Origin of the sequence: Streptomyces marokkonensis (genome assembly GCF_008312835.1) — a bacterium.
GTDB lineage: Bacteria > Actinomycetota > Actinomycetes > Streptomycetales > Streptomycetaceae > Streptomyces > Streptomyces marokkonensis_A.
The window spans coordinates 57,672-173,014 of the sequence record NZ_VSKS01000009.1 but is presented as its reverse complement, the minus strand read 5'-3'; the positions used below and the strand labels follow the sequence as shown (position 1 = coordinate 173,014).

105 protein-coding genes, 5 tRNA genes, 1 pseudogene and 1 riboswitch (2 of these 112 cut by a window edge) are annotated in these 115,343 nt (G+C 71.6%); of the genes and pseudogenes, 80 read left to right on the top strand and 31 right to left on the bottom strand.

The features are described 5' to 3' along the window. The 5 genes from F1615_RS17825 to F1615_RS17805 all read right to left on the bottom strand — a co-directional run. Positions 1-2,014 carry the 5' portion of a sensor histidine kinase gene (locus tag F1615_RS17825; RefSeq protein ID WP_167533786.1) on the bottom strand. Its footprint begins 1,289 nt before the window's first position, so only the first 2,014 of its 3,303 coding nucleotides appear in the window; its start codon is at positions 2,012-2,014; its stop codon lies beyond the left edge, outside the window. 376 nt (positions 2,015-2,390) lie between these two features. Next, a complete protein-coding gene (locus F1615_RS17820) occupies positions 2,391-2,981 on the bottom strand; it encodes a GTP-binding protein (RefSeq protein WP_149549970.1) in 591 nt (196 codons plus the stop codon). Beyond that, on the bottom strand, positions 2,962-3,357 hold the full coding sequence (locus F1615_RS17815) for a DUF742 domain-containing protein (RefSeq protein WP_004924977.1): 396 nt from the start codon (positions 3,355-3,357) through the stop codon (positions 2,962-2,964). The genes F1615_RS17820 and F1615_RS17815 overlap by 20 nt, the downstream gene beginning before the upstream one ends. Before the next feature lie 111 nt (positions 3,358-3,468). Continuing rightward, a complete protein-coding gene (locus F1615_RS17810) occupies positions 3,469-3,882 on the bottom strand; it encodes a roadblock/LC7 domain-containing protein (protein WP_037933198.1) in 414 nt (137 codons plus the stop codon). Between the two features lie 9 nt (positions 3,883-3,891). Next, positions 3,892-7,662: a sensor histidine kinase gene (locus tag F1615_RS17805; RefSeq protein ID WP_149549969.1), complete on the bottom strand. Its 3,771-nt coding sequence runs from the start codon at positions 7,660-7,662 to the stop codon at positions 3,892-3,894. A gap of 607 nt (positions 7,663-8,269) precedes the next feature. Here F1615_RS17805 and F1615_RS17800 point away from each other — a divergent pair. The 9 genes from F1615_RS17800 (at position 8,270) to F1615_RS17760 (ending at position 12,307) form a co-directional block, all read left to right on the top strand. Next, positions 8,270-8,458 (top strand): hypothetical protein, encoded by a 189-nt coding sequence (locus F1615_RS17800; protein WP_149549968.1) that lies wholly within the window; start codon positions 8,270-8,272, stop codon positions 8,456-8,458. Between the two features lie 170 nt (positions 8,459-8,628). Next, positions 8,629-9,414, top strand: a complete 786-nt coding sequence (locus F1615_RS17795) for a fumarylacetoacetate hydrolase family protein (RefSeq protein ID WP_149549967.1) — start codon at positions 8,629-8,631, stop codon at positions 9,412-9,414. After that, the gene (gene gltX, locus F1615_RS17790) at positions 9,407-10,891 is read left to right on the top strand and encodes a glutamate--tRNA ligase (protein WP_149549966.1); all 1,485 of its coding nucleotides are present in this window, start codon (positions 9,407-9,409) and stop codon (positions 10,889-10,891) included. Before F1615_RS17795 ends, gltX begins: the two co-directional genes overlap by 8 nt. Before the next feature lie 81 nt (positions 10,892-10,972). Continuing rightward, positions 10,973-11,704 (top strand): HAD family hydrolase, encoded by a 732-nt coding sequence (locus F1615_RS17785; RefSeq protein WP_149549965.1) that lies wholly within the window; start codon positions 10,973-10,975, stop codon positions 11,702-11,704. Positions 11,705-11,795: 91 nt separating this feature from the next. Beyond that, positions 11,796-11,867 (top strand) — tRNA-Gln (locus tag F1615_RS17780). A gap of 39 nt (positions 11,868-11,906) precedes the next feature. Further along, a tRNA-Glu gene (locus tag F1615_RS17775) sits at positions 11,907-11,979 on the top strand. A gap of 62 nt (positions 11,980-12,041) precedes the next feature. Continuing rightward, positions 12,042-12,114: transfer RNA gene (locus tag F1615_RS17770), tRNA-Glu, on the top strand. Between the two features lie 21 nt (positions 12,115-12,135). Continuing rightward, a tRNA-Gln gene (locus tag F1615_RS17765) sits at positions 12,136-12,207 on the top strand. Positions 12,208-12,234: 27 nt separating this feature from the next. Then, a tRNA-Glu gene (locus tag F1615_RS17760) sits at positions 12,235-12,307 on the top strand. Positions 12,308-12,356: 49 nt separating this feature from the next. Here the strand turns inward: F1615_RS17760 and F1615_RS17755 are convergent. Further along, positions 12,357-13,001, bottom strand: coding sequence for a MerR family transcriptional regulator (locus F1615_RS17755; protein ID WP_149549964.1), 645 nt, complete (start codon positions 12,999-13,001; stop codon positions 12,357-12,359). Positions 13,002-13,089: 88 nt separating this feature from the next. Between F1615_RS17755 and F1615_RS17750 the strand changes: the two genes are divergently transcribed. Next, the gene (locus F1615_RS17750; RefSeq protein WP_149549963.1) at positions 13,090-13,623 is read left to right on the top strand and encodes a DUF4188 domain-containing protein; all 534 of its coding nucleotides are present in this window, start codon (positions 13,090-13,092) and stop codon (positions 13,621-13,623) included. 61 nt (positions 13,624-13,684) lie between these two features. Here F1615_RS17750 and ndgR read toward each other — a convergent pair whose 3' ends face one another. Next, on the bottom strand, positions 13,685-14,398 hold the full coding sequence (gene ndgR / locus F1615_RS17745; protein ID WP_149549962.1) for an IclR family transcriptional regulator NdgR: 714 nt from the start codon (positions 14,396-14,398) through the stop codon (positions 13,685-13,687). Between the two features lie 196 nt (positions 14,399-14,594). Between ndgR and leuC the strand changes: the two genes are divergently transcribed. From leuC to F1615_RS17725, 4 genes are all read left to right on the top strand, one after another. Next, complete coding sequence (leuC, locus tag F1615_RS17740) at positions 14,595-16,025, top strand: 3-isopropylmalate dehydratase large subunit (protein WP_149549961.1); 1,431 nt, start codon at positions 14,595-14,597, stop codon at positions 16,023-16,025. A gap of 6 nt (positions 16,026-16,031) precedes the next feature. Beyond that, on the top strand, positions 16,032-16,625 hold the full coding sequence (leuD, locus tag F1615_RS17735) for a 3-isopropylmalate dehydratase small subunit (RefSeq protein ID WP_149549960.1): 594 nt from the start codon (positions 16,032-16,034) through the stop codon (positions 16,623-16,625). A 277-nt stretch (positions 16,626-16,902) separates the two neighbouring features. Further along, on the top strand, positions 16,903-17,133 hold the full coding sequence (locus F1615_RS17730; protein WP_149549959.1) for a hypothetical protein: 231 nt from the start codon (positions 16,903-16,905) through the stop codon (positions 17,131-17,133). A gap of 134 nt (positions 17,134-17,267) precedes the next feature. Continuing rightward, positions 17,268-17,909 carry an HU family DNA-binding protein gene (locus F1615_RS17725; RefSeq protein ID WP_149549958.1) on the top strand — a complete coding sequence of 214 codons (642 nt, stop codon included), beginning with the start codon at positions 17,268-17,270 and terminating at the stop codon, positions 17,907-17,909. Between the two features lie 104 nt (positions 17,910-18,013). Here the strand turns inward: F1615_RS17725 and F1615_RS17720 are convergent, their stop codons facing one another. Together F1615_RS17720 and cofC are read right to left on the bottom strand one after the other, a co-directional pair. After that, a complete protein-coding gene (locus F1615_RS17720; RefSeq protein WP_037933223.1) occupies positions 18,014-18,217 on the bottom strand; it encodes a hypothetical protein in 204 nt (67 codons plus the stop codon). Positions 18,218-18,226: 9 nt separating this feature from the next. Continuing rightward, the gene (cofC, locus tag F1615_RS17715) at positions 18,227-18,865 is read right to left on the bottom strand and encodes a 2-phospho-L-lactate guanylyltransferase (protein WP_149549957.1); all 639 of its coding nucleotides are present in this window, start codon (positions 18,863-18,865) and stop codon (positions 18,227-18,229) included. Between the two features lie 173 nt (positions 18,866-19,038). On the opposite strand from cofC, the gene F1615_RS17710 reads away from it, so the two are divergent. The 3 genes from F1615_RS17710 (at position 19,039) to F1615_RS17700 (ending at position 22,083) form a co-directional block, all read left to right on the top strand. Then, on the top strand, positions 19,039-19,836 hold the full coding sequence (locus F1615_RS17710) for a lysophospholipid acyltransferase family protein (protein ID WP_149549956.1): 798 nt from the start codon (positions 19,039-19,041) through the stop codon (positions 19,834-19,836). Beyond that, complete coding sequence (locus tag F1615_RS17705) at positions 19,833-20,843, top strand: NAD(P)H-dependent glycerol-3-phosphate dehydrogenase (protein WP_149549955.1); 1,011 nt, start codon at positions 19,833-19,835, stop codon at positions 20,841-20,843. The genes F1615_RS17710 and F1615_RS17705 overlap by 4 nt, the downstream gene beginning before the upstream one ends. An 82-nt stretch (positions 20,844-20,925) precedes the next feature. Beyond that, positions 20,926-22,083: a D-alanine--D-alanine ligase family protein gene (locus F1615_RS17700; RefSeq protein ID WP_149549954.1), complete on the top strand. Its 1,158-nt coding sequence runs from the start codon at positions 20,926-20,928 to the stop codon at positions 22,081-22,083. Positions 22,084-22,461: 378 nt separating this feature from the next. On the opposite strand, the gene F1615_RS17690 is transcribed toward F1615_RS17700, so the two are convergent. Then, on the bottom strand, positions 22,462-22,695 hold the full coding sequence (locus F1615_RS17690; RefSeq protein ID WP_037933238.1) for an Lrp/AsnC family transcriptional regulator: 234 nt from the start codon (positions 22,693-22,695) through the stop codon (positions 22,462-22,464). 206 nt (positions 22,696-22,901) lie between these two features. Between F1615_RS17690 and F1615_RS17685 the strand changes: the two genes are divergently transcribed. Continuing rightward, on the top strand, positions 22,902-23,867 hold the full coding sequence (locus tag F1615_RS17685) for a thiamine-phosphate kinase (RefSeq protein WP_037933245.1): 966 nt from the start codon (positions 22,902-22,904) through the stop codon (positions 23,865-23,867). Beyond that, positions 23,864-24,661 carry a bifunctional hydroxymethylpyrimidine kinase/phosphomethylpyrimidine kinase gene (gene thiD / locus F1615_RS17680; protein WP_149549953.1) on the top strand — a complete coding sequence of 266 codons (798 nt, stop codon included), beginning with the start codon at positions 23,864-23,866 and terminating at the stop codon, positions 24,659-24,661. Before F1615_RS17685 ends, thiD begins: the two co-directional genes overlap by 4 nt. A gap of 150 nt (positions 24,662-24,811) precedes the next feature. Here thiD and rpmB read toward each other — a convergent pair whose 3' ends face one another. After that, entirely contained in the window at positions 24,812-24,997 is a 186-nt protein-coding gene (rpmB, locus tag F1615_RS17675; protein WP_003993230.1) for a 50S ribosomal protein L28, read from the bottom strand. Positions 24,998-25,265: 268 nt separating this feature from the next. Between rpmB and F1615_RS17670 the strand changes: the two genes are divergently transcribed. The 9 genes from F1615_RS17670 (at position 25,266) to mutM (ending at position 34,308) form a co-directional block, all read left to right on the top strand. Beyond that, complete coding sequence (locus tag F1615_RS17670) at positions 25,266-26,945, top strand: DAK2 domain-containing protein (RefSeq protein WP_149549952.1); 1,680 nt, start codon at positions 25,266-25,268, stop codon at positions 26,943-26,945. A gap of 73 nt (positions 26,946-27,018) precedes the next feature. Further along, a complete protein-coding gene (gene recG / locus F1615_RS17665; protein WP_149549951.1) occupies positions 27,019-29,226 on the top strand; it encodes an ATP-dependent DNA helicase RecG in 2,208 nt (735 codons plus the stop codon). A gap of 49 nt (positions 29,227-29,275) precedes the next feature. After that, positions 29,276-29,863 (top strand): 16S rRNA (guanine(966)-N(2))-methyltransferase RsmD, encoded by a 588-nt coding sequence (rsmD, locus tag F1615_RS17660; protein ID WP_149549950.1) that lies wholly within the window; start codon positions 29,276-29,278, stop codon positions 29,861-29,863. Positions 29,864-29,889: 26 nt separating this feature from the next. Beyond that, positions 29,890-30,369: a pantetheine-phosphate adenylyltransferase gene (gene coaD / locus F1615_RS17655; RefSeq protein ID WP_208818343.1), complete on the top strand. Its 480-nt coding sequence runs from the start codon at positions 29,890-29,892 to the stop codon at positions 30,367-30,369. A gap of 109 nt (positions 30,370-30,478) precedes the next feature. Next, positions 30,479-31,564, top strand: a complete 1,086-nt coding sequence (locus F1615_RS17650; protein ID WP_149549948.1) for an ATP synthase F0 subunit B — start codon at positions 30,479-30,481, stop codon at positions 31,562-31,564. Between the two features lie 145 nt (positions 31,565-31,709). Further along, positions 31,710-32,354 carry a YceD family protein gene (locus F1615_RS17645; RefSeq protein ID WP_149549947.1) on the top strand — a complete coding sequence of 215 codons (645 nt, stop codon included), beginning with the start codon at positions 31,710-31,712 and terminating at the stop codon, positions 32,352-32,354. A 2-nt stretch (positions 32,355-32,356) separates the two neighbouring features. Then, a complete protein-coding gene (gene rpmF, locus F1615_RS17640) occupies positions 32,357-32,530 on the top strand; it encodes a 50S ribosomal protein L32 (RefSeq protein ID WP_003951102.1) in 174 nt (57 codons plus the stop codon). A gap of 19 nt (positions 32,531-32,549) precedes the next feature. Next, positions 32,550-33,368, top strand: coding sequence for a ribonuclease III (rnc, locus tag F1615_RS17635; protein WP_149549946.1), 819 nt, complete (start codon positions 32,550-32,552; stop codon positions 33,366-33,368). A gap of 79 nt (positions 33,369-33,447) precedes the next feature. Then, entirely contained in the window at positions 33,448-34,308 is an 861-nt protein-coding gene (gene mutM / locus F1615_RS17630; RefSeq protein ID WP_149549945.1) for a bifunctional DNA-formamidopyrimidine glycosylase/DNA-(apurinic or apyrimidinic site) lyase, read from the top strand. Here the strand turns inward: mutM and F1615_RS17625 are convergent. The 3 genes from F1615_RS17625 to F1615_RS17615 all read right to left on the bottom strand — a co-directional run bounded on the left by F1615_RS17625 (position 34,281) and on the right by F1615_RS17615 (position 36,663). Continuing rightward, entirely contained in the window at positions 34,281-34,682 is a 402-nt protein-coding gene (locus F1615_RS17625; protein WP_149549944.1) for a winged helix-turn-helix transcriptional regulator, read from the bottom strand. The genes mutM and F1615_RS17625 overlap by 28 nt on opposite strands. A gap of 100 nt (positions 34,683-34,782) precedes the next feature. Further along, the gene (locus tag F1615_RS17620) at positions 34,783-35,088 is read right to left on the bottom strand and encodes a hypothetical protein (protein ID WP_208818342.1); all 306 of its coding nucleotides are present in this window, start codon (positions 35,086-35,088) and stop codon (positions 34,783-34,785) included. A 156-nt stretch (positions 35,089-35,244) separates the two neighbouring features. Further along, a complete protein-coding gene (locus tag F1615_RS17615; RefSeq protein ID WP_149550056.1) occupies positions 35,245-36,663 on the bottom strand; it encodes a CAP domain-containing protein in 1,419 nt (472 codons plus the stop codon). A gap of 176 nt (positions 36,664-36,839) precedes the next feature. On the opposite strand from F1615_RS17615, the gene F1615_RS17610 reads away from it, so the two are divergent. From F1615_RS17610 to ftsY, 5 genes are all read left to right on the top strand, one after another. After that, on the top strand, positions 36,840-37,121 hold the full coding sequence (locus F1615_RS17610; protein ID WP_149549943.1) for an acylphosphatase: 282 nt from the start codon (positions 36,840-36,842) through the stop codon (positions 37,119-37,121). A 377-nt stretch (positions 37,122-37,498) separates the two neighbouring features. Then, positions 37,499-37,702 (top strand): hypothetical protein, encoded by a 204-nt coding sequence (locus tag F1615_RS17605; RefSeq protein ID WP_030824772.1) that lies wholly within the window; start codon positions 37,499-37,501, stop codon positions 37,700-37,702. Between the two features lie 258 nt (positions 37,703-37,960). Next, positions 37,961-41,611: an AAA family ATPase gene (locus tag F1615_RS17595; protein ID WP_149549942.1), complete on the top strand. Its 3,651-nt coding sequence runs from the start codon at positions 37,961-37,963 to the stop codon at positions 41,609-41,611. Between the two features lie 193 nt (positions 41,612-41,804). Beyond that, entirely contained in the window at positions 41,805-43,223 is a 1,419-nt protein-coding gene (locus F1615_RS17590; RefSeq protein ID WP_149549941.1) for a sugar porter family MFS transporter, read from the top strand. A 227-nt stretch (positions 43,224-43,450) separates the two neighbouring features. After that, on the top strand, positions 43,451-44,653 hold the full coding sequence (ftsY, locus tag F1615_RS17585; RefSeq protein WP_149549940.1) for a signal recognition particle-docking protein FtsY: 1,203 nt from the start codon (positions 43,451-43,453) through the stop codon (positions 44,651-44,653). A gap of 84 nt (positions 44,654-44,737) precedes the next feature. Here ftsY and F1615_RS17580 read toward each other — a convergent pair whose 3' ends face one another. Continuing rightward, a complete protein-coding gene (locus F1615_RS17580; RefSeq protein ID WP_149549939.1) occupies positions 44,738-45,403 on the bottom strand; it encodes a bifunctional DNA primase/polymerase in 666 nt (221 codons plus the stop codon). 446 nt (positions 45,404-45,849) lie between these two features. Between F1615_RS17580 and F1615_RS17575 the strand changes: the two genes are divergently transcribed. From F1615_RS17575 to ffh, 5 genes are all read left to right on the top strand, one after another. Beyond that, entirely contained in the window at positions 45,850-47,346 is a 1,497-nt protein-coding gene (locus tag F1615_RS17575) for a hypothetical protein (protein WP_149549938.1), read from the top strand. Between the two features lie 344 nt (positions 47,347-47,690). Beyond that, positions 47,691-49,031, top strand: a complete 1,341-nt coding sequence (locus tag F1615_RS17570) for an ammonium transporter (RefSeq protein ID WP_149549937.1) — start codon at positions 47,691-47,693, stop codon at positions 49,029-49,031. Beyond that, the gene (locus F1615_RS17565; RefSeq protein ID WP_037933299.1) at positions 49,028-49,366 is read left to right on the top strand and encodes a P-II family nitrogen regulator; all 339 of its coding nucleotides are present in this window, start codon (positions 49,028-49,030) and stop codon (positions 49,364-49,366) included. Before F1615_RS17570 ends, F1615_RS17565 begins: the two co-directional genes overlap by 4 nt. Positions 49,367-49,410: 44 nt before the next feature. Further along, complete coding sequence (locus F1615_RS17560) at positions 49,411-51,837, top strand: [protein-PII] uridylyltransferase (protein ID WP_425385650.1); 2,427 nt, start codon at positions 49,411-49,413, stop codon at positions 51,835-51,837. Positions 51,838-52,056: 219 nt separating this feature from the next. Further along, positions 52,057-53,607, top strand: a complete 1,551-nt coding sequence (gene ffh, locus F1615_RS17555; RefSeq protein WP_149549935.1) for a signal recognition particle protein — start codon at positions 52,057-52,059, stop codon at positions 53,605-53,607. Positions 53,608-53,669: 62 nt separating this feature from the next. Here the strand turns inward: ffh and F1615_RS17550 are convergent, their stop codons facing one another. Beyond that, positions 53,670-54,524: a methyltransferase domain-containing protein gene (locus tag F1615_RS17550; RefSeq protein WP_149549934.1), complete on the bottom strand. Its 855-nt coding sequence runs from the start codon at positions 54,522-54,524 to the stop codon at positions 53,670-53,672. A gap of 581 nt (positions 54,525-55,105) precedes the next feature. Between F1615_RS17550 and F1615_RS17540 the strand changes: the two genes are divergently transcribed. From F1615_RS17540 to F1615_RS17460, 17 genes and pseudogenes are all read left to right on the top strand, one after another. After that, on the top strand, positions 55,106-55,702 hold the full coding sequence (locus F1615_RS17540; protein WP_037933313.1) for a hypothetical protein: 597 nt from the start codon (positions 55,106-55,108) through the stop codon (positions 55,700-55,702). Between the two features lie 338 nt (positions 55,703-56,040). Continuing rightward, entirely contained in the window at positions 56,041-56,460 is a 420-nt protein-coding gene (rpsP, locus tag F1615_RS17535) for a 30S ribosomal protein S16 (protein WP_037933314.1), read from the top strand. Positions 56,461-56,462: 2 nt separating this feature from the next. Then, the gene (locus F1615_RS17530) at positions 56,463-56,702 is read left to right on the top strand and encodes an RNA-binding protein (protein WP_005479813.1); all 240 of its coding nucleotides are present in this window, start codon (positions 56,463-56,465) and stop codon (positions 56,700-56,702) included. A gap of 110 nt (positions 56,703-56,812) precedes the next feature. Next, positions 56,813-57,382, top strand: coding sequence for a ribosome maturation factor RimM (gene rimM / locus F1615_RS17525; RefSeq protein WP_149549932.1), 570 nt, complete (start codon positions 56,813-56,815; stop codon positions 57,380-57,382). Further along, positions 57,382-58,215, top strand: coding sequence for a tRNA (guanosine(37)-N1)-methyltransferase TrmD (trmD, locus tag F1615_RS17520; RefSeq protein ID WP_149550055.1), 834 nt, complete (start codon positions 57,382-57,384; stop codon positions 58,213-58,215). The genes rimM and trmD overlap by 1 nt, the downstream gene beginning before the upstream one ends. A gap of 132 nt (positions 58,216-58,347) precedes the next feature. Further along, entirely contained in the window at positions 58,348-58,698 is a 351-nt protein-coding gene (gene rplS / locus F1615_RS17515) for a 50S ribosomal protein L19 (RefSeq protein ID WP_149549931.1), read from the top strand. Positions 58,699-58,743: 45 nt separating this feature from the next. After that, positions 58,744-59,484, top strand: a complete 741-nt coding sequence (lepB, locus tag F1615_RS17510; protein WP_149549930.1) for a signal peptidase I — start codon at positions 58,744-58,746, stop codon at positions 59,482-59,484. Further along, positions 59,477-60,565: pseudogene (lepB, locus tag F1615_RS36980) on the top strand (signal peptidase I); the annotation flags it as partial. The gene lepB (F1615_RS17510) and the pseudogene lepB (F1615_RS36980), both read left to right, overlap by 8 nt. After that, the gene (lepB, locus tag F1615_RS17500) at positions 60,456-61,442 is read left to right on the top strand and encodes a signal peptidase I (protein WP_244328775.1); all 987 of its coding nucleotides are present in this window, start codon (positions 60,456-60,458) and stop codon (positions 61,440-61,442) included. The pseudogene lepB (F1615_RS36980) and the gene lepB (F1615_RS17500), both read left to right, overlap by 110 nt. A 33-nt stretch (positions 61,443-61,475) precedes the next feature. Continuing rightward, positions 61,476-62,246 carry a signal peptidase I gene (lepB, locus tag F1615_RS17495; protein ID WP_149549927.1) on the top strand — a complete coding sequence of 257 codons (771 nt, stop codon included), beginning with the start codon at positions 61,476-61,478 and terminating at the stop codon, positions 62,244-62,246. Beyond that, complete coding sequence (locus F1615_RS17490) at positions 62,236-62,763, top strand: NUDIX hydrolase (protein ID WP_149549926.1); 528 nt, start codon at positions 62,236-62,238, stop codon at positions 62,761-62,763. Before lepB (F1615_RS17495) ends, F1615_RS17490 begins: the two co-directional genes overlap by 11 nt. A gap of 53 nt (positions 62,764-62,816) precedes the next feature. Further along, positions 62,817-63,125, top strand: coding sequence for a DUF2469 domain-containing protein (locus F1615_RS17485; protein WP_003965949.1), 309 nt, complete (start codon positions 62,817-62,819; stop codon positions 63,123-63,125). Positions 63,126-63,236: 111 nt separating this feature from the next. Beyond that, complete coding sequence (locus F1615_RS17480; protein WP_149549925.1) at positions 63,237-63,608, top strand: YraN family protein; 372 nt, start codon at positions 63,237-63,239, stop codon at positions 63,606-63,608. Position 63,609: 1 nt separating this feature from the next. Then, positions 63,610-65,235, top strand: a complete 1,626-nt coding sequence (locus F1615_RS17475; protein WP_149549924.1) for a YifB family Mg chelatase-like AAA ATPase — start codon at positions 63,610-63,612, stop codon at positions 65,233-65,235. Next, positions 65,232-66,392 carry a DNA-processing protein DprA gene (gene dprA, locus F1615_RS17470; RefSeq protein WP_149549923.1) on the top strand — a complete coding sequence of 387 codons (1,161 nt, stop codon included), beginning with the start codon at positions 65,232-65,234 and terminating at the stop codon, positions 66,390-66,392. The genes F1615_RS17475 and dprA overlap by 4 nt, the downstream gene beginning before the upstream one ends. A 272-nt stretch (positions 66,393-66,664) precedes the next feature. Next, a complete protein-coding gene (whiG, locus tag F1615_RS17465; RefSeq protein ID WP_149549922.1) occupies positions 66,665-67,507 on the top strand; it encodes an RNA polymerase sigma factor WhiG in 843 nt (280 codons plus the stop codon). Positions 67,508-67,597: 90 nt separating this feature from the next. After that, on the top strand, positions 67,598-68,155 hold the full coding sequence (locus tag F1615_RS17460) for a TetR/AcrR family transcriptional regulator (protein WP_149550054.1): 558 nt from the start codon (positions 67,598-67,600) through the stop codon (positions 68,153-68,155). Positions 68,156-68,186: 31 nt separating this feature from the next. Here F1615_RS17460 and F1615_RS17455 read toward each other — a convergent pair whose 3' ends face one another. Then, a complete protein-coding gene (locus tag F1615_RS17455; protein ID WP_149549921.1) occupies positions 68,187-68,780 on the bottom strand; it encodes a murein hydrolase activator EnvC family protein in 594 nt (197 codons plus the stop codon). A gap of 282 nt (positions 68,781-69,062) precedes the next feature. On the opposite strand from F1615_RS17455, the gene rpsB reads away from it, so the two are divergent. The 5 genes from rpsB (at position 69,063) to F1615_RS17430 (ending at position 73,727) form a co-directional block, all read left to right on the top strand. Then, the gene (gene rpsB / locus F1615_RS17450) at positions 69,063-69,983 is read left to right on the top strand and encodes a 30S ribosomal protein S2 (RefSeq protein ID WP_149549920.1); all 921 of its coding nucleotides are present in this window, start codon (positions 69,063-69,065) and stop codon (positions 69,981-69,983) included. A 157-nt stretch (positions 69,984-70,140) separates the two neighbouring features. Beyond that, entirely contained in the window at positions 70,141-70,977 is an 837-nt protein-coding gene (gene tsf, locus F1615_RS17445; protein ID WP_149549919.1) for a translation elongation factor Ts, read from the top strand. 189 nt (positions 70,978-71,166) lie between these two features. Then, on the top strand, positions 71,167-71,925 hold the full coding sequence (gene pyrH / locus F1615_RS17440) for a UMP kinase (protein WP_030824848.1): 759 nt from the start codon (positions 71,167-71,169) through the stop codon (positions 71,923-71,925). 120 nt (positions 71,926-72,045) lie between these two features. Continuing rightward, on the top strand, positions 72,046-72,603 hold the full coding sequence (frr, locus tag F1615_RS17435) for a ribosome recycling factor (protein ID WP_014675285.1): 558 nt from the start codon (positions 72,046-72,048) through the stop codon (positions 72,601-72,603). After that, positions 72,603-73,727 (top strand): phosphatidate cytidylyltransferase, encoded by a 1,125-nt coding sequence (locus F1615_RS17430; RefSeq protein ID WP_149549918.1) that lies wholly within the window; start codon positions 72,603-72,605, stop codon positions 73,725-73,727. The genes frr and F1615_RS17430 overlap by 1 nt, the downstream gene beginning before the upstream one ends. Positions 73,728-73,746: 19 nt before the next feature. On the opposite strand, the gene F1615_RS17425 is transcribed toward F1615_RS17430, so the two are convergent. Then, a complete protein-coding gene (locus F1615_RS17425) occupies positions 73,747-75,126 on the bottom strand; it encodes a PP2C family protein-serine/threonine phosphatase (RefSeq protein ID WP_244328774.1) in 1,380 nt (459 codons plus the stop codon). A 195-nt stretch (positions 75,127-75,321) separates the two neighbouring features. On the opposite strand from F1615_RS17425, the gene rlmN reads away from it, so the two are divergent. The 5 genes from rlmN (at position 75,322) to F1615_RS17400 (ending at position 81,221) form a co-directional block, all read left to right on the top strand. Continuing rightward, complete coding sequence (gene rlmN / locus F1615_RS17420) at positions 75,322-76,428, top strand: 23S rRNA (adenine(2503)-C(2))-methyltransferase RlmN (protein ID WP_149549917.1); 1,107 nt, start codon at positions 75,322-75,324, stop codon at positions 76,426-76,428. Positions 76,429-76,452: 24 nt separating this feature from the next. Beyond that, positions 76,453-76,558, top strand: a riboswitch (TPP riboswitch). An 80-nt stretch (positions 76,559-76,638) separates the two neighbouring features. Beyond that, entirely contained in the window at positions 76,639-77,730 is a 1,092-nt protein-coding gene (locus F1615_RS17415) for a thiamine ABC transporter substrate-binding protein (protein ID WP_149549916.1), read from the top strand. A gap of 47 nt (positions 77,731-77,777) precedes the next feature. Continuing rightward, a complete protein-coding gene (locus tag F1615_RS17410; RefSeq protein WP_149549915.1) occupies positions 77,778-79,379 on the top strand; it encodes an ABC transporter permease in 1,602 nt (533 codons plus the stop codon). Continuing rightward, on the top strand, positions 79,380-80,399 hold the full coding sequence (locus F1615_RS17405) for an ABC transporter ATP-binding protein (RefSeq protein ID WP_149549914.1): 1,020 nt from the start codon (positions 79,380-79,382) through the stop codon (positions 80,397-80,399). It abuts the gene before it with no gap. A 24-nt stretch (positions 80,400-80,423) separates the two neighbouring features. Further along, entirely contained in the window at positions 80,424-81,221 is a 798-nt protein-coding gene (locus tag F1615_RS17400; protein WP_149549913.1) for a maleylpyruvate isomerase N-terminal domain-containing protein, read from the top strand. A 64-nt stretch (positions 81,222-81,285) separates the two neighbouring features. Here the strand turns inward: F1615_RS17400 and F1615_RS17395 are convergent, their stop codons facing one another. From F1615_RS17395 to F1615_RS17365, 7 genes are all read right to left on the bottom strand, one after another. Next, entirely contained in the window at positions 81,286-81,975 is a 690-nt protein-coding gene (locus tag F1615_RS17395; RefSeq protein WP_149550052.1) for an LAETG motif-containing sortase-dependent surface protein, read from the bottom strand. Positions 81,976-82,129: 154 nt separating this feature from the next. Next, the gene (locus F1615_RS17390; RefSeq protein WP_149549912.1) at positions 82,130-83,251 is read right to left on the bottom strand and encodes an LOG family protein; all 1,122 of its coding nucleotides are present in this window, start codon (positions 83,249-83,251) and stop codon (positions 82,130-82,132) included. A gap of 26 nt (positions 83,252-83,277) precedes the next feature. Further along, a complete protein-coding gene (locus tag F1615_RS17385) occupies positions 83,278-83,685 on the bottom strand; it encodes a VOC family protein (RefSeq protein WP_149549911.1) in 408 nt (135 codons plus the stop codon). 131 nt (positions 83,686-83,816) lie between these two features. Further along, positions 83,817-85,148 (bottom strand): hypothetical protein, encoded by a 1,332-nt coding sequence (locus F1615_RS17380; RefSeq protein ID WP_149549910.1) that lies wholly within the window; start codon positions 85,146-85,148, stop codon positions 83,817-83,819. Beyond that, positions 85,130-85,879, bottom strand: a complete 750-nt coding sequence (locus F1615_RS17375; RefSeq protein ID WP_149549909.1) for an ABC transporter ATP-binding protein — start codon at positions 85,877-85,879, stop codon at positions 85,130-85,132. The genes F1615_RS17380 and F1615_RS17375 overlap by 19 nt, the downstream gene beginning before the upstream one ends. 217 nt (positions 85,880-86,096) lie before the next feature. After that, entirely contained in the window at positions 86,097-87,470 is a 1,374-nt protein-coding gene (locus F1615_RS17370; protein WP_149549908.1) for an aspartate aminotransferase family protein, read from the bottom strand. Positions 87,471-87,472: 2 nt separating this feature from the next. After that, positions 87,473-87,991 carry an Lrp/AsnC family transcriptional regulator gene (locus F1615_RS17365; RefSeq protein ID WP_149549907.1) on the bottom strand — a complete coding sequence of 173 codons (519 nt, stop codon included), beginning with the start codon at positions 87,989-87,991 and terminating at the stop codon, positions 87,473-87,475. Between the two features lie 204 nt (positions 87,992-88,195). Between F1615_RS17365 and F1615_RS17360 the strand changes: the two genes are divergently transcribed. The 3 genes from F1615_RS17360 (at position 88,196) to F1615_RS17350 (ending at position 90,928) form a co-directional block, all read left to right on the top strand. After that, entirely contained in the window at positions 88,196-89,635 is a 1,440-nt protein-coding gene (locus F1615_RS17360) for a gamma-aminobutyraldehyde dehydrogenase (RefSeq protein ID WP_149549906.1), read from the top strand. Positions 89,636-89,740: 105 nt separating this feature from the next. Further along, on the top strand, positions 89,741-90,271 hold the full coding sequence (locus F1615_RS17355) for a hypothetical protein (RefSeq protein WP_149549905.1): 531 nt from the start codon (positions 89,741-89,743) through the stop codon (positions 90,269-90,271). Between the two features lie 168 nt (positions 90,272-90,439). Beyond that, positions 90,440-90,928 carry a hypothetical protein gene (locus F1615_RS17350; RefSeq protein ID WP_149549904.1) on the top strand — a complete coding sequence of 163 codons (489 nt, stop codon included), beginning with the start codon at positions 90,440-90,442 and terminating at the stop codon, positions 90,926-90,928. Here the strand turns inward: F1615_RS17350 and F1615_RS17345 are convergent. Together F1615_RS17345 and F1615_RS17340 are read right to left on the bottom strand one after the other, a co-directional pair. Beyond that, positions 90,889-91,608, bottom strand: coding sequence for a glycerophosphodiester phosphodiesterase (locus F1615_RS17345; protein WP_149549903.1), 720 nt, complete (start codon positions 91,606-91,608; stop codon positions 90,889-90,891). The two genes, F1615_RS17350 and F1615_RS17345, sit on opposite strands and share 40 nt — an antisense overlap. 20 nt (positions 91,609-91,628) lie before the next feature. Beyond that, entirely contained in the window at positions 91,629-92,696 is a 1,068-nt protein-coding gene (locus tag F1615_RS17340) for an adenosine deaminase (RefSeq protein ID WP_149549902.1), read from the bottom strand. 118 nt (positions 92,697-92,814) lie between these two features. On the opposite strand from F1615_RS17340, the gene F1615_RS35950 reads away from it, so the two are divergent. Continuing rightward, positions 92,815-93,786, top strand: a complete 972-nt coding sequence (locus F1615_RS35950; protein ID WP_208818341.1) for a DUF4190 domain-containing protein — start codon at positions 92,815-92,817, stop codon at positions 93,784-93,786. Here the strand turns inward: F1615_RS35950 and F1615_RS17330 are convergent. Further along, the gene (locus tag F1615_RS17330; protein ID WP_149549901.1) at positions 93,779-94,363 is read right to left on the bottom strand and encodes an NADAR family protein; all 585 of its coding nucleotides are present in this window, start codon (positions 94,361-94,363) and stop codon (positions 93,779-93,781) included. The two genes, F1615_RS35950 and F1615_RS17330, sit on opposite strands and share 8 nt — an antisense overlap. 198 nt (positions 94,364-94,561) lie before the next feature. Here F1615_RS17330 and F1615_RS17325 point away from each other — a divergent pair, with 198 nt between their 5' ends. From F1615_RS17325 to F1615_RS17295, 7 genes are all read left to right on the top strand, one after another. Next, positions 94,562-96,097, top strand: a complete 1,536-nt coding sequence (locus F1615_RS17325; RefSeq protein ID WP_149549900.1) for a gamma-aminobutyraldehyde dehydrogenase — start codon at positions 94,562-94,564, stop codon at positions 96,095-96,097. A 49-nt stretch (positions 96,098-96,146) separates the two neighbouring features. After that, entirely contained in the window at positions 96,147-97,394 is a 1,248-nt protein-coding gene (locus F1615_RS17320; protein ID WP_149549899.1) for a polyamine ABC transporter substrate-binding protein, read from the top strand. Positions 97,395-97,398: 4 nt separating this feature from the next. Beyond that, on the top strand, positions 97,399-98,589 hold the full coding sequence (locus F1615_RS17315; protein ID WP_149549898.1) for an ABC transporter ATP-binding protein: 1,191 nt from the start codon (positions 97,399-97,401) through the stop codon (positions 98,587-98,589). Next, positions 98,589-99,512: an ABC transporter permease gene (locus F1615_RS17310; protein WP_149549897.1), complete on the top strand. Its 924-nt coding sequence runs from the start codon at positions 98,589-98,591 to the stop codon at positions 99,510-99,512. The genes F1615_RS17315 and F1615_RS17310 overlap by 1 nt, the downstream gene beginning before the upstream one ends. Next, positions 99,513-100,313, top strand: coding sequence for an ABC transporter permease (locus F1615_RS17305; protein ID WP_149549896.1), 801 nt, complete (start codon positions 99,513-99,515; stop codon positions 100,311-100,313). A gap of 36 nt (positions 100,314-100,349) precedes the next feature. After that, entirely contained in the window at positions 100,350-101,768 is a 1,419-nt protein-coding gene (locus F1615_RS17300; RefSeq protein WP_149549895.1) for an NAD(P)/FAD-dependent oxidoreductase, read from the top strand. Positions 101,769-101,854: 86 nt separating this feature from the next. Beyond that, positions 101,855-103,669 (top strand): chitinase, encoded by a 1,815-nt coding sequence (locus F1615_RS17295; RefSeq protein ID WP_167533783.1) that lies wholly within the window; start codon positions 101,855-101,857, stop codon positions 103,667-103,669. On the opposite strand, the gene F1615_RS17290 is transcribed toward F1615_RS17295, so the two are convergent. Further along, positions 103,608-104,246 (bottom strand): phosphatase PAP2 family protein, encoded by a 639-nt coding sequence (locus tag F1615_RS17290; protein WP_167533782.1) that lies wholly within the window; start codon positions 104,244-104,246, stop codon positions 103,608-103,610. The genes F1615_RS17295 and F1615_RS17290 overlap by 62 nt on opposite strands. Before the next feature lie 44 nt (positions 104,247-104,290). On the opposite strand from F1615_RS17290, the gene F1615_RS17285 reads away from it, so the two are divergent. Further along, positions 104,291-105,103, top strand: coding sequence for a tetratricopeptide repeat protein (locus F1615_RS17285; protein ID WP_149549892.1), 813 nt, complete (start codon positions 104,291-104,293; stop codon positions 105,101-105,103). Positions 105,104-105,504: 401 nt separating this feature from the next. Here F1615_RS17285 and gabT read toward each other — a convergent pair whose 3' ends face one another. Further along, positions 105,505-106,839: a 4-aminobutyrate--2-oxoglutarate transaminase gene (gene gabT, locus F1615_RS17280; protein ID WP_149549891.1), complete on the bottom strand. Its 1,335-nt coding sequence runs from the start codon at positions 106,837-106,839 to the stop codon at positions 105,505-105,507. A gap of 266 nt (positions 106,840-107,105) precedes the next feature. Here gabT and F1615_RS17275 point away from each other — a divergent pair, with 266 nt between their 5' ends. The 3 genes from F1615_RS17275 to F1615_RS17265 all read left to right on the top strand — a co-directional run bounded on the left by F1615_RS17275 (position 107,106) and on the right by F1615_RS17265 (position 112,857). Beyond that, on the top strand, positions 107,106-109,523 hold the full coding sequence (locus tag F1615_RS17275; RefSeq protein WP_149549890.1) for an ATP/GTP-binding protein: 2,418 nt from the start codon (positions 107,106-107,108) through the stop codon (positions 109,521-109,523). A 121-nt stretch (positions 109,524-109,644) separates the two neighbouring features. Beyond that, complete coding sequence (locus tag F1615_RS17270; protein ID WP_149549889.1) at positions 109,645-111,207, top strand: PucR family transcriptional regulator; 1,563 nt, start codon at positions 109,645-109,647, stop codon at positions 111,205-111,207. A 204-nt stretch (positions 111,208-111,411) separates the two neighbouring features. Beyond that, on the top strand, positions 111,412-112,857 hold the full coding sequence (locus F1615_RS17265; protein ID WP_149549888.1) for an aldehyde dehydrogenase family protein: 1,446 nt from the start codon (positions 111,412-111,414) through the stop codon (positions 112,855-112,857). 72 nt (positions 112,858-112,929) lie between these two features. Here F1615_RS17265 and F1615_RS17260 read toward each other — a convergent pair whose 3' ends face one another. Then, a protein-coding gene (locus F1615_RS17260; protein ID WP_149549887.1) for a glycoside hydrolase family 3 C-terminal domain-containing protein crosses the window boundary here: on the bottom strand, positions 112,930-115,343 show its 3' portion. 427 nt of this gene lie beyond the right edge of the window; only the last 2,414 of its 2,841 coding nucleotides appear in the window; its start codon lies off the right edge, out of view; the stop codon is at positions 112,930-112,932.

Below are 115,343 nucleotides of genomic sequence, written 5' to 3'. Positions count from 1 at the left end.
GCCGGTCGGACAGCCGGCCGACCACGAACAGACCCATGCGCTGCGAGATCGCGGCGTCCACGGTCGGCGGGTTGGCCAGCTTGTGGTTGATGTCCGCGAAGTCCTCGGCGGTGAGGCCGATGCCCTTGTCGTGGATCTCGATCATCACGCGGCCGTCGGGGAGACGGGTCGCGGTGACGCGGACCTTGGTCTGCGGGGAGGAGAACGTCGTGGCGTTCTCCAGCAGCTCGGCGAGCAGGTGCACGAGGTCGGTCACCGCGCGGCCGTGGATCTCGGCCTCGGGGACGCCGGACAGCTCGATGCGCTCGTACTGCTCCACCTCGGAGGAAGCGGCGCGCAGCACGTCGACCAGCGGCACCGGCTGGTCCCAGCGGCGGCCGGGCTCCTCGCCCGCGAGGACCAGGAGGTTCTCGCCGTTGCGGCGCATACGGGTGGCCAGGTGGTCCAGGCGGAAGAGGTTCTCGAGCTGGTCCGGGTCGGCCTCGTTGTTCTCCAGGTCGGTGATCAGGGTCAGCTGGCCCTCGATCAGCGACTGGTTGCGGCGCGAGAGGTTGGTGAAGATCGCGTTGATGTTGCCCCGCAGCAGGGCCTGCTCGGCGGCGAGCCGGACGGCCTCGCGGTGGACCTGGTCGAAGGCGCGGGCGACCTCGCCGATCTCGTCCGTGGAGGAGATCGGGATCGGCGCGACCTTGGTGTCGACCCGGCCGGGGTCGGTACGGGAGAGCTGGTCGACCAGCATCGGCAGGCGCTGTTCGGCGATGCCGAAGGCGGCGTTGCGCAGCTGGCGCATGGAGCGGCTCATCTGGCGGGCCACCATGCCGGCCAGGATGAACGCGGCGAGCAGGGCGACCACCACGGCGGCACCGGTGATGAAGGCGTCGCGCTGGGCGTCGTCGGCGATCTGGGAGGCCTCGTCCACCGCGGAGTCGGCCAGATCCGACTCGATCTCGCGGTAGCCGTCGAACTTGAGGGTGTTCACGGCCCACCAGTTGGCGGGGGTGATGCCCTTCGAGGCGAGTTCGGCACGCGCGGAGGCGTCCGTGGAGGGGAGGCGGCCGAGTTCGGAGATCATCGTCTCCGGCTTGGCGGGCGGCGGGACGTAGTCCGGGTCCTGCTCCTTGGCCGCCTTGGCCATGGCCGCGCCCTCGGCCTGGATCTCCTGCGCGGTCTGCTCCAGCTTGGCCGCGTCGGCCTCGGTGCCACCGCCCTTGTACTCCTCGATGGCGATGCCCTCGAGGTAGGCGTACGAGGACAGGGCCACCCGCTGGCTGGCGAGCTGGCTGTCGGTCGGGCCCGGCTTCACCAGCAGGTGCATGCCGATGGAACGCTCGAGGGACAGCGCCGCCTTGGTCAGGGAGATCGCGTAGACCGTACGTCCGTAGCTGGTGATGTTGCCGGTGCCGAGACCGAGTTCGTTGGCGAACTCCATCAGGGGGTGGGCGACGGCGACGTAGCCCTCCTCCGTCTGCACGCCCTTGAGCTTGGAGGTGTACGCGGCGGCGCGCAGCGTGGTCAGCTGGGGCTCGGCCTCGCGGAACAGCTTCAGCCGGCGCTCCAGGCCGGGCTTGGCCGGCATGCTCTGCGTGGCCTCGTCGAAGGCGTCGGCCGCTTTGTCCGTCGCGGCACGCGCCTTGGTGACGTCCGGGTCGGACTGGCCCTTGCCCTGCAGCAGCGGGACCGCGGTGACGTCGCGTTCGTTGTAGAGGGCGTTGGCGTAGGTGAGGGAGGCACGCACCAGACGCGCGGTGTTCTCCGCGTCCTCGGCCTCGTTCCAGGTGTCGATCGAGCTCTTCACCTGGAAGCCGCCCATGACGAGGCCGACCAGCACGGGTATGAGCAGGATCGCGTTCAGCCTGGTCGCCACCCGCCAGTTGCGCGGGGACATGCGACTTCCGCTCGGGGCGGGCGCGGCCGTGGACTGGGGGCCGGGCACAGGGGCGGGCGCCGCTGTGCGCGGCGGCGGCGTGAAGTTGCCCCGGGCCGACGGCTCGGGACTGTTCTTGCTTCGCCTCACTCGACCAACAACCTCTCGGCGGTCGGCACCTTCGTCGTGCCGCGGTGTCTCAGAGCCCGGCATGCCATCGACTACTGAGTACGTCTTTGACCAATGGGCAGTTCAGGCATTCCAGCATGCCGACCAGCGCTCTTCCAAACATGGGAAGGCGGGGAATCCGAGTGATGTAAGTCCTAGATAAAACGGTCATAAGGAGCGAGCTCCGGCAAAAGGCAAGCCGTTCGTGCGCACAGCGATACCGCGTGACCGCGTCCCGTGTCGGCCTCACCCGATTCCTCTGCCGAAACGTTATGAACACCGGGGCCGGCGGTGTCAAAGGACACAGCCGGCACCGGTACGTCTACGACAACCGCGGTGTGCCGCTTCTGTTCTGGCCCTACCTGAGACGCGCCATGAGAGCGTGTTCGACCAGCGTGATCAGCGCACTCTTCGCATCCGCGCGGTGCCGGGCGTCTGTCGTGATGATCGGGGCGTCGGGCCCGATCTGCAGCGCCTCGCGCACCTCCTCGGGAGTGTACGGCTGCTGGCCGTCGAAGCCGTTCAGCGCGATCACGAACGGCAGCCCGCTGTTCTCGAAGTAGTCCACCGCGGGGAAGCAGTCCGCCAGCCGGCGCGTGTCCACCAGGACCACCGCGCCGATGGCGCCGCGCACCAGGTCGTCCCACATGAACCAGAAGCGGTCCTGACCGGGCGTACCGAACAGGTACAGGATCAGGTCCTGGTCCAGGGTGATACGGCCGAAGTCCATGGCCACCGTGGTGGTGGTCTTGTCCCCGGTGTGGGTGAGGTCGTCGATGCCTGCCGAGGCAGACGTCATGACGGCCTCCGTGCGCAGCGGGTTGATCTCCGAGACGGCGCCGACGAACGTGGTCTTGCCCACGCCGAAGCCGCCCGCCACCACGATCTTCGCGGACGTGGTGGCACGGCTTTCGGAGACCGCCCCACCGCTAGAGCTTGCGAAGTCCACTGAGCACCCTTTCGAGCAGTGTCACGTCCGGGGCGCCGGTCGTCTCGTCGCCGCCCGGCTGGTGCACGGCGACGAGTCCCGCCTCCGCCAGGTCGGCCACCAGGATCCGGGCAACACCCAGCGGCATGTTGAGCAGCGCCGAGACCTCGGCGACCGACTTCACCTCACGGCACAGGTGGCAGATGCGCTGGTGCTCGGGAAGGAGCCCCATGAGCGCTGCCGGGTCGGCCGTCGTACTGATCAGTGCCTCGATGGCCAGCTGATAACGCGGCCTGGTCCGGCCGCCGGTCATCGCATAGGGACGGACCAGCGGCTGGTCGCCCTCGTCCTCGTACGGCTCCGCGTACGGATCATGAGAGGCGGTGGGCGGGGTCATGGATCCTCCGGGCGGGACAGCAAGTCGGTCAGTCAAGCCGTCTGACGAGGCCGGTGGGGGGAATGTGGCGGCCGGACGGTGATTTGGTGAGACGGGTGGTGCCGGGGCCGATCAGTGGAGCAGACTTCCCTGTAGTTCGGCGCGCAGGTCCGGGGTGAGGACCGCCCCCGCGCGGTCCACCAGCAGCGCCATTTCGTAGCCGACGAGGCCGATGTCGCAATCGGGGTGCGCGAGAACGGCCAGGGACGAGCCGTCCGAGACGGACATGAGGAAGAGGAATCCCCGCTCCATCTCGACGACCGTCTGGGCGACGTTGCCGCCTTCGAAGATCCGGGAGGCGCCGGCCGTCAGGGAGGTCAGTCCCGAGGCGACGGCCGCGAGCTGGTCCGCGCGGTCGCGCGGGAAGCCCTCCGACAGCGCCAGAAGGAGGCCGTCGGCGGACACGACGACGGTGTGGGACACCCCGGGGGTGTTGTCCACGAAGTTGGTGATCAACCAGTTGAGGTTCTGTGCCGCCTGGCTCATCGGGCTCAACTAACGCTCCTGCTGGTGAGTGGGCCGCGGGAAGCTGCCGGTCTGGGTGGACCCGGCCTGACGACCCTGTGCGATACCCCGACGGAGATTGGTCAGCCGGCCGCGCACGTCATCGGGGGCGCGCGAGACCTGAGGACCGCTCTGGTGCGACTGCTGCTGAGCCGTACCCGGGACGAGGTTCGCCCTGGGCACCCGCCGCGGCAGGCCGGAGGTGGTGACGCCGCCCGCGGCCGGCTGGCGGACGCGTTCGGCCTGCCGGACCAGCTCGTCGTTGGGCGAGCTGCGCCAGGCGGTGGAGGCGGACCGCTGCGGCCCGGTGGGGCTCTGCGGCTGCGGGGACTGCTGTTGCGGCTGCTGGGGTGCCGGAGCCGAGCCGTTGCCCTGCTCCTGCGCGCCGCCACCCCGGAACCAGTTGGTCTCCAGAGTGTCGTACAGCGGGGTACGGCCGTCGCCGGGTCCGCTCGCCGGCGGCAGCGCCCACGCGTCGGACGCCTCGCGTCCGCCGTCGGGCCGCTGCGCGGGCTCCTGGCGGGCCGGGCGCTGCTGCGGGGCCGGCGGACGCGGGGCGCCGGCGGCGTGCGTGCCGTTCGTCTGCGGACGCTCGAACTGGCCGGTGACGGCCGGGTCCGCGGCCGGACGCTCCGGGATCGAGTACTGACCGGTGGAGCCGTTGTCCTGGCCCGGCGCCGGGTACTGGCCGGTGGAGCCGTTGTCGTAGCCCTGCGGGGCGGGGAACTGGCCCGTCGTGGACGGGTTCTGCCCGCCCGGCCGGCCCTGCGGGGCGCCGAAGATGTCGCCGCGGACGAACTGGCCGGTGTTCTGGCCGCCGTTCGTGTCGGGCTGGGCGTACTGGCCGGAGTTCTGGGCACCGTTCGTGCCGGGCTGGGCGTACTGGCCGGTGTTCTGCGGGTCGGAACCGTAGGAGCCGGTGTTCTGGCGCTCGTCGAACCGGGGGATCTCCGCCGTGGCGCCGGGACCCTGCCGGTCGTCGAACCGCGGCATGGCCGACGTGCGGGAGACGTCCGGCTCCTCGTGCCCGCGCGGGGTGTCCAGCGAGGCGCGCGGCACCGGCGGCTGGGCGTTCTCGTCGCTCCAGCTGGGCACGCGCGGCTGCTGCTGGTCACCGCCGGGCAGCTCGGGCCGCGCGCCACCGCGCGGCGGGAGCTGCGGACGACGGCCGCGCTCGGCGTTGCCGTTGCCCCGCTGCGGGGGCACCTGGCCTCGCGTGCCGCCGAAGCCGTCCGGGTCCTGCTTGCCGGACGAACCGGCGGCCTGCGTCCCCTGCGGGGCGCCGGGCGCCTGGGCGCCGAAGCCGGCGGGTGCGGGACGGCCCTGCGGGGGACCGGCGGGAGCACCCTGGTCGAACAGCGAGGGCGTGGGGTTGCCGGAGGGAGCCTGCGGTCCCCGGCCACCGGGCCGGCCACCGCCGTCCCGCCCGGGCAGCGCGGCCCGCGGACCCTGGGCCGCGCCGAGCCGGCCACCGGGAGCACCGGCACCGAGGGCACCGCCCCCGGACTGGCCGGCACCGGCGGCGCGCCGTGCGGCGGCGGCACCGGCGGCAGCCTGCGCCGCGGCGGGGCCACCGCCGCCCGCGCCGGGCTGACCGGGCTTGCCCTGGGGCTTCTTGCCGCCCTGGGCGACGTCGACGGGCAGCATGACCAGTGCGGTCGTACCACCGGAGTCGGACGGGCGGAGCTGGATGCGGATGCCGTGGCGCTGGGACAGCCGGCCGACCACGAACAGACCCATGCGGCGGGAGACGGAGACGTCCACGGTGGGCGGCGAGGCGAGCCGCTCGTTGATCGCCGCCAGGTCCTCGGGCGACAGGCCGATACCGGTGTCGTGGATCTCGATCAGGACGCGGCCGTCGGGCAGCGCGTGACCGGTGACCTTGACCTTGGTCTGCGGGGAGGAGAACGAGGTCGCGTTCTCCAGCAGCTCGGCGAGCAGGTGCACGAGGTCGTTGACGACCCGGCCGGCCACTTCGGTACTCGGCACGGAGGCCAGCTCGATGCGCTCGTACTGCTCCACCTCGGACGCGGCGGCGCGGAGCACGTCGACCAGCGGGACCGGACGGGTCCACCGGCGGCCGGGCTCCTCGCCCGCGAGGACGAGGAGGTTCTCACCGTTACGGCGCATACGCGTGGCGAGGTGGTCCAGCTTGAACAGCGAGGACAGCTGGTCCGGGTCGGCCTCGCGGGACTCCAGCTCGGAGATCAGCGACAGCTGGCGCTGGATCAGACCCTGGGAGCGGCGCGAGAGGTTGGTGAACATCGCGTTGACGTTGCCCCGCAGCAGGGCCTGCTCGGCGGCGAGGCGGACCGCCTCGCGGTGCACGTCGTCGAAGGCCGCGGCCACCCGGCCGATCTCGTCCCGGGAGTGCACACCGACGGACTCCACGGACGTGTCGACGTCCTGCGGGTCCGCCTCGGACAGCTGCTTGACCAGGTCGGGCAGGCGCTCCTGGGCGACCCTGGTCGCGGTCTCCTCCAGCCGCCGCAGCGAGCGGATCATGGAGCGGGCCACGACGAAGGCGCCGACCAGCGACACACCGAGCACGATCAGGATCAGGGCACCGGAGATGATCGCGTCGCGCTCGGTGGCGCTGCGCAGCTCACGGGCCTTCTGTTCCATCTCCTCGAGCAGCGAGTGCTCGATGTTCTTCATCTGCTGGATCTTGGTGGAGCTGTCGTCCAGCCAGTCGCGGTAGGACCGCGCGCCGACCGAGGAGAGGCCGAACTCCGAGGCCAGCGCACGTCCGGCGTACTCGTCGGTGGCCTTGATCGTGGTGTTGCCCTCTTCGATCGGCAGCAGCAGCTCGGCGGCGGAGGCCTCGCCGTAGATGCTCTTGAAGCTGCGGATCTCGGACTTCTGGCTCGCCAGTGCCGACTCCGCGTACAGCCGGTCGTTCTCGGAGAGCTCGCCCTTGGTCGTGTTGCTCGCGGGCAGTGCGGCGGCGAGGACCGCGCGCTGGATCGAGGCGTATTCCTTGGCGGAGGAGAAGGACGACAGGGCGCGCGTGCGCTGGATCATGTCGGGGTTGCTGGTCGCCTCCGCCATGTCCTGCGAGAGGTCGATCAGGTTCTCGATCAGACGGTGGTAGCCCTCGACGGTCTGGGTCGAGTTCTTCTCCGTCTGGAAGGCCGTGTTGCGGATCTTCGCCAGCTCGCCCAGGTCACCGGCGAGCTGCACCAGGTTGTCGCGGACGCCCTTGAGGTTGCCGTCCTTGCTCGCGGCGTCGATCTCCTCGGAGCTGTCGAGGAAGTTCGCCATCGCGCGGTCGGTCTTCTCGCGGTAGCCCTTGACCGAGAAGTCCGTGCCCTTGCCGCCGTGCGCCAGCGGGCCGGCCGACTGGTCGCGCTCCTCCTGGAGCGCGGCCGCCAGTTCGGTGGCCTGCTTGGTCATGTCCGTCAGCAGCTTCATGTTGTCGAGCTGCTGGATGTCGTCCATCGACTGCTGGATACGCAGCGCGCCGAGCGAGGTGGCCGCGACGACCGGCAGGGCGAGCAGCGACACCAGACGGGTCGAGATGCGCCAGTTCCGCAGGGCTACTCGCGGTCCGGGGCCGGTCGGGCCCCTGGGAGCGGCCGGTGCCGGGGCCGGCGGCGCCGTCGGCGCGGCGGCACCGGGGCGTTCGCCGTTGTTCCCGGGCGTGGCCGGGCCCTGGTTCTGGGCGTGCTGGGGCGAGGAGCTGACGGCCTTGGGGCCAGTCCCGCCCTGCGGCTCCGGCTCCGCCGAAGCGCTGCCATCCCTCTTGAAACGTCCCTGCACTAGCGTCGCAACCTCTGAACCAGGCGCCCCTCCGCGTGAACGGCGAGGCACGGTGTCGGCGTCATAGGGGCGCCCTGAATACGCCCCCGTGGTGGTCGTGAGTGACCGGCGCTGGCTCCCCCTTCTCGGCCGCCACTCGGCGCGTCTGTGCGCCCCCTGTGCGCCGGCTCGATCCCTGCGGCGGTCCGTGGAATTCCAGCACAGTGCAGGATCTCCAACAAGGCCCGTGGCCTTACGCGTGAGATACGTGACACGGCGTGAGTGGCGAGTCACCGGGGGTAGAAAGTGATCTCGTCGATAAACGGGCGCATGGGGGCAAATCTCCCGGACGGGGCAGGTGTCCCAGTCGCCATGATCAGGAGCGGAATGGTGGCTTCAGGTGGTGAATGTCCGATTCCGCCGAGCGGGGGCCGGGTCCGGATTGGCCGTTTTGCCCCCTGACTCGTGAGCAAACTCACACCGAGATCATGGCCTTCGGGCCCGGTCGGCGGGGAATCGCATGTTTAGCCTGACGCTTTACAGGGATGGCAAAACCGACAAGCCGCGCCCGCTGCGGGTCCTAGACCCCCCTGCGGGCGCCCGTGAACAGGACAGGGTCAAGTAAACAGTGAAGACGACGACGATGTTCCACAAGATCGCCAACCCGCGGCGCACGACGCTGGCACACCTCGACGGCGCCGACGATCTGCAGACGCCGGTCCAGCAGGAGCATTCCGTCGAACTCCCGGCCCAGACTGCCAATCCCAAGCGCACCGTCCTCATGGAGATCCCGGTCGCGGCGGGCGCCGCGAACTGACACCGGTCCATACGCGCGCCGGCCGCGAAACGCTCAAGGCCCACCGCGCGACGACGAGGGGCGCCCCCGGGACGACGGGGGCGCCCCTCGTTATTGCGTGAGGCCGGGACACCTGCGCGTTAGCCTGGAGCGTCAGACTCCAGCCGATCGGTCAAGGGGACAAGCATCCCGTGCGCATCGCCAGATTCTCCATCGACGGGAACGTCGCCTTCGGGGCGGTCGAGGGTGAGAAGCAGGACGAACTCGTCCTGGACATCATCAAGGGCATCCCGTTCGCGGACTTCGAGCTCTCCGGCACCAAGGTCCCGCTGAGCAAGGTCAGGCTGCTGCCCCCGGTGCTCCCCAACAAGGTGGTCGCCTTCGGCCGCAACTACGCCGACCACGCGAAGGAAATGGGCAACGAGGTGCCCGACGCCCCCTTCGCCTTCTTCAAGCCCGCCACTTCGGTGATCGGCCCCGGCGACGAGATCCAGTACCCCTCCTTCTCCCAGGAGGTGCACCACGAGGCCGAGCTGGCCGTGGTCATCGGCCGGCTGTGCCGCGAGGTCCCGCGCGAGCGCGTCAAGGACGTGATCTTCGGCTACACCTGCGCCAACGACGTCACCGCGCGCGACGTCCAGAAGCGCGAGAAGCAGTGGGCCCGGGCCAAGGGCTTCGACACCTCCTGCCCGCTGGGCCCCTGGGTGGAGACGGACCTGGACATCGCCGCCGCGAACGACCTGACCGTCCAGCTCACCGTCAACGGTGCCCAGCGCCAGCTCGGCCGCACCAGCGAGATGATCCACCCCATCGAGGATCTGATCGTCAACATCTCCGAGGCCATGACCCTGCTCCCGGGCGACGTCATCCTCACGGGCACCCCGGCTGGGGTCGGCCCCCTCAACGTCGGCGACGAGGTCGCCGTCACCATCGAAGGCATCGGCACTCTCACCAACAAGGTTGTCAAGCGTGGCTAGCGCACCCGGCTCCCCCGTACGCGTCCGTTTCTGCCCGTCGCCCACCGGTAACCCCCATGTGGGCCTGGTCCGCACCGCCCTGTTCAACTGGGCGTTCGCCAAGCACCACCAGGGCACCCTGGTCTTCCGCATCGAGGACACCGACGCGGCCCGCGACTCCGAGGAGTCCTACGCCCAGCTGCTCGACTCGATGCGCTGGCTCGGCTTCGACTGGGACGAGGGCCCCGAGGTCGGCGGCCCCCACGCCCCGTACCGCCAGTCGCAGCGCATGGACATCTACCAGGACGTCGCGCGCAAGCTGCTGGACGCCGGCCACGCCTACCGCTGCTACTGCTCCCAGGAGGAGCTCGACAGCCGCCGCGAGGCCGCCCGCGCCGCCGGGAAGCCCTCGGGGTACGACGGCCACTGCCGCGAGCTGACCGACGCCCAGGTCGAGGAGTACCGGGCCCAGGGCCGCGAGCCGATCGTCCGCTTCCGGATGCCCGACGAGACGATCACCTTCACCGACCTGGTCCGCGGCGAGCTGACCTTCACCCCGGAGAACGTCCCGGACTACGGCATCGTGCGCGCCAACGGCGCCCCGCTGTACACGCTGGTCAACCCGGTCGACGACGCCCTGATGGAGATCACCCACGTCCTGCGCGGCGAGGACCTGCTCTCCTCCACCCCGCGCCAGATCGCCCTGTACAAGGCGCTGATCGAGCTGGGTGTCGCCAAGGAGGTCCCCGCCTTCGGCCACCTGCCCTACGTCATGGGCGAGGGCAACAAGAAGCTCTCCAAGCGCGACCCGCAGTCCTCGCTCAACCTCTACCGCGAGCGCGGCTTCCTGCCCGAGGGCCTGCTCAACTACCTCTCCCTGCTCGGCTGGTCGCTCTCCGCCGACCAGGACGTCTTCACCATCGACGAGATGGTCGCGGCCTTCGACGTCGCCGACGTGCAGCCGAACCCGGCGCGCTTCGACCTGAAGAAGTGCGAGGCGATCAACGGGGACCACATCCGCATGCTCGACGTGAAGGACTTCACGGAGCGCTGCGCGCCCTGGCTCAGGGCCCCCTTCGCGCCCTGGGCGCCGGAGGCCTTCGACGAGGCCAGGTGGCAGGCCGTCGCCCCGCACGCGCAGACCCGCCTCAAGGTCCTCTCCGAGATCACGGACAACGTCGACTTCCTGTTCCTGCCGGAGCCGGTCTTCGACGAGGCGTCCTGGAGCAAGGCGATGAAGGAGGGCTCGGACGCCCTGCTGCGCACCGCGCGGGAGAAGCTGGAGGCCGCCGACTGGACCTCCCCCGAGTCGCTGAAGGAGGCCGTCCTGGCCGCCGGCGAGGCCCACGGCCTCAAGCTCGGCAAGGCCCAGGCCCCGGTCCGTGTCGCCGTCACCGGCCGCACGGTCGGCCTGCCGCTCTTCGAGTCCCTGGAGGTCCTGGGCAGGGAGAAGACGCTGGCCCGCATCGACGCGGCCCTGTCGAGGCTCACCGCGTAGGTCACCGGGCGGAGTGCGGAGGGGCGGCGCCCGGGACTATCCGGGCGCCGCCCCTCCGCCGTTTTGGGTACCGTCGGTCCCATGGCGATCCGAGCCGTTGTCTGGGACGTGGACGACACGCTGTTCGACTACACCTCCGCCGACCGTGAGGGCATGCGGGCGCATCTGGTGGCCGAGGGGCTGCTCGCCGGGTACTCCTCCGTGGAGGAGGCGCTGACGCGCTGGCGGGAGGTCACCGATCTCCAGTGGGCCCGGTTCGCCGCCGGGGAGGTGGACTTCGAGACGCAGCGGCGCGACCGCACCCGGGTCTTCCTGGGGCGGGGGATGACCGACGCCGAGGCGGACGAGTGGTTCCAGCGGTACGTCGCGCACTACGAGTCGGCCTGGAGCCTCTTCCCGGACGTGCTGCCCGTCCTCGACGCCCTCGCGGCCAGTCACCGCCACGCGGTGCTCTCCAACTCCAGCCTTACCGTCCAGGACCGCAAACTGCGCGTCCTCGGTGTGCACCACCGCTTCGAGGTCATCCTGTGCGCCGCCGAACTGGGTGTCTCCAAGCCCGAGGCCGGCGCGTTCCTCGCCGCCTGCGACGCGCTGGCCCTGCCCCCGGACCAGGTGGCGTACGTCGGGGACCACCCGGAGATCGACGGCCGGGGTGCCGCCGACGCCGGGTTGGTGTCGGTGTGGATCGACCGCGGCGGCGCCTACGCGACCGTCGAGCCGCCCGTGGGGCCGCGCCGTATCGCCTCGCTCGCCGAACTCCCCTCGCTGCTGCGCGGCGATACTCGTTTTGGAGCCCCGTCCACCTTCGGGTAATGTTCTTCCTGCGCCGCGGGGAGCGGGCCGGAAGGCCGGAGCCCCGAAGCGCAGAACTAGAACAAGAACCCCTCAGGGGCTTGCGTTCCAGTGGCCTATGGTGTAATTGGCAGCACGACTGATTCTGGTTCAGTTAGTCTTGGTTCGAGTCCAGGTAGGCCAGCTCGCAGAGCTCATCTGCACCCGCGGATCACATCCGCAAGCCCCCGTTGTGTAGCGGCCTAGCACGCCGCCCTCTCAAGGCGGTAGCGCCGGTTCGAATCCGGTCGGGGGTACAGATCCTTCCCGCGAAGGCAGCAAGGGTAGCTCCCACTGCCATCGATGCAGGATCGCTAGGGCCCCCGTTGTGTAGCGGCCTAGCACGCCGCCCTCTCAAGGCGGTAGCGCCGGTTCGAATCCGGTCGGGGGTACTGACTGGTCTAAACCATCATTGGTCTATGGTGTAATTGGCAGCACGACTGATTCTGGTTCAGTTAGTCTTGGTTCGAGTCCAGGTAGACCAGCAGGATCGGCGGAAACGCATGATCCGAGCCCCCGTTGTGTAGCGGCCTAGCACGCCGCCCTCTCAAGGCGGTAGCGCCGGTTCGAATCCGGTCGGGGGTACATCGACGAAAGCCCTCCACTTCGGTGGAGGGCTTTCGTGCTGTCGCGCTCACTCGATCCCGTACCGTCGCGCCGACTCCTCCTCCTGCGCCAGCCGGTGGAGCGCCCGCAGGACGGGCTCGAAGAGCACCGCGGACGCCACCGCCAGCTCCACCTGCTCCGTCGGTGAGGCGTGCGTCTCCATGAAGTCGAGCTGTCTGCGCGCGACCTGGTGCATCAGCTCCCCGTACGGAGCCATCAGTTCGGCGTCCCACAGATGGCCGAGCCGGCGCAGCGTGGCCACCGCCACCACCAGCGAGCGGTGCACGGGGGAGAGCGGAGCGAGCTCACGGGCGGTCTCCCAGCCCAGCGACTCCAGCAGCCGGTCCACCTCCGCGCGGGCGGCCACGACCGCGGGATCGTCCTCGTCCGGCTCGGGAGCGTGCGGCAGCGCCCACAGTGCCGCGCCCAGACGTACGGTGCGGCCCAGCGAGTCGTCGTCGACATGCCCCAGCACCTCGCGCGCCGTCGCCACCGGGACGCCTCCCACCTGGATCAGGGCACGCACCAGACGCAGCCGGCGCAGATGCTCCTCGTCGTACTCGGCCGTGGTCGCGTTGACCCGGTGGCCCGGGGGCAACAGCCCTTCCCGCAGGTAGTACTTGATCGTCGCGGTGGACACACCGCTGCGTTCGCTCAGTTCCGCCAGCCGCACCTCTTGCGCCCTTCCTGGGATAGCGAGACTATCCAAGCGGTACTCCGGGAGCACCGCTCGCCCACCCTACGGATCGGGGGAAAGTGTGATGTCGCGCAGGTTCGCCGTCGCCGAGCGCACGACCGCGGCGGCCGAGGGGGACGTCGTCGTCCTGCTGATCGGCATGCGGATCAACCGCTTCTGGGCGGTGCACCACTGGCTTCCGGTCCTGCTGTCCATGCCGCGCATGCTGCGGGAACTGGGCAGGCGGCCGGAGCGCGGACTCCTCGGCCACGTGCTGCTCACCGCCTCGCCGCGGACGTACTACGTCGTCCAGTACTGGGAGTCCAAGGAGAAGCTCTACGCCTACGCGCACGCTCCCGACACGTTCCACCACACGGCGTGGGCGTTCATCAACCGCAAGGAGCGGTCGGGGAAGGTGCGCGGTCACGTGGGGCTGTGGCACGAGACGTACGTGGTGCCGCAGGGGTCCTACGAGTCGATCTACGCCGACATGCCGGCGTTCGGGCTCGCGGCGGCGCACGGGCGGACGCCGCTGGAACGGCGCGGCCGGCGCGCGAAGGACAGGTTCGCGTACCGGCCGGAAAAGGCGGCGCCGCCGGCGAGGGCCGACGGCGCGTGAGCCGGGGGGAGAGGGCCCGCCGCGGCGTTGGGGCGGGCCCGTCCCCGACGGGGGAGGACGGTCAGGAGCGGCGCAGCGCCTCGGAGAGGCGGGCGGCGGCGTCGATGACGGCCTGGGCGTGCATGCGGCCCGGGTGGCGGGTCAGCCGCTCGATGGGGCCGGAGACCGAAACGGCGGCCACCACGCGGTTCGACGGGCCGCGCACCGGCGCCGAGACGGACGCCACGCCCGGCTCGCGCTCGCCGATCGACTGGGCCCAGCCCCGGCGCCGTACGCCCGACAGGGCCGTCGCCGTGAACCGGGCGCCCTGCAGGCCGCGGTGCAGCCGCTCGGGCTCCTCCCAGGCCATCAGGATCTGCGCCGAGGAGCCGGCCTTCATCGTGAGCGTGGAGCCCACCGGCACCGTGTCCCTGAGTCCCGAGAGCCGCTCCGCCGCGGCGACGCAGATGCGCATGTCGCCCTGGCGGCGGTAGAGCTGGGCGCTCTCGCCGGTCACGTCGCGCAGGTGGGTGAGGACCGGTCCCGCCGTCGCGAGCAGCCGGTCCTCGCCCGCCGCCGCGGCCAGTTCGGCCATGCGCGGGCCGAGAATGAAACGGCCCTGCATGTCGCGCGCCACCAGGCGGTGGTGTTCCAGCGCCACGGCCAGGCGGTGGGCCGTGGGTCGTGCCAGTCCGGTGGCCCCGACCAACCCCGCGAGGGTGGCCGGACCGGACTCCAGAGCGCTCAGGACGAGGGCCGCCTTGTCCAGAACGCCGACGCCGCTACTGTTGTCCATGCAACGATACTTGCGTCTCACTCTGTGAAACGCAAGTTCAATTTTCCGTGGAACACGCCACTCTGGATGCACGGAAGCAACGCGGCCCGTGGACCACCGGGCCTGGCGGCGGACGCCCGGGATCAGGGGTGCGGGCGCCGTCTCCCCCAGAGATCTAGTTGGGCCGGCGCACCACTTGCCGGCCGGAGGGAAAGCGATGGGTAGGACACTCGCGGAGAAGGTCTGGGACGACCACGTCGTCCGGCGCGCCGAGGGCGAGCCCGACCTCCTCTTCATCGATCTGCACCTGCTGCACGAGGTGACCAGCCCGCAGGCCTTCGACGGCCTCCGCAAGAACGGCCGCCCGGTGCGCCGTCTCGACCTCACCATCGCCACCGAGGACCACAACACCCCCACCCTCGACATCGACAAGCCGATCGCCGACCCGGTCTCCCGGGTCCAGCTGGAGACGCTGCGCAAGAACTGCGCCGAGTTCGGCGTCCGGCTGCACCCGCTGGGCGACGTCGAGCAGGGCGTCGTCCACGTCGTCGGCCCGCAGCTCGGTCTCACCCAGCCCGGCATGACCGTCGTCTGCGGCGACTCGCACACCTCCACGCACGGCGCCTTCGGCGGACTGGCGTTCGGCATCGGCACCTCCCAGGTCGAGCACGTGCTGGCCACCCAGACGCTGCCGATGGCCCGCCCGAAGACCATGGCGATCACGGTCAACGGCGAACTGCCCGAGGGCGTCACGGCCAAGGACCTGATCCTGGCGATCATCGCGAAGATCGGCACGGGCGGCGGCCAGGGCTATGTCCTGGAGTACCGCGGCGAGGCCGTCGAGAAGCTCTCGATGGAGGCCCGGATGACCATCTGCAACATGTCGATCGAGGCCGGCGCCCGCGCGGGCATGATCGCCCCGGACGAGACGACGTTCGCCTACCTCGAGGGCCGTCCGCACGCCCCGAAGGGCGAGGACTGGGACGCGGCCGTCGCCTACTGGAAGACGCTGAAGTCCGACGAGGACGCGGAGTTCGACGCCGAGGTCGTCATCGAGGCGGCCGAGCTGTCGCCGTTCGTCACCTGGGGCACCAACCCGGGCCAGGGCGCTCCGCTTTCCGCGTCCGTCCCCGACCCGGCTTCGTACGAGGACGCCTCGGAGCGGCTCGCCGCCGAAAAGGCCCTGGAGTACATGGGGTTGGAGGCCGGCCAGGAGCTGCGCTCGATCAACGTGGACACCGTCTTCGTAGGTTCGTGCACCAACGGCCGCATCGAGGACCTGCGCGCCGCCGCTGACGTCATCAAGGGCCGCAAAATCGCCGACGGCGTGCGGATGCTGGTCGTCCCCGGCTCGGCGCGGGTGGGTCTCCAGGCCGTCTCGGAGGGCCTGGACGTGGTCTTCAAGGAGGCCGGCGCCGAGTGGCGGCACGCGGGCTGCTCCATGTGCCTGGGCATGAACCCCGACCAGCTCGCCCCCGGTGAGCGCTCCGCCTCCACCTCCAACCGCAACTTCGAGGGCCGGCAGGGCAAGGGCGGCCGTACCCACCTGGTGTCCCCGCAGGTCGCCGCCGCCACCGCGGTCCTCGGCCACCTGGCCTCCCCGGCCGACCTCGCCGCAGCCGACGCCCGTACGCCCGCTGGAGTCTGATCAGTCATGGAAGCATTCACCACCCACACCGGCCGGGCCGTCCCGCTGCGCCGCAGCAACGTCGACACCGACCAGATCATCCCCGCCCACTGGCTCAAGAAGGTGACGCGGGACGGGTTCGAGGACGGGCTGTTCGAGGCCTGGCGCAAGGACCCGGACTTCGTGCTCAACCGCCCGGAGCGCGAGGGCGCCACGGTGCTGGTCGCCGGCCCCGACTTCGGTACCGGCTCCTCCCGGGAGCACGCCGTCTGGGCGCTGCAGAACTACGGCTTCAAGACCGTGATCTCCTCCCGCTTCGCCGACATCTTCCGCGGCAACTCGCTGAAGAACGGGCTGCTGACGGTCGTCCTCGACCAGAAGATCGTGGACGCGCTGTGGGAGCTCACGGAGGCGGACCCCACCGTTGAGATCACCGTGGACCTCGAGGCCCGCGAGGTGCGCGCCGAGGGCATCACCGCCTCCTTCGAGCTCGACGAGAACTCCCGCTGGCGGCTGCTGAACGGGCTGGACGACATCTCCATCACGCTGCAGAACGAGGCGGACATCGCCGCGTACGAGGCGAAGCGCCCCTCGTTCAAGCCGAGGACGCTCACGGCCTGACCCGCGCCCCGGCCGAAGTCCTCGCGAGAGGTCGACTTTCGGCCACCGCATCACCTCTCCCGTACCCCCGATCGGCCCGATCGGGGGTACGGCCGTGTCTGCACCCGTTCGGCCCCGCGTGCCGTCTTGAGGGGTCTCAACTTGCCACGTTATGAAGGTGGTTGCCGGGGTACACGTGTCACGTGCGCGTGATCTCCGCGTGTGCGCGGACGGCCGTCCGGTGCGGTAGTTGCCCCCTGAGCAGGCGACAACTCGCCCCAGATGGCACAATCTGTGCATGGGACGCGACGGCCAACTCGAGCTCTATACGGCGGTCGCGGTCCAGCTCAAAGAAGCGCACGCAAAGGTGCGCGCACTGCAAGTCCCGGAGGGCGTACGGATGGCGCTGACCCGGAAGCTGCTGGTCATTACGGCCGCGGCCAAGCACGATCTCGCCGGTGCGGCAAGGCGTCTGGAGCGGTTCATCACGGACCTCGACGCGGGTCGATTCCCCGAAGAGGAACGCTGAACAGTCGAGACAGTCGAGTTCGTTGCGGCACAAGGGTGATTAGCCCGTTTCGTGTTTGATTTGCGGTATATATCTGCCTAACGTGCGAAAAGCTTGAACACTTTCGTTCTGGCGATGTCTCCGAAGGGGAAGACGTGAACAAGGCGCAGCTCGTAGAAGCGATTGCCGACAAGGTGGGCGGCCGCCAGCAGGCCGCCGACGCTGTCGACCACGTACTGGACGCCATCGTCCGCGCGGTCGTCGCGGGTGAGCGGGTCTCGGTCACCGGCTTCGGTTCGTTCGAGAAGGTCGACCGCCCGGCGCGCTACGCCCGCAACCCCCAGACGGGCGAGCGGGTTCGGGTCAAGAAGACCTCCGTTCCGCGCTTCCGTGCAGGTCAGGGCTTCAAGGACCTGGTGAGCGGCTCCAAGAAGCTGCCGCGCGGGGGCGAGGTCTCGGTCAAGAAGGCACCCAAGGGCAGCCTGACCGGAGGAGCTTCGGCGACGGTGAAGAAGGCCGCGGCCAAGAAGACCACGGCGAAGAAGGCCGCCACCGCGAAGAAGGCGGCCGCCAAGAAGACGACCGCGAAGAAGGCCGCCACCAAGACGGCGGCGAAGAAGACCACCACGGCCAAGAAGGCGCCCGCCAAGACGGCGGCGACGGCGAAGACCACCGCCGCGAAGAAGACGACCGCCAAGAAGTCCCCCGCGAAGAAGGCGACGGCCACGAAGGCCCCCGCCAAGAAGTCGACCGCGCGCAAGACCACCGCGAAGAAGACCACCGCCCGCAAGAAGTAACGGGCATCTCCCGCCCCCTCGGGGAAGCGGTTCTCACGCGCCGGGCCGGACTCCTCCGGGAGTCCGGCCCGCGGTGTGTCCGACAGGACCGGCCGCCGGGGCGGTCAGAACGTCTGGAGCGTCACCAGCGTGATCCGCCGGGCCTCGCCCTCGCCCTCGGTCTCCACGCGCACCCGCTGCCCGGGACGCAGGAGCCGAAGGCCGCCCGCGTCGAACGCCGGGGCGTCGAAGGGCACCGGGGTGCCGTCGTCCAGGAGAACCTGACCGCTGCGGCTGTCGGGGTCGTAGGTGTACGCGGTGGCCTGCATGTCCGCAGCCTACTGCTCCGATATCAGCAACCGCGCGGCGACCGCGGCCGTGCGGGGGCCCACCCCCAGGGCCAGCGCCGCCCGCAGGTCGTTCCCGGTGTCCACGTCCTGCCGCACGGAATGCACCGCGTCCAGGCAGAGTTCCACCGCGCCGGACGCCCGGTGCCGGGCCCTGGACCCGGGTCCGAAGAAGGGGCGCAATTCCCGGCCCCGGCTCGCGGCCAGCAATGTCGTGCCGACTCCGGCCGCATCGGCGAGGAATGCGCGCGGAAATGCGGCCGCCGTATCCAGAACGCGGGCCAGTTCCGCCGGGCGGAGGGCCGGCAGATCCGCGTTGAGGGCCGCCACGGAGGCCGCGTGCCGTGCGGAGCCCACCGTGGCCGCGGCATGTGCGAGAGCCGCGTTCAGGCCGCCGCGCGGCCGGTCGGGGACGATTCCGGCGCCCAGCGAGGTCAGCTCACGGGCGGCCAGGGCGTCGTTCGTGACGACCACCACATCCCGCACCGCCGGGCATTCCAGCGCCGCTGCCACCGTGTCCTGCGCGAACGCGAGCGCGAGGCCCGGGCGAAGGCCGTCGCCGGCCGTGTCCGAGAGCCTGCTCTTGGCCTCGGCCAGCGGCTTCAGGGGTACCACCAAGGTCCACTGCACGAGTGTTGCGTCCCTCTCTTGTCGCGGCCATTGTCCCCCGGAGCACAGGGACGCGAGGGGGCCGGGGCGTACGGTGTTCTCGACAGACCGGCGGCCCGGGGCGACACTTGTGCGCCCGCCCGGCCTCCGGGGCCGGGCCCCCGGCCTGTCGTTCGGAAGAGGAAGGTGTACTTGTGCCGCGCCGCAGAATCGGCTTCTGGTACCGCTTCGCCGCGGTGATCTGCAAACCGCCGCTGGTGGTTCTGCTCAAGCGGGACTGGCGCGGAATGGAGAACATTCCGGCCGAGGGTGGATTTATCACCGTGGTGAATCACAATTCACACATCGATCCCTTCGCCTACGCGCACTTTCAGTACAACACCGGACGCGTTCCGCGATTCCTGGCGAAGAGCGGCCTTTTCAACAAGGGATTCATCGGTGCCGCGATGCGTGGCACCGGACAGATCCCCGTCTACCGCGAGAGCACCGACGCGCTCAGCGCCTTCCGGGCCGCGATCGACGCCGTGGAGCGCGGCGAATGCGTCGCCTTCTACCCCGAGGGCACCCTCACCCGGGACCCGGACGGCTGGCCCATGACCGGCAAGACCGGCGCCGCACGCGTCGCGCTGCAGACCAAGTGCCCCGTGATCCCGGTCGCCCAGTGGGGCGCCAACGAACTGCTGCCGCCGTACGCGAAGAAGCCCAGCCTCCTGCCGCGCAAGACCAGCCGGGTGCTGGCCGGGCCGCCGGTGGACCTCGACCGCTTCTACGACCGGGAGATGACCCCGGAACTGCTCAAGGAGGCGACCGAGGCCATCATGGCGGCCGTCACCGCCCAGCTCGAGCGGATCCGCGGCGAGAAGGCGCCCGAGACGCCCTACGACCCGCGCCGGGAGCGGATCGAACAGCGTCGCAAGACGCATACGCAGAGGCGGCATGAGAGGACGCGGGGCAGCAGGCCGACCGCGCGGGAAGAGGGGCTGGGCACGTGAGCAAGCCGGTCAAGGCGGCCGTCTTCGGTACCGGATCGTGGGGGACGGCCTTCGGCATGGTCCTCGCCGACGCCGGCTGCGACGTCGTGCTGTGGGGACGGCGCCCCGAACTCGCCGAAGCGGTCAACTCCACCCGCACCAACCCCGACTATCTGCCCGGCGTCGAACTCCCGCAGAACCTCCGGGCCACCACGGACGCCGCCGAGGCGGCGCGCGACGCCGACTTCACCGTCCTCGCGATCCCCTCGCAGACGCTGCGCGGCAACCTCGCCGAGTGGACCGGGCTGCTCGCCCCCCGCACGGTCCTGGTGTCGCTGATGAAGGGCGTCGAACTCGGCTCCGCGATGCGGATGAGCGAGGTGATCGACGACGTCGCCGAGGTCGGCCCCGACCGCATCGCCGTGGTCACCGGACCCAACCTGGCCCGGGAGATCGCCGCCCGCATGCCCGCCGCCGCGGTGGTCGCCTGCACCGACGAGGCCGTCGCCCAGCGGCTCCAGACCGCTTGCCACACCCCGTACTTCCGCCCGTACACCAACACCGACGTCATCGGCTGCGAGCTGGGCGGCGCCGTGAAGAACGTGATCGGGCTGGCCGTCGGCATCGCGGACGGCATGGGGCTCGGCGACAACACCAAGGGCTCCCTCATCACCCGCGGCCTGGCCGAGACCACCCGGCTCGGCGTCGCGCTCGGTGCCGACCCGCTGACCTTCTCCGGACTCGCGGGCCTGGGCGACCTGGTGGCCACCTGCTCCTCGCCGCTGTCCCGCAACCACACCTTCGGCACCAACCTCGGCAAGGGACTGACGCTGCAGGAGACCATCGCGGTCACCAAGCAGACCGCCGAGGGCGTCAAGTCCTGCGAGTCGGTGCTGGATCTGGCCCGCAGGCACGGCGTCGACATGCCGCTCACCGAGACGGTCGTCGGCATCGTGCACGAGGGCAAGCCTCCCGTGGTCGCCGTCAAGGAGCTGATGTCGCGCAGCGCGAAGCCCGAGCGACGCTGAGCGACAGCCCCCTCCGTTCGGCTCACGCACGGCGTTGCGGGCGCTGACTCCCGGCTCGGCCAACAGGTACTCTCATCGCGATATGAGCACCGAGAACCTCCCCCAGAGCCCCGAGCAGCCGTCCCGCAAGCCGCGTGTGGCCGTTGTGTTCGGCGGGCGCAGCTCCGAACACGGGATCTCCGTGGTCACCGCCGGCGCCGTCCTCAAGGCCATCGACCGGAGCAAGTACGACGTCCTGCCGATCGGCATCACCCCCGGCGGCCGCTGGGCGCTCACCGCCGACGAGCCGGAGCGCATGGCGATCAGCGACCGCCGTACGCCCAGCGTCGACCAGCTCGCCGAGTCGACCGAGGGCGGTGTGGTGCTCCCCGTCGACCCCGCCAGCCGCGAAGTCGTCTACAGCGAGCCGGGTTCGGTGCCCAAGGCCCTGGGCGAGGTCGACGTGGTCTTCCCGGTGCTGCACGGCCCCTACGGAGAGGACGGCACCCTCCAGGGTCTGCTGGAGCTCTCCGGCGTCCCGTACGTCGGCTCGGGCGTGCTCGCCTCGGCCGTCGGCCAGGACAAGGAGTACATGAAGCGGGTGTTCACCTCCTTCGGGCTCAAGGTCGGCCCGTACCTGGTGATCCGGCCGCGCGAGTGGGAGCGGGACGAGTCCGCCGCCCGTAAGAAGGTCGTCGAATTCGCCGGCGAGCACGGCTGGCCGCTGTTCGTGAAGCCCGCGCGCGCCGGCTCGTCGATCGGCATCACCAAGGTCGACGACCTCTCCGGCCTGGACGAGGCGATCGCCGAGGCCCAGCGCCACGACCCGAAGATCCTCGTGGAGGCGGCGCTGCGCGGCCGCGAGATCGAGTGCGGGGTACTGGAGTTCGAGGACGGCCCGCGCGCGTCGCTGCCGGCCGAGATCCCGCCGCCGGACACGCACGCGTACTACGACTTCGAGGCCAAGTACATCGACTCCACGCCCGGCATCGTGCCCGCGCCGCTGACCGACGAGGAGACGGCCGAGGTGCGCCGGCTCGCGGTCGAGGCGTTCGACGCCGCCTCCTGCGAGGGACTCGTGCGCGCGGACTTCTTCCTCACCGAGGACGGCGAGTTCGTGATCAACGAGATCAACACGATGCCCGGCTTCACCCCCATCTCGATGTACCCGCAGATGTGGCAGGCCACCGGGGTGGGCTACCCGGAACTGGTGGACCGGCTGGTGCAGGCGGCGCTGCGCCGGTCGACCGGCCTGCGCTGAGCCGCGTCACCGTTCACGACCGGGAGAAGGCGAACCCCTCGGGGTTCGCCTTCTGCCGTGAGCGGTGGTCCCCGTGGCGGCCGGCCGTCTCCCGGGGGTCGTCGGGCACGCGCCGCAGTATGATCGCCACGCCGCCCCGGCCCGCGGCCGGTTCGGACGCGGGTCCGGGATCGTCGCGACTCTCACCGTCCACCGTCGCCGGCCGGGCCTCGTCCGGGTTCCGGCACAGCTCGGTGACCTTCGCGTCCGGGCCGGAACCGCCGCGGACGCGCTGTCGTCTGCTGAGGAGCAGCCCGCGGCGGTGATCAGCACCGCGAGCGCGGGGCAACGGTGTGCCGGTGACGGAAGGAATTCACCGGCACAGGGGGAGACGGGGGGCTACAGATGGACGACCGGGCAGGTCAGGGTACGGGTGATGCCGTCCACCTGCTGGACTTTGGCAACCACCATGCGGCCCAGGTCGTCTACGGTGTCGGCCTGCGCGCGCACGATCACGTCGTACGGTCCGGTCACGTCCTCGGCCTGGATGACTCCAGGGATCTTGCCGATCAGCTCGGCGACGGTCGACGCTTTGCCGACCTCCGTCTGGATCAGGATGTACGCCTGTACCACGGAACCTCCAGGGCGGCCACGAGGATCATGTGGGGAAAAGGAACGCCACGGTATCGCGTTGCCGCTCGTCGCGGGGAGACCTGCGGGAACCGGGCCTTGCGCGCCGGGGTACAGGCACGAGAGAAGTTGACGGTCACATCGACCGTAGCGAGGACTCGGACGACTCGCGACCGGGCACGGACAGGTAAAGAAGGGGCGAAAGGGTAATGAAGGGCACTGTTGGTGAGCTCGGTGAGTTCGGGCTCATCAGGGAGCTCACCTCCCGTCTCACCACCACCCCGGCGGTCCGGGTCGGCCCCGGCGACGACGCCGCGGTGGTCTCCGCGCCCGACCGCAGGGTCGTGGCCAGCACCGACATCCTGCTGGAGGGCCGGCACTTCCGGCGCGACTGGTCCACGGCCTACGACGTCGGCCGCAAGGCCGCCGCGCAGAACCTGGCCGACATCGCCGCCATGGGCGCGGTGCCGACCGCGCTGCTGCTCGGCCTCGTCGTCCCGGCCGAACTGCCGGTGACCTGGCCCAGCGAGCTGATGGACGGCCTGCGCGACGAGTGCCAGGTGGCCGGCGCCGCGGTCGTCGGCGGTGATGTCGTGCGCGGCGACACGATCATGGTGTCGATCACCGCGCTCGGTGACCTGCGCAACCAGGAGCCCGTCACCCGGGGCGGAGCGCAGCCCGGTGACCTCGTCGCGGTGACCGGCTGGCTGGGCTGGTCCGCGGCCGGGCACGCGGTGCTCTCGCGCGGGTTCCGCTCGCCGCGCGCCTTCGTCGAGGCCCACCGGCGGCCCGAACCGCCGTACCACGCGGGACCGGCGGCCGCCGGTCTCGGCGCCACCGCGATGTGCGATGTCAGCGACGGCCTGATCGCCGACCTCGGGCACATCGCCGAGGCCAGCAAGGTGCGCATCGACATCCGCTCCGGCGCGATCGACATCCCCTCGCAGATGAACGACATCGGCCAGGCCGTCGGCGTCGACCCGATGCAGTGGGTGCTGACCGGGGGAGAGGACCACGCGATCGTGGCGACCTTCCCGCCGGACGTGAAGCTGCCGGCCCGCTGGAAGGTGATCGGCGAGGTGCTCAACCCGTCGGCCCTGCCCCAGGTGACGGTCGACGGAGCGCCCTGGACGAGCCAGGGCGGCTGGGACCACTTCGCGGACATCGAGTCGTGAGCGCGCCACCGAGGGTCCTCACCGTCGCCGGCTCCGACTCCGGCGGCGGTGCGGGCATCCAGGCGGATCTGAAGACGATGCTCGCGCTCGGCGTGCACGGCATGAGCGTGCTCACCGCGGTGACCGCGCAGAACTCCCTGGGCGTACAGGGCGCCTGGGAGCTGCCGGTGGAGGCGGTGCGGGCCCAGTACCGCAGCGTCGCCGACGACATCGGGGTGCAGGCGGTCAAGACCGGCATGCTGTCCTCCGCCGAACTCGTCGAGGCGGTGGCCGACTTGATCGCCGGTACGGACGCGCCGGCGGTCGTCGACCCGGTGGGGGTCTCCAAGCACGGGGACCCGCTGCTCGCGGCCTCCGCGCTGGACTCCGTACGGAGCAGGCTGCTGCCCGTGGCGACCGTGGCCACCCCGAACCTGGACGAGGTGGCGCACCTCACGGGCGTACGGGTCGGCTCGGAGGCCGATCTGCGCCGGGCGGCGGAGGCGGTGCTGGAGTTCGGTCCGCGCTGGGTGGTGATCAAGGGCGGCCATCTCTCCGGTGACGCGGTGGATCTGCTCACCGACGGGTCCGAGGAGCACTGGCTGCGGGCGCCGAGACACGACAACCGGCACACGCACGGCACCGGCTGTACGCTCGCGTCGGCGATCGCGTCACACCTGGCGAAGGGGCACTCCGTACCGGAGGCGGTGACGGCGGCCAAGGACTACGTCACCGGAGCGATCGCGGCCGGCTTCGCCCTGGGCGCGGGCATCGGCCCGGTGGACCACGCCTGGGACCTGCGCGTGCCGCGCTGACCGAGGGGGGCCGCACCGCCGTTCCCGCGAGCGGTCCACTCCAGCGCCGGACACCCTGACAGCGCACCGCGGCACAGCAAAAAGCCGGTCCACCGAAGTGGACCGGCCGTTGCGGCGAAACCGGTCATGGCCGCGCGCTCAGCGGAAGCGTCAGCGCGAGACCTTGCCGGCCTTGATGCACGAGGTGCAGGCGTTCACGCGCTTCGGCGTCCCGCCGACCACGGTACGCACACGCTGGATGTTCGGGTTCCAGCGGCGGGACGTACGGCGGTGCGAGTGCGAGATGTTGTTGCCGAAGCCCGGCCCCTTGCCGCAGACGTCGCAGTTGGCAGCCACGGGTCACTCCAAAGACTTCAGATGCACTTACGGTTGATCCCGGCATGCCGGGATCAGGATCCAGGGCTCCAGGAGTCCTGTTGGAATCTGAGTGGCGTTGCCAGGGGAGAGGCCCGATCGGATCGGGCAACCGGAGCAGCATACAACGGCTGCACCCGTAGAACGAAACTACCATGGCAGCTCAGGGGCCCGTCTGCGGCCCTCTTCCGGTGGGGAGGGCCCCACCGTCTACGCTGCGTGCCACGTCCAGCAGCTCAGGGAGGCGCAGGTGGCGCAGGTGCCGCAGACATTCTTCGATGCTCTCGCGGTGCGTGCCTGGTGCGGTCTCGCGCTCGACGCCCTGGGACGGGCCCGGGAGGAGATCGACGCGATCAACGTCTATCCCGTGGCGGACGGCGACACCGGAACGAACCTCTATCTGACTGTGGAATCGGCGGCCGCGGCGGTGGAGGCGGTGTTCGCGGGCCACGAGGCCGGCGGCAACCGGGAACCGGGGCCGACCCTGGCCGACGCGGTACGGGCGATGGCGCACGGAGCGCTGATCGGCGCCCGCGGGAACTCCGGGACGATCCTGGCGCAGATGCTGCGCGGGATGGCCCAGGTGCTGACCGGCGACGAGGCCCCGGGCCACGCCGACGGCCGGGGACTGGGGCTCGCCCTCAGGCGCGCGGCCGACTCCGCGCGCCAGGCGGTGGCGCACCCCGTCGAGGGCACGGTCCTCACCGTCGCCTCGGCCGCCGCCCACGCCGCCGAAGCGGCGGAGGGCGACTGCGGCGCGGTGGCCCGGGCGGCCCACGAGGGCGCCCGGGCGGCGCTCGCCGAGACACCGGACCAGCTCCCGGTACTCCGGCGCGCGGGAGTGGTGGACGCCGGCGGCAGGGGGCTGGTGTCGGTGCTCGCGGCACTGGTGGCGACGTTCACCGGGGAAACGCCGCACGACCGGCACGCGCGCGTGGAGGCCCGCGACGGCACGTCCCGGGACCCGGCCGAGTGCGCTGACGGCACTCCCGCCCCGGGGCAGGGGGGACCCGCCTTCGAGGTGATCTACCTGCTGGAGGCCGGGGACGCGGCCGTCGCGCGGCTGCGGGAACGGCTCGACGGGCTGGGCGACTCGCTCGTCGTGGTCGGCGGGGACGGGCTGTGGAACGTCCATGTGCACGTCGACGACGCCGGCGCCGCCGTGGAGGCCGGCGTCGAGGCCGGGCGGCCCTACCGGATCCGCATCACCCACTTCGGCGCCGGGGACGTCCACACGACGGGAGCCGAGTGGACCCGGGGCGAACGCGCTCAGCGGGCCGTCGTGGCCGTGGTGCCCGGCGAGGGCCTGGCGGGGCTGTACACGGAGGCGGGCGCCACCACCGTGCTCGCCCGTCCCGGGGAGCCGCCCGCCAGCGGTGAGCTCGTCGAGGCCGTACGGCGCGCGCACGCGCGCGAGGTGGTGCTGCTGCCCAACGACGCGGACCTGCGCCACACCGCGGCGGCGGCGGCCGAGCAGGTACGGGCCGAGGGCGTCAGGGTGGCCCTCATCCCGACCCGCTCCGCGGTCCAGGGCATCGCGGCGCTGGCCGTGCACGAGCCGGGACGCCGCTTCGACGAGGACGTGGTGGCGATGACGTCCGCGGCGGGCGCGACCCGCTACGCCGAGGTCACCGTCGCCGAGCGCCAGTCCTGGACGATGGCGGGCATCTGCCAGGCGGGGGACGTCCTCGGCCTGGTCGACGGCGACGTCGCCGTGATCGGGCAGGACGTCACGGCCACCGCCGAGGCCGTACTCGACCGCATGCTCGCGGCCGGCGGCGAACTGGTCACCCTGGTCCTCGGCGACGGTGCCCCCGCATCCGTCGCCGCCCGCCTGGAGACCCGCGTCCGCGAGGGCTACCTCGCCGTCGACACGGTGGTCTACGACGGCGGCGGACAGGGCGCCCTCCTCCTCATCGGGGTCGAGTGAGCCGGCGGTTCCGCGGGACTCGGCCGGAACCGGTGGCCCCGCCCTCCACGCGTTGTCAGTGCGGTGGTGTGCAATGGATCTCGTGCCCGCACTGGAAGAACCACTGAAGAAGGTGCTCGGCCCCGCCACCGCGAAGGTGATGGCCGAGCATCTCGGCCTGCAGACCGTCGGCGACCTCCTCCACCACTACCCGCGCCGGTACGAGGAGCGCGGCCGGCTCACCCACCTCGCCGACCTCCCCATGGACGAACACGTCACGGTGGTCGCCCAGGTCGCCGACGCCCGCCTGCACACCTTCGCCTCCGCCAAGGCCCCGCGCGGCAAGGGCCAGCGCCTGGAGGTGACCATCACGGACGGCAGCGGCCGGCTGCAACTGGTCTTCTTCGGCGCCGGCGTCCACAAGCCCCACAAGGAACTCCTGCCGGGCACCCGCGCGATGTTCGCCGGCAAGGTCTCCGTCTTCAACCGCCGACTGCAACTCGCCCACCCCGCCTACGAACTGCTGCGCGGCGACGCCGGGGAGACGGTCGAGACCTGGGCCGGCGCCCTCATCCCGATCTACCCCGCCACCGCCAAGATGGAGTCCTGGAAGATCGGCAAGGCACTCCAGACGGTCCTGCCCAGCGCCCAGGAGGCACTGGACCCGCTCCCGGACCCCCTGCGCGCGGGCCGCGGACTGGTCCCGCTCCCCGAGGCCCTGCTGAAGATCCACCGTCCCCACACCAGGGCGGACATCGAGGACGCCCGCGCGCGCCTCAAATGGGACGAGGCCTTCGTCCTCCAGACCGCCCTCGCCCGCCGCCGTCACGCCGACGCGCTGCTGCCCGCCGTCGCCCGGCGCCCGAAGCCCGACGGCCTCCTCACCGCCTTCGACGCCCGCCTCCCCTTCACCCTCACCGAGGGCCAGCGGAAGGTCTCCGAGGAGATCTTCACCGACCTCGCCACCGAACACCCGATGCACCGCCTGCTCCAGGGCGAGGTCGGCAGCGGCAAGACCATGGTCGCCCTGCGCGCCATGCTCGCCGTCGTCGACGCGGGCGGGCAGGCGGCGATGCTCGCGCCCACCGAGGTGCTCGCCCAGCAGCACCACCGGTCGGTCACCGAGATGATGGGCGAGCTGGCCGAGGGAGGGATGCTCGGGGGAGCGGAGGACGCCACCAAGGTGGTGCTGCTCACCGGCTCCATGGGGGCGGCGGCGCGCCGCCACGCCCTGCTCGACCTGGCCACCGGCGAGGCCGGCATCGTCATCGGCACGCACGCGCTGATCGAGGACAAGGTGCAGTTCCACGACCTGGGCCTGGTCGTGGTCGACGAACAGCACCGCTTCGGCGTGGAGCAGCGCGACGCCCTGCGCGGCAAGGGCAAACAACCGCCGCACCTGCTCGTCATGACCGCCACGCCCATTCCGCGGACGGTCGCCATGACCGTCTTCGGCGACCTGGAGACCTCCGTCCTCGACCAGCTCCCGGCCGGGCGCTCGCCGATCGCCAGCCACGTCGTGCCGGCCGCCGACAAGCCGCACTTCCTCGCCCGCGCCTGGGAGCGGGTGCGCGAGGAGGTGGCGAACGGCCACCAGGCGTACGTGGTCTGTCCCCGCATCGGTGACGAGGAGGACGCTCCGAAGGGGACGGCGAAGACGAAGTCCCCCGAGGACGAAGCCGAGAAGCGGCCCCCGCTCGCCGTTCTGGACATCGCCGACCACCTCGCGAAAGGGCCGCTGCGGGGACTCCGGGTCGAGGTCCTGCACGGACGCATGCAGCCGGACGACAAGGACGCCGTCATGCGCCGCTTCGCCGCCGGCGAGGCCGACGTCCTGGTCGCCACGACCGTCATCGAGGTCGGCGTCAACGTCCCCAACGCCACCGCTATGGTGATCATGGACGCCGACCGCTTCGGTGTCTCCCAGCTCCACCAGCTGCGCGGCCGGGTCGGCCGCGGCTCCGCCCCCGGACTGTGTCTGCTGGTCACCGAGATGCCCGAGGCGAGCCCGGCCCGGCAGCGGCTGAACGCCGTCGCCTCCACCCTCGACGGCTTCGAGCTCTCCCGGATCGACCTGGAGCAGCGCCGCGAGGGGGACGTGCTGGGCCAGGCCCAGTCCGGCACCCGCTCCAGCCTGCGCATGCTCGCCGTCATCGACGACGAGGAGATCATCGCCGAGGCCCGCGAGGAGGCCACGAGGATCGTCGCCGCCGACCCGGAGCTGACGGACCTGCCCGCCCTGCGCACGGCCCTGGACGCGCTGCTGGACGAGGAGCGGGAGCAGTACCTGGAGAAGGGCTGACAGACTGGAAGCGGCCACCGACCAGCACCCACCGACAAGGACCGAGGACATGACCCGCGTGATCGCCGGCACGGCCGGCGGACGCCGCCTGGCCGTCCCGCCGGGCCAGGGCACCCGCCCGACCTCCGACCGGGCGCGCGAAGGCCTCTTCTCCACCTGGCAGTCGCTGCTCGGCGGCCCGCTGGACGGCGAACGCGTCCTCGACCTGTACGCCGGTTCCGGTGCCGTCGGGCTGGAGGCGCTGTCCCGGGGCGCCGGGCACGTCCTGCTCGTCGAGGCCGCCGCACGCGCCGTCCGCACGGTCCGGGAGAACGTGAAGGCGCTCGGACTCCCCGGTGCCGAGGTCAGATCCGGCAAAGCGGAACAGATCGTCCGGGCGGCGCCCCCGCGGGAGCCGTACGACATCGCGTTCCTCGACCCGCCCTACGCGGTCGCGGACGACGATCTTCGCGAGATTCTGCTCACACTCCGCTCGGAGGGCTGGCTCACGGACGAAGCCCTCGTCACCGTGGAGCGCAGCACCAGAGGCGGGGAATTCGCCTGGCCGTCCGGCTTCGAGGCGATCCGGGACCGTCGCTACGGCGAGGGAACGTTTTGGTACGGTCGCGCCGCCTCTACGTGCGAAGACGCACGATGACCGGACCGGAGAGCGAGGGATCACCAGTGCGCCGCGCCGTATGCCCCGGGTCGTTCGACCCGATCACCAACGGACACCTCGACATCATTGCCCGGGCCTCCCGGCTGTACGACGAGGTCTACGTCGCGGTGATGATCAACCAGTCCAAGAAGGGACTGTTCGAGATCGAGGAGCGGATCGACCTGATCCGCCGGGTCACCGCCGAGTACGGCAACGTCCGCGTCGAGGCCTTCCACGGCCTTCTCGTCGACTTCTGCAAGCAGCGCGACATCCCCGCCATCGTCAAGGGCCTGCGCGCGGTCAGCGACTTCGACTACGAACTGCAGATGGCCCAGATGAACAACGGCCTCTCCGGCGTGGAGACCCTCTTCGTCCCCACCAACCCCACCTACAGCTTCCTGTCCTCCTCGCTCGTCAAGGAGGTCGCGGCGTGGGGCGGCGACGTCTCCCACCTGGTGCCGCCGGAGGTCCTGACGGCCCTCACCGGACGCCTGCGCAAGGACTGACCCGGCGCACGGCCGTCGCCGTGCGGGCGGCCGGTGTCCACCGGGCGCCCCAGGGCCGTACAGTCGTCCCGTCCGTCTCCAACACAGCTGTAGAGAGTGGCGAGCACAGGTGGACGTGCAGAAGAAGCTCGACGAGATCGTCGCCGCGGTCTCCGGTGCCCGGTCGATGCCCATGTCGGCCTCGTGCGTGGTCAACCGCGCCGAACTGCTCTCGATGCTGGACGAGGTGCGCGCGGCACTGCCCGACTCCCTCGCCCAGGCCCAGGAGTTGATCGGCGGCCGGGAACAGATGGTCGAGCAGGCCCGCCAGGAGGCCGAGCGGATCATCGAGAGCGCGCACGCCCAGCGCGGCTCCCTGATCTCCGACACCGAGATCGCCCGCCGCTCGCAGTCCGAGGCCGACCGGATCCTCGCCGAGGCCCGCAAGGAGGCCGAGGAGATCCGCGCGGAAGCCGACGACTACGTCGACTCCAAGCTCGCCAACTTCGAGGTCGTCCTCACCAAGACGCTCGGCTCGGTCGGCCGCGGCCGTGAGAAGCTGCTCGGCACCGGTCCCGGCCTCGACGAGCAGGGCTACGAGGACGAGGACGCCCCCGAGCGCAGCCACGACCCGGAGACGCTGCGCCGCACCGCCGACGAGTACGTCGACGTCAAGCTCGGCGCCTTCGAGGCGGTCCTCGCCAAGACCCTGGAGGCGGTCGGCCGGGGCCGGCAGAAGCTGCACGGCCGGATCGCCTCCGACGACCTCGGCGCCCTCGCCGACGACCTCACGACCGTCCAGCACACCAGCGACGCGGACTACCTCGCCGACCTCGCGACGGTCGCCGACCAGGCACCGTCCAGGCAGCCCGAACCGCAGCCGCAGCAGCCGTACACCCAGCCGGAGCCCGCCTACGGCTACGCGCAGCAGCAGGACCCCTACGGCGGTTACCAGCAGCAGTACGGCGGCGGGCAGGACCAGTACTCCCCCGGCTCCGGCTACGCTCCGGCGGGTGCCGCCCCCATCCAGCAGGCCGACCCGTACGCCGGGTACCAGGGCTACGACGCCCAGCAGCAGGCGTACGATCCGAACCAGGCCCAGCAGCCCCGGCAACAGGCCCAGCAGGGCTATGCCCTGGACGAGACCAGCCTCTTCGACACCAGCATGATCACGCCCGAGCAGCTGCGTGCCTATGAGCGCGAGCGGGGTCTGTAGGGGCGGATTGGGCCGAGAGCGAAAGGTCCAGTATCCTGGCTCTTCGGTCGCGTGTGCGCTTGCGCCGTCGCCGTATACGCCCGCGATCCGAGCTGCCCGGGAATCCCGCACGGCAGCGGTATGAGCTCGAAGACCGAAAGCAGGAATGACCCTGAACGCCCGCCTCGACCACCGCAACCCCCTCGTGTTCGACACGCACGAGCTGGGGCGGCGGCCCGGTGCGCTGCAGCGTCTGTCCCGTACGGTCGACGCCCCCAAGGACTTCGGTGTCCAAGGGATCATCGGAGTGCCGGAAGGCGCCCCGGTGGAGCTCGAACTCCGGCTCGAGTCGGTCATGGATGGTGTGCTCGTCACAGGCACCGGCCGTGCCAGGGCCCGTGGGGAGTGCGTAAGGTGTCTGGAGCCGCTGGAGCTGGAGCTCGAAGCGGACTTCCAGGAGCTGTTCTCGTACCATGACGCCGACGACCGGGGCCGCGTGATCGCGGAACCGGGCGACGACGCCGAGGACGACGAGGACAGGCTCTTCCTCGAGGACGGCTTGCTCGACCTCGAGCCGGTGCTGCGCGACGCGGTGGTGCTCGCACTGCCGATGCAGCCGGTGTGCCAGGAAGACTGCCCGGGTCTGTGCTCCGAGTGCGGAGCACGGCTCGCTGACGACCCGGACCACCACCATGATGCCGTCGACATCCGTTGGGCGGCTTTGCAGGGACTCGCCGACACCATGACGGACGGCGAGAAGGACGAGATGAGCGGCGCCGAACCTGGCGTCGACGAGAAGCAGGAGAAGTAGCCGTGGCTGTTCCGAAGCGGAAGATGTCGCGCAGCAACACGCGCCACCGCCGGTCGCAGTGGAAGGCTGCGGTCCCCACCCTGGTTGCGTGCGAGCGCTGCCACGAGCCCAAGCAGCAGCACATCGCGTGCCCGTCTTGCGGCACCTACAACAAGCGCCAGGTCCTCGAGGTCTGAGCGGCTGGTGAGAGGCACTGTGTCCACGCCGAAGAAAAACTCTGCGGACAACCAGGCCTCGTCCCACACGCTTCTGGAAGGGCGGCTCGGCTACCAGGTCGAGTCCGCCCTTCTGGTGCGTGCGCTGACCCACCGTTCCTACGCGTACGAGAACGGCGGTCTGCCGACGAACGAGCGGCTGGAGTTCCTCGGGGACTCCGTGCTCGGCCTCGTCGTCACGGACACGCTGTACCGCACCCACCCCGACCTGCCCGAAGGCCAACTGGCCAAGCTGCGGGCCGCGGTGGTCAACTCGCGTGCGCTGGCGGAAGTGGGCCGCGGGCTCGAACTGGGCTCCTTCATCCGGCTCGGCCGCGGTGAAGAGGGCACGGGAGGCCGGGACAAGGCATCCATTCTCGCCGACACCCTCGAAGCGGTGATCGGCGCCGTCTATCTCGACCAGGGACTGGACTCGGCGGCGGAGCTGGTGCACCGCCTGTTCGACCCCTTGATCGAGAAATCCTCGAACCTCGGTGCCGGCCTGGACTGGAAGACCAGTCTCCAGGAGCTCACCGCGACCGAAGGCCTCGGCGTGCCCGAGTACCTGGTCACGGAGACCGGCCCGGACCACGAGAAGACCTTCACTGCTGCCGCCCGCGTCGGAGGCGTCTCGTACGGCACCGGCACCGGCCGCAGCAAGAAGGAGGCGGAGCAGCAGGCCGCCGAGTCCGCGTGGCGGTCCATCCGGGCCGCGGCGGACGAGCGGGCCAAGGCGGCGGCCGAGGCCGAGGAGGTCGTCCACGCCGCCGAAGCCGCAGCCTCCGGAAAGAGCGCCGACGCCCCGTCGGCCTCCGCCTGACGAACAGCGCGACCCGAGCGCCCGCCCCGACTCCGGGGCGGGCGCTCGGCGCTCTCACACCGGTTCCTGGAGGGAGACCATGCCCGAGCTGCCCGAGGTCGAGGTCGTACGGCGCGGACTCGAGCGGTGGGTCGCCCACCGGACCGTCGCCGACGCCGAAGTGCTGCATCCGCGCGCGGTACGCCGTCACCTCGCCGGCGCCGACGACTTCGCGCACCGGCTGGGGGGCCACCGCGTCGGTGTGCCCAGCCGCCGCGGCAAGTACCTCTGGCTGCCGCTGGAGGACACCGACCAGTCCGTGCTGGCCCACCTCGGCATGAGCGGCCAGCTGCTGGTCCAGCCGCACACGGCGCCGGACGAGAAGCACCTGCGGATCCGCGTCCGCTTCACCGACTCCCTGGACACCGAACTCCGGTTCGTCGACCAGCGCACCTTCGGCGGTCTGTCGCTGCACGACAACACCCCCGACGGCGTGCCGGACGTCATCGCGCACATCGCCCGGGACCCGCTTGACCCGCTCTTCGACGACGAGGCCTTCCACCGCGCCCTGCGCCGCAAGCGGACCACGATCAAGCGGGCCCTGCTCGACCAGTCACTGATCAGCGGTGTCGGCAACATCTATGCCGACGAGGCGCTGTGGCGCGCCCGCATCCACTACGAACGCCCGACGGCGGGCTTCACCCGCCCGCGCACCCTGCTCCTGCTGGGACACGTCCGGGACGTCATGAACTCCGCGCTCGCCGTGGGCGGCACCAGCTTCGACAGCCTCTACGTCAACGTCAACGGGGAGTCCGGCTACTTCGACCGGTCCCTGGACGCCTACGGCCGCGAGGGCCTGCCCTGCCGCCGCTGCGGCACGCCGATGCGCCGGCGGGCGTGGATGAACCGGTCCAGCTACTTCTGCCCGCGGTGTCAGCGGGCGCCGCGCGTCTCGTCGTAGCGCTCCCGTGCCCGGAGCACGGCGTCCATGCTGCCCTCCACGTAGTGGATGAGGGACAGCAGACGCTCCGCCACCTCGCGGCCCAGCGGGGTCAGTTCGTAGTCCACGCGGGGCGGGTTGGTGGGCTGGGCCTCACGGAGCACCAGGCCGTCACGCTCCAGCGCGTGCAGCGTCTGGGACAGCATCTTCTCGCTCACGCCGTCGACCCGTCGGCGCAGCTCGTTGAACCGGAGCGAGCCCTCGTACAGCGCGCCCAGCGTCAGCGCGCCCCAGCGGCCGGTCACATGCTCCAGCGTGCCGCGCGAGGGGCATGCCTTGGCGAACACGTTGAAGGGCAGTTCCTGCCCCTCCGGCCGCATCCCGGTGGTCGTCATCCGTCCACCCTATGTCAGAGCGGCGCCAACCGACAGATTGCGCTAACTGTGGGTCAGTGGACCCCGCGGGGAGCCGTGACCAAGGCCGGTGACGTCCGACTCAGCCGCGATCGATCCACTCGCTGAGTGCGACCCTCACCTGATGGTTGTGATCGGTGTGCCAGACGACCTCTCCACTGATCCGGTCTCCCTGTGCTGGAAGGCTCGCGCCGGGCGGCATGGAGCCGATGTCCGCCAGTCCGACCGCCTGGGGCACCTCGTCGATGCGAAGGAAGACGCCGAAAGGCCGGCGCTCGACGACCTGACCTGTGATGCGGGTGCCTACGGGCAGTGCGGCCACGGTCGCCGACCACGCTCGGCGGATCCGCTCGGGTGTCGGTTCATCGGGCCGGGCGTCGTCGGTCACGGGCCGATCGTGTCAGGGTGACGGCGCGTGGTGGAAGAGGGCGACGAGACCCGGACCCGGGCCGCCGCGGGCCGCGTCTTCCAGGACGAGGAACCCGCGAAAGACGGCCCGGGGGCGGCCCGGGGGGCAGGGCCAGGTCTTTGACCTGCGGCCGTCTCAGTAGCCGAAGTTCTGGGTCCACCACGGGCCGCCCGGGCCCATGTGGACGCCCACGCCCAGCGTCTTGAAGTCGCAGTTCAGGATGTTCGCCTTGTGGCCGGGGCTGTCCATCCAGGCCTGCATCACTGCCTCGGCGTCGGCCTGGCCCCGGGCTATGTTCTCGCCGCCGAGTCCGCTGACGCCGGCCGCCTTGGCCCTGTCCCACGGGGTGTCCCCGTCGGGGTCCGTGTGGTCGAAGAAGCCCCGCTTCGCCATGTCGTCGCTGAAGGCCGTGGCCAGATCGGTCAGCGCGCTGCTCGCGGCGACCGGGCTGCAGCCCACCTTGGCCCGCTCCGCGTTGACCAGCCGGAGCACCTCGGCCCCGGCGGCGGACTCCGCCGAGTTGGGCCCCGGGACGTTCGTCTTCTTCTCCGGCTCCGGCGTCGCCTTACGGGGCGGCGTCTTCTCCGCAGCCTTCTCCGGGGGCGCCGCGGGCTTCTTCTCCTGCGGCTTCTTCTTCTCGGGGGTCTGCGTCGGCGCGGCCGAGGCGGAGGGCGAACCGGACGGCTCGGCCGAGGCGGAGCGCTCTCCGCCGCGGCTCGCCGGGGTGCCCGCGTCACGGCCGGGGGGCTCCACGCTGCCGGACGTGCCGCCCTGCTCGGTGGGCAGGCTGGTCACCGTGCCACCGGCCTGCACCTCCTCACCGGCGGTGCTGTCGCCGCCGAGCTTGTAGTTCTCCAGGCCGGGCACCGCGCCCGTGGCCACCGCGACCGTGCCGATGGCCACGGCGGCGGAGACGCCGAGCAGGCCGGTGCGGACCGGCGTCGCGGCCTTCTTCTTCCGCCGCCGGTGGCCGCCGGCGGACCGGTCGGCCTCGTCGGAGAAGAAGCCGTCCGAGGACGAGAAGCCCTCGGGTGCGGAGAACCCGTCCGGGGTGGAGAACCCGTCCGGGGTGGAGAACCCGTCCGGGGTGGAGAACCCGTCCGGGGTGGAGAACCCGTCCGGGGTGGAGAACCCGTCGGGGGTGGTGAAGACCCCGGGTGCGGTGAACCCGTCGGGGCTGGTGAAGCCCTCGGGCGAAGAGAAGCCGTCACGGGTGGTGAAGCCGTCGTTCGGGAAGGCGTCGCCCACGGACGTGTGACCGGGCCGGTCCTGGCCCGTCGAAAAGCTGGTGTCGGGGAAGCCGCCCCGGGTGAAGTCGTGTGCGGCGGAGTACGCGCCGCCGTCGTCCGTCGCGTAGAGGTACGCCTCGCTCCTCGCGTACGTCTCGGCGTAGGCCTCCGGGTTCAGATACGGCGCCGTGCCCATCGTGGGCGGGCCGCCTGCCCGGTCGCCCAGGGGGTCAGGGCCTCCGTCGTAGGGGCTGCCGTGGTGAGTGACCCCGGTGGCGCGGCTCGTGGCGGCGCGGCCGGCGGCGGAGCGTCGGTGGCGTCCCATGTCCTGGCCTTCCTCGTCCTTGCGGTCGACTCGTCCTCGCGACCAGTCCGAAACTCGATGATCACAAAACTCACACGTACGAGTGAGTTTCATATGAGATTCATGGGTGGGGACGGTACCGCATGGCGCCAGGGGGCGGAGTGCCCAGCGTGACTTTGTCCGGTTAGGTTGCAGCCATGAGCGAGGATGTGCGACTGGTCGCCTGGGTGCGGGGACGTGTCCAAGGTGTGGGTTTCCGCTGGTTCACCCGGGCCAAGGCCCTGGAGATCGGCGGCCTGAGTGGTTTTGCTCTCAATCTGGACGACGGCAGGGTCCAGGTGGTGGCCGAGGGCTCCCGCGAGCGCTGCGAAGGGCTGCTCGACTGGCTCCAGGGCGGCGACACGCCCGGAAGCGTGGACGGAGTCACCGAGATCTGGGACACACCGCGCGGTGGCTACGAGGGCTTCGCCGTCCGCTGAGCCGGCCCGCCGGACGGGGGGCGGGGAGGCCCGTCCGGTTCGCGTCGGAGCCCGTCGTCGATGAAAACGTCCTGGTGATTGCGGAGAAGGCTTGCCATGCGCGGCTCCGGCCGCCAAGATGATCGCCACGTCCCGAGGGCCCGTGAGAGTCGCGACGCCGCCGTTTCCCGGCCGTGTGCACCCGGTTGTCCGCCAATACGGGGCGTGATCGTGTTGACCCTCAAACTTTTTGGTGAGACGCTGAAAGCCCCGCGCACCTTAGCTGTTTGGCATGGCTGAACGGCAGCACAATTCCAGGCCTGCCAAGCACCGCGGGTGCGAATCCCTCACGACCCACACCGCATCGGTCGGTCACTCATTGTGGAGGACCATCCATCATGGCAAAGGCGCTTCTCGGTTACGTCGGCGGCTCCGACCCGCGACTCCTCGCCGAGATGCGACGGCTCCAGCAGCGCGTCCAGGACCTGGAATCCGAGCTCGTGCGGATCCAGGCGGAGAAGGACGCGCTGGCCGCTGCCGCTTCTCACGACAGGATCATGGAGAGCGTTGACGCACACCAGGCGGAGCCTGCGCTCACCTGATCACTGCACGCTCAAGAATCAGTAGAGCAGTGGGCGGGCCTGCCCGTCACCACCGCCAAGCAGTCAGAACTGCAAGGGACGCCACGGCGTCCCTTCTTTCTTTCTCCTCCGTGTCCTCGCCCCCGCGCCCCCGGTGCACGGCGCTTCTTGCCCCGCGCATCCTTTCACCGTCTTCAACGTCTGGTGTGCCCCTCGCGTTCACCCGCGAAACCGCGCGTTCATGGAGTGAGACATGGCCGGCGGGTAAAGTCCGGCGGCGTGCACCTCAAGGCCCTGACCCTCCGCGGCTTCAAGTCGTTCGCCTCCGCGACCACGCTCCGGTTCGAACCGGGGATCACGTGCGTCGTCGGCCCGAACGGCTCGGGCAAGTCCAATGTCGTGGACGCGCTCAGCTGGGTCATGGGGGAACAGGGTGCCAAGTCGCTGCGCGGCGGCAAGATGGAGGACGTCATCTTCGCCGGCACCACCGGGCGGCCGCCGCTGGGCCGCGCCGAGGTGTCGCTCACCATCGACAACTCCGACGGTGCCCTCCCCATCGAGTACGCCGAGGTCACCATCACGCGGATCATGTTCCGCAACGGCGGCAGCGAGTACCAGATCAACGGCGACACCTGCCGTCTCCTCGACATCCAGGAGCTGCTCTCCGACTCCGGCATCGGCCGTGAGATGCACGTCATCGTCGGCCAGGGCCAGCTCGACTCCGTACTGCACGCCGACCCCATGGGCCGCCGCGCCTTCATCGAGGAGGCCGCCGGCGTCCTCAAGCACCGCAAGCGCAAGGAGAAGGCGCTGCGGAAGCTGGACGCGATGCAGGCCAACCTCGCGCGCGTGCAGGACCTCACCGACGAGCTACGGCGCCAGCTCAAGCCGCTCGGCCGCCAGGCCGCGGTCGCCCGCAGGGCCGCCGTCATCCAGGCCGACCTGCGCGACGCGCGGCTGCGGCTGCTCGCCGACGACCTCGTACGGCTGCGCGAGGCACTGCAGGCCGAGATCGCCGACGAGGCCGCCCTCAAGGAGCGCAAGGAGGCGGCCGAGACCGAGCTGAAGAAGGCCCTCCAGCGTGAGGCCCTCCTGGAGGACGAGGTACGCCGGCTCAGCCCGCGGCTGCACAACGCCCAGCAGACCTGGTACGAGCTCTCCCAGCTCGCCGAGCGGGTGCGCGGCACCATCTCGCTGGCCGACGCCCGCGTGAAGAGCGCCACCTCCGCACCCCCCGAGGAGCGGCGCGGCCGTGACCCCGAGGACATGGAGCGCGAGGCCGCCCGCATCCGTGAGCAGGAGGCCGAGCTCGAGGCCGCGCTGGAGGCGGCCGAGCGCGCCCTGGAGGACACGGTCGCCCACCGCGCGGAGCTGGAACGCGAACTCGCCCAGGAGGAACGGCGGCTGAAGGACGCCGCGCGGGCCATCGCCGACCGGCGTGAAGGGCTTGCCCGCCTCAAGGGACAGGTGGGTGCCGCCCGTTCGCGTGCCGCCGCGGCCCAGGCCGAGATCGAGCGGCTGGCCGTCGCCCGTGACGAGGCCCGGGAGCGGGCCACCGCCGCGCAGGAGGAGTACGAGGCCCTCCGGGCAGAGGTCGACGGCCTCGACGCGGGGGACGCCGAACTCGCCGACCGGCACGAGGAGGCCAAGCGGCGGCTCACGGAGGCGGAAGCCGCCCTCACCGCCGCGCGCGAGGAGGTCACCGCGGCGGAACGCAGGCGCGCCGCCACCCAGGCCCGCCACGAGGCACTGGCGCTCGGCCTGCGCCGCAAGGACGGCACCGGCGCCCTGCTGGGCGCGAAGGACCGCCTCACGGGACTGCTGGGCCCGGCCGCGGAGCTGCTGACGGTGACGGCGGGCTACGAGGTGCCCCTCGCGGCGGCGTTCGGTGCGGCGGCGGACGCCCTCGCGGTGACCTCACCGTCCGCCGCGGCCGACGCGATCCGCCTGCTCCGCAAGCAGGACGCGGGCCGAGCGGCCCTGCTCCTGGCGGGAACCCCGGAGCAGCCGCCCGCCCCCGACCCGGACCTCCTCGGCGGGCCCGCCGGCGGCGCCGATCCGCGCCCGCCCCGCACGGCCGGCCACGGCGGCCCGGCGGACGCCGGACCGCCCGCCTCCCTCCTCCCCGCCGGGCGTCCCGCCGCCGGCCTGGTCAGGGGGCCGGCCGACCTCATGCCCGCCGTACGCCGCCTCCTGCGCGGCGTCGTCGTCGTGGACACCCTGGAGGACGCCGAGGACCTCGTCCGCGCCCGCCCCGACCTCACCGCCGTCACCGCCGAGGGCGACCTCCTGGGCGCCCACTTCGCGCACGGCGGCTCAGCGGGCGCCCCCAGCCTGCTGGAAGTGCAGGCATCCGTGGACGAGGCCGCCGCCGAGCTGGAGGAGCTGGCCGTGCGGTGCGAGGAGCTGGCCGGGGCACAGGAGGCGGCGGCCGGACGGCGCCGGGAGTGCGCGGCCCTCGTCGAGGAATTGGGGGAGCGGCGCCGGGCCGCCGACCGGGAGAAGTCCTCCGTCGCCCAGCAGCTCGGCCGGCTCGCCGGACAGGCGCGCGGTGCGGCCGGGGAGGCGGAACGGGCCGGAGCCGCCGCCGCCCGGGCGCAGGAAGCACTCGACAAGGCGCTCACGGACGTCGAGGAACTCGCCGAACGGCTCGCGGTCGCCGAGGAGATGCCGTTCGAGGAGGAGCCCGACACCGCCGTGCGCGACCGGCTCGCCGCCGACGGCGCCAACGCCCGCCAGACCGAGATGGAGGCCCGCCTCCAGGCCCGTACCCACGAGGAGCGGGTCAAGGCGCTGGCCGGACGGGCCGATTCCCTGGACCGCGCCGCCCGCGCGGAGCGCGAGGCACGCGCACGCGCCGAACAGCGCAGGGCCCGGCTGCGCCACGAGGCGGCCGTCGCCGGCGCCGTCGCCTCCGGCGCCCGGCAACTGCTCGCCCACGTCGAGGTCTCCCTGGCCCGCGCGGACGAGGAGCGCGCCGCCGCCGAGGCCGCCAAGGCCCGTCGCGAGCAGGAACTCGCCCGCGCCCGCACCGAGGGGCGCGATCTCAAGGCGGAACTCGACAAGTTGACGGATTCAGTTCACCGGGGCGAGGTACTCGGCGCCGAGAAGCGGCTGCGGATGGAGCAGCTGGAGACGAGGGCGCTGGAGGAACTGGGTGTCGAACCGGCCGGGCTGGTGTCGGAGTACGGCCCGCACCAGCCGGTGCCGCCCTCGCCCCCCGCCGAGGGCGAACAGCTGCCGGAGGACCCGGACCATCCGCGCAACAGGCCCCGCCCCTTCGTACGGGCCGAGCAGGAGAAACGCCTGAAGGCCGCCGAGCGCGCGTACCAGCAGCTCGGCAAGGTGAACCCGCTCGCCCTGGAGGAGTTCGCGGCGCTCGAGGAACGCCACCAGTTCCTCAGCGAGCAGCTGGAGGACCTGAAGAAGACCCGCGCGGACCTGCTCCAGGTCGTCAAGGAGGTCGACGAACGGGTCGAACAGGTCTTCACCGAGGCCTACCGGGACACGGCCCGGGAGTTCGAGGGCGTCTTCTCCCGGCTGTTCCCGGGCGGTGAGGGGCGCCTGGTGCTGACCGACCCGGACAACATGCTCACCACGGGCGTGGATGTCGAGGCGCGTCCGCCCGGCAAGAAGGTCAAGCGGCTGTCGCTGCTCTCGGGCGGCGAGCGCTCCCTGACCGCCGTGGCGATGCTCGTGTCGATCTTCAAGGCGCGGCCCAGTCCGTTCTACGTCATGGACGAGGTCGAGGCCGCCCTCGACGACACCAACCTCCAGCGGCTGATCCGCATCATGCAGGAGCTGCAGGAGGCCTCGCAGCTGATCGTGATCACGCACCAGAAGCGCACCATGGAGGTCGCCGACGCGCTGTACGGCGTCTCCATGCAGGGCGACGGCGTGTCCAAGGTCATCAGCCAGCGTCTGCGCTAGAGCGACACAGAACCTTCAAGTTCTGAACGATCCCTACCCTCGTGCGTCTCCAAACTCACAGGCGCAGGCCTATTGACTTCAAAAGTTGAAGCCATAGTCTCTGCAATGTTGTTTTTACCTTCAGGTACCTTCAGCTGGACCTCGAAGGGCTGACCCCCATCCGGCGATGTTGCCGGTGGCCCGAGGAGTACACGTGACCAGCACGACGCAGGCACAGACAGCAGGAGCCGGGACGGCTCACCCCGAACATCTCGGGCACGTCGTCTTCATCGCGGCGGCGGCCGCCATGGGCGGCTTCCTCTTCGGCTACGACAGCTCCGTCATCAACGGCGCCGTCGAGGCCGTCCGCGACCGCTACGACATCGGCTCCGCCGCGCTCGCACAGGTCATCGCCGTCGCCCTGATCGGCTGTGCCATCGGCGCCGCGACCGCCGGCCGCATAGCCGACCGCATCGGCCGCATCCGGTGCATGCAGATCGCCGCGGTCCTGTTCACCGTCAGCGCCATCGGCTCCGCGCTGCCCTTCTCGCTGTACGACCTCGCCTTCTGGCGGATCGTCGGCGGCTTCGCCATCGGCATGGCGTCCGTCATCGGCCCGGCCTACATCGCCGAGGTCGCCCCGCCCGCCTACCGCGGCCGGCTCGGCTCCTTCCAGCAGGCCGCGATCGTCGTCGGCATCGCCGTGTCGCAGCTGGTCAACTGGGGCATCCTGAACGCCGCCGACGGCGACCAGCGCGGTGAGATCATGGGCCTGGAGGCCTGGCAGGTCATGCTCGGCGTCATGGTCGTACCCGCCGTCCTCTACGGGCTGCTCTCCTTCGCCATCCCCGAGTCCCCGCGCTACCTGGTCTCCGTCGGCAAGCACGAGCGCGCCCGGCGGATCCTCGAAGAGGTCGAGGGCAAGGACATCGACCTCGACGCCCGCGTCACTGAGATCGAGTCGGCGATGCGCCGTGACGAGAAGTCCAGCTTCAAGGACCTGCTCGGCGGCAGCTTCTTCTTCAAGCCGATCGTCTGGATCGGCATCGGACTGTCCGTCTTCCAGCAGTTCGTCGGCATCAACGTCGCCTTCTACTACTCGGCGACACTGTGGCAGTCGGTCGGCGTCGACCCGACGGCCTCGTTCTTCTACTCCTTCACCACGTCGATCATCAACATCGTCGGCACCGTCATCGCGATGATCTTCGTCGACCGCATCGGCCGCAGGCCGCTCGCCATCATCGGCTCCGTCGGCATGGTGATCGGTCTCGCGCTGGAGGCCTGGGCCTTCTCCCACGACCTCGTCGACGGCCGGCTGCCCGCCACCCAGGGCTGGGTCGCCCTGATCGCCGCGCACGTCTTCGTCCTCTTCTTCGCCCTGTCGTGGGGTGTGGTCGTCTGGGTCATGCTCGGCGAGATGTTCCCCAACCGGATCCGCGCCGCCGCCCTCGGTGTCGCCGCCGCCGCGCAGTGGATCGCCAACTGGGCCATCACCGCGAGCTTCCCCTCGCTGGCCGACTGGAACCTGTCGGTCACCTACGTGATCTACACGGTCTTCGCCGCGCTCTCCATCCCGTTCGTCCTGAAGTTCGTGAAGGAGACGAAGGGCAAGTCGCTGGAGGAGATGGGCTGAGCGACAGCCCGCCAAGCCCGGGGAGAAGGGCTCAAGTCCCCGCTGCCCCTCTTCCCGTACCCCCCACCCGCCGCCCCGGCCCGGCCACCGTCCGAGCCGGGGCGGCGGCATGCCCGGGGCGGCGGCCGCCCCGGGCCGGGACACCACCCGCACCGCGCGGCACGCACCGTCCGGCGCGGGCCGCGATCGGCGCGCGCGGGGTACCCATGGCCGATACTGGACGCGTTATGGACATCGTCATCCTTGCTGTAGTCATCGCCGTGGTCGTGCTCGGCGCGCTCGGCGGGCTCATCGTCGGCAGCCGGCGCAAGAAGCCGCTGCCCCCGCCACCGCCCTCCGCGCCCGACATCACCGCCCCCCCGGCCGAGCCGCACGTCGGCGAAGAGGCCGAGACGCCGCGGGAGGAACCGCGGCGCACCATCGAGGAGGTTGATCTTCCGGCGGGCGCCGGTCCCGTCGTCATCGAGGAACCGCCCGCCGCCGAGGCTCCGGTCATCGAGATCCCGGAGCCCACCGCCGGCCGGCTGGTCCGGCTGCGCGCCCGTCTCTCCCGTTCGCAGAACGCCCTGGGCAAGGGCCTGCTCACCCTGCTGTCCCGCGAGCACCTCGACGAGGACACCTGGGAGGAGGTGGAAGACATCCTGATCACCGCCGACGTCGGGGTGCAGCCCACCCAGGAACTGGTCGAGCGGCTGCGCGAGCGCGTGCGGGTGCTCGGCACCCGCACCCCCGAGGACCTGCGCGGACTGCTCCGCGAGGAGCTGATCACGCTGGTCGGTCCCACCATGGACCGCACCGTGCACACCGAGAACGCGGCCGGCGGCCCGGGCGTCGTGATGGTCGTCGGCGTCAACGGCACCGGCAAGACCACCACGACCGGCAAGCTCGCCCGCGTCCTGGTCGCCGACGGCAACACCGTGGTCCTCGGCGCCGCCGACACCTTCCGTGCCGCCGCCGCCGACCAGCTCCAGACCTGGGGTGAGCGGGTCGGTGCCCACACCGTGCGCGGTCCGGAGGCCGGCGACCCCGCCTCCGTCGCCTTCGACGCGGTCAAGGAGGGCAAGGACATGGCCGCCGACGCGGTGCTCATCGACACCGCCGGGCGGCTGCACACCAAGACCGGTCTCATGGACGAGCTCGGCAAGGTCAAGCGCGTCGTGGAGAAGCAGGCCCCGCTGGACGAGGTGCTGCTCGTGCTCGACGCCACCACCGGTCAGAACGGTCTGGTCCAGGCCCGGGTCTTCGCCGAGGTCGTCGACATCACCGGCATCGTGCTCACCAAGCTGGACGGCACGGCCAAGGGCGGCATCGTGATCGCCGTGCAGCGCGAGCTGGGCGTTCCGGTCAAGCTGATCGGGCTCGGCGAGGGCGCGGACGACCTGGCGCCGTTCGAGCCGGAGGCGTTCGTGGACGCGCTCATCGGGGAGTGACGTCCCCGGGCGGATCCGGCACACGCGAGGAAGCGCCCGCCCCCGAGCCGATCGGGGGACGGGCGCTTCGCCGTGTCCGGGCGGCTACCTGCCCGAGCGGTGCGCCACATACGCGAGCGTGCCCAGCAGCAGACGTGCCTCGGGCGGCCGGGAGGCCGAGTCCAGGGCGGGGGAGCGCAGCCAGCGCACCGGGCCGAGGCCGCCCCGGTCGGACGGGGGTGCCGTGATGTGCGTACCGCGCCCGAGGCCGCGCACGTCCAGGGAAGCCGGGTCGTCCCAGCCCATGCGGTAGAGCAGCTCGGGCAGGGCGGCGGCGGCCCCGGGTGCGACGAAGAAGTGCGCGCGGCCCTCGGGGGTGGCGGCGACCGGGCCGACCGGCAGGCCCATGCGCTCCAGCCGGGCCAGGGCGTGGCGCCCCGCGGGCTCGGCCACCTCGATCACGTCGAACGTCCCGCCCACCGGCAGCATCAGCGAGGCGCCCGGGAACTCGGACCAGAGCGCGGTCACCTCGTCCAGCGGTGCCCCGGCGCGGATCACCGGCGCGTGGTCCAGCGGATGGGCGCCCGGTGCCGGGCATCGGGCCCGCCCGCAGGAGCAGGCGCCCGCGGCGGCCCGGACACCCGGCACCACGTCCCAGCCCCACAGTCCGGTGTACTCCGCCGCCACGGTGCCGTCCGACGAGCGGTTCCGGCGGCGCGAGCCGGACCGGATGTCGCGGATGCCCCGACTGATGCCGATCGTGAAGCCCATGCCCCCTCCAACGGGTCCGACGTACCGGTGGTCACGCAACGGACGCGCGATGTGACGCTCTGTTTCCGGCTTCCCCGCGTTCACCCGCCCAACCCGCGCTTCGATGTGTCCGGGGTGGTGTGCCGGGTGATGCGCGCCCCTGCTCGCATCGCTGCATCCACTCTTGGCTGTCCTGTGTCAAGTCAATCGCGGGTCGGCCACGGTGAGTTCATTCGAAGGGGTGGCGAATGGTGGCGATTGCGGTTCCGCCATGGTGGGACGGGTGATCGTAGGGTTACTTTGTGTGCACGGCTTCTTGGGGCACATGCACTCGTGGGTATGCCGGAGGCAACTCGGCTTCCCGTTCGAAGGGCGGCAACAGCCGGACGGGCGGCCCCGACAACCGGCATTCTGATAAGGCTTGGCGCACTCAGCGACAAGTGGTCTTCAGGGATGGGGGCGTTCCAGTGAGCGGCAACGGCGGTGGCGGGACGAACGCGGCGAGTCCGGAGAAACGTCCGAACGCGCTTCTCGCCTCGTGGTTCGTCCGCAGCGGCTGGTCCAAGGGCGAACTCGCCCGGCAGGTCAACCGCAGGGCACGCCAGTTGGGCGCCAACCACATCTCCACCGACACCTCACGCGTGCGCCGCTGGCTCGACGGCGAGAACCCGCGCGAGCCGATCCCCAGGATCCTCTCCGAGCTGTTCTCCGAACGCTTCGGCGTCGTCGTCTCCGTCGAGGACCTGGGCCTGCGCACCACCCGCCCGGCACCCTCCGCGACCGGCGTCGACCTGCCCTGGACGGGCCCGCAGACCGTGGCCCTGCTCAGCGAGTTCTCGCGCAGCGACCTGATGCTGGCGCGGCGCGGCTTCCTCGGGAGCTCGCTCGCCCTCTCCGCGGGCCCGTCCCTCATCGAACCCATGCAGCGCTGGCTCGTGCCCACGCCGCCCGCGTCGCTGCCCCGGCCGGAGCCCGAGGCCGTCTCCTCCTCCGCACGCGCCCGCGGCCGGCTGTCCAAGCCGGAGCTGGACCTGCTGGAGACCACCACCGTGATGTTCCGGCAGTGGGACGCCCAGTGCGGCGGCGGCCTGCGCCGCAAGGCGGTCGTCGGACAGCTGCACGAGGTGACCGACCTGCTCCAGGAGCCCCAGCCGGAGGCCACCGCCCGACGCCTGTTCAAGGTCGCCGCCGAACTCGCCGAACTGGCCGGCTGGATGTCGTACGACGTCGGGCTCCAGCCCACCGCGCAGAAGTACTTCGTGCTCGCCCTGCACGCCGCCAAGGAAGCGGGTGACCGGCCGCTCGGCTCCTACGTACTGTCCAGCATGAGCCGCCAGATGATCCACCTGGGCCGTCCCGAGGACGCCCTGGAGCTGATCCACCTCGCGCAGTACGGCAGCCGCGACTGTGCGAGCCCGCGCATCCAGTCGATGCTGTATGCGATGGAGGCCCGCGCCTACGCCAACATGGGCCAGCCCGGCCGGTGCAAGCGGGCCGTGCGGATGGCCGAGGACACCTTCGCCGAGGCCGACGAGTGGGACGAGCCCGACGCCGACTGGATCCGCTTCTTCTCCGAGGCCGAGCTCTACGCGGAGAACTCCCACTCCTACCGCGACCTCGCCTACGTCGCGGGCCGCAGCCCCACCTACGCCTCGCTCGCCGAGCCGCTGATGAAGCGGGCCGTGGAACTCTTCGGCCGGGAGGGCGGAGAGCACCAGCGCTCCTACGCCCTCAACCTGGTCGGCATGGCCACGGTCCATCTGCTCCAGCGCGAGCCCGAGCAGAGCACGATTCTCGCCACCGAGGCCATCAAGGCGGCCAAGAAGGTCCGCTCCGAGCGGGTCAGCACTCGTATTCGAAAGACGGTCGACACCGCCGTACGCGACTTCGGGGACCTCGCCGAAGTCGTCGAGCTCACCGAGCGGCTCGCGATCGAGCTGCCCGAGACCGCCGAGGCGGTCTGACCCCCGGGAACCACCGGACCCCGGCCGCGGCCGGCCCTCCCGAACTGCCCGACTCGGCTCCCCCATGCCAGTCATTCGGAGGCCGTCCGCGGCCGGCTCTTCCTCTCCACGGCCGCGGCTCACCGCCGCACACCGAAGGTTGCGCCACGATAACGATCGGCGCGCCCCGGATCCGGCAGTTCATCGACCCGTAACACGCCAGGTGCCTTCGTCACGGCGGCGAAACAACGAGGGGCTTCCACCGAAACGGCGCTGCGCCAATCTCATGGCGCATAACCGGCCCACCCCTCAATCCGCTCAAGGCTTCGCCCGCACGGGGCCGTACCAACGACGAGGAGACGCCGATGGCACCAGCCATCACCCTGGCCGCAGACGCACCCACGCTGTCCGCCGCCAACACAGGGTTCATGCTCATCTGTTCCGCCCTGGTGATGCTCATGACCCCGGGTCTCGCCTTCTTCTACGGAGGCATGGTCCGGGTCAAGAGCACCCTGAACATGCTGATGATGAGCTTCATCAGCCTCGGCATCGTCACCGTCCTGTGGGTGCTGTACGGCTTCTCCATGGCGTTCGGCACCGACACCGGCAGCCTCATCGGCTGGAACTCCGACTGGGTCGGCCTCAGCGACATCGGGCTGACCGAACTCTGGGACGGCTACACCATCCCGGTCTTCGTCTTCCTGGTCTTCCAGCTGATGTTCGCCGTCCTCACGCCCGCGCTGATCAGCGGCGCCCTCGCGGACCGCGTGAAGTTCACCGCCTGGGCCCTGTTCGTCGCCCTGTGGGCCACCGTCGTCTACTTCCCGGTCGCGCACTGGGTCTGGGGCGCCGGCGGCTGGGCCTTCGAGCTGGGCGTCATCGACTTCGCCGGCGGTACGGCCGTCCACATCAACGCCGGTGCCGCCGCGCTCGGTGTGATCCTGGTGATCGGCAAGCGCATCGGCTTCAAGAAGGACCCGATGCGCCCGCACAGCCTCCCGCTGGTCATGCTGGGCGCCGGGCTGCTGTGGTTCGGCTGGTTCGGCTTCAACGCCGGGTCGTGGCTCGGCAACGACGACGGCGTCGGCGCGCTGATGTTCGTCAACACCCAGGTCGCCACCGCCGCCGCGGTCCTCGGCTGGCTCGCCTACGAGAAGATCCGCCACGGCGCCTTCACCACCCTGGGTGCCGCCTCCGGCGCCGTCTCCGGCCTGGTCGCCATCACCCCGGCCGGCGGAGCGGTCTCCCCGCTCGGCGCGATCGCCGTCGGCGCGATCGCCGGTGTGCTGTGCGCCATGGCGGTCGGCCTGAAGTACAAGCTCGGCTACGACGACTCCCTCGACGTCGTCGGCGTCCACCTCGTCGGCGGCATCCTCGGTTCTCTCCTCATCGGCTTCTTCGCCACCGGCAAGGGCCAGTCCGACGTCGCGGGCCTCTTCTACGGCGGCGGTCTTGACCAGTTCTGGAAGCAGTGCGCCGGTGTCTTCGGCGTCCTCGCCTACTCCCTGGTCGTCTCCGCGGTCCTCGCCTTCCTCCTCGACAAGACGATCGGTATGCGAGTCTCCGAGGACGACGAGGTGGCCGGTATCGACCAGGCCGAGCACGCCGAGACCGCATACGACTTCAGCGGCGCCGGCGGCGGCGCGGCCCGCACCGCAGTCACCGCCCCCGTCGCCCCGGCCGAGAGCAAGAAGGTGGACGCATGAAGCTCATCACCGCCGTCGTGAAGCCGCACCGGCTCGACGAGATCAAGGAGGCCCTGCAGGCCTTCGGAGTACACGGTCTGACCGTCACCGAGGCCAGCGGCTACGGCCGCCAGCGCGGCCACACCGAGGTCTACCGCGGTGCCGAGTACACCGTCGACCTGGTGCCCAAGATCCGCATCGAGGTGCTGGTCGAGGACGACGACGCCGAACAGCTGATCGAGGTCGTGGTCAAGGCGGCCCGCACCGGGAAGATCGGCGACGGCAAGGTCTGGTCGATCCCGGTCGAGACGGCCGTACGGGTGCGGACCGGCGAGCGCGGCCCGGACGCGCTCTGACCGCGGACGAACGGAACAGGAGTCGCCGGGTGACGAGGACGGACATGCAGAACGAGGCAGAGGACTCGGGACCCAGCGGCTACGCGGCGGCCCGGCTGCGCCTTCTCAACGAGAAGGCGCGGTCCGGGCCGCCGCGCCGTGCCGCTCTCGCGGACCTCACGGACCGGTGGCTCACCGGACTGTTCACGGCCGGCACCGAGGGGTCGCGCGGAGTGTCCCTGGTCGCCGTGGGCGGCTACGGGCGCGCGGAACTCTCCCCGCGCAGCGACCTCGACCTGCTCCTGCTGCACGACGGCGGCGACCCCCGTGCGGTCGCCGCTCTCGCGGACCGCCTCTGGTACCCCGTCTGGGACCTCGGCCTCGCCCTCGACCACTCCGTCCGCACCCCGGCCGAGGCCCGCCGGACCGCGGGCGAGGACCTCAAGGTCCAGCTCGGCCTGCTCGACGCCCGGCACATCGCCGGCGACCTCGGTCTCACCACCGCGCTGCGTACGGCCGTGCTCGCCGACTGGCGCAACCAGGCGCCGAAACGTCTCCCCGCCCTGCGGGAGTTGTGCGAGGAACGCGCCGGACGGCAGGGCGAACTGCAGTACCTCCTGGAGCCCGACCTCAAGGAGGCCCGCGGCGGCCTGCGCGACGCCACCGCCCTGCGCGCGGTGGCCGCCTCCTGGGTCGCCGACGCACCGCGCGAGGGCCTGGCCGACGCCCGCCGCCGGCTCCTCGACGTACGCGACGCCCTGCATCTGACCACCGGCCGGGCGACCGACCGGCTCGCGCTCCAGGAGCAGGACCAGGTCGCGGCCGAGCTCGGCCTGCTCGACGCGGACGTGCTGCTGCGCCAGGTCTACGAGGCCGCGCGGGTCATCGCCTACGCGGGTGACGTCACCTGGCGCGAAGTGGGGCGCGTTCTGCGCTCCCGCGCGGTACGGCCCCGGCTGCGCGCCATCCTCGGCGGCGGCAAACCGGTGCCCGAGCGCTCCCCGCTGGCCGAGGGCGTCGTGGAACAGGACGGCGAGGTGGTACTCGCCCGCGCCGCGCGCCCCGAACGCGACCCCGTGCTTCCCCTGCGCGCCGCGGCCGCCGCCGCCCAGGCCGGCCTCCCGCTCTCCCTGCACGCCGTACGGCGCATGGCGACCGGCGCACGCCCCCTGCCCACACCCTGGCCCGCCGAGGCGCGGGAACAACTGGTGACCCTGCTGGGTTCCGGTCGGCCCACGGTGCAGGTCTGGGAGGCGCTGGAGGCGGAGGGCCTGGTCAACAGCCTGCTTCCGGACTGGGAACGGGTCCGCTGCCGCCCCCAGCGCAACGCCGTCCACCTGTGGACCGTGGACCGGCACCTCATCGAGACCGCCGTGCGCGCCTCCGAGTTCACCCGGCGCGTGCACCGGCCCGACCTGCTGCTGGTCGCCGCGCTGCTGCACGACATCGGCAAGGGGTGGCCCGGCGACCACTCGGTGGCCGGCGAGGTCATCGCCAAGGACGTGGCCGCCCGCATCGGCTTCGAGCACCACGACGTCGCCGTGATCGCCACCCTCGTACGCCACCACCTCCTGCTCGTCGAGACCGCCACCCGGCGCGATCTGGACGACCCGGCCACCGTGCGCGCGGTCGCCGAGGCCGTCCGCTCCCAGGGCACCCTCGACCTGCTGCACGCCCTCACCGAGGCGGACGCCCTCGCCACCGGACCGGCAGCCTGGTCGTCGTGGCGCGCCTCGCTCGTGGCCGACCTGGTCGGACGGGTCTCCGCCGTGCTGTCCGGAGACGTCCCGGCCGACCCCGCGGAGGCCGCACACACCGCGGAGCACGAGCGTCTCGCCCTCGAGGCCGTCGCCACGGGCGCGCCCGTGCTGTCCCTGCGGGCCCAGACCGAACCGTCCGCCGAACCCTCCGGCGACCCCGAGCCGCTGGGCGTGGAGCTGCTCATCGCCGTGCCCGACCAGGCGGGCGTGCTGCCCGCGGCGGCCGGGGTGCTCGCCCTGCACCGGCTGACCGTGCGGACCGCCGAGCTGCGGGCCCTGGACCTCCCCGCCGGGGTCGACGGCTCCGTGCTCCTGCTGGACTGGCGGGTCGCCGCCGAGTACGGCTCCCTTCCCCAGGCCGCCCGGCTCCGCGCCGACCTCGTACGCGCCCTGGACGGCAGCCTCGACATCGCGGGCCGCCTCGCCGAGCGGGACGCCGCGTACCCGAGACGGCGCGGGGTGGTCGCGCCCCCGCCGCGCGTGACGGTCGCCCCGGCCGCCTCCCGGCACGCCACGGTGATCGAGGTCCGCGCGCAGGACGCCCCCGGGCTGCTGTTCCGCATCGGACGGGCGCTGGAGGACGCGGGCGTGCGCGTGCGCAGCGCGCACGCCGGCACGCTGGGCGCGAACGCGGTCGACGCCTTTTACGTGACGCAAGAGCGCGGTGTGCCTTTGCCGGCCGAGGAGGCGGTGGCCGTGGCCCGGAAGCTGGAGGAGGCGCTGCGGGCGTGACTTCGTGGTCGCTCTGAGCGTTTACCGGCTGTGCTCCCCGCCGACGCGGGAATGGTCCGATCGTGAACGACGAGCTCATCACGATTCTTGGTTGCTCCCTGCGGTGCGGGGATCCGCCCCCGTCCACTCGACGCAGTGGGTGGGGGCGATTTGCTTGCTGGGCCGGATACCCTGGAGGGCAGCCCAGTTCCGCCCCCGACCCCGAGGACCGACGCCGCCGTGTTCGATACTCTCTCCGACCGCCTCAGCGCGACCTTCAAAAACCTCCGCGGAAAAGGCCGGCTGAGCGAAGCGGACATCGACGCCACGGCGCGTGAGATCCGCATCGCCCTGCTGGAAGCGGACGTGGCTCTGCCGGTCGTCCGCACGTTCATCAAGAACGTCAAGGAGCGGGCGCTGGGCGCCGAGGTCTCCAAGGCGCTGAATCCCGCCCAGCAGGTTCTCAAGATCGTCAACGACGAGCTCGTTCACGTGCTCGGCGGCGAGACCCGCCGGCTGCGCTTCGCCAAGCAGCCGCCGACCGTGATCATGCTGGCCGGTCTGCAGGGTGCCGGTAAGACCACCCTCGCGGGCAAGCTCGGCCGCTGGCTGAAGGAGCAGGGCCACTCGCCGGTGCTGGTCGCCGCCGACCTCCAGCGCCCGAACGCCGTCAACCAGCTGAGCGTCGTCGCCGAGCGCGCGGGCGTGGCCGTCTACGCGCCCGAGCCGGGCAACGGCGTGGGCGACCCGGTGAAGGTCGCCAAGGACTCCATCGAGTTCGCGCGGACCAAGGTCCACGACATCGTGATCGTGGACACCGCCGGCCGCCTGGGCATCGACCAGGAGATGATGCGGCAGGCCGCGGACATCCGGGACGCGGTCTCCCCGGACGAGATCCTGTTCGTCGTCGACGCGATGATCGGTCAGGACGCGGTCAACACCGCCGAGGCCTTCCGTGACGGCGTCGGCTTCGACGGCGTGGTGCTCTCCAAGCTCGACGGTGACGCGCGCGGTGGTGCGGCGCTGTCGATCCGGCAGATCACCGGCAAGCCGATCATGTTCGCGTCCAACGGTGAGAAGCTCGACGACTTCGACGCCTTCCACCCGGACCGGATGGCCTCCCGCATCCTCGACATGGGTGACCTGCTCACCCTGATCGAGCAGGCGGAGAAGACGTTCAGTCAGGAAGAGGCCGAGAAGATGGCCTCCAAGCTGGCGTCGAAGAAGGGCCAGGACTTCACCCTGGACGACTTCCTGGCCCAGATGGAGCAGGTCAGGAAGATGGGCAGCATCAGCAAGCTGCTCGGCATGCTGCCCGGCATGGGTCAGATCAAGGACCAGATCAACAACCTCGACGAGCGCGACGTCGACCGCACCGCCGCGATCATCAAGTCGATGACCCCGGCCGAGCGCCAGGAGCCGACGATCATCAACGGCTCGCGCCGTGCCCGTATCGCCAAGGGCTCCGGTGTCGAGGTCAGCGCGGTGAAGAACCTGGTCGAGCGGTTCTTCGAGGCGCGGAAGATGATGTCGCGCATGGCTCAGGGCGGTGGCATGCCGGGGATGCCCGGGATGCCGGGCATGGGCGGCGGTCCCGGCCGGGCGAAGAAGAAGCAGAAGCAGGCCAAGGGCAAGCAGCGCTCCGGCAACCCGATGAAGCGCAAGCAGCAGGAGCAGGAGGCCGCCGCGCGCCGTGCCGCCGCCGCGGAGGGCGGCAGTGCCTTCGGTCTGCCGCAGCAGGGCGGCAAGGACTTCGAGCTGCCCGACGAGTTCAAGAAGTTCATGGGCTGAGGCCCTCGCCGGTCCGCGCCGCTGGGGCGTCCCTCGAACGAGGGGCGCCCCAGCGGTGTGTCTCAGGGGGTGCGCGCGACGAGGTACCGGAACACGTTCGGCATCCACACGGTTCCGTCGTGCCGCTGGTACGGATGCAGGGCTTCCGTCAGCTCCTTGTCGACCTGCACCTGGTCCGTGGCGGTGATCGCCGGGTCGAACAGGCCGGTCGACTTCAGGCCCCGCACCGCGCTGTCCGCGTCGGCGTAGCCGAAGGGGCAGGCCACCCGCCCGGAACCGTCCGGCCGCAGTCCCGCCCGCTCGGCGACCCGCTCCAGGTCGTCGCGGTCGGTGGGGCGCCAGGTGCCCCCGCCGCGCAGCGGCTCCGCGAGCTTGGCGGCCACCCGGAGCACGGACGCCGTGGCGCACCGCTCCGGCGGACCCCAGCCGGCCAGCACCACGGCCGCCCCGCGCCCGGCGAGCGGCACCGCCTCGGCGAGCAGTTCGCCGAGCCCCTCCGCGTCTCCCGCGAGACAGCCGATCGGCTCGAACGCGGTCACCACGGTGTACGCGGACGCGTCCGCGCGGGCCGTGTCCGCCGGTGAGCCGTGCACGATCCTGGTGCCGGCAGGCGCGTGAGCCTCCCGCTCGCCGGGCAGCAGCCGCTCGCGCGCGAGGGCCAGCCGGTCGGCGGAGGCGTCGACGCCGGTGATCGTGGCACCGCGCGAGGCCGCCATCAGCAGGGCCAGTCCGGAGCCGCAGCCGAGACCGAGCAGTCGTGTCGTGGGACCCACGTCCAGTCGCTCGTAGACGGCCTCGTAGAGCGGTACGAGCATCCGCTCCTGGATCTCGGACCAGTCACGCGCGCGTGCACGCAGGTCCACGCGGGGGGAGGCCCCCGTGTGAGGCAGGTGCTGCCGCACGAGCGTAGGTGTCATAGGTAAGCGCCCCAATCAGCCGAGAGTTGCCGCAGTGCCCGATTACCTGGCCCCCGTGCAGTGCGCCCGCACACCCCCCGTATGCCAGGAAACTCCGCCCTCGACGTGTCGTCCAGTGGAATGCGGCGGCGGCTTGGTAGTTGCTCGTGCCAGTGGCAAGAATTCACATCCCGGTAATCCGCGGCCGTGCGTCCCACATGGCGAGGGCACCCGGGCGCCGGTTCCGGCCAGGGCCGACGGGCCGGAGGGGCGGGGGGTGGGGCGGTGCGCGGGGCCGGTGGGGGACCCGGTAACGTCGCGGGCGTGGCGCTCCCGGTGGGGCCGGGCGCCCTGTCGCCGCGAGACGGCCGAAACGCCCCCTTGCGCACCCCGGGACCTCACACGCACCGGCGCGTATGGACCGCTTACGCGCGGGGCGTACGTCAGCCTACGCACCACCTTGAGGTGAGCTGCGAGGCTTCTCCGCAGATCAGCGCACCCGCCCTCGTCAGAGCGCATCAGCGGCAACTGACGGGTACGTGCAAAATATTTGGGATGCCCCGGAATCGGAACACAGAGGTACCCGCGCTCGTTGTCATTACGTGAGCACGACACAGACACCACCTGTACTCGCCGCAGAGCTGGCACAGGCGTGGGCCGACATTCAGCGGTACCACCCCGAATTGCCCGATCTTGCCGCGCCCGAGTCTCTGATCGGGGAGTCGTCGTCCGCGTGCGGTCACGAGCTCTCCTTCGAACGACTGCTGCACGAGGCAGTCCACGGCGTCGCCGCAGCGCGCGGCGTACGCGACACATCCCGCGCCGGCCGCTACCACAACCGCAGATTCCTCGCGATCGCCGAGGAACTGGGCCTGGACCACCCCGAGGAGCCCCATCCCAGCAGTGGTTTCTCACTGGTCACGCTCACTCCCGAGGCGAAGCGCCGCTACCGTCCCACGACGGAACGCCTGCACCGCGCCCTCAAGGCCCACACCGCGGCGACCGCGGGCGACACCGCCCGCAGCTTCCGCGGGCCGGCCGCACGGCACGGTTCCTCGGGCGGCGGCGTGCGTGTCAAGGCCGTCTGCGACTGCGGCCGCAACGTCCGCGTCGTCCCCTCGGTCCTGGCCCAGGCCCCGATCGTCTGCGGCGGCTGCGGCAAGCCGTTCCGCATTCCGGAAGTAGCGGCGGCAAGCTGACCCCCGGCACCTCGTGGGTGCCGGGACCGGCCCGCCGTCCTGCGCCGCCGCGTCCAGCCGCGCCGCCGTCACCGCGGGCGGTCGTGCCGCCGGGACGCATGGGCGCGCACCCGGCGTACGGTCACCGATACGCCGGGTGCCGCTCCGGCGTGCCCGCCCGCTCACACCCCGTGGCAAACGCGCCTCCCAGGGTGTGGCAGAATGGTCAGCTGTACTCGACAGCCGCACAGGACCCCTCTCTCCTCCGGCTGACGCGTCCGTCGGGCACTCGGGTACCGCAACCCCACGCGGCATTTCCGCCGTGCCCAACCACGTCAAATCCAGGAGAACCCACTCCCGTGGCAGTCAAGATCAAGCTGAAGCGTCTGGGCAAGATCCGTTCGCCTCACTACCGCATCGTCGTCGCCGACTCCCGTACCCGCCGTGACGGCCGGGCCATCGAGGAGATCGGCAAGTACCACCCGACGTACAACCCGTCGGTGATCGAGGTCGACGCCGAGCGCGTGGCGTACTGGCTCGGTGTCGGCGCCCAGCCGACCGAGCCCGTGCTCGCCATCCTGAAGAAGACCGGCGACTGGCAGAAGTTCAAGGGCGAGCCCGCCCCTGCTCCGCTGCTCCAGCAGGCCGAGAAGCCCGCCCGTCCGTCGTTCGAGGCGATCGGTGGCGACGACGAGGGCAAGGGTGAGGCGATCACCCAGAAGAAGAAGGCTGAGAAGAAGGACGAGGCCGCCGCCGAGTCCGCGTCGACCGAGGCCTGAGCATGCTCGAGGAGGCTCTCGAGCACCTCGTGAAGGGCATCGTCGACAACCCTGACGATGTGCAGGTCGCCTCGCGCGACCTGCGTCGCGGTCGCGTGCTCGAGGTCCGGGTCCATCCGGACGACCTCGGCAAGGTGATCGGCCGCAACGGCCGCACCGCACGCGCGCTGCGCACCGTCGTGGGCGCCATCGGCGGCCGCGGTGTCCGCGTCGACCTCGTCGACGTGGACCACGTCCGCTGACGCCAAACGCAGCACCGGCTCGGGCCGGGGAGGGCCACTGGGCCGTCCCCGGCCCGCAGTCGTATGAGCCGTGAGTGGCTCGTCGCAGTTTCGACAGGAGATCAAGCACAGTGCAGCTGGTAGTCGCTCGCATCGGCCGCGCCCATGGCATCAAGGGCGAGGTCACCGTGGAGGTCCGCACCGACGAACCGGAGCTGAGGCTCGGACCCGGTGCCGTCCTGGCCACCGACCCCGCCTCCGTCGGCCCGCTGACCATCGAGACCGGCCGTGTGCACAGCGGCCGCCTCCTGCTGCGCTTCGAGGGCGTGCACGACCGCAACGGCGCCGAGGCGCTGCGCAACACCCTCCTGATCGCCGACGTCGATCCCGAGGAGCGGCCCGAGGACCCGGACGAGTACTACGACCACCAGCTGATCGACCTGGACGTGGTGACCGTGGACGGCACCGAGGTCGGCCGGATCACCGAGATCTCGCACCTGCCCACGCAGGACCTCTTCGTGGTCGAGCGCCCCGACGGCACCGAGGTGTACGTCCCGTTCGTCGAGGAGATCGTCACCGGGATCGACCTTGAGGAGCAGCGGGCCGTCATCGACCCGCCGCCGGGCCTGATCGACGACCGCGCGGAGATCGCCTCCTCCAGGGACTCCAGGGACTCCAGGGACTCCGGGGACGAGGCGTGATGCGGCTCGACGTCGTCACCATCTTCCCCGAGTACCTGGACCCGCTGAACGTCTCCCTCGTGGGCAAGGCACGCGCACGCGGACAGCTCGACGTCCACGTGCACGACCTGCGTTCCTGGACCCACGACCGGCACCACACCGTCGACGACACCCCGTACGGCGGCGGCCCCGGCATGGTCATGAAGACCGAGCCGTGGGGGGACGCGCTGGACTCGGTCCTGGCCGACGGCTACGAGGCCGGCTCCCGCGGGCCGGCCCTGATCGTCCCCACCCCCAGCGGCCGTCCCTTCACCCAGGAACTGGCGGTCCACCTCTCCGAGCGCCCCTGGCTGATCTTCACCCCGGCCCGCTACGAGGGCATCGACCGCCGTGTCGTCGACGAGTACGCGACCCGGATGCCCGTGTACGAGGTGTCCATCGGCGACTACGTCCTGGCCGGCGGCGAGGCGGCCGTCCTCGTCGTCACCGAGGCCGTGGCCAGACTGCTCCCCGGCGTCCTCGGCAACGCCGAATCGCACCGCGACGACTCCTTCGCCCCCGGCGCCATGGCCAACCTCCTTGAGGGCCCCGTCTACACCAAGCCGCCCTCCTGGCGCGACCGCGGCATCCCCGACGTACTGCTCAGCGGCCACCACGGCAGGATCGCCCGCTGGCGGCGCGACGAGGCGCTGCGCCGCACCACGGCCCACCGGCCGGACCTCATCGAGCGCTGCGATCCCAAGGTGTTCGACAAGAAGGACCGCGAGATGCTGTCCATCCTGGGCTGGGAACCGGACCCCGCGGGAGAGCCGTACGGCCGATTTTGGCGCAGGACGGACGGCGTGGAACAATAGGCCGCTGTTGTGCGTCGTCCGGCGTGCGCCCCTGCCGCAGGGGGACACGACGCCCGCCCGCATCGCACCCCCGTGATCCGTCACTCCAGTTGCCGTTGATGACCTGCGGCATCAGCGAAGAAAGCAGACGACATGTCTCACCTCCTCGACTCCGTCGACTCCGCGTCGCTGCGCAGCGACGTCCCGGCGTTCCGCCCCGGCGACACCGTCAACGTCCACGTGCGCGTCATCGAGGGCAACCGCTCCCGTGTGCAGCAGTTCAAGGGCGTGGTGATCCGCCGCCAGGGTGCCGGCGTCCGCGAGACCTTCACGGTCCGCAAGGTCTCCTTCTCCGTCGGCGTCGAGCGCACCTTCCCGGTGCACACCCCGATCGTGGAGAAGATCGAGCTCGTCACCAGGGGCGACGTCCGCCGCGCCAAGCTGTACTACCTGCGCGAGCTGCGCGGCAAGGCGGCGAAGATCAAGGAGAAGCGCGCGAACTGAGCGCTTTACCGGAGCCACACCGGGGCCGGATAGCATCTGGCCCCGATGGACACCGAAGCACAGCCGACGGAGCGCGACCGTTCCTTCCCCCCTGCCGGACCCGAGAACAGCTCGGGGACGCCGGGGCCGGAGGAGCGGTCGCGCTCCGCGTTGGTGCCCCGCATCACGCAGTGGCTCCCCGGCGGGCGCATTACCCTGACCCTGCTGCTCTGTCTGCTGTTCCTGCTGGCCGTCAACACCTTCGTGGCGCGGCCGTTCGAGATTCCCAGTGGATCGATGGAACGCGGATTGAGGGACGGGGACCGCGTTCTCGTAAACAAGTTGGCGTACCGCTTCGGCGACGGGCCGGACCGCGGCGACGTGATTGTGTTCGACGGCACCGGGTATTTCGGTGAGGCCGACTACATCAAACGGGTCGTCGGGGTGGGCGGGGACCACGTGGTCTGCTGTGACAGGGAGGGGATGATCCGGGTGAACGGCCGTTCGGTCGACGAGTCGGGTTTCCTGTTCCCCGGTGACAGACCCTCCACGGTGCCGTTCGACGTCGTCGTGCCCGACGGCCGGCTGTTCGTCCTCGGTGACCACCGCAGCAACTCCAGCGACTCCCGCGACCACCTCGGTTCGCCCGGCGGAGGCATGATCCCCGTGGCCGGGGTCATCGGCCGCGCCGACGGGATCGTGTGGCCGCCCGACCGTGCCACCCGGCTGCACCGGCCCGGCGCCTACGCGCGGGTGCCCGCCGCGGAGGCGAGCGCGGCCCGTCCGGCGGGGGGCGGTCATGGGTAATCGCGGCAAACCCCGCGGTGTCCCGGAGAGCCCCGCGGAGAACCTGCTGCCCACCGGCTCCCGCCGCGCGGCCGCCCCGGGCTCCGGGCGCTCCCGGGCCGAGCGGCGCAAGCTCCAGCGCAAGGTCAAGCGGCGCCGCAGGCGGAGCGCGGTCAAGGAGATCCCCCTCCTCGTCGGCGTGGCCGTACTGATCGCCCTGGTGCTCAAGACGTTCCTCGTACAGGCCTTCGTCATCCCGTCGGGCTCCATGGAGCAGACGATCCAGATCGGCGACCGGGTGCTCGTCGACAAGCTCACCCCGTGGTTCGGCTCCAAGCCGCAGCGCGGGGACGTCGTCGTGTTCAAGGACCCCGGCGGCTGGCTCCAGGACGAGCGGACCACCCCGAAGAAGGAGGACCCCGTCGGGATCAAGCAGATCAAGGAAGGGCTCACCTTCATCGGACTGCTGCCGTCCGAGAACGAGAAGGACCTCATCAAGCGGGTCGTCGGCGTCGGCGGCGACCGGGTCCAGTGCTGCGACCAGCAGGGCCGGGTCACCGTCAACGGCGTGCCCCTGGACGAGGACTACCTCTACCCCGGCAACGCCCCGTCCAGGACTCCGTTCGACATCACCGTGCCCGAGGGGCGGCTGTGGGTGATGGGCGACCACCGGGCGAACTCGGCCGACTCCCGTTTCCACCAGGACACCGCCTACAAGGGCACCGTCTCCGAGGACGAGGTGGTGGGCCGGGCGATGGTCATCGCCTGGCCGCTCGGCCACTGGAGCACACTGGAGGAACCCACCACCTACGCTTCCGTGTCGGACTCCGCACCGGGGTCGACCGCTGCCGCGCCGCTGTCGCATAGGGTTGCCCCGGACGATCCCAACGGAATGGTCCAGCTCCCGACCCCTGCGGAACTCCCGCTCGTTATGGGAGTGGTGGGCCTGCGCCGGGCATGGCGCGGGCGGCGGCAGAGAGTGAGGAGTTGGCGTGGGGGATGCGGCGGTTGGCGCACGGTCCGGACGCGAGGGCGAGGAGCACCGCGGGCGTCCCGCGGACGCGGCCTATCCGGCGGCGGACGACTCCGTGACCTCCGGGAAGCACCTCTCGGCGGGTGGCGGCGACGGGCCCGGGGACGGGCAGCCCCCCACGGAGCAGGGAGGCTCCGGCGACGGCACCCCCCGGGCGAAGCAGCCCCGCTCCTTCTGGAAGGAACTGCCCATCCTGATCGGTATCGCGCTGGTACTGGCGCTGCTGATCAAGACGTTCCTGGTGCAGGCGTTCTCCATCCCCTCCGACTCGATGCAGAACACCCTCCAGAAGGGTGACCGGGTCCTGGTCGACAAGCTCACCCCGTGGTTCGGCTCCGAGCCCGAGCGCGGCGAGGTCGTCGTCTTCCACGACCCCGACAACTGGCTGGCGGGTGAGCCGACCCCGGATCCGAACCCCCTGCAGAAGGTCCTGAGCTGGATCGGTCTGATGCCGTCCGCGGAGGAGAAGGACCTGATCAAGCGGGTCGTCGGCGTCGGCGGTGACACGATCGAGTGCAAGGGCACCGGCCCGCTGAAGGTCAACGGCAAGGCGCTGAACGAGCCGTATGTGTATCCCGGCAACACCCCGTGCAGCCAGGACGACCAGGGCGGCCAGTTCAAGGTGAAGGTCCCCGAGGGTCACATCTGGGTCATGGGCGACCACCGCCAGAACTCCCGGGACTCGCGGTACAACCGGGCCGACAGCAACGACGGGTTCGTCCCCGTGGACAAGGTCGTCGGCCGCGCCGTCGTCATCGCCTGGCCGGTCAACCGCTGGACCAACCTGCCCGTCCCCGACACCTTCGACCAGCCCGGTCTGGGCACCTCGTCGTCCGCCGCGGCCCTGTCGGCCGCCCCGCAGGGGCTCGCGCTCGCGGGCGCGGTGCCGCTGGTGCTCTGGCGACGCCGCCGGTACGGCGACGGAACGGGCCGCCAGGAGGGCTGACCGCGTCCGGTACTGCCGGGTAGGGTGCGGCCCATGAGTGGTCAGAGCACGACGCGTACCGTTCCCGGCAGCGGCGGCCCGGGCAGCGTCCGGGCGGGCAGCCGGACGGGGCAGCGTCTGTCCGGACTGGCCGTGGCCCTGGGCATGGTGCTGTTTCTCGGCGGGTTCGTCTGGGGAGCGGTGGTGTACCGGCCGTACACCGTGCCCACCACCTCGATGGCACCGACGATCGGCGCCGGCCACCGGGTGCTGGCCGAGCGCGTCGACGGCGGCGACGTCCGCCGGGGTGACGTCGTCGTCTTCACGGACACCACGTGGTCGAACGCCCCCATGGTGAAGCGGGTGGTCGCCGTCGGCGGTGACAAGGTCTCCTGCTGCCAGGACGGCAGGCTCACGGTGAACGGCAAGGAGATCGACGAACCGTACCTCCCCGAGGACACGGTGGCGGAGCTCGCCGCCTTCCCCGAGGTGACCGTGCCGAAGGGCCGCCTGTTCCTGCTCGGTGACGAGCGTTCCGGGTCCATCGACTCCTCGGCCCACCTGACCGACGCCGCCGGCGGCACCGTCTCCCGCGGCGCCGTCCAGGCCCGGGTCGACGCCGTGGTCTGGCCGATGGACGGCATGCTGAAGACGCCCACCGGCTTCGAGCAGCTCGGTGCGCTCTCCTCACCCGGCCCGCTGCGGACCGTCGTCGGCGCTGTGATCGCCGGCGCCGTCCTCGTGCTCGGCGGGGCCGCGTACGGTCCCCTCGCCAAGCGGGCGGGCGCGTCCCGCGCGAACGCGGGGACCGCCGGTGTCCGCTGAACCGGTTCCGGCGGTCGAGGGCTCCTGCGCGGACGGGCTGCGCCGGGTCGCCCGGGTCGTGCTGCTCGACCCGCGGGACCGCATCCTCCTGCTGCACGGCCACGAACCGGACGACCCCGCCGACGACTGGTGGTTCACGCCCGGCGGCGGTGTCGAGGGCGAGGAGACCCGGGAACAGGCCGCGCTCAGGGAACTCGCCGAGGAGACCGGCATCACGGAGGTCGAGCTGGGGCCCGTGCTCTGGCGGCGCAGGTGCTCCTTCCCGTTCGCCGGGCGCCGCTGGGACCAGGACGAGTGGTACTACCTCGCCCGCACCACCCAGACGGTCACCGCGGCGACGGCGCTGACCGAGCTGGAGCGGCGCAGTGTCGCCGGAGCACGCTGGTGGACGTGCCCCGAACTCGCTCGGGCGCATGAGACGGTGTATCCGACCAGACTCGCCGAGCTGCTGCGGACACTGCTCGACGACGGTCCCCCCGCCGGACCCGTGACCCTGGACACCGAAATCGTCCAGTGATTCCCGGGACTGGCGCACAATGGTGGGATCGCACGGCTGAAGGGGAACATGCCATGAGCGCCGAGGACCTCGAGAAGTACGAGACCGAGATGGAGCTGAAGCTCTACCGGGAGTACCGCGATGTCGTCGGTCTGTTCAAATACGTGATCGAGACCGAGCGGCGCTTCTATCTGACCAACGACTACGAGATGCAGGTGCACTCGGTCCAGGGCGAGGTGTTCTTCGAGGTGTCCATGGCGGACGCCTGGGTCTGGGACATGTACCGGCCGGCCAGGTTCGTGAAGCAGGTGCGCGTCCTGACGTTCAAGGACGTGAACATCGAGGAGCTCAACAAGAGCGATCTGGAGCTCCCGGGCGGGTGACCGGCGTGCACTCGCACGGGTGACGCGGTTGTCCACAACCGCCGGGTTGTGCACCAAGATCCACTCCGTGCGGCGGCGTGCCCGAGCGTAGGCGCCGGAGGTGGTGCCGACATGAACGCACAACGGGCACGCAGCGCACTCGGCAGGTACGGCGAGACACTGGCCGCACGACGGCTGACGCAGGCGGGGATGACGGTTCTGGCGCGCAACTGGCGCTGCGGCAGGACCGGCGAGATCGACATCGTGGCCAGGGACGGTGACGCCCTGGTCGTCTGCGAGGTGAAGACCCGCAGGGCGGGGCACTTCCAGCACCCCATGGAGGCGGTCACGCCGGCCAAGGCGAGCCGGCTGCGCGGACTCGCGGAGCGCTGGCTCCAGGAACACGGGGGAGCACCGCCCGGCGGGGTCCGTATCGACCTGGTCGGCGTGCTGCTGCCGGCCCGCGGCGCACCCGTCGTCGAGCACGTCCGGGGGGTGGCCTGAGATGGGGTTCGCCCGTACCTGCTCGGTTGCGCTGGTGGGCGTCGAGGGCGTGGTCGTCGAGGTCCAGGCCGACCTGGAACCGGGGGTCGCGGCGTTCACGCTGGTGGGACTGCCGGACAAGAGCCTGACGGAGAGCCGGGACCGGGTCAGGGCGGCCGTGGTCAATTCCGGCGCGGAGTGGCCGCAGAAGAAGCTCACCGTGGGGCTCAGTCCGGCCTCGGTGCCGAAGGCGGGCAGCGGCTTCGACCTCGCGGTCGCCTGCGCCGTGCTCGGCGCCGCCGAGCGGATCGACCCGCGGGTGCTCGCCGACATCGTGATGATCGGCGAACTCGGACTGGACGGCCGGGTGCGGCCGGTGCGCGGCATCCTGCCCGCGGTGCTGGCCGCGGCGGACGCGGGATACGAGCAGGTGGTCGTGCCGGAGTGCGCCGCCGCCGAGGCCTCGCTGGTACCGGGCGTGTCCGTCCTGGGCATCCGCAGCCTGCGCCAGCTGATCGCGGTACTGACCGACGAGCCCGTGCCGGAGGAGGCGGCCGAGGAGCCGACGCGCCCCGACCCGCTGCTGGCCGGGCTGCGCATCCCCGGCACCGGCGCGGCCACCGGCATGCACGGCGCCGGCGCCGCACAGCACGACCCGGGCCACGACCTCGCGGACGTCGTGGGCCAGCTCTCGGCACGGACGGCGGTGGAGGTGGCCGCGGCGGGCGGACACCACCTCTTCCTCGAGGGACCACCCGGCGCCGGCAAGACGATACTGGCGGAGCGGCTGCCGTCGATCCTGCCGCCGCTCGACCGGCAGGCGTCCCTGGAGGTGACGGCCGTGCACTCGGTGGCGGGCCTGCTGCCACCGGGCAAGCCCTTGATCGACACGGCCCCCTACTGCGCCCCGCACCACTCGGCCACCATGCAGGCACTCGTCGGCGGCGGCCCCGGCACGGCCCGGCCGGGAGCGGTGTCCCTGTCGCACCGGGGCGTGCTGTTCCTGGACGAGACCCCGGAGTTCAGCAGCCGGGCGCTGGACGCCCTGCGCCAGCCGCTGGAGGCCGGGCACGTGGTCATCGCGCGCAGTGCGGGGGTCGTGCGCTTCCCGGCGCGCTTCCTGATGGTGCTCGCCGCCAACCCGTGTCCCTGCGGGCGCTTCTCGCAGACGAACGACCAGTGCGAATGCCCGCCCTCCGCGGTCCGCCGCTACCAGGCCAGGCTGTCCGGGCCGCTGCTCGACCGGGTCGACCTGCGGGTCGAGATCGACCGCGTCACCCGCACCGAACTCACGGCGGGCGGCGCCCGCGGAGAGGCCACCGCCACGGTCGCCGAACGGGTGCGGACCGCCAGGGAACGCGCCGCCGCGCGGCTCACCGGCACACCGTGGCACACCAACAGCGACATCCCCGGACGGGAGCTGCGCAGCCGCTGGCACGCCGCGCCCGGCGCCATGGACGACGCCGAGCGGAGCCTGGAGCGGGGCGTGCTCACCGCGCGGGGCCTCGACCGGGTCCTGCGGGTCGCCTGGACCGTCGCCGACCTGTCCGGACACGACCGGCCCGACGCCACGGACGTCGCCCTCGCCCTGCAGCTGCGCACCGGAGTCCCGCGCGGGGTGCCCATGGCCATCGGAGCGGCGGTATGAGCGCCGCGGCCGGGCCCGGGGACGAGCTGCTCGGCCGGATCCTCCTCACCCGGGTCGTCGAACCCGGCGACGAGACCGGCGGGCGCTGGGTGCGGGAACTCGGCGTGGACGCGGTGGTGCGGCGGCTGCGGGAGCGTGGTGAGCCGCTGCCCGGGGCGAGTGGCAGGCGATGGGCCGCCCTGGTCGCCCGGGCCGAGCGGGCCGAGCCGCGCAGGGACCTCGCCGTCGCGCGGAAGGCCGGGGTGCGGTTCGTCTGTCCCGGGGCCGCCGAATGGCCCGGTCAGCTCGACGACCTGGGGGACGCCCGGCCGCTCGGGCTGTGGGTGCGCGGGGGCGCGGACCTGCGGATGTGGGCGCTGCGCTCGGTCGCCGTGGTCGGCGCCCGCGCCTGCACCGAGTACGGCGCGTACATGGCCGCCACCCTCGCGGCCGGCCTCGCCGAGCGCGGGTGGATCGTGGTCTCCGGCGGCGCCTACGGGGTCGACGGTGCCGCCCACCGCGGCGCGCTGGGCTCCGGTGGCGCCACGGTCGCCGTCCTCGCCTGCGGGGTCGACCGGCCCTACCCGCGCGGACACGCCGGGCTCATCGGCAGGATCGCGGAACAGGGCCTGGTCGTCGGCGAGTTGCCGCCCGGCGATCACCCGACACCGAGCAGGTTCATCCTCCGCAACAGGGTCATCGCCGCGCTCACCAGGGGCACGGTCGTCGTCGAGGCCGCCCACCGCAGCGGCTCCCTGGTGACCGCCCGGGCGGCCCGGCGTCTGGGCCGGCACACGATGGGGATCCCGGGGCCGGCCACCAGCGGGCTCTCCGCCGGGGTGCACGAACTGCTGCGCCAGGACGCCGTCCTCGTCACCGACGCCGACGAGGTCGTCGAGCTGGTCGGCGACATGGGTGAGCTCGCACCGGAACGCCGGGGACCGGTGCTGCCCCGGGACCTCCTCGACCCGGCCGGGCGCCAGGTCCTCGCCGCGCTTCCCGCACGCGGAGCGGCCCGGCCGGACGAGATCGCGCTCGCCGCGCAGACCACGCCGGACGACGCGATCGCGAGACTGTACGAACTACGAGCACTTGGTTACGTCGAACGACACGGCGACAGCTGGAAGTTGACGCGCCAGGCGATGACGTCGCTCCGCGAAGGCCCCGACACCCGCTGACGGAGCGTGTTCGGCCGTCCGGGGGAACCCCGACACCCCATGGGGAATACGCCAGTTGGGGCACGCCGGTGATCACGCAGAGCGACGGGCGTGCCCCGGTGGGAGGGCCCACGGAACGAATCTGCGCAGGGTCCCACCTCGCTCCTTCGCACACCGCGACGCCACAGTCACGCTACGCTCACGAGGATCCCGACGCGGACAGGCAACTCGACATCGGACAGACAGCGAATCCAGCCAGCACCAGCCCACGGCAGAACGGCACAAGGCGACGAATGCCCCAGCACACCTCCGGGTCCGACCGGGCGGCGATCCCCCCAGCCGCCCGCGACGGTGGCAGCGTGCGGCCGCCCGCTCCCTCGACGCTCGACGAGCTGTGGCGGTCGTACAAGGCGACGGGGGACGAACGACTGCGGGAGCAGCTGATCCTGCACTACTCGCCGCTGGTGAAGTACGTCGCCGGCCGGGTCAGCGTGGGGCTGCCGCCCAATGTCGAGCAGGCGGACTTCGTCTCCTCCGGGGTCTTCGGGCTGATCGACGCGATCGAGAAGTTCGACGTCGACCGCGAGATCAAGTTCGAGACCTACGCGATCACCCGCATCCGGGGCGCGATGATCGACGAGCTGCGGGCACTGGACTGGATCCCGCGCTCGGTCCGGCAGAAGGCGCGCAACGTGGAGCGCGCCTACGCCACGCTGGAGGCGCGGCTGCGGCGCACGCCGTCGGAGAGCGAGGTCGCCGACGAGCTGGACATCACGGTGGCCGAGCTGCACGCGGTTTTCAGCCAGCTGTCGCTCGCGAACGTCGTCGCCCTGGAGGAGCTGCTCCACGCCGGGGGCGACAGCGGTGATCAGCTGAGCTTCATGGACACCCTGGAGGACACCGCCGCCGACAACCCGGTGGAAGTGGCCGAGGACAGGGAGCTGCGGAGGTTCCTCGCCCGGGCCATCAACACGCTCCCGGAGCGGGAGAAGACCGTGGTGACGCTGTACTACTACGAGGGGCTCACCCTGGCCGAGATCGGCAACGTCCTGGGTGTGACCGAGAGCCGGGTCAGCCAGATCCACACCAAGTCCGTGCTCCAGCTGCGCGCGAAACTGGCGAGTTTCGGCCGCTGAGCCCGCCCGGCGGAGAGCGGCCGATCCTCTGGCCGCCACGGGCGGGGCGTCCGTAAAGTGGTCGACGTGCCAAGGATTCGAGCGGCCTCCGTGGCCGAGCACCGGTCGATGCAGCGAGCCGCCCTGCTGGACGCGGCACGCTCCCTGCTGTCCGAGGGCGGTACGGAGGCGCTGACCTTCCCGGCCCTCGCCGAGCGCACCGGGCTCGCGCGCTCGTCCGTGTACGAGTACTTCCGCTCGCGCGGGGCCGTCGTCGAGGAGCTGTGCGAGGTCGACTTCCCGGTCTGGGCGGCGGAGGTCGAGGCGGCCATGGCGACCGCCGGCGGGGCCGAGGCCAGGATCGAGGCGTACGTCCGCAAGCAGCTGGAACTGGTGGCGGACCGGCGGCACCGCGCCGTCGTCGCGATCTCCGCGAGCGAGCTCGACGCGGGCGCGCGCGAGAAGATCCGCGCCGCGCACGGCGGTCTCGTCGCGATGATCGTCGACGCCCTCGCCGACCTGGGGCACACCGAACCCCGTCTCGCGGCCATGCTGCTCCAGGGCGTGGTCGACGCCGCCGTGCGCCGCGTCGAACTGGGCGCGGCGGAACACCCCGACGCGATCACCGAAGCAGCGGTCTCCATGGCTCTCGGGGGCGTACGCGGCTGACGGCCGGGACCCGCCGCGCCGGCGAGGGTGATCACCCGGGCACCGGAACCCCCAGCACCGGCAGCAGTCGCGAGGGGCCTCGGTGCAGCAGCCACGGGGGGAGCAGGCCGAGCGGGTCCAGATAGGTGCCGGCCCGCAGCAGGCCCCAGTGCACGCAGGGCGCCGCGCAGTGGGAGCCCGCGTTCTCCACGGTGCCGATCACCTCGCCCGCCGCCACCTCGTCGCCCTCGGCCACCGAGGCGCGGACCGGCTCGTGGGTCGTGCGCAGCGGGGGATCGCCCGTGCCCGTCAGCTCCACCGAGACCACGCCCCTTCCGGCCACCCGGCCCGCGAACGAGACCCGGCCCGCGGCCACCGCCCGTACCGGCGCCCCCGGTGCCGCCGCCAGGTCCACGCCCCGGTGCCCGCGCCCGTACACCGTCGCCGGTGGCTCCCAGCCGCGCAGCACCCGGGGCCGTACCCCCACCGGCCACGTCCGGCCGACGGCCGGCGTCTGGCCGTCCCCGGCCACCGGTGCGGCCGCGGGCAGCCAGGACGGAGGCGGCGGGGCCAGTAGCGCCGCCAGGGTCATGATCACCAGCAGGACCAGGCGCGTGCCGGTCCTCGCCCATCGACTCGTTCGCATGCCGGGAGCGTTCCTCACCCGCGTGATCACCGCCGGGACCTGTGGACCACCACCCATGTTGTGGACAACGGCGTCACCCGGGGCCCCGCGGGTCCCGTACACTTCTGGTGGCGACCCGGGCCACCGGGTCGACTTCGCACGCCCCGACATCAGGACCGGTCACGGCCGGAACCCGGATGTCAGCGCCCCTCGGTCCTTCGCGGCAACGGCGCGTCGCGGGCGTCAGGCGCGGGAGCCGTCCGGCATCCGCGGCACAACCGAGAAATTCAAGGAGATACGGCCATGGCCGTCGTCACGATGCGGGAGCTGCTGGAGAGCGGCGTCCACTTCGGTCACCAGACCCGTCGTTGGAACCCGAAGATGAAGCGCTTCATCTTCACGGAGCGCAACGGCATCTACATCATCGACCTGCTCCAGTCGCTGTCGTACATCGACCGCGCCTACGAGTTCGTCAAGGAGACTGTCGCCCACGGCGGCACGGTCATGTTCGTCGGCACGAAGAAGCAGGCGCAGGAGGCCATCGCCGAGCAGGCCACCCGCGTCGGCATGCCCTACGTGAACCAGCGCTGGCTGGGCGGCATGCTCACCAACTTCTCGACCGTCTACAAGCGTCTGCAGCGCCTGAAGGAGCTCGAGCAGATCGACTTCGAGGACGTGGCCGCCTCCGGCCTCACCAAGAAGGAGCTGCTGGTCCTCTCCCGCGAGAAGGCCAAGCTGGAGAAGACCCTCGGCGGTATCCGCGAGATGCAGAAGGTGCCCAGCGCCGTCTGGATCGTGGACACCAAGAAGGAGCACATCGCGGTCGGCGAGGCCCGGAAGCTCAACATCCCGGTCGTCGCCATCCTCGACACCAACTGCGACCCCGACGAGGTCGACTACAAGATCCCGGGCAACGACGACGCGATCCGCTCCGTCACCCTGCTCACCCGCGTGATCGCCGACGCCGTCGCCGAGGGCCTCATCGCCCGCAGCGGTGTCGCCACCGAGGGCAAGGGCGAGAAGGCCGCCGGCGAGCCGCTGGCCGAGTGGGAGCGCGACCTGCTCGAGGGCGAGAAGAAGGCGGAGGAGGCCGCTCCGGCCGCCGCCGAGGCCGAGAAGCCGGCCGAGGCTCCCGCCGCCGAGGCCGAGAAGCCGGCCGAGGCCCCCGCCGCCGAGGCCGAGAAGCCCGCCGAGGCCCCCGCCGCCGAGGCCGAGCAGGCCTGACCGCCCCGTCAGAGCCGATGACGGCGGGAGCGGTGACATCTCATCCGCTCCCGCCGTTCACCCGTAGGTCGGCGGAGCGTCGGGCACCTGCCCTCGAGTAGGTCCCTGACCCCGCGGATCTCCGATCCTCCAGACTTCGAGAAAGATTCACAGACTCATGGCGAACTACACCGCCGCCGACGTCAAGAAGCTCCGGGAGCTCACCGGCGCCGGCATGATGGACTGCAAGAAGGCGCTGGACGAGGCCGACGGCAACGTCGAGAAGGCCGTCGAGGCGCTCCGCATCAAGGGCCAGAAGGGCGTCGCCAAGCGCGAGGGCCGCTCCGCCGAGAACGGCGCCGTGGTCTCGATCATCGCCGACGACAACTCCGCCGGTGTCCTCGTCGAGCTGAAGTGCGAGACGGACTTCGTCGCCAAGGGCGAGAAGTTCCAGGCCGTGGCCACCGCCATCGCCGAGCACGTCACCAGGACCTCCCCGGCCGACCTCGAGGCCCTGCTCGCCTCCGAGATCGAGGCCGGCAAGACCGTCCAGGCGTTCGTGGACGAGGCCAACGCCAACCTCGGCGAGAAGATCGTCCTGGACCGCTTCGCGCAGTTCGCCGACGGTTACGTGACGGCGTACATGCACCGCACGATGCCCGACCTGCCCCCGCAGATCGGCGTGCTCGTCGAGCTCGACAAGCCGAACGCGGAGATCGCCAAGGGCGTCGCCCAGCACATCGCCGCCTTCGCGCCGAAGTACCTCTCCAAGGACGAGGTGCCGGCCGAGGTCGTCGAGTCCGAGCGTCGCATCGCCGAGGAGACCACCCGCGCCGAGGGCAAGCCCGAGGCCGCGATCGCCAAGATCGTCGAGGGTCGTCTGAACGGCTTCTTCAAGGACGCCACGCTGCTCGGCCAGCCCTACGCGCTGGACAACAAGAAGTCCGTCCAGAAGGTCCTGGACGAGGCCGGTGTCACCCTGAAGCGCTTCACGCGCATCAAGGTCGGCATCTGAGTCCGTACGCGACGGACGCGCGACCCCGATAGGGTCGACAGCAGTCGTTCGGACACGCGTCCACGCACGCGCGCGTGCCGGACGACAGCAGATCTGACGAGGAGGCCATTGCCGTATGGGATGCGAACCACGCCCCACCGGCAATGGCCTTCTTCGTATGTGCAACACGCGAAAGAGGCGGGATCCCCGATGACCACCAAGGCTGAGAAGAGCGACGACGGCAAAGTACGCGGCCGGTTTCTGCTGAAGCTGTCCGGAGAGGCCTTCTCCGGTGGCGGGGGACTGGGTGTCGATCCCGACGTGGTGCACGCCATCGCGCGTGAGATCGCGGCCGTCGTGCGGGACGGCGCGCAGATCGCGATCGTCATCGGCGGCGGCAACTTCTTCCGCGGCGCCGAGCTCCAGGTGCGCGGCATGGACCGTGCCCGCTCCGACTACATGGGCATGCTCGGCACCGTGATGAACTGCCTCGCCCTCCAGGACTTCCTGGAGAAGGAGGGCGTCGACTGCCGCGTGCAGACCGCCATCACCATGGGGCAGGTCGCCGAGCCCTACATCCCGCTGCGCGCCGTGCGTCACCTGGAGAAGGGCCGCGTGGTCATCTTCGGCGCCGGTATGGGCATGCCGTACTTCTCCACCGACACCACCGCCGCCCAGCGCGCCCTGGAGATCGACGCCGAGGCGCTGCTCATGGGCAAGAACGGTGTGGACGGGGTCTACGACTCCGACCCCAAGACCAACCCGGACGCCGTGAAGTTCGACGCGCTCGGCTACGGCGAGGTCATCACCCGGGACCTGAAGGTCGCCGACGCCACGGCCGTCACGCTCTGCCGTGACAACAGCCTCCCGATCGTCGTCTTCGAGCTTCTGAAGGAGGGCAATATCGCCCGCGCCGTCAAGGGTGAGAAGATCGGCACGCTTGTGGGTGACCAAGCCGGGCGCAACTGACCGGGGGATGGACAATGTCCTGCCGGTCGGGAACCGTGCAGGAAGAAGACGCGACGCAGCCGGCCGCCGTCCCGACAGGGAACCGCAGCCGGGCCTACTCAAGACACGCAGGAGCAAGTGGTGATCGAAGAGACCCTCCTCGAGGCCGAGGAGAAGATGGAGAAGGCCGTCGTGGTCGCCAAGGAGGACTTCGCCGCGATCCGCACCGGCCGTGCGCACCCGGCGATGTTCAACAAGATCGTGGCCGACTACTACGGCGCGCCGACGCCGATCAACCAGCTGGCCTCGTTCTCCGTGCCCGAGCCGCGCATGGCCGTGGTGACGCCGTTCGACAAGAGCGCGCTGCGCAACATCGAGCAGGCGATCCGCGACTCCGACCTGGGCGTCAATCCGAGCAACGACGGCAACATCATCCGGGTGGTGTTCCCCGAGCTGACCGAGGAGCGCCGTCGCGAGTACATCAAGGTCGCCAAGGGCAAGGGTGAGGACGCCAAGGTCTCCATCCGCTCCGTGCGCCGCAAGGCCAAGGACGCCATCGACAAGCTGATCAAGGACGGCGAGGTCGGCGAGGACGAGGGCCGCCGTGCGGAGAAGGAGCTCGACGACACCACCGCGAAGTACGTCGCCCAGGTGGACGAGCTCCTGAAGCACAAGGAAGCGGAGCTGCTCGAGGTCTGATGAACGACTCTTCCTGGGGGGCGCCGCAGACCGGGTACTGGGGGCCGTCCGACCACGGGCCCGGCCAGGGGGCTGCCCCGGCCGGTCCCGCGTACGATGCGCACTACGCGCAGCAGACCCGCCCCGTGCCCATCGTGCCCGACGTACCCGAACACGGCGGAGACCAGGATGTGGAACAGGGGGCCGCTCGGCTGAGCGGCCCCCTGTTCCGAGACGAGATGCCGCAGGCACGGCCCCATCCCGGGGAGGTGCCGCAGAATCCGGAGCCCATGCCCCACGCCCCGCAGCCGGCGCCCGCCCCGCAGAAGAAGAGCGCGGGGCGCGACCTCGGTGCCGCGATAGGCGTCGGCGTCGGACTCGGCGTGGTGATCGTCGCGTCGCTGTTCGTCGTCAAGGCGGTCTTCGTCGGCGTGGTCGCCGTCGCCGTCGTGGTCGGCCTGTGGGAGCTGACCAAGCGGCTCGAGGAGCGCAAGGGCATCAAGGCGCCCCTCGTCCCGCTCGCGATCGGCGGTGCGGCCATGGTCGTCGCCGGGTACGCCCGGGGCGCCGAGGGGGCGTGGGTCGCCATGGCGCTCACCACGCTGGCGGTGCTCGTGTGGCGCATGACGGCGCCGCCCGAGGGTTACCTCAAGGACGTCACCGCGGGTGTCTTCGCGGCGTTCTACGTGCCGTTCCTGGCCACGTTCGTCGCGATGATGCTCACGGCCGACGACGGTCCCTGGCGCGTCCTGACCTTCCTGCTGCTGACGGTCGTCAGTGACACCGGTGCGTACGCCGTCGGCTGGCGGTTCGGCACGCACAAGCTCGCCCCGCGGATCAGTCCCGGCAAGACCCGCGAGGGGCTGCTGGGAGCGATCGGCTTCGCGATGGCCGCGGGCGCGCTGTGCATGCAGTTCCTGATCGACGACGGCAGCTGGTGGCAGGGCCTGCTGCTCGGCCTCGCGGTCGCCGCCAGCGCCACGCTGGGCGACCTCGGCGAGTCCATGATCAAGCGCGACCTCGGCATCAAGGACATGGGCACCCTGCTCCCGGGCCACGGCGGCATTATGGACCGACTGGACTCCCTGCTGCCGACGGCACCGGTGGTGTGGCTGCTGCTCGTACTCTTCGTCGGATCGGGCTGATCCGGTCCCACGGCCGTTCTCACGGCGGTCGTCGCGAGGTTCCGGAAGGGGCCCGCCCACCGGGGCGGGCCCCTTCCGGCGTACCTGCCACGGCCCGGGCGCCCGGACCTGCCCGCCGGGGCGTGCCCGGCGGGCGGAGGCCGGACAGCGGAGCGGGGTGCGCGCCGCCGCCGGCACGGTGGGCCTCCGGTGGGGTGCGCCGTGCGCGACGGCCGTCCGCCGCGGCGTGGCCGTCCGGGGCGGGGACGGGGGAGCGGCGCAGCGCCACCAGGGCGACGTCGTCCACGAGACGGGCACTCGCGTACCGCCGCAGATCGGCGTGGACGGCGGCCAGCAGGGCATCCGGCTCCCGGTCCGTCCAGCTCCGTGCCCGCTCGGCGAGCGGATAGAAGGCGCCCGACGCGTCGCGGGCCTCGGTCACCCCGTCGGTGTGCAGCAGCAGTGTGGCCCCGGGCGGGAGGCCGGCGGTGTCCACGACGGGCTCGTCGGCGCTCAGATCCCCCAGACCCACCGGAGGGGCCGGAACGGACGGTTCGAGGGCGGTGACGACCCCTTCGTGCAGCAGCAGCGGTGCCGGATGCCCCAGGTTCACCATGCGCACGCTGCCGTCGTCGGACAGGTCGACCAGCAGACCGGTGACGAACGACTCGGCCGTGGGCCCGCCGGCCGGACCGATGCCCGGATCCGTCACGACGCACTGCTCCTGGACCTCCTCGCGGAACGCCGTCTCGATCTCGCCGACCGTCTCGCCCAGGGGCAGGCCGTGCCGCGCCGACCGCCGGAAGCTGGTCAGCACACAGCTGACCATCTCCAGCGAGGCCAGGCCCTTGCCCTGGACGTCCCCGATCAGCACCCGTGTGCTGTGCCCGCACCGGGCGATGCCGTAGAGGTCGCCTCCCACGGCGGCCTCCTCGTCCGCCGCCAGGTACAGCGAGGCCACGTCGAACGGACCCGCCCGGCGCGGCAGTGGGTGCAGCAGCACCCGCTGGGTGACCTCCGCCACCCAGCGGGACGCGGCCAGCCGGCGCTCCCCGTGCACCCGTACCGCACTGGCCGCCACGGAAGCGGCACTGATCAGCAGGAGGGTGCCGATCTGGACCGGGAAGTTGCCGCTGTCGAGCTGCTGGTTCGCCGCGGCGGCCAGCACCGCGCAGGGCACGGTCACGCCGAGCACCACGAGGACGCAGGCGGGGGTGCAGAAGATCGCGGCGAAGGTGGGAGCCGCCACCATCAGGGGTCCCAGGCGCACCTCCGGGGACGTGAGCGCGTCCACCCCCAGCAGGAGGACCGGGAAGAGGCAGAAGAGCAGCGCGCGGGACCAGGGCCGCCGCCAGATGCCGAGGACGGTCGCTCCGCCGGTGTCGCCTCGCACCGCGACCACCTCCGGTTGTGGGGACACAAACGCTCCTCACCTGCTCACTCCTGGAAACGGAGCAAGCCCCGCATCCGCCTGGGGCCCTTGGTCCCTTATCGGGGCTTACATCCTATTGCCGGGCGTTCGCGCTGTGCGCGGGCGACGGATGCACGGACGGCCGGCGGACCCGATCCGGCGCGGGATCCGGCCACCGCGGGCATCTGCGACACTGGTACAGCCATGCCTAAGCCCGGAGAACTCACTTTCGTCGCGCCGCGCGGAGCCAAGAAGCCGCCGCGGCACCTTGCCGATCTCACGCCCGCCGAGCGCAAGGAGGCGGTCGTCGCGGCCGGTGAGAAGCCGTTTCGTGCCAAGCAGCTCTCGCAGCACTACTTCGCGCGGTACGCGCACGATCCGGAGCAGTGGACCGACATCCCCGCCGGTTCGCGCGGCGCGCTGCGGGAGGCGCTGCTTCCGGAGCTGATGACGGTCGTGCGGCACCTGTCGACAGATCAGGGCACCACCCGCAAGACGCTGTGGAAGCTGTTCGACGGGACGCTGGTCGAGTCCGTGCTGATGCGCTACCCGGACCGGGTGACGATGTGCATCAGCTCGCAGGCCGGGTGCGGTATGAACTGCCCGTTCTGCGCGACCGGGCAGGCCGGGCTGGACCGGAACCTGTCGACCGCCGAGATCGTGCACCAGATCGTGGACGGGATGCGGGCGCTGCGGGACGGCGAGGTGCCCGGTGGTCCGGCGCGGCTCAGCAACATCGTGTTCATGGGCATGGGGGAGCCGCTCGCCAACTACAAGCGGGTCGTCGGGGCCATCCGCCGCCTCACCGACCCCGAGCCGGACGGGCTCGGACTGTCGCAGCGGGGGATCACCGTGTCCACCGTCGGCCTCGTCCCGGCGATCCACCGGTTCTCCGACGAGGGCTTCAAGTGCCGGCTCGCCATCTCGCTGCACGCCCCCGACGACGAGCTGCGCGACACCCTCGTCCCCGTGAACACGCGGTGGAAGGTGCGCGAGGTGCTCGACGCCGGGTTCGAGTACGCGGCCAGGTCCGGTCGGCGGCTGTCCATCGAGTACGCGCTCATCCGGGACATCAACGACCAGGCCTGGCGGGGCGACCGGCTCGGACGGCTGCTCAAGGGCAGACCCGTGCACGTCAACCTCATCCCGCTCAACCCCACCCCCGGCTCCCAGTGGACCGCCTCCCGTCCCGAGGACGAGAAGGCGTTCGTGGAGGCGATCGCCGCACACGGTGTGCCGGTGACGATCCGGGACACCCGTGGACAGGAGATCGACGGGGCGTGTGGTCAGCTCGCCGCGAGCGAGCGGTAATGTGACCCGGGTAAGTACATCTTCATATTCCGACAGGGGAGCGCCACAGCGCTGAGAGTGCGGCACCGGCCGCAGACCCTCCGAACCTGGCCCAGGTCATTCTGGGTAGGGAGATCGGTCATCACTCGAGCTGTTGCGCCCTGCCCGGGACCCCGCCCAGGGGTTCCGGGCGGGGCCGCGTCTCTTCCTGGTCACTCCAGGAGGAATCAAGTGGGCATCACCAAGAAGGTCACGGTCCTGGCCGTCGGGCTGGGGCTGGTCACGCTGTCCGCGTGCGGGTCGTCCGACGGGGACGACGGCGGTGGCGGCAGTGGCGGGGGGTCCAGGACCGTGACCCTCGTCAGCCACAACTCGTGGGCCGTGTCGAAGGACGTCGTCGCCGCCTTCGAGAAGCAGTCCGGATACAGGCTCAAGGTCCTCGAGGACGGCGACGCCGGACAGGCCGTGAACAAGGCCGTCCTGACCAAGGACAACCCCCAGGGCGACGTCTTCTTCGGCGTCGACAACACCCTGCTCTCCCGCGCCCTCGACAACGGGCTGTTCCAGCCCTATGAGGCCAAGGACTCCGACCTGATCCTGGAGGAGTACCGCGCGGACCAGGACAAGCACCGGGTCACCCCCGTCGACAGCGGTGACATCTGCGTCAACTACGACAAGGCGTGGTTCGCCGAGCACGACGTGAACCCGCCGAAGAGCTTCGACGACCTGATCAAGCCCGAGTACAAGGACCTCCTCGTCGTCGAGAACGCCTCCACCTCCTCGCCCGGCCTCGGCTTCCTGCTCGGCACGGCGGCGAAGTACGGGGACGAGGGCTGGCAGGACTACTGGAAGAAGCTCAAGGCCAACGGCGTCAAGGTGGTCGACGGCTGGGAGCAGGCCTACAACGAGGAGTTCTCCGGCTCGGCCGGCGGCAAGAAGGCCAAGGCCGACCGGCCGCTGGTGGTGTCCTACGCCTCCTCGCCGCCCGCCGAGGTCATCTACGCCGACCCGAAGCCGGACACCGCGCCCACCGGCGTCGCCGAGGGCACCTGCTTCCGCCAGGTCGAGTACGCGGGGCTGCTGAGCAACGCCAGGAACCCCGAGGGCGGGAAGGCACTGCTCGACTTCCTGATCAGCAAGCCGTTCCAGGAGGACATGCCGCTCAACATGTTCGTGTACCCGGTGCGGGAGGGCGCCCAGGTGCCCGAGGAGTTCGCGGCGTTCGGGCCGCAGGCGAAGGACCCGGAGACCATGGACCCGGCGAAGATCGCCGACAGCCGTGACCAGTGGGTCAAGTCGTGGACCTCGCTCGTACTGAAGTGACGCGAGCCGCGACGAGGTGGCGCGGGAGCGCGGCGCGGCTCGGTCTGATGGCCGTGCCGGTCGCGTTCTTCGCCGTCTTCTTCGCCTATCCCGTCACCGCGATCGTCGCGCGCGGACTGAAGACCGACGGGACCTGGCAGCTCGGGCGGATCGGGGACGTACTGGCGCAGTCCGACGTCCGGCAGGTGCTGTGGTTCACCACCTGGCAGGCGCTCGTCTCCACCGCTCTCACCCTGCTGATCGCCCTGCCCGGCGCGTATGTCCTCGCCCGCTTCGACTTCCCCGGCAAGCAGGTGCTGCGGGCCGTGGTCACCGTGCCGTTCGTGCTGCCGACGGTCGTCGTCGGTACGGCGTTCATGGCGCTGGCCGGGCGCGGCGGACTGCTCGACGAACTGTGGGGTCTGCGCCTGGACACCACCGTGTGGGCGATCCTGCTCGCGCACGTCTTCTTCAACTACGCCGTCGTCGTCCGCACGGTGGGCGGTCTCTGGGCGCAGCTCGATCCGCGGCAGGAGGAGGCCGCGCGGATGCTCGGCGCCTCGCGGTTCGCGGCCTGGCGGACGGTCACGCTGCCCGCGCTCGCGCCCGCCGTGGCCGCCGCCGCTCTGATGGTCTTCCTGTTCACCTTCACCTCCTTCGGCGTGGTGCAGATCCTGGGCGGGCCCACCTTCTCCACCCTCGAGGTGGAGATCTACCGGCAGACCTCCGAGATCTTCGACCTGTCCACCGCCGCCGTCCTGACGATGATCCAGTTCGTCGCCGTGGGCTCCATCCTCGCCCTGCACGCCTGGACCGTACGGCGGCGCGAGACCGCGCTGCGGCTCGTGGACGCCGCGATGACCGCCCGCCGGCCGCGCGGCGCCGGTCAGTGGGCGCTGCTCGGCGGTGTCCTCGCCACGGTCGCCGTACTGCTTCTGCTGCCCCTGGCCGTGCTGGTGGAGCGGTCCTTCGGTGCCGACGGCCTCGGCTACTACCGGGCGCTGACGGAGGACGACGGGGGAGTGTTCCTGGTCGCGCCGATCGAGGCGGTCGGCAACTCGCTGCAGTACGCGCTCGCCGCCACCGTCATCGCCGTGGTGATCGGCGGACTCGCCGCGGTGGCGCTGACCCGGCGGGACGCGGGACGGCTGGTGCGCGGGTTCGACGCGCTGCTGATGCTGCCGCTCGGGGTGTCCGCGGTGACCGTCGGCTTCGGCTTCCTGATCGCCCTGGACGAGCCGCCGCTGGACCTCAGGGCCTCCTGGATCCTCGTCCCGCTCGCGCAGGCCCTGGTCGGCGTCCCCTTCGTCGTACGGACCATGCTGCCGGTGCTGCGGGCGGTGGACGTGCGGCTGCGGGAGGCGGCGGCGGTGCTCGGGGCGTCGCCGTGGCGGGCGTGGCGGGAGGTGGATCTGCCGATGGTGCGGCGGGCGCTGCTGATCGCGGCCGGGTTCGCCTTCGCGGTGTCGCTGGGGGAGTTCGGGGCGACGGTGTTCATCGCGCGGCCGGAGAATCCGACCCTGCCGGTGGCCGTGGCGCGGCTGCTGGGGCGGCCCGGGGACCTCAACTACGGCCAGGCGATGGCCCTGTCGACGATTCTGATGATCGTGTGCGCGGTGGCGCTGCTGGTGCTGGAGCGGCTGCGCACCGACCGGACCGGGGAGTTCTAGATGCTGCTGAGCCTGCGGGCCGCGACCGTCCGCTTCTCCGGGCGGGCGGTGCTGGACGCTGTCGACCTGGGGGTCGCCGAGCACGAGATCGTGTGTGTGCTCGGGCCCAGCGGCAGCGGCAAGTCGACGCTGCTGCGGGCGGTCGCCGGGCTGCAGCCCCTCGACTCCGGGCGGATCCTGCTCGACGGACACGACCAGGCGGGCGTGCCCGCGCACCGGCGCGGGGTGGGGCTGATGTTCCAGGACCATCAGCTCTTCCCCCAGCGGGACGTGGGCGGCAACGTGGCCTTCGGGCTGCGCATGCGCGGCGCGTCCCGCATCCGGCAGGCCGAGCGCGTACGGGAGTTGCTGGACCTGGTCGGTCTGCCCGGGGCGTCCGGGCGGGCCGTCGCCGCGCTGTCCGGGGGTGAGCAGCAGCGTGTCGCGCTGGCCCGCGCCCTCGCCCCGAGCCCCCGGCTGCTGATGCTGGACGAGCCGCTCGGTCAGCTCGACCGGTCGCTCCGGGAACGGCTCGTCGTCGAACTGCGCGAGCTGTTCGGCAGGCTGGGCACCACCGTGCTCGCCGTGACCCACGACCAGGGCGAGGCGTTCGCGCTGGCCGACCGGGTGGTGGTGATGCGGGACGGGCGGATCGCCCAGTCCGGTACGCCCCTGGAGGTGTGGCAGCGGCCGGCCGACGCCTTCGTGGCGCGCTTCCTCGGCTTCGAGAACGTCGTCGAGGCGACAGTCGGGGACGGGGTCGCCGTGACCCCCTGGGGCAAGGTCCCCGTGCCGGACGGCGCCCCGCGGGGCACACGGACGCTGCTCGTCCGGCCCGCCGGTGTCCGCCTGGTCCCCGTGGAGGAGGGCCTGCGCTGCACGGTGGCCGCGCGCACCTTCCGGGGCACCCATGTCGCCGTCCGCCTCCAGCCCGAGGACGCCCCCCGCCTGGAGGCGGCCTGCGCGCTCAGGGCCGCGCCGGAGGTCGGGGACGAGGTCGGCGTGGAATTCGACGAGGCGGAAATCGCCGTGCTGGAGTGAGTGCCGCTCCCTAGGGTGTGCGGCATGACTCGACTCGCGCATGACCGCTACTGCCGGGTGATCGACGACCAGGTCGCGCGGTTGCGGACCGTCGTGACGTCCGGCGCCGACCTGTCCGGCCCGGTGCCGACCACCCCCGACTGGTCTCTGGAACAGCTCGTACGGCATGTCGGCGGCGCCCTGCGCTGGGCGGCGCTGCTGGTCCGCACCGGGGCCGAGGACGAGATACCCGAGGAGCGGGTGCCGGGATTCGACGGGCCGGGGACGTGGGGCGATCCCGGCGCGCTGGACGCGTGGCTCGCGGAGTCCGGCGAGCTGATCGTCGGCGCCCTGCGGGAGGCCGGGCCGGACGCGAAGGTGTGGAGCTGGGCGGGCGTCCACGACGCCGGGTTCTGGGCCCGCCGCATGACCCACGAGCTGATCGTCCACCGCGCGGACGCGACCCTCGCCGCCGGGCTGCCCTTCGACGCCGCGCCCGATGCCGCCGCCGACGCGATCGACGAGTGGCTGGAGATCGTGGAATGGGCACAGCGGACGCTGCCGGACGACACGGTGCGGGAGCTGCGCGGGCCCCGGCGCAGCATTCACCTGCACGCGACGGACACCGAGACGGAACTGGACGCGGAGTGGCTGGTCGAGCTCGACGAGAACGGCGTCTCCTGGCACCGCGGCCACGAGAAGGCCACGGTCGCCCTGCGCGGCCCGCTCACCTCCGTGCTCCTCGCCTTCTACCGCCGGCTGCCGCTGGACGCACCCGGACTCCACGTGCTGGGCGACCGCGAGCTGCTGGAGTCCTGGCTGGAGCGGGCGACGTTCGGCTGAGCGTCCGGCGACGGAAGTGGCCCGTCCCCCGGAGGGAACGGGCCACCCGTGTGCCGGTGAGGCGTCAGCGCTCGCCGTTCGCCCCGCGGCGGCGCATGCCGAAGAAGACCGCGCCACCGCCGACGGCGACCAGGGCGGCCGCGATACCGGCGATGAGACCGGTGTGGGAGTCGGCGCCGGTCTCGGCGAGGTTCGACTCACCGGCCGGGGACGGCGCGTTGCTCGCGGTGTCCGCCGGAGGGGTGCTCCCGCTCTCCGACGCCGACGGGGCCGGGGTGCCGGGCTCCTCGGCCGGGGCCGAGGGGTTCTCCGACGGGGTCGACGGCGTCGGAGCCGGGGGCTCCTCCTCCGTCTTCTCACAGGCCGTCGCCGGAGTGGTCAGGTTCGGCTTGATGTCCTCGTCGACGTAGGGCGTCGCCTTGACGTGGACGCGGTACTCGGCGTTCGGCTTCCAGTCCTCCTCGAAGGTGATGGTGGTGCCCTCACGGGAGCCCTTGACCACCTGCTCGCCGACCTTCTTGATGTCGGCGCCGTTGTTCTGCAGGAACACGGTGACGGTGGCGGGGACGCCTGCCGGGTCGACGTCGGTGACGGTGATGACGCCCTTGTCACCGTCGCACTCGGCCTCGGCCGAGAACTCGTTGATGTTGCACGCCGCCGCGTTGCCGGCGACGCCGAGCGCGAGCGCGGCGGACGCGGAGACGACACCGAGGGCGCGCACGGAGCGCGCGACGGCACGGCGGGATACGGACAGAACTGCCACGTTTGTCCTTCATGGGGTACGTAAATGCGGGGGGTTGAGGGAGTGTTGACGATGCATCAGCACCCCCATGGCTCCCAGGTCTATAAGCGCCGCATAAGTAGTGTCAACGCATATGCCGACAGCGGGACCTGGCTTTGCCTTCTTATTAACCGCCCATGCGTTTCAACGCCTCCGGGGCCTCCTCGATCCGGTCCACCAGGGCGATCCGCGCCTCCATCGAGCGCTCCCGGGCGAGGGACCGCAGCAGCGGCCAGGCCGGCAACTTCTCCGTCCAGTGCGCCCGGTTCACCAGCACCATCGGCGTGGGCTCGCCGCGCGACTCGTAGTAGTTCGGTGTCGTGTTGTCGAAGATCTCCTGCACGGTCCCGGCGGCGCCCGGCAGGAAGACCACGCCCGCGTTGCAGCGGGCCAGCAGGCCGTCCTCGCGGGTGGCGTTGGCGAAGTACTTCGCGATGTGGGAGGCGAAGGCGTTCGGCGGCTCGTGGCCGTAGAACCAGGTGGGGATGCCGACCGAGTGGTTGCCCTCCGGCCAGCGGGCGCGCACCTCGAAGGCGGCACGCGCCCAGTCGGTGATCGACGGCGTGAACGAGGGGGCCACCGCCAGGAGCCGGCAGGCCGCGTCCAGCACGACGTCGTCGTACGGGGCCGCGTAGGCGCCGAGGTTCGCCGCCTCCATCGCGCCCGGGCCGCCGCCCGTCGCCACCGTGAAACCGGCATGCGTCAGCGCCCGTCCGAGCCGGGCCGCACCCCGGAACTCCTCGGTGCCGCGGGCCATCGCGTGGCCGCCCATCACGCCCACCACCCGTGCTCCGCGCAGGAGTTCGTCGAGGGCGTCGGACATGGAGTCGTCGTGGACCGCGCGCAGCATGGAGGCGAAGATGTCGCCGCTCGCCCGGGTCTGCTGGAACCAGGCGTAGGCCAGCGCGTCCGGAGTCGCCTCGTAGCCCTTGTCGAGCGAGGCGAACAGGTCGCCGGGTGCGTAGAGGTGCCCCCGGTACGGGTCGAAGGGCAGACCCGGGACGGGCGGCAGGACCAGGGCGCCGTCGGCCCGCAGCTTCTCCGCCGCGTCCGGACGCATCCGGCAGCCCAGGAACACCGCCTCGGCGGTGTCGGTGGTGAGCAACTCCCGGGTCCGGTCGGTCAGATCGACGGCCTGGACACGGAACCCGGAGAGCGTGCCGCGGGCCGAGACGACGGCGTCGAACTCCTGGAGCGTCTCGATCTCGCGGTCCTGGTGGTGGACGGCATGGGCGGGACTCGTCTGCACCCGCCCATGCTAGGCCCCTTGGGTGGTCAGCCCCCCACGGCGGCCGGGTCCATCCACACGACCTCCCAGGTGTGGCCGTCGAGGTCGTCGAAGGAGCGGCCGTACATGAAACCGTGGTCCTGCGTCTCGCCGGCGGTCGACCCGCCCGCCGCCAGGGCCTTCTCCACCAGCTCGTCGACCTTCTCGCGGCTCTCCGCGCTCAGCGCGATCAGCACCTCGCTGTTCTTCGTGGCGTCCACGATCTCCTTCTTCGTGAACTCCGCGTACTTCTGCCTGGTCAGCAGCATCGCGACGATCGTGTCGCTGATCACCACCGAGGCGGCGGTCTCGTCGCTGAACTGCGCGTTGATCGAGTAGCCGAGCTCGGTGAAGAACTTCTTCGACGCGTCGAGGTCGTTGACGGGCAGGTTCACGAAAATCATCTGCTGGTACATGGCCGGGGCCTCTCCCGTTCGGTTCCGTGGTGTTCATGGGGGTAGACCGGCGGTCCGTCCGGAACTCATCGGCCCGCGGAGACTTCTTCTGATCGGTGTCGTACGGTCCTCAGCCCGGTTCGGTACGGTCCTCAGCCGGCCAGGGGCCACGCCGACAGCTCGGCCACGACCAGCGACAACGGCCCGAACAGGGCGAGCAGCGCACCCGCGCGGAGCGCGGCGGCCCGGCGCAGCGTCGTCGCGGGGGCCCCGAGGCGCCGGAGCGCGGCGCTGGTGTCCGCGCGGGCCTGCCTGGCCTCGACGGCGGCCGTCAGCAGGGTCGCCACCGTGCAGCCGGCCACCAGCAGCACGCCGAGCACCACCAGCGGCCCGGCGGACGCGTCCTCGCGGTCGTGCAGCGAGGCCATGGCGTACGCGGCCGACACCACCGCGCACACCACGCCCAGTGGGCGGCCGATGCGCGTGGCCTCCGTCATCAGCACCCGCCCGGCCAGCAGCCGCAGCGCGCCGGGTCGGATCGTCTGCAGCAGCCGGCCGCACAGATGGGTGAGACCCGGACCGGCGAGAGCGAGCCCGACGGAGGCCAGGGCCAGCCCGAGCAGGGCGGCCGGCCGGTCGCCCGCCGAGACCTCCGCGCCGGTACGGCTCGCGAAGGCCTCCACGGCCAGCCCGACCGCCAGCACCGCGATGCCCCAGGGCAGCCCGGACGGCGGCGCGTGCGGAACGGGGGGCGGGACGTCGACGGACTTGTCGGCGGCCTCGGCTGCGCCGCCGGAGGCGTCCGCCGCGCCGTCCTGCCCGGCCTGCGCCCCGGCCGTACGGCGGCCGCGCGCGGACGCTCCCAGCTGTGTGCCGAACCGTCCGTACGCCCCGAACGACTCCAGTACCGCCGTACGCCGGTACGCGCCGAACCTGCCGTACACCCGGGCCGCGCGGGGCGCGCCCGCCACCGGCTCGCGCGGCCGCAGTGTCACGGCCACCGCCGCCGAGGCGCTCAGCGGCACCAGGGCCAGCAGGGTCAGGACGGCCGGGAGCGGAAGCGGCCGGCCGGTGGCGAGGACGTCCGTCGCGGCACCGTCGAAGGGCATGCCGGTGAGGTCGCCGCGCAGCTGGAGGAAGACGAGCAGGGCCACCGCCGAACCCAGGAGGCAGGACAGGGCCGTGGTGGTCGCGGAGATCGCCATCAGACGGGCGGGACCGAGCCCGGCCGCCGACAGACCGGGCCGGGGCCGGGTGCCCGGATCGGTGCGCGCGACCGCGATCGCGAAGTACACCGTGGCGGCGAGCGGGGCCGCGCACCAGGCCAGCCGGAGCGCCGAGGAGGACGCCGGGTCCGGATGCACCAGCGCGTGGCCGAGGGCGCACAGCAGCAGGAAGCCCGTACCGGCCGACGCGGCCGCGACCAGGAGGCGCCGCAGCTGGACTGCGGGATGGGCACCGAGGCTCAGACGGAGAGCGAGCACGTCGCCCGGCCTTCCGTCCCGGCCGTCCCGGAGACCGGCGGCAGGTGGAGGGTGTGCACGCGCCGCCCGTCGAGCAGCGACACCGTCCGGTCGGCGAGGGCGGCGGTCCCCGCGTCGTGCGTCGCGAGGACCACCGTGATGCCGTGCGAGCGGGCCGCGGTGGTGAGCGTGCGCAGGACGTGCGCGCGGTCGACGCGGTGCAGCGGGGCGGTCGGCTCGTCGGCGAACAGCACGGCGGGCGCCGGGGCGAGGGCGCGGGCGACGCACACCCGCTGCCGCTCCGCCTGTGTCAGCTCCTCCGGGTGCTTGCGCGCCGTGTCACCGATGTCGAGGCGCTCCAGCCACTCCAGGGCCGCCGTCCTGGCGCGGCGCCGGCCGGTGCCGCGCAGCATCAGGGGCAGGGCGGCGTTCTCCCAGACGTTCAGCTCCGGGACGAGCAGCGGGACCGGGTCGATCCAGCCGAAGCGCTCCCGGCGCAGCCGCTCGCGGGCCACCGGGGTCATGGTGTGCACGGGCACGCTGTTGAACCAGATCTCCCCGCTGCGGGCGGGGAGCAGGCCGGACAGACAGCGCAGCAGGGTCGTCTTGCCGCTGCCGCGCGGGCCGCCGACGGCGAGGATCTCGCTCTCCCGGACGCCGAGCGAGATCCCGCTCAGCCCGGGGGAGCCGTCAGTGTGCCGGAAGTGCAGGGCTCGCGCCCAGAGCACGTCGTTGTCCGGTGGGGCCACCATGGCGTACACCTCGGTTCGGATCGGAAATGCCGTGCGCTCTTCGGGTTAATCCCCCGTCCGGGGGAACGAAGGCAGGGCCGATCGGTCACTGGGCACGCTAGGCAGGCCACGCCGGGAGGCCGGACAGCACGCGGCCCCGGGCCGCCGTTTCTCACTCGAACGGGCGGCACGGGGCCGGTGTTGATCATCCAGAAGGAAGATCGGAACCCCGATCGGCCTACAGCTTGGTCCAGGCCTCGGAGAGGGTCGCGCGCAGGATCTGCTCGATCTCGTCGAAGGTCTCCTGGTTGGAGATCAGCGGCGGGGCGAGCTGGACGACCGGGTCGCCGCGGTCGTCGGCACGGCAGTACAGGCCGTTCTCGAAGAGCTTCTTCGACAGGAAGCCGTACAGGACGCGCTCGGTCTCGTCGGCGTCGAAGGACGCCTTGGTGTGCTTGTCCTTGACCAGCTCGATGCCGTAGAAGAAGCCGTTGCCGCGGACGTCGCCGACGATCGGGAGGTCGTGCAGCTTCTCCAGGGTCGCGCGGAAGGCCCCCTCGTTGTCCAGCACGTGCTGGTTCAGGCCCTCGCGCTCGAACAGGTCGAGGTTGGCGATGCCGACCGCGGCGGAGACCGGGTGGCCGCCGAAGGTGTAGCCGTGCAGGAAGGTGTTCTCGCCCTTGTAGAACGGCTCGGCCAGACGGTCGGAGACGATGCACGCGCCGATCGGGGAGTAGCCCGAGGTCATGCCCTTGGCGCAGGTGATCATGTCCGGCACGTAGCCGAACTTGTCGCAGGCGAACGTCGTGCCCAGCCGGCCGAAGGCGCAGATGACCTCGTCCGACACGAGCAGCACGTCGTACTGGTCGCAGATCTCCCGCACCCGCTGGAAGTAGCCGGGCGGGGGCGGGAAGCAGCCGCCGGCGTTCTGCACCGGCTCCAGGAAGACCGCCGCGACCGTGTCCGGGCCCTCGAAGAGGATCTGCTGCTCGATCTGGTCGGCGGCCCAGCGGCCGAACGCCTCCGGGTCGTCGCCGTGGACCGGCGCCCGGTAGATGTTGGTGTTCGGCACCTTGTGCGCGCCCGGTACCAGCGGCTCGAACGGGGCCTTCAGGGCCGGCAGCCCGGTGATGGACAGGGCGCCCTGGGGGGTGCCGTGGTAGGCCACCGCGCGGGATATGACCTTGTACTTGGTCGGCTTGCCGACGAGCTTGAAGTACTGCTTGGCGAGCTTCCAGGCGGTCTCCACCGCCTCGCCGCCGCCGGTGGTGAAGAAGACCTTGTTCAGGTCGCCCGGCGCCTCGTGCGCGAGCCGCTCCGCGAGCTCCACGGCCTTGGGGTGGGCGTAGGACCAGACCGGGAAGAAGGCCAGCTCCTGCGCCTGCTTGGAGGCGGTCTCCGCGAGTTCCTGACGGCCGTGACCCGCCTGCACCACGAACAGGCCCGCGAGGCCGTCGAGGTAGCGCCTGCCCTTGTCGTCGTAGATGTGGGTGCCCTCGCCCCGGACGATCGTGGGGACGGGGGAGTTCTCGTACGAGGACATGCGGGTGAAGTGCATCCACAAGTGGTCGTACGCGGACCTGCTGAGGTCCTTGGGGCTGTCGGTGCTCACGATTATCGGGTTCCCCACATGTAGGTCTGCTTCTTGAGCTTGAGGTAGACGAAGCTCTCGGTGGAGCGCACTCCGGGAACGGCCCGGATGCGTTTGTTGATGACCTCCAGAAGGTGGTCGTCGTCCTCGCAGACGATCTCGACCATCAGGTCGAAGGAGCCCGCGGTCATCACGACGTACTCGCATTCGTCCATGGCGGCCAGCGCGTCGGCCACGGACTCCACGTCGCCCTCGACGGTGACACCGACCATCGCCTGCCGGCGGAAGCCCACGGTGAGCGGGTCCGTGACGGCGACGATCTGCATCACGCCCTGGTCGAGCAGCTTCTGGACGCGCTGGCGCACGGCCGCCTCCGACAGACCCACGGCCTTGCCGATGGCGGCGTACGGCCGGCGGCCGTCCTCCTGGAGCTGCTCGATGATGGCGAGGGAGACGGCGTCCAACTGGGGACCGCCGCCGTTCTTGGACTCGCGCGAGTCCTTCGGGTCTGCGCTTCGACTGGCCACGGAGTCACTGTGCACGACGTATCGACAGTTTTGCAAGGCTCATTCGATGAAATTCGTTGTCTTCGGCGTCTAGCCTTGCGGATTTCGCAGATGCGGAGCGGGCGGGGGTGTTGAAAACGTCAGCCGTCGGTTTAGGGTGGGTGTCTCAGAGGTTGGACACCTCGACACGTTTCGACCCCACACCTCGGACACCCACAAGGAACACCAGGAGGGCCTGCAGTGAGCACCGAGCTGCGTCGTCTGCGCAACTACATCGGCGGGGAGTTCCGGGACGCCGCCGACGGACGGACCACCGAGGTGGTCAACCCCGCGACCGGCGAGGCGTACGCGACCGCTCCGCTGTCCGGGCAGGCGGATGTGGACGCCGCGATGGCGGCCGCCGCCGAGGCCTTCCCCGGCTGGCGGGACACCACCCCGGCCGAGCGGCAGAAGGCCCTGCTGAAGATCGCGGACGCCTTCGAGGAGCGGGCCGAGGAACTCATCGCGGCCGAGGTGGAGAACACGGGCAAGCCCGTCGGGCTGACCCGCACCGAGGAGATCCCGCCGATGGTGGACCAGATCCGCTTTTTCGCGGGTGCGGCGCGGATGCTCGAGGGCCGCTCGGCCGGCGAGTACATGGAGGGCCTGACCTCGATCGTGCGCCGTGAGCCGGTGGGCGTCTGCGCGCAGGTCGCCCCCTGGAACTACCCGATGATGATGGCCGTGTGGAAGTTCGCCCCCGCGATCGCCGCGGGCAACACCGTCGTCCTGAAGCCCTCGGACACCACCCCGGCCTCCACGGTCCTGCTCGCCGAGATCCTCGGTTCGGTCCTGCCCAAGGGCGTCTTCAACGTCATCTGCGGCGACCGTGACACCGGCCGCCTGATGGTCGAGCACCCCACCCCGGCGATGGCGTCCATCACCGGTTCGGTGCGTGCGGGCATGTCGGTCGCCGAGTCCGCGTCCAAGGACCTCAAGCGGGTCCACCTGGAACTGGGCGGCAAGGCCCCGGTCGTCGTCTTCGAGGACACCGACATCGCCAAGGCCGTCGAGGACATCTCCGTCGCGGGCTTCTTCAACGCCGGCCAGGACTGCACGGCCGCCACGCGCGTCCTCGTGCACGAGTCCATCCACGACGAGTTCGTCTCCGCCCTCGCCAAGGCCGCCGCCGACACCAAGACCGGCATGCCGGACGACGAGGACGTCCTCTTCGGCCCGCTCAACAACCCCAGCCAGCTGGCGCAGGTCGAGGGCTTCATCGAGCGGCTGCCCGCGCACGCGCGCGTGGAGGCCGGCGGCAAGCGCGTCGGCGAGCAGGGCTTCTTCTACGCGCCGACCGTCGTCTCGGGGCTGAACCAGGACGACGAGATCGTCCAGAAGGAGGTCTTCGGCCCGGTCATCACCGTCCAGCGCTTCACGGACGAGGACCAGGCCGTCGAGTACGCCAACGGCGTCGAGTACGCGCTGGCCTCCTCGGTGTGGACCAAGGACCACTCCCGCGCGATGCGGATGTCCAAGAAGCTCGACTTCGGCTGTGTGTGGATCAACACCCACATCCCGCTGGTCGCGGAGATGCCGCACGGCGGCTTCAAGAAGTCCGGCTACGGCAAGGACCTCTCGGCGTACGGCTTCGACGACTACACGCGCATCAAGCACGTGATGACGTCCCTGGACGCATAGGCGGCACGGCGTCGGCCCCGGACGGTGAACCACCGTCCGGGGCCGACGTGTTCCCGCGCGAAGCCTGTTTTTGAACATGTTCAACTCTCGGCGTACGCTGCTGCCATGAGCGACAGAGCCGCCCTGCTCAAGGGCATTCGCGTCTGGCTGGTGTTCTTCGTCGTCTGTCTGGTGCTCAGCGGAGCCACCGCCTTCCCCCTGGTGCACGAACTGCGCTGGGCCGAGGACCTGTTGCGGTCGCTGTCGGTGCAGGAGCACCTTCCCGCCCTCATGGAGTGGACCGAGCGCGTGCGGGAGGGGCTCGACACCGCCGACGCCGAATACCCCTTCCTGCTCTACGGCACCGACTGGCTCGCCTTCGCCCACCTCGTGATCGCGGTCGCCTTCTACGGCCCCTACCGCGACCCCGTCCGCAACATCTGGGTCGTCGAGTTCGGCATGATCGCCTGCGCCGGCATCGTCCCGCTCGCCCTCGTCTGCGGCCCGATCCGCGGCATTCCCGTCTGGTGGAGCGTCATCGACATCGCGTTCGGGGTGTTCGGCGTGATCCCGCTGTACGTCGTCCGCCGGAAGATCAAGCGCCTGGAGGCGCTCCGGGCGCTCCCCCCGCACACCGCCGCGGCGGTCACCGTGTGAGAGGGACGCGGCGGCCGCACGCGGCCCCGTGAGCGGCCGGAATGCGCTGCTCGCGGGCCGTGGAAGGTGGCGCATTGCCGCCGTTGACCGTGTCGCCCGCCCATGACACGGTCGGCCTTGCCTCCGGCAGGACCGGCCGGGGCGAGGGGCTGCGGGAGGGGACGGGCGATGACGGCAGTGGGGCGGATCCGGGCGGGACGGCGTGGGCTGAGGGCCTGTGTCCTGGTGACGGCGGCGGTGGTCACCGCGGTGGCCGCGGGACCGGCGGCGGTCGCGGCCGGCGGCCCGTCGGCCACCGCGCCGGTGCCGGTGGCGGCGGGCGTGGCGGGCGATCCGACCCCGGAGGAGCAGAACCGGCTCAGGGAAGTGGCCGGCGCGATCTGGAATCCGCAACTGGCCGCCGGATGGAACATGAACGCCGAGGTGGCCGACGTGCTGTCCACGGCCACCGGGGAGATCCTCCGGTGCAGCGAGGCGTTCTCCCTCGTGCCGCGCCCGCCGGGCTTCGTCCCCGGTCTCGGCTACCTCGTCAGCTACTGGAAGAACCTGCGCGACTACTTCCTGGCGGTGAAGGACAACCGGACCTATCGCGCCTGCGTGGTGACGACCGCGGTCAACTACCGTTCGGCGATCGAGATGGCCTCCATGGGCATCTGAGTCCGGCGCAGCGCGCACAGGACGTCGACGCGGTTGGTGGTGATCGAGTCGACGCCCATGGCCAGCAGGCGGCGCATGGAGCGGCGGGTGTCCGGCGTCCAGACGGACACCAGCAGGCCGTCGCGGTGGACGCGCTCGACGAGGGCCCGGTCGACCAGGCCGAAGCGGTAGTTCAGCCAGCGCGGGCGGATCACCTCCAGCAGACCCGCGCGGGCCGGTGCCCGTGTCGTCCGGGTGAGCGCGATCTCCGCGGACGGGTCCGCCGCGCGCACGGCGAGCATGGCGGGGGCGCCCGCGCAGTAGTGGACGCGGTCCCGGGCACCGCTCTCGCGCACGGCGTCCACGACCCGGCGCGCGGCACGGACGTCCGGCGCGCCGGGCAGGTCGATCATCACCCGGCTGCCCTCCGTCGCCGCCAGCGCGGCGGAGAGCGTGGGCACCCCGTCGTCCGTCATCCCGCGCACCTCCTCCCACGACAGCGACAGCAGGGGACGGTCGTGCCGCCACAGCCGCTTCAGGGTGTCGTCGTGGAGCAGCACCGGGACGCCGTCCCGGGTCAGGCGCACGTCGATCTCCACCGCGTCCGCGCCCCGGTGGAGCGCGGACCGCAGCGAGGCGAGGGTGTTCTCGCGGACGCGGTAGGGGTCGCCGCGGTGGGCCACGGCGGTCACGTTCTGCATGGCGGCCCTTCGCACGGTGGTCAGGAGGCGAGCCAGGACGTGGTGTAGGTGTCGATCTCGGCGGCCACCCGCGCCTTGCCGGCGGCGTCCATGAACGACGCCTCGACCGCGTTCTTCGCCAGGTCGGCCAGGCCCCGTTCGTCGAGGTCGAGCAGCCGCGCGGCGACCGCGTACTCGCTGTTGAGGTCGGTGCCGAACATCGGCGGGTCGTCGGAGTTGATCGTCACCAGGACACCGGCGCGGGTGAACTCCTCGAGGGGGTGCTCCTCGAGCGTGGTCACCGCGCGGGTGGCGATGTTGGAGGTGGGGCACACCTCCAGGGCGATGCGCCGCTCGGCCAGGTGCCGGAGCAGCTCGGGGTCCCGGGCCGAGCTGGTGCCGTGCCCGATGCGCTCGGCGCCCAGTTCGTTGAGTGCGTCCCACACCGTCTCAGGTCCCGTGGTCTCGCCCGCGTGCGGCACGGAGTGCAGACCGGCCGCGACGGCACGGTCGAAGTACGGCTTGAACTGCGGGCGGGGCACGCCGATCTCCGGCCCGCCGAGGCCGAAGGAGACCAGGCCCTCGGGACGCAGCCGGTCGTCGGTGGCGAGGCGCGTGGTCTCCTCGGCGGACTCCAGCCCCGCCTCGCCGGGGATGTCGAAGCACCAGCGCAGCACCGTGCCGAACTCGCTCTCGGCCGCCTTGCGGGCGTCCTCGATCGCGTCCATGAAGGCACGCTCGTCGATCCCGCGGCGGGTGGAGGAGAACGGGGTGATGGTCAGCTCGGCGTACCGCACCTGCTGCCGGGTCAGCTCATGGGCCACCTCGTACGTCAGCAGCCGGACGTCCTCCGGGGTGCGGATCAGGTCGACGACGGACAGGTACACCTCGATGAAGTGGGCGAAGTCCGTGAAGGTGAAGTAGTCGGCCAGGGCCTCGGGGTCGGTGGGGACCTTGGAGTCGGGGTGGCGGGCGGCCAGCTCCGAGACGATGCGGGGGGAGGCGGAGCCGACGTGGTGCACGTGCAGTTCGGCCTTGGGCAGCCCGGCGATGAAGGCGTGCAGGTCGCGGACCTGGCCGGCGGTGGCTGCGTCGAGGTGGTCGGTCAATGTTCCTCCCCGGGAACGGCGCCCTCGGCCGCGCTGCGGCGGGACGCGGGTGATCGGCTGATCGGTGTGCGGGGATCATCGTAGGCCGGGGGCGCGCGGGGCGGACACGGGTCGTAGCATGACGGGACGTCCGACGGAGGGGGCCCAGCGCATGGCCGACGACGCGCAGACGCCGGAGCCGCGGGAGCGGACCACGGGGAGTGCGCCGCCCGGTGACCCGCACACCGGTGCCGTGTGGCCGGCACCGGCCGACGGCGGTGCGCGGGACGCGGTGGCGCAGGACGGTTCCCTCGTGGACGTGCGGACCACCGGGACGCCGGCCCCCGTGGGCACCCCGGATCCCTGGGCGCCGCCCACCGACCGGACCCCGGCGTCGGGCCCCGGTCCCGACGGCCCGCGGTCCGACGGCCGCGGAGCCGGTGGCCGCGGAGCCGGTGGCCGGGGAGCGGGCGGTCCGGGCGGTTCGGGCGAGACCGTCGTGGCCGGCGATCCCCGGCCGTGGTCCGCGCCCTCCGCTCCTGCCGCGCCCTCCGTGCCCTCCTCCGCCACGCCCCCGTCCGTCCACGACCAGCAGACGGTGACGTCCTTCCCGGCGATGGGCGGCCACCCGACCGCACCCCAGCAGCACACCCAGCCGTGGGCCGGCCCGTCCGCGCCGCCCGCTCCCGTGCCGCCCGCCGTCCACCTGCCCGCGGCCAACCCGTTCGCACCCCCGGTCGGGGGCGAGCCCGTCCCGCCGCCGCCCATCGGCCCCGAGGGGCCGGGCCAGGTCCCGTACGGCTATCCGGGCATCGGGTACGGCGGTGCCCCGGTGCAGGGGTACCCCGGCTGGACGGGCACGGCGCCGGTGCCGAGCAACGGACTGGGCGTGGCCGGACTGGTGCTCGGCATCATCTCGGCCGCCGTCTTCTGTGTCTGGCCGGTGGCCATCCTGCTGGGCGTGCTGGCCGTGATCTTCGGCGGGATCGGCCGGGGCAAGGCCCACCGGGGCGAGGCCACGAACGCGGGTCAGGCCCTGGCCGGGATCATCTGCGGCGCGGTCGGTGCCGCCCTGGGCATCGCCTTCGGAGCCTTCATCCTCCTCACGTAGCCGACGCCGACGCCGCCCGGAGCCGGCTGCGCGCCTCCATCAGCGCGAAGCCCAGCAGGTTCGGTCCCCGCCACCGCTCCGGGTCCGCCGCCCCCTCGTCGCCGGCGGCGAGGCCGATGCCCCACACCCGGTCCACCGGACTCGCCTCGACCAGCACTCTTTCGCCGGTGTTCAGCAGGAAAGCCCGCAGGCCGTCGTGCGCCGCGAACTTGTGCACCCCGCCCTCGACGACGATGCCGAACCGCTCCCGGCGCCAGATCGCCTCGTCGAAGCCCCGCACCAGCCGTCCCGCCTTCTTCGCCTCCGAGGGATGCCCTGCGGCCAGCACCCGCCGCTCCCCCTCGGCATCCGCGAACAGCCGGGCCTTGGCCGCCATCATCCAGTGCTCCGCGGTCGCGTACTCCACGCCGTCCACCGTGAACGGCGACGGCCACCACTGACTGAGACAGCTCGCCCCGATCCGGCCGCCGGGCAACGGCCGGTGCCCCCAGAAGTGCAGGTACTCGACCCGCGCCCCGGCCCTCAGCGCCTCGACCAGCGCCTCTCGTGAGTCCATCGCCCCCGTGATCCCTTCCATGCACGCGAGTCTGGCAGGGACCACTGACAGTCCGTCCTGCCTTTTCCGTGGCAACTCGACACCTGGTCGACAGATTCCGTCGCGTAACCAAAAGGCAACAACGGAATCACTTGTTGGAGTCCCATCGCTCTGTCAGGATCGGCACTCAAATCGAGCTGGAGCCACGCCGCCCCCCTCGGGGACACGGAGGAGAGCGACATGCACAACCCGGGCAACACCACCCCGGAACGATTTCCCGCCCAGGACCGGTTCGCGGAGGGTGCGCAGTTCATCGCGGGCCGTCCGGCGAAGGGCACCTCGGGCCGTACCCACGCGGTAGTCGACCCGGCCACCGGCGCGGAGGCGTACACGTACGAACTCGCCGGCACCGACGACGTCGACGCGGCCGTCGCCGCCGCGCGGGAGGCCTTCCCGGCCTGGGCCGGCGCCACCCCGGGTGAGCGTTCCGACGCCCTGCACCGGTTCGCCGCCGTCGTCGCCGACCGTGCGGAGGACTTCGCCCGTGCCGAGTCGCTGCAGTGCGGCAAGCCCCTGAAGCTGAGCCGCGAGTTCGACGTCCCGGGCACGATCGACAACATCACCTTCTTCGCCGGCGCCGCCCGCCACCTCCAGGGCCAGTCGGCGGGCGAGTACTCCGGCGACCACACCTCCTACGTGCGCCGCGAGCCCATCGGCGTCGTGGGCTCCATCACCCCCTGGAACTATCCACTCCAGATGGCCGCATGGAAGATCCTCCCGGCGATCGCCGCGGGCAACACCATCGTCCTCAAGCCCGCCGAGCTCACCCCCCTGACCTCGCTGCTCTTCGCGCGGGCCGCCACCGACGCCGGGATCCCGGACGGTGTGATCAACATCGTCACCGGCACCGGCAGGGAGGCCGGCGAGCACCTGGTCGGCCACCCCGACGTGGCCATGACCTCCTTCACCGGCTCCACCGCCGTCGGCAAGCGGGTCGCCGAGATCGCCACCGCCACCGTCAAACGCATCCACCTGGAGCTCGGCGGCAAGGCCCCCTTCGTCGTCTTCGACGACGCCGACCTCGACGCCGCCGTCAACGGCGCCGTGGCGGGCGCGCTCATCAACACCGGGCAGGACTGCACGGCCGCCACGCGCGCGTACGTGCAGCGCCCGCTCTACGAGGCGTTCGTCGAGCGCACCGCCGCCCTGATGGACACCGTCCGGCTCGGTGACCCCTTCGCCCCCGGCACCGACCTCGGTCCGCTGATCTCGCACGTCCAGCGCGACCGCGTGGCCGGCTTCGTCGACCGGGCGCGTGCCTACGCGCGCGTGGTGACCGGTGGCGAGACACCCCTGGGCGAGCTGGCGGACGGCGCGTACTATCGCCCCACGCTCATCGCCGACGCGGCGCAGGACAGCGAGGTCGTGCAGTCCGAGATCTTCGGTCCGGTGCTGGTCGTCCTGCCCTTCGACACCGACGACGAGGGCATCGCGCTGGCCAACGACACGCCCTACGGGCTCGCCGCCTCCGCCTGGAGCCGGGACGTGTACCGCACGGGCCGGGCCACCCGCGAGATCAAGGCGGGGTGCGTGTGGATCAACGACCACATCCCGATCATCAGCGAGATGCCGCACGGCGGCTACAAGGCGTCCGGCTCCGGCAAGGACATGTCCTCGTACTCGTTCGAGGAATACACCCAGATCAAGCACGTCATGTTCGACAACACCGCGGTGGTCCGCAAGGACTGGCACCGCACCGTCTTCGGGGACCGATAGCAGCCAGGCCGCCCGACCGCGGCCAACCTCCCGAAAGGGCACCACGCGCATGGAGCAGTACGAGCCCGACCGCCTCTCGCCGGCCCAGGAGGCCGCCGTACGGCGCAGTTTCCGCACCGGCAGGGCGGCACTGACCCGCCGTTCCCTGCTGCGCGCCTCCGCGGGCGGTGCGCTCGCGGTGGGCGGACTCGGCGCGCTGAGCGCCTGTGGCATCCCCGCCGCCGGAAACACGCAGGGCGGCGTCTCGGCGGAGGACCACTCGAAGGAGGAGAAGACCGTCAGCTTCTCCAACTGGACCGAGTACATGGACGTCGACGACAGCGGGCGCAAGCACCCCACGCTGGACGCGTTCACCCGGCGCACCGGCATCAAGGTCAAGTACACCGAGGACATCAACGACAACACCGAGTTCTTCGGCAAGATCAAGCCGCAGCTCGCCGCCGGCCAGGACACCGGCCGCGACATCATCGTCCTCACCGACTGGCTCGCCGCCCGCCTGATCCGGCTCGGCTGGGTGCAGAAACTGGACCCGTCCAACCTCCCGAACGCCTTCACCAACCTGTCCGCCCAGTTCCGCAACCCCGACTGGGACCCGGGCCGCGCCTACTCCTACCCCTGGCAGGGCATCTCCACGGTCATCGCCTACAACAAGAAGGCGCTCGACGGCGTCGAGGTGAGGACCCTCTCCGACCTGCTGGACAACGCGAAGCTGAAGGGCCGCGTCGGCCTCCTCACCGAGATGCGCGACACCGTCGGCATGACCCTGCTCGACATGGACAAGGACCCGGCGAAGTTCTCCGCCGACGACTACGACGCGGCGATCGCCCGGCTGCAGAAGGCCGTCGACAAGGGGCAGGTCCGCCGCTTCACCGGCAACGACTACACCGCCGACCTCGCCAAGGGCGACTTCGCCGCGTGCCTCGCCTGGGCCGGTGACGTCGTCCAGCTGAAGGCGGACAACCCGGACATCGAGTTCCTGATCCCGGACAGCGGCTACATGACGTCGAGCGACAACCTGCTGGTCCCCAACAAGGCCCGGCACAAGACGAACGCCGAGCGGCTGATCGACTACTACTTCGAGCCGCAGCCGGCCGCCGAGCTCGCCGCCTACATCAACTTCGTCTGTCCGGTCGACGGAGTGAAGGACGACCTCGCCAAGATCGACGAGGACGCGGCGAACAACCCGCTGATCCTCCCCGACAAGGCCATGCAGGCCAAGTCCCGTGCCTTCCGCTCCCTGAGCTCCGAGGAAGAAACGGCATTCGAAGAGAAGTTCGCGAAGCTCACTGGGGCGTGACGAGATGAAGACGACCAAAGACACCAGCGCGGCCGGCAACGGCGGGGACGTCCGCCTCACCGGCATCAGCAAGACGTACGGCTCCTTCACCGCCGTGCACCCGCTCGACCTGACCGTTCCGCAGGGCTCCTTCTTCGCCCTGCTGGGCGCCTCCGGCTGCGGCAAGACCACCACCCTGCGCATGATCGCCGGCCTGGAGGAGCCCACCGCCGGCACCGTCCACCTCGGCGACCAGGACGTCACCGCGCTCCCGCCGTACAAGCGGCCGGTGAACACGGTCTTCCAGTCCTACGCCCTCTTCCCGCACCTCGACATCTTCGAGAACGTCGCCTTCGGTCTGCGCCGGCGCGGCATCAAGAGCGTCAGGAAGCAGGTCGAGGAGATGCTGGAGCTGGTCCAGCTCGGCGAGCAGGCCCGCAAGAAGCCACACCAGCTCTCCGGCGGCCAGCAGCAGCGCGTCGCGGTGGCCCGCGCGCTGATCAACCACCCCAAGGTGCTGCTGCTGGACGAGCCGCTCGGCGCCCTCGACCTGAAGCTGCGCCGCCAGATGCAGCTCGAGCTCAAGCGCATCCAGACCGAGGTCGGCATCACCTTCGTGCACGTCACGCACGACCAGGAGGAGGCCATGACCATGGCCGACACGGTCGCCGTGATGAACGCCGGCCGGGTCGAGCAGCTCGGCGCTCCCGCCGACCTCTACGAGAACCCGCGCACCACCTTCGTCGCCAACTTCCTCGGCACCTCCAACTTCATCGAGGCCGAGGTCGACTCGGCCTCCGGCGACGAGATCGTGCTGAGGGCGGGCGGCGGCAAGCTGATCCTGCCCGGGGCCCGCAACAGCGCGCCCACTACCACCGGCGGCAAGGTCCTGGTCGGTGTGCGCCCGGAGAAGATCTCCCTCACCCACGCCGACGACGCCGGCGAGATACCCGAGGGCCGCAACCGGATCACCGGCCGGATCGCCGACTCGAGCTTCATCGGCGTGTCCACGCAGTTCGTCGTCGACAGCCCGGTCTGCTCCGACTTCGAGGTCTACGTCCAGAACATCGACCGCGACGGCCGGCTGCGGCCCGGCGCCGAGGTGGTCCTGCACTGGAACCCGGCGCACACCTTCGGCCTGGACGCGGCGCAGTCCCTGCTTGCTGGGACAGTGGGCTCCGCGGGTGTGGAGACCGTCGAGGAAGAGGTCGCCTGATGGCCGCGGTCACCGAGGCGCCACCCCTGGCGCCGGCCCCGGAACGGAAACCCCCGCGCAAGCGGGGCCGCTGGACGCCGTACTGGCTGCTGCTGCCCGGCCTGCTCTGGCTGGTCGTCTTCTTCGCGCTGCCCGTGATCTACCAGGCCTCCACGTCCGTGCAGACGGGCTCCCTCGAGGAGGGCTACAAGGTCACCTGGCACTTCGCCACCTACTGGGACGCGCTGTCCGAGTACTGGCCGCAGTTCGTCCGCTCGGTGCTCTACGCGGCCTCCGCGACCGTGCTGTGCCTGCTGCTCGGTTACCCGCTCGCGTATCTGATCGCCTTCCGCGCGGGACGCTGGCGGAACCTGATCATGATCCTGGTGATCGCGCCGTTCTTCACCAGCTTCCTGATCCGCACCCTCGCCTGGAAGACGATCCTCGCGGACGGTGGGCCGGTGGTCGACGCCCTGAACACCCTGCACGTCCTGGACGTCACGGCATGGCTCGGCTGGACCGCCGGCGACCGGGTGCTCGCCACCCCGCTCGCGGTCGTCTGCGGTCTGACCTACAACTTCCTGCCGTTCATGATCCTTCCGCTCTACACCTCGCTGGAGCGCATCGATCCCCGGCTGCACGAAGCGGCGAACGACCTCTACGCCAAGCCGTCGACCACCTTCCGCCGGGTCACCTTCCCGCTGTCGATGCCGGGCGTGGTCTCCGGCACGCTGCTGACCTTCATCCCGGCGTCCGGCGACTACATCAACTCCGACCTGCTCGGCTCCACCGACACCCGCATGGTCGGCAACGTCATCCAGTCGCAGTTCCTCCGGATCCTCGACTACCCGACGGCCGCGGCGCTCTCGTTCATCCTGATGGCCGCGATCCTCGTCATCGTCACGCTCTACATCCGCAAGTCCGGAACGGAGGATCTGGTTTAAATGACCTTCGTCAACTGGCTCAGGCGCCACCTCGTCGTCATCGCGGGACTGCTGACGCTCGCGTATCTCCTCCTGCCGAACGTCGTCGTCACCGTGTTCTCCTTCAACAACCCGACGGGGCGTTTCAACTACACGTGGCAGGAGTTCTCCACCGAGGCCTGGCAGGACCCCTGCGGTGTGTCGGGCCTGTGCGCCTCGCTGTCGCTCAGCCTCCAGATCGCGCTGTGGGCGACGCTCGGCGCCACCCTCCTCGGCACGATGATCGCCTTCGCGCTGGTCCGCTACCGCTTCCGCGCCCGCGGCGCCGTGAACTCGCTGATCTTCCTGCCGATGGCGATGCCCGAGGTGGTCATGGCGGCCTCGCTGCTCACCCTGTTCCTCAACATGGGTGCCCAGCTCGGCTTCTGGACGATCCTCATCGCCCACATCATGTTCTGTCTCAGCTTCGTCGTGGTCGCCGTGAAGGCCCGCGTGATGTCGATGGACCCCCGGCTCGAGCAGGCCGCACAGGACCTGTACGCCGGCCCGGTCCAGACGTTCCTCCGGGTGACGCTGCCGATCGCCGCCCCCGGCATCGCGGCGGGCGCGCTCCTCGCCTTCGCGCTCTCCTTCGACGACTTCATCATCACCAACTTCAACGCCGGTTCGACCGTCACCTTCCCGATGTTCGTCTGGGGCTCCGCGCAGCGCGGAACCCCCGTACAGATCAATGTCATCGGTACGGCCATGTTCGTCATCGCCGTGACGCTGGTGCTGGTCTCCATGATCGTCGGCAAGCGCCGCAACCGTCAGAAGGCATAGAAACACCTCCGCAGTCCCCTGTAGGGAGTTGAAATCATGGCCCCGAGCGCCATGAGCCGTTGGACGAGATCCCTTTCCGAAGCCCAGCCGGTCGCCTACTGGCTGGACGACCCCGGCAGGCCCGGCCCCGAGCCCGCCCTCACCGGCGCCGAGACCTGCGACCTGCTGGTCGTCGGCGGCGGCTACAGCGGACTGTGGACCGCGCTGATCGCCAAGGAGCGCGACCCCTCACGGGACGTCGTGCTGGTGGAGGGCCGCGAGGTGGGCTGGGCCGCCTCGGGCCGCAACGGCGGGTTCTGCGCCGCCTCCCTCACCCACGGCCTGCCCAACGGACTGACCCGCTGGCCGGACGAGATCCACACCCTTCAGCGGCTGGGCGCCCGCAACCTCGACGCCATCGAGGAGACGGTCGCCCGCCACTCGATCGACTGCGACTTCGAACGCACCGGTGAGATCGACGTCGCCACCGAGCCGTACCAGGCCCGCGAGCTGAAGGACTGGTACGAGGAGATCCGGGCCAAGGGCCTCGCCGACGGCATCGAGTACCTGGACACCGAGGCCGTACGGGACCAGGTGAACTCCCCGACCTTCCTGGCCGGCCTCCACGACCGCCGGGGCGTGGCGATGCTCCACCCGGCCAGGCTCGCCTGGGGACTGAAGCGGGCGTGCCGCGACCTCGGTGTGCGCGTGTACGAGCACACCCCCGCCCTCACCCTGAAGCCGTACGGCGCCGGCATGGCCGTACGCACCCCCTACGGGCAGATCCGCGCCCGTGCGGTGGCGCTCGGCACCAACATCTTCCCCAGTCTGGTCCGGCGGGTCCGCGCCTACACCGTCCCGGTGTACGACTACGCCCTGATGACGGAGCCGCTGACGGCGGACCAACTGGCGTCGGTCGGCTGGAAGAACCGCCAGGGACTCGGGGACAGCGCCAACCAGTTCCACTACTTCCGGCTGTCCGCCGACAACCGGATCCTGTGGGGCGGTTACGACGCGGTCTATCCGTACGGCGGCCGGGTGCGCGCCGAGTACGACGACCGTCCGGAGACCTACGCCAAGCTCGCCGGTCACTTCTTCACCTGCTTCCCGCAGCTCGAGGGTGTGCGCTTCACCCACGCCTGGGGCGGCGCGATCGACACCTGCTCGCGCTTCTCGGCGTTCTTCGGCACGGCGCACGCGGGGAAGGTGGCGTACGCGGCGGGCTACACGGGGCTCGGCGTCGGCGCCACCCGTTTCGGGGCCGAGGTGATGCTGGACCTGCTGGCGGGGGAGCGGACCGAGCGCACGGAGCTGGAGATGGTGCGCAGGAAGCCGCTGCCGTTCCCGCCGGAGCCGTTCGCCTGGACCGGCATCGCCCTCACCAAGTGGTCGCTGGCCAGGGCGGACGCCCAGGGCGGGCGGCGCAACCTGTGGCTGCGGACGATGGACAGGCTGGGCCTCGGCTTCGACAGCTAGGACGCGCGGGGGCTTGACAACCGAATTGGTCTGGACCAAATTGAGCGCGCTCCACTCCTCCCATCCCCCCATGCCCGGAGGCCCTCGTGGACCGCCCCAGGCCTCTCGCGCGCCGGCCCCTCGTCGCGTTGCTCGCCGCCACCGCCCTCGCCGCGACCGGAATGACCGCGCTCTCGTCGCCCGCCGGCGCGGCCGACGCGGACCTCGCCAGGAACGGCGGCTTCGAAGCCGGCCTCGACGGCTGGAGCTGTACGGCCGGCACGACCGTGAACTCACCTGTGCACAGCGGCGGTTCCGCGCTCAAGGCGACCCCGGCCGGTGCCGACAACGCCCGCTGCTCGCAGACCGTCACCGTGAAACCGGACTCCTCGTACACGCTCTCCGGCCAGGTCCGCGGCAGCTACGTCCACCTGGGTGCGAGCGGCACCGGCACCACCGACGTCTCCACCTGGACCCAGTCCGCCCCCGACTGGCAGCAGCTCACCACCACCTTCCGCACCGGCCCCTCCACCACCCGCGTCACGATCCACACCCACGGCTGGTACGGCACCGGCGCCTATCACGCCGACGACATCACCCTGGTCGGCCCCGGCGGCGAGAGCGGCCGGCCGCCCGCCCCGCCCACCGGTCTCAGGGCGGGCACCGTCACCTCGACCAGCGTGGCCCTGTCCTGGTCGCCGGCCGCGGACGCCACCGGGTACGCGGTCTACCGCGACGGCACCAAGGTCGCCGGCGTCAGCGGCACTTCAACCACCGTCTCCGGACTGTCGCCGAGGACCGCGTACGCCTTCCAGGTCGCGGCCGTGAACGACGCCGGGGAGTCGGCCCGTTCGGCCACCGTGACCGCCACGACGGGTGAACCCGACTCGGGCGGCGGCCCCTCCGGCCTCCCGCCCCACGCGCTGGTCGGCTACCTCCACGCGAGCTTCGCCAACGGCTCCGGCTACACCCGTCTCGCCGACGTCCCCGACAGCTGGGACGTCATCGACCTGGCCTTCGGCGAGCCGACCACCGTCACCTCCGGCGACATCCGCTTCGACCGCTGTCCCGCCTCGGAGTGCCCGGGCGTGGAGAGCGACGCCGAGTTCAAGGCGGCCATCGAGGCCAAGCAGGCGGCCGGGAAGAAGGTGCTGATCTCCATCGGAGGTCAGAACGGCCAGGTGCGGCTCACCACCACCGCGGCCCGCGACATGTTCGTCACCTCCGTCTCGAAGATCATCGACGAGTACGGACTCGACGGCCTGGACATCGACTTCGAGGGCCACTCGCTCTCCCTGAACGCCGACGACACGGACTTCAAGAACCCCAGGACCCCGGTGATCGTCAACCTGATCTCCGCACTGAAGACCCTCAAGGCGAGGTACGGCGACGACTTCGTGCTGACGATGGCCCCGGAGACCTTCTTCGTCCAGCTCGGCTACCAGTACTACGGCACCGGAAAGTGGGGCGGCCAGGACCCGAGGGCGGGCGCGTACCTCCCGGTCATCCACGCGCTGCGCGACGACCTGACCCTGCTGCACGTCCAGGACTACAACTCCGGCCCGATCATGGGCCTGGACGACCAGTACCACTCCATGGGCGGCGCCGACTTCCACATCGCGATGACCGACATGCTGCTCACCGGCTTCCCGGTCGCGGGCGACGCGAACAACGTCTTCCCGCCGCTGCGCGCCGACCAGGTCGCCATCGGCATGCCGGCCACGGCCAACGCGGGCAACGGCCACGTCTCCCCGGCCGAGGTCACCAGGACCCTGGACTGCCTGACCAAGCGGACGAACTGCGGCTCGTACGCGACGCACGGCACCTGGCCGGCCCTGCGCGGACTGATGACCTGGTCGGTCAACTGGGACCGGTTCGGCGGCTGGGAGTTCCAGCGGACCTTCGACGCCTACTTCGGCTGACGACCAGCCACGGACCGGTCAGCAGCACCGCGCCGAGGCACCAACTGGCCGCCACGTCCAGCGGCCAGTGGTAGCCCCGGCGCACCAGACCGTACGAGGCGCCCAGGACCAGGGCGCCACAGAGCACGACCAGTCCACGGCGCACGGCAGGCGACCGCAGCAGCGGCAGGAGCAGCAGTGTCGCCGCGCCGTACGCCACGACGGCGGTGGCGGTGTGGCCGGAGGGGTAGTAGCCGACCGCCGGGGGCACGGCCGGGGTGCCCGGGCGGTCGGTCCACTCCTTCAGCGGCGCGACCAGCACCGGCACCAGCGCCATCGCCAGGGCTCCGGCGGCGGGCGGCAGCCACCATCGGTCCGCGCCCGTGGCACGCCCGTGCCACGCGACGTACGCCAGCGCCATCACCAGGACCGGCACGGCGACCTGCACGTTGCCCAGGTCGGCGAGCAGTTCGGAGGCCTGGTCCGGATGCACGAGCGCCCTGCTCAGCCGCTCGTCGGCGGCCACCAGGGGACCGTCGGCGACGACCTGCCAGGTGATCAGCGCGAAGAGGACGACGGGCGGTCCGAGCAGCAGCATGCCGCCCAGCTTCGCAGGTCCGCGATCACGTAGCCTCACCGCCCGTGAAGCGCATACGAACGACACGGGACAGCGCACGGCGAGAGCTCTTCGCCCGGCTCGAACTCCGCTACCGGGCGGGCGAGTACGAGGAGGTCGAGGCCACGGCGCGAGCGCTCGCCGCCGCTCCGCGGTCCGCCCGGCGCAAGCGGCCCCTGTCCGGGTGGCAGGCCAGGACCCTGGCCACGGGGGTGGCCGTCGCGCACGGGCGCGGGGCGGAGGTGCTGGGCGAGCTGGAGACGCTGATCGCCGAGCTGGAGCCGGTCAACGCGGAGGTGCACGTACTGCGGCTGGTGGTACGCAACAACCGCACGGCGGTCCTCGTCGGCCTGGAGCGCTACGGGGAGGCCGAGACCGAGGCACTGGGCGTCCTCCGTGAGATCACCCGCCTCGCTCATGTCACCCCCCTGTGGAAGCTGGAGCTGAGCGCCTTGGAGAACCTGGCCGGAGCGCTGTGCGGGCAGGGCCGTTTCGAGGAGGCGGAGGAGATCGCGCGCGGCAACCTCCCCCGCGCGGAGGAACCCTCGCTGGCCCCTCTGCACGCCACGCTGGTGCGCAGCCTGAACGGACAGGGCCGGTACGAGGAGGCCCTGTCCGAGGCCCGGGGGCGTACGCCGCACCGGTCCCGCAAGGACAGCGGACGCCTGGACCTGGTCACGGCCGAGGCCCTGCACGGTCTGGGGCGCCGCGACGAGGCGGAGGACGTGGCGCGCCGCGCGCTGGCCGACTGCGAGCACCACCTGCATCCGGCCCACCCCCGCATCCGGGAGGCCCGCGTCCTGCTGGCCCGTGTCACCGGCTCGGAACCCGGCGCGTGAACGCCGAAGGGCCGGCGCAAGGGGGGGTGTGCGTCGGCCCTTCGGGGAACGGCGTGCCGTGTGTGGTGCCCGGACGGCCGTCCGGACCGGAACGTCGCGCGCCCCGGGGGGTTTGGGGCGGGCGACCGTCCGATCATGAGGAGACCCGGAGCCTTCGAGGCCCCGGTTGTGTGTGCGCGAGGGCACGGCCAGGTCGAAGCTGGGGAGGCCTCGGCCCGATCCGCCCACAGTCCCCTGTGGGCGGGGTGTATCTCTCATCCGGGTAGAAACCTACGGCAGGGGGTGGCCCCGCGACAGGGCCAACGGGCACCTGACATCCACCCCGCACACGTTCTTCACACGCTCTGCCGCTCGCCGGCCCGGCGGCCCGGGGCAGGCGGCTCACCTGCCCCGATGCCGGCTCAGATGCGCGCGAACGCCTGCTCGATGATGTCCAGGCCCTCGCTCAGCAGGTCCTCGCCGATGACCAGCGGGGGCAGGAAGCGCAGGACGTTGCCGTACGTGCCACAGGTCAGGACCAGCAGGCCCTCCTGGTGGCAGGCCTTGGCCAGCGCGGCGGTCGCCTCCGGGTTCGGCTCCTTGGTGGCGCGGTCCTTCACCAGCTCGATGGCGATCATCGCGCCGCGGCCGCGGACGTCGCCGACGATGTCGAACTTCTCGGCCATGGCGGTGAGGCGGGTCTTCATGACCGTCTCGATGTTCTTCGCCCTGGCGTTGAGGTCGAGCTCCTTCATCGTCTCGATGGCGCCGAGCGCGCCCGCGCAGGCGACGGGGTTGCCGCCGTAGGTGCCGCCGAGGCCGCCCGCGTGCGCGGCGTCCATGATTTCCGCGCGGCCGGTGACGGCGGCCAGCGGCAGACCGCCGGCGATGCCCTTCGCCGTGGTGATCAGGTCGGGGACGATGCCCTCGTCCTCGCAGGCGAACCACTGGCCGGTGCGGCAGAAGCCGGACTGGATCTCGTCGGCGACGAAGACGATGCCGTTGTCCCGGGCGAACTCGCTGATCGCGGGCAGGAAGCCCTTGGCCGGCTCGATGAAGCCGCCCTCGCCGAGCACCGGCTCGATGATGATCGCGGCGATGTTGTCCGCGCCCACCTGCTTGGACATCTGGTCGATGGCCTGGGCGGCGGCCTCGGGGCCGGCGTTCCCGGGGCCGGTCGGCCAGCGGTAGCCGTAGGCGACCGGGACGCGGTACACCTCGGGCGCGAACGGGCCGAAGCCGTGCTTGTACGGCATGTTCTTCGCGGTCAGCGCCATGGTGAGGTTGGTGCGGCCGTGGTAACCGTGGTCGAAGACGACGACCGCCTGCCGCCTGGTGTACGCACGCGCGATCTTGACGGCGTTCTCGACGGCCTCGGCGCCGCTGTTGAACAGCGCGGACTTCTTGGCGTGGTCGCCCGGGGTCAGCTCCGCGAGCGCCTCGGCGACGGCCACGTAGCCCTCGTACGGCGTGACCATGAAACAGGTGTGCGTGAAGTCGGCGAGCTGGGCGGAGGCCCGGCGTACGACGGCCTCGGCCGAGGCGCCGACGGAGGTCACGGCGATGCCGGAGCCGAAGTCGATCAGCCGGTTGCCGTCGACGTCCTCGATGATCCCGCCGCCCGCACGCGCGGTGAACACGGGCAGCACGGAGCCCACGCCCTGCGCGACCGCGGCGGTACGGCGGGCCTGCAGCTCCTGCGACTTCGGGCCGGGGATGGCGGTGACGACGCGGCGCTCCTGCGGAAGTGCGGTCATGCGGGGCTCCTGGGGGGGTGTAACGGACGCTTCTATGTTCTTTTCTCGCAGGCTAGGGCGGCCGGAGAGGGCTGGGCATGCTCCATGTGGGCGTTGTCCGGGGTCCGCCGTTGTCCGTGGTGGACATAGCGGGGTGGGTCTCCCTCACCCGCGTTCACGGTGAGCCGCGGCGTGAGGACGGCCGTGTAAGCGGTGGACTCCGTCTGTCGGGGCGTTAGATTGACTCGCTGATGGCGTATGGAGCGGCTGCTCAGGGGGCAAGGGCGATGGACAGCGACGGTACCCAGGACGCACGGGGCACGCATGCCCACCCCGTACCGCGCCCGGCGGGACCACCGGACGGACCGACGGCGCCGCCTCGACCGAGCCGCGCCCCCGGCGTACCACCCGCACCCGACCGGGCTCCCCGCCCCGCGTCCGCCGTCGCCGCCTGGCTCGACGCGGCGAGGCCGGCCGCCCGCCCGGGGATCTGGCGCCACGGCTACCACCCGCCGAAGCAGGCCCCGGAAAAGCTCGCACCGGTGACGCTCGCCGGCATGCTGGTCCCGCTCGCCCTCGCGGCACTCGTCTGGTCGCTCTGGCAGCGCGGCGTCACCTCGTACCAGATGGCCCCCCTGCGGGCCTTCACCCCGGACGACTGGTGGTGGGCCGGCACCGTCGCCTCACCCAAGGTGTTCGAGGGGCAGGCGGTGCCCTCCCCGGGGGCGGAAGCCCTGGTGGTCTACGAGGGTGTCTCCTTCGCCGTGCTGGCCGTCGCGGTGGCCGTGCTGGGCAGCTGGCGCGCCATCGTCCGCCACTACGTGGCCCGCAGGCCGCAGCCGGCCCGTGCCCTGATCGCCGGCCTCCTCGCCCTGGTCGTCCTGAGCTTCGTCTTTCCCGACGCCTTCCCGCTCGTCGGATGGTCACCGGCACCGGTCGTCGATCCGCTGCTCTCCCTGGCCGTGCTGGTCACGGACGGTTACGAGCTGATGGCCTCCTCCTTCTTCACGAACACGCTGTACGCGGTCGTCACGCTGCTGGTGGTGTGGCCGTTCGCCCGCCTCGGCGCCTGGGTGCCGTACGCGAAGCAGGTCCTCTCCGCGCGCCGGAGCGACGCCGCTCCCGGCGCCCCGGGGCCCGACCGTCCCCGCTCCCAGTGGCCGGCCCTGCGCGAAGCGGGCCAGCAGGAGGCCGCGGACCTGCTCACCGCCGAGGTGGCCGGCGGCCGCATGAACGACGTCGACTGCACCCGCGTCGAGCACGCCTTCGCCCTCGCCCGGCGCGCCGGCACGCCGACCGCCTTCCGCGACACCGTCCTGCGGCAGGCGGGCGCGGCCTGGACCCACCCCTCCGGAGCCCGGGACCTGCCGCGCCGGACCGCCCTCCACGACCTGCTCTCCGAGCAGGTGCGGATCGGGAGCTGGGTCGCGGCCGAACGCACCCCGCAGCCGTACCGCGGCGCCGGGGCGGCCCTCGGCCCGGATGTGCTCGGCACGTCCCTGCTCGCCGTCGGACCGTCCGGATCCGGCAAGACCCGCTCCCTCGTCGAGCCGGTGACCGAGGCGCTCGCCCTGCAGGCGCTCGCCGGGCGCTGTGCCGTGGTCGCCGTCTCCGCCGCCGGTAGCCCGCTCGGCACGGACGACGCCTTCGACGTGATCGTGCGGATCGGTGACGCCTCCTCGGTGCACGACCTCGACCCGTACGCCGAGTCCGACGATCCGGACGAGGCGGCCGCCGTCCTCGCCGAGGCGCTGGCGGGCGACCTCGACGCGGTCGGCACGCAGAGCGCCGCCACGACGCTGGCGCAGCTGCTCGGCCCGTTCCGGGCGGTGCACGGCCGTTTCCCCACCCTGCCGGAGCTGCGCGAGCTGCTGGAGGGCGAGGAGGGGGCGCTGACACCGCTGCGGGAGGCGCTCGTCGCGAGCGGGGACGACGTCATGCGCCGTGAACTCGACGCGCGCGCCCGGCAGACGGGCACGCCGGGCGACACGGGCCGGACCCTCGCCGACCGGCTGGCCCTGCTGAACCGGCCGGTCTTCGCGGACTTCTTCGGCGGTGGCGGCACCGTCCGGCCGTTCTCCCTGCGCGCGGTCGCCCACCACCCCCTGCGGGTACGGATCGACCTGCCCGAGCGCGGGCACGAGGAGGCCTGCCGCCTGATCACCCGGCTGGTCCTCGCGCAGTTCCACGCCGTCGTGAAGGACGGGCGGCGTACGCACTTCGCCTGCCTGGTCCTGGACGACGCGACCGGTACGGTCACCGCGGAATCGGTGCGCCGCATCCAGCGGCTGCGTTCGCAGAACGCGGGCGTACTGCTCGCCCTGCGCACCGTCGCCGACGTCCCCGAGGCGCTGCACGGCCCGCTCTACGGAGCCGTGGGCTGCCGCATGGCGTTCTCCGGGGTGACCACCTGGGACGGCAACCGGTTCGCGCAGACGTGGGGCACCGAGTGGGTGGAGACGACGGAGGTCGCCAAGCACACGGTCTTCGCCGACCAGCCGATGACCCGTGCCCTGCACGCGCTGCGCAAGCTGGTGACGGGCAAGGCGGTCACGACGGACGCGGTCACCGTGCGGCAGGTCGAGCGGGAGCGCTGGTCGGCCTCCGAACTCGCGCACGCGGTGCCCGCGGGGCACGCCGTGCTGTCGTTGACGGACGTCAAGGGCGAGCACGCGCCCCCGCTGCTGGTGAACCTGCGGGGGTGAGCTGCCGGGGCAGCCGGTGACCGTACGGTGAGGCAGAATCGACACAGGTCGTTCATACGCCGCGGCCAAAAGATCACCGCGCTCTCACCCATCCGTCGCAGACCGAAGGCTCAAGGCCCCGATGCCCCCGACGCTCGCCTCGCTCGTCCACCACTCCGCGCTCAAACTGACCGTGCGCGCGGGCGAGGACCGCCTCGACGTGCCCGTGCGCTGGGCGCACGCCAGTGAACTCGCCGACCCCGTGCCGTACATGGAGGGCGGGGAGCTGCTGCTGATCACCGCGCTCAAGCTCGACGCGGAGGACCGGGAGGCGATGCGCCGGTATGTGAAGCGGCTGGTGGGAGCGGGCGTCGTCGGGCTCGGCTTCGCCGTCGGGGTGCACTACGAGGACATCCCCGACGCCCTCGTCGAGGCGGCGCGCGCGGAGGGCCTGCCGCTGCTGGAGGTGCCGCGCCGCACCCCGTTCCTGGCGATCAGCAAGGCCGTGTCCGCCGCCATCGCCGCCGACCAGTACCGCGCGGTGACCGCTGGCTTCGCCGCCCAGCGGGAACTGACGAAGCAGACGCTGAGCGACGGCCCGGAGGGCCTGCTCGCCGCCCTCGCCGCCCAGGTCGACGGGTGGGCCGCGCTCTACGACGCCTCGGGCGCCGTCGTCGCCACGGCACCGGACTGGGCCGGCCGGCGCGCCGCCCGGCTCACCCCGGACGTGACCCGGCTGCGCGAGCGCCCCGCGCCCGCCTCCTCGGTGGTGGCGGGACCGGAGCACGAGGACCGGGTGGAACTGCACTCCCTCGGCACCGGCAGGCGCCCCCGCGCGGCGCTCGCCGTCGGCACGGCCGCGGCCCTCGGCACCGCCGAGCGGTACGCCGTCCACTCCGCCATCGCCCTGCTCACCCTCACCACGGAACGCTCCCGCTCGCTGCACGCCGCCGAACAGCGCATCGGCGCCGCCGTGCTGCGCATGCTGCTCGCCGGGGAGCCGGACCACGCCCGCGCGGTCGCCGGGGACCTGTACGGCAACCTCCTCGACGCGCCGTTCCGGATCATCGTCGCCGTCGGGAGCGGGGAGGCGGACGGGGACGCCCTCGGCGCCCTCGCCGAGACCGCGGAGGCCGCCGCCGCCCGCTCCGGCGAGGCCGTCCTGGTCGTGCCGGAGGGGGAGCGGCTGGTCGTCCTCGCGGCCGACGGGGGCGCCGCCGCGTCCGCCTGCTGCGACCACGCCGCCGCGCGGGAGGCGGCCCGCAAGACCGACGACGACCTGGTGGTCGGTCTGTCGGCGCCGGCCGGTCCGACCGCCGCCTCCGCCGCGTACAAGCAGGCCGAACAGGCGCTCTCGGTGGCCCGGCGCAGGGGCAGGGTGCTGGTCGAGCACGAGCACCTGGCGGCGGGGTCCGTGCTGCCGCTGCTCGCCGACGACGCGGTCCGGGCGTTCGCCGACGGGCTGCTGCGCGCGCTGCGCGAGCACGACGCCACCGGCCGCGGCGACCTCGTCGCCTCCCTGCGCGCCTGGCTCTCCCGGCACGGCCAGTGGGACGCCGCGGCCGCCGACCTCGGCGTCCACCGCCACACCCTGCGCTACCGCATGCGCCGGGTCGAGGAGATCCTCGGCCGCTCCCTGGACGACCCGGACGTCCGCATGGAGCTGTGGCTCGCCCTCAAGGCCACGGCGTCCGAGAACGGCTGAACGGCGCCCGCGGTCCGGATCATCGGGCGCCTCGCGGAGCGGGCCGCGGACCGGCGTCCACCGGCGCCCGAGCCCTTTGCGCCGATGCGGCACACTCCCGTCCGGCACCCGTACGCACCGGACAAACGCCCGCCCGGCGGCGCGCACCTACCGTGGACCCAGAAACCCACGTACACCCCCTACGCGGAAGGGCCGGGACTCCACATGACTTCCACCCACGCCTTCTGGCTCGCCGGCCGCCAGGCCACCGGCGAGGCCGCCTTCGACGTCACCTCCCCCTGGGACGGCCGGGTCGTCGGCACGGTGAGCGTGCCGTCCGAGGCCCAGGTCGAGGAGGCCGTGGCCGCCGCGTACGCCGTACGGGACGAGTTCGCCGCCACTCCCGCCCACGTCCGGGCCGCCGCCCTGGACCACGTCAGCCGGCGCCTCGCCGAGCGGACCGAGGAGATCGCCCGGCTGATCTCCGCCGAGAACGGCAAGCCGATGAAGTGGGCCCGCGGCGAGGTCGGGCGTGCCGTCTCCGTGTTCCGCTTCGCCTCGGAGGAGGCCCGTCGCTTCAACGGCGGCGAAACCCAGCGCCTGGACACCGACGCGGGCGGCCAGGGGCGGCTCGCGTTCACCCGCCGCTTCCCCAAGGGCGTCGTCCTCGGCATCGCGCCGTTCAACTTCCCGCTGAACCTGTGCGCCCACAAGATCGCCCCGGCGATCGCCGCCGGTGCCCCGATCGTCCTGAAGCCGGCGCCCGCCACACCCCTGTCCGGGCTGATCCTCGGCGAGCTGCTCGCCGAGACCGGGCTGCCCGCCGGTTCCTGGAGCATCCTCCCGGTCCCCAACGACCGCATGCCCGCCCTCGTCCAGGACGAGCGGCTGCCGGTGATCTCCTTCACCGGCTCGGAGAAGGTCGGCTACGCGATCATGGACTCGGTGCCGCGCAAGCACTGCACCCTGGAGCTCGGCGGCAACGGCGCGGCCGTCGTCCTCGCCGACTGGGCGAGCGACGAGGACCTGGACCGGGCCGCCGAACGCATCGCGACCTTCTCCAACTACCAGGGCGGCCAGTCCTGCATCTCGGTGCAGCGCGTGATCGCCGACGCGTCGGTGTACGACCGGCTGCTGCCGCGCATCGTCGCCGCCGTCGAGGCGCAGGTCACCGGTGACCCGAACGACGACGCGACCGACGTCGGCCCGCTGGTCAGCGAGGACGCCGCGCAGCGCGTCGAGGCGTGGGTGCAGGAAGCCGTGGAGGCGGGCGCCAGCCTCCTCACCGGCGGCAAGCGCGACGGCGCCTCCTACGCGCCGACCGTGCTGACCGACGTGCCGGCCGATGTGACGATCTCCTGCGAGGAGGTCTTCGGGCCCGTGCTGACCGTGCAGAGGGTGGACGGCGAGGACGCGGCCTTCGCCGCCGTCAACGACTCCAAGTACGGCCTCCAGGCGGGCGTGTTCACCCACGACCTGCAGACCGCCTTCCGGGCCCACCGCGCCCTGGAGGTCGGCGGTGTCGTCGTCGGCGACGTGCCCTCCTACCGCGCCGACCAGATGCCGTACGGCGGCGCCAAGCAGTCCGGCGTGGGCCGCGAGGGCGTGCGGTTCGCGATGGAGGACTACACCTACGAGCGCGTGCTGGTCCTCACCGGCCTCGCCCTGTAGGCGGACGCACGGGGGCCCGGCACCGGACGTCCCGGTGCCGGGCCCTTCTTCGTGCCGGCCGCGTCCGGACCCTCAACCGGAGAAGCCGGCCCGCGCGAGCCGCAGCGGGCCGCGCAGCCGGAGCCGTACGTCGTGCACGCCCTCGACGGCGGCGAAGGACGCACGGAGCGTGGTGTAGTCGTACGGCCCCGAGGTGGGCACCTCCGGCGTCAGCGCGGCGAGCGGCGGGCCCGCGTCGAGGACCAGCTCGACCGTGCCCCCGCCGGACACCTCCACCGTCACCTCCCCCGCCCCGGCGCCGAAGTCGCAGCTCCGGAAGAGGAGTTCGCCCTCCCCGTCCGCGACGGGGGTCACGGCGTCGCCCGCCGTCCGCGTCCGGTCGACGATCTCGGTGCCGCTCTGCTCGTCGAAGTCGGCGGCGTCCAGGCCGCGTTCGAGGACCGGACGCGGGACGGCGGGCTCGCCCTCCAGCGTGACGGTGGTCCGGGCGCGCACGTCCTCGCTGGAGGCGCCGGCCAGCAGCTCGTACGCCCCCGGCTCCACCCGCCACCGGCCGGCCGCCACGTCCCAGAACGCGAAGGCGGACAGCGGCACCACGAAGGACAGCTCGGCCGTCTCCCCGGGCGCCAGCGTCACCCGCCGGTGGGCCAGCAGCTCGCGGCGCGGACGCGGGACGGACGGGTCCACGGCCCGCGTGTAGAGCTGGGGCACCTCGTCGGCCGTGCGGTCACCGGTGTTGGTGACGGCGAACCCGACACGCACCCGGGCATCGGCGACCCGGGCCGTCACTTCCCCGTAGGAGAAGGACGCGTACGACCGGCCGTGTCCGAACGGGAACAGCGGTGTGCCCTCGAAGTACAGATAGGTCTGCCTGGCGCCGATCACGTCGTAGTCCAGGAGGTCCGGCAGGCCGGCGTCGTCGGCGTACCAGGTCTGCGGAAGCCGGCCGGCGGGGGAGACGTCACCGGCGAGCACGCGGGCCAGGGCGGTGCCCGCGGCCTGGCCGCCGTGCGCGGTCCACAGCATCGCCGGCAGGTCCGCGGGGTCGACCGCGTACGGGTAGGCGGAGACCAGCACCAGCACCGTGTTCGGGTTGGCGGCGCGGGCGGTGCGCAGCAGCCGCTCCTGCTGGGCGGGCAGCCGCAGCGTCGTACGGTCCTCGGTCTCGCGGCCGTTGATGTGCGGGTCGTTGCCCGCGACCACCACGACCACGTCGGCCCGGGCCGCGGCGCGTGTCACCGCGTCCTGCCCGCGCTCGACGACGACCAGCTCGAAGACCTCGGGATCCTCCTCGGCAACCTTCACGCCGTCGGCGGCGACCTGCACATGGCGTCCCGTTCCCACATGCCGGAGGAGGTGACCGTCCCCGTGCGGTTCCAGCCGGAACGTCTCCTGCACGATCCAGCCGCCCGGCTGGTCGGCGGAGGCGCGCACGTACCCGTCCTCGGCGACCGAGAGGTAGCGGCCGTCGGGCGCCCGCAGGGTGAGCACGCCCTCGCCCCAGTCGGCCAGGGCGAGTTCGGTGCCGGCCGCCCCGGCGGTGAGCGGCGGCAGATCGGTACGGCCCGCGAGCAGCGCCGGGTCGAGGGCGCCCTCGGCGCCGCGCGCCGTCCCGGGGGCGTCGGGCGCGGCCGGCACGTGCAGGAACGCACCGGAGGAGGTCTTCAGCAGCACGCGGTCCACCCCTTCGGCGAACTCCACGCGGTCGGCGCCGAACCGCTCGTGGAGACCCTCCAGCGGGGTGGAGCGGTGGATCAGGCTGCCGCTGTACCAGTCGAGCTTGCACTCGTCGGCGAGCAGCCCGACGACCGCGACGCGGGAGTCCGGCGCGAGCGGCAGCAGGGCGTCGTTCTTGAGCAGGACGATCGCCTGCTCGGCTGCCTCCCGCGCGAGCGCCCGGTGCTCCGGGGTGTCGAAGGCCTGTTCCCCGGAGTAGGGGTCCGCTCCCGGGTCGAACTCGCCGAGCCGGAACCGCACCGAGAGCTGGCGGCGGACGGCCGCGTCGATGTCGGCCTCCGTCAGCAGGCCCCGCTCGAGCGCGCCCCGCACCCGCCCGACGATCGTCGAACCGTCCGTGCCGTGGTCGGTGAAGCTGTCGACACCGGCCCGCAGCGCCGCCGCCGTGGCCTCCTCGTGGGTGTCGAAGTAGTGCTCGGAGTCGACCAGGTTGGAGGGCGCGCCGGCGTCCGAGCAGACCAGCAGGTCCTGCTCGGTCCAGGTGCGCAACTGCTCGCGCAGGTACGGCGACACGTGGTTGGGGCGGCCGTTGACCAGGTTGTACGCCGGCATCACCCCGGCCACCGCGCCCGCCTCGACCGTCTCCCGGAAGGCGCGCAGGTCGTACTCGTGCAGCACGCGCGGGCGCACGGAGCTGGAGGAGGTGTCGCGGTCCGTCTCGTTGTTGTGCGCCAGCCAGTGCTTGAGCACGGGCGCCGTGCGCCAGTACACCGGGTGGTCGCCGCGCAGGCCGTGCGTGTAGGCGGTGG

Coding starts and splice junctions, on each gene's coding strand:
- lepB (WP_149549927.1), top strand. CDS start 61,476: ATGAGTGGTCAGAGCACGACGCGTACCGTTCCCGGCAGCGGCGGCCCG.
- recG (WP_149549951.1), top strand. CDS start 27,019: ATGGATCTCGTGCCCGCACTGGAAGAACCACTGAAGAAGGTGCTCGGC.
- F1615_RS17305 (WP_149549896.1), top strand. CDS start 99,513: ATGACCTTCGTCAACTGGCTCAGGCGCCACCTCGTCGTCATCGCGGGA.
- F1615_RS17320 (WP_149549899.1), top strand. CDS start 96,147: ATGGAGCAGTACGAGCCCGACCGCCTCTCGCCGGCCCAGGAGGCCGCC.
- F1615_RS17550 (WP_149549934.1), bottom strand. CDS start 54,524: ATGACACCTACGCTCGTGCGGCAGCACCTGCCTCACACGGGGGCCTCC.
- F1615_RS17810 (WP_037933198.1), bottom strand. CDS start 3,882: ATGAGCCAGGCGGCACAGAACCTCAACTGGTTGATCACCAACTTCGTG.
- F1615_RS17330 (WP_149549901.1), bottom strand. CDS start 94,363: ATGGAAGGGATCACGGGGGCGATGGACTCACGAGAGGCGCTGGTCGAG.
- F1615_RS17275 (WP_149549890.1), top strand. CDS start 107,106: ATGGACAGCGACGGTACCCAGGACGCACGGGGCACGCATGCCCACCCC.
- F1615_RS17720 (WP_037933223.1), bottom strand. CDS start 18,217: ATGCAGGCCACCGCGTACACCTACGACCCCGACAGCCGCAGCGGTCAG.
- mutM (WP_149549945.1), top strand. CDS start 33,448: ATGCCCGAGCTGCCCGAGGTCGAGGTCGTACGGCGCGGACTCGAGCGG.
- rsmD (WP_149549950.1), top strand. CDS start 29,276: ATGACCCGCGTGATCGCCGGCACGGCCGGCGGACGCCGCCTGGCCGTC.
- tsf (WP_149549919.1), top strand. CDS start 70,141: ATGGCGAACTACACCGCCGCCGACGTCAAGAAGCTCCGGGAGCTCACC.
- leuD (WP_149549960.1), top strand. CDS start 16,032: ATGGAAGCATTCACCACCCACACCGGCCGGGCCGTCCCGCTGCGCCGC.
- F1615_RS17350 (WP_149549904.1), top strand. CDS start 90,440: ATGACGGCAGTGGGGCGGATCCGGGCGGGACGGCGTGGGCTGAGGGCC.
- F1615_RS17270 (WP_149549889.1), top strand. CDS start 109,645: ATGCCCCCGACGCTCGCCTCGCTCGTCCACCACTCCGCGCTCAAACTG.
- whiG (WP_149549922.1), top strand. CDS start 66,665: ATGCCCCAGCACACCTCCGGGTCCGACCGGGCGGCGATCCCCCCAGCC.
- F1615_RS35950 (WP_208818341.1), top strand. CDS start 92,815: ATGACGGGACGTCCGACGGAGGGGGCCCAGCGCATGGCCGACGACGCG.
- F1615_RS17625 (WP_149549944.1), bottom strand. CDS start 34,682: ATGACGACCACCGGGATGCGGCCGGAGGGGCAGGAACTGCCCTTCAAC.
- F1615_RS17345 (WP_149549903.1), bottom strand. CDS start 91,608: ATGCAGAACGTGACCGCCGTGGCCCACCGCGGCGACCCCTACCGCGTC.
- F1615_RS17315 (WP_149549898.1), top strand. CDS start 97,399: ATGAAGACGACCAAAGACACCAGCGCGGCCGGCAACGGCGGGGACGTC.
- pyrH (WP_030824848.1), top strand. CDS start 71,167: ATGACCACCAAGGCTGAGAAGAGCGACGACGGCAAAGTACGCGGCCGG.
- F1615_RS17615 (WP_149550056.1), bottom strand. CDS start 36,663: ATGGGACGCCACCGACGCTCCGCCGCCGGCCGCGCCGCCACGAGCCGC.
- lepB (WP_149549930.1), top strand. CDS start 58,744: ATGGACACCGAAGCACAGCCGACGGAGCGCGACCGTTCCTTCCCCCCT.
- F1615_RS17385 (WP_149549911.1), bottom strand. CDS start 83,685: ATGTACCAGCAGATGATTTTCGTGAACCTGCCCGTCAACGACCTCGAC.
- F1615_RS17375 (WP_149549909.1), bottom strand. CDS start 85,879: ATGGTGGCCCCACCGGACAACGACGTGCTCTGGGCGCGAGCCCTGCAC.
- ndgR (WP_149549962.1), bottom strand. CDS start 14,398: ATGGACAACAGTAGCGGCGTCGGCGTTCTGGACAAGGCGGCCCTCGTC.
- F1615_RS17645 (WP_149549947.1), top strand. CDS start 31,710: ATGACCCTGAACGCCCGCCTCGACCACCGCAACCCCCTCGTGTTCGAC.
- ftsY (WP_149549940.1), top strand. CDS start 43,451: ATGGACATCGTCATCCTTGCTGTAGTCATCGCCGTGGTCGTGCTCGGC.
- F1615_RS17580 (WP_149549939.1), bottom strand. CDS start 45,403: ATGGGCTTCACGATCGGCATCAGTCGGGGCATCCGCGACATCCGGTCC.
- F1615_RS17700 (WP_149549954.1), top strand. CDS start 20,926: ATGAGCACCGAGAACCTCCCCCAGAGCCCCGAGCAGCCGTCCCGCAAG.
- F1615_RS17815 (WP_004924977.1), bottom strand. CDS start 3,357: ATGACCCCGCCCACCGCCTCTCATGATCCGTACGCGGAGCCGTACGAG.
- F1615_RS17290 (WP_167533782.1), bottom strand. CDS start 104,246: ATGCTGCTGCTCGGACCGCCCGTCGTCCTCTTCGCGCTGATCACCTGG.
- rlmN (WP_149549917.1), top strand. CDS start 75,322: ATGCCTAAGCCCGGAGAACTCACTTTCGTCGCGCCGCGCGGAGCCAAG.
- rplS (WP_149549931.1), top strand. CDS start 58,348: ATGTCTCACCTCCTCGACTCCGTCGACTCCGCGTCGCTGCGCAGCGAC.
- F1615_RS17750 (WP_149549963.1), top strand. CDS start 13,090: ATGTCGCGCAGGTTCGCCGTCGCCGAGCGCACGACCGCGGCGGCCGAG.
- F1615_RS17485 (WP_003965949.1), top strand. CDS start 62,817: ATGAGCGCCGAGGACCTCGAGAAGTACGAGACCGAGATGGAGCTGAAG.
- leuC (WP_149549961.1), top strand. CDS start 14,595: ATGGGTAGGACACTCGCGGAGAAGGTCTGGGACGACCACGTCGTCCGG.
- F1615_RS17610 (WP_149549943.1), top strand. CDS start 36,840: ATGAGCGAGGATGTGCGACTGGTCGCCTGGGTGCGGGGACGTGTCCAA.
- F1615_RS17570 (WP_149549937.1), top strand. CDS start 47,691: ATGGCACCAGCCATCACCCTGGCCGCAGACGCACCCACGCTGTCCGCC.
- F1615_RS17730 (WP_149549959.1), top strand. CDS start 16,903: ATGGGACGCGACGGCCAACTCGAGCTCTATACGGCGGTCGCGGTCCAG.
- F1615_RS17785 (WP_149549965.1), top strand. CDS start 10,973: ATGGCGATCCGAGCCGTTGTCTGGGACGTGGACGACACGCTGTTCGAC.
- gabT (WP_149549891.1), bottom strand. CDS start 106,839: ATGACCGCACTTCCGCAGGAGCGCCGCGTCGTCACCGCCATCCCCGGC.
- F1615_RS17455 (WP_149549921.1), bottom strand. CDS start 68,780: ATGCGAACGAGTCGATGGGCGAGGACCGGCACGCGCCTGGTCCTGCTG.
- trmD (WP_149550055.1), top strand. CDS start 57,382: ATGCGGCTCGACGTCGTCACCATCTTCCCCGAGTACCTGGACCCGCTG.
- F1615_RS17300 (WP_149549895.1), top strand. CDS start 100,350: ATGGCCCCGAGCGCCATGAGCCGTTGGACGAGATCCCTTTCCGAAGCC.
- F1615_RS17605 (WP_030824772.1), top strand. CDS start 37,499: ATGGCAAAGGCGCTTCTCGGTTACGTCGGCGGCTCCGACCCGCGACTC.
- F1615_RS17480 (WP_149549925.1), top strand. CDS start 63,237: ATGAACGCACAACGGGCACGCAGCGCACTCGGCAGGTACGGCGAGACA.
- F1615_RS17405 (WP_149549914.1), top strand. CDS start 79,380: ATGCTGCTGAGCCTGCGGGCCGCGACCGTCCGCTTCTCCGGGCGGGCG.
- F1615_RS17475 (WP_149549924.1), top strand. CDS start 63,610: ATGGGGTTCGCCCGTACCTGCTCGGTTGCGCTGGTGGGCGTCGAGGGC.
- F1615_RS17685 (WP_037933245.1), top strand. CDS start 22,902: ATGAAGGGCACTGTTGGTGAGCTCGGTGAGTTCGGGCTCATCAGGGAG.
- F1615_RS17410 (WP_149549915.1), top strand. CDS start 77,778: ATGGCCGTGCCGGTCGCGTTCTTCGCCGTCTTCTTCGCCTATCCCGTC.
- F1615_RS17265 (WP_149549888.1), top strand. CDS start 111,412: ATGACTTCCACCCACGCCTTCTGGCTCGCCGGCCGCCAGGCCACCGGC.
- F1615_RS17565 (WP_037933299.1), top strand. CDS start 49,028: ATGAAGCTCATCACCGCCGTCGTGAAGCCGCACCGGCTCGACGAGATC.
- F1615_RS17325 (WP_149549900.1), top strand. CDS start 94,562: ATGCACAACCCGGGCAACACCACCCCGGAACGATTTCCCGCCCAGGAC.
- F1615_RS17430 (WP_149549918.1), top strand. CDS start 72,603: ATGAACGACTCTTCCTGGGGGGCGCCGCAGACCGGGTACTGGGGGCCG.
- F1615_RS17355 (WP_149549905.1), top strand. CDS start 89,741: ATGAGCGACAGAGCCGCCCTGCTCAAGGGCATTCGCGTCTGGCTGGTG.
- F1615_RS17400 (WP_149549913.1), top strand. CDS start 80,424: ATGACTCGACTCGCGCATGACCGCTACTGCCGGGTGATCGACGACCAG.
- F1615_RS17530 (WP_005479813.1), top strand. CDS start 56,463: ATGCTCGAGGAGGCTCTCGAGCACCTCGTGAAGGGCATCGTCGACAAC.
- dprA (WP_149549923.1), top strand. CDS start 65,232: ATGAGCGCCGCGGCCGGGCCCGGGGACGAGCTGCTCGGCCGGATCCTC.
- F1615_RS17560 (WP_425385650.1), top strand. CDS start 49,411: ATGCAGAACGAGGCAGAGGACTCGGGACCCAGCGGCTACGCGGCGGCC.
- F1615_RS17310 (WP_149549897.1), top strand. CDS start 98,589: ATGGCCGCGGTCACCGAGGCGCCACCCCTGGCGCCGGCCCCGGAACGG.
- rpsB (WP_149549920.1), top strand. CDS start 69,063: ATGGCCGTCGTCACGATGCGGGAGCTGCTGGAGAGCGGCGTCCACTTC.